Genomic DNA, 111,323 nt, shown 5'->3' on the forward strand with positions numbered 1-111,323 from the left:
TGGTAGCCGCGCCAGCCGCCGACGGCGGCCACGACCAGCACCATGAGGGCGATGAAGTAGATCGAATATCTGTCCCACAGCCTCTTGAGCTGTTCGCGACGTACTTCCTCGTCGACTTCGTCAAATAATTCAGACACTTATGCTTATCCCATGCCCGGCCGGGAGCGCGCGCCAGATCGTGCGCGTCTAAAACCCGTCCCCACGTGCGGCGGCGATAACCTATCGATATGGCGGAGGCAAGGCAAAGCAAGCCCGATCAAGGCGTTAACGCGCGGTCCGGGATAGCCCGGGGGCGCCTTCCGGACTCATGAGCCGACCAGAAACTCCCGCAACTGCCGCTTCAGCACCTTGCCGTTGGCGTTGCGCGGCAGCGGCTCGGCGGTGAGGGTCATCGTCTCCGGCACCTTGTAGTCGGACAACCGCTCGGCGCACCAGGCCCGCAAGTCATCGCTCCCGACCTGCACGCGCGTCACCACCACGGCATGGACGCGCTCGCCCAGCACTGGGCACGGCTTTGCGATGATCGCGCTCTCGACCACCGCGGGATGGCCGGCCAGCACGGACTCGACCTCGGCGGAATAGATCTTCAGGCCGCCGCGGTTGATCATGTCCTTGCTTCGATCGAACACGCGGACGAACCCATCCGCATCGACCGAGCCGAGATCGCCGGAATGCCAGAAGCCGCCGGTAAAACTTTCGGCGGTAGCCTTCGGGTTGTTCCAATAGCCCTTGATGACGGATGCGCTCTGGATCCAGAGTTCGCCGATCTCGCCATGCGGCAGCTCGCGCCCATCGGTCCCCATCGCGATGATCCGCGCTCCGGGACACGGCAGGCCGACGCTGTCGATATGGCTGGCCGTCAGCTCGCCCGGCATGATCGTCGATGGCGACGTCGTCTCGGTCGAACCGTAGCAGTTCGCCAGCTTCAGGCCGGGAATCTTCGCCTCGAGCTTCTCGATGGTCGCGACCGGCATCGGCGCGCCGCCAAAGCCGCCGATGCGCCAGCTCGATAGATCATAGCCGTCGAAATCCGGCTGGAGCAGGCAGAGATTGTACATCGCCGGCACCATCACCGTGTAGGTGACGCGCTCGCGCGCGGCGAGCTTGAGATATTCGGCGGCCTTGAACTCCGGCATGATGATCAGCGCGCCACCGCAGCGGATCATGGTCGTGATATTGGCGACGACGCCGGTCACATGGCCGAGCGGGACCGCCGCGATCGAACGATCCGCCTCCGTCAGTTGCAAGCAGGAAACGAAAACCATCGAGGAATGGACGATGTTGCAATGAGCCAGCATCGCGCCCTTCGGCTTGCCGGTCGTGCCCGAGGTGTAGAGGATCATCGCGGCGTCCTCCTCACTCACATCAACCGGCGCCGGAGCCGGCACGTTGTCGGCGAGCACGGCAAAGCGCGACAGCTGCGCATCATTATCGATGGCGATGCGGCGGATCACCTCAGGAACATCCCGCGCATCGGGCAACCGCTCCGCGAGCACCGTTTCGTGGATCAGGATCTTGGCACCACAATCGGTGAGGACATAGGCGATCTCCGGCTTCTGCTGCCGCGTGCTGAGCAGCACGGTGACAAGCCCCTCATGCGCGGCGGCAAACAGCAGCAGCGGAAATTCAACGCGATTGCCGAGCAGGATCGCAACACGGTCGCCGCGCTGCAAGCCGAGCTTGCGGAAGCCCGATGCGATCCGCGCGGCCTGATCCACGGCCTGCCGCCAGCTCAGCCGGGCATCGCCGCAAATGAGCGCTTCGCCGTCGGCGTTGCGCGCACAGGCCTCCGCAATCATCGCCCAGAGGCTTGCCGGCCGATCGCAGAAGGCCGGCACCACCCGATCGCCAAAGCGCGCCTCGAACCGCATCGGCGGAATCTGAGATTGCGACCAGTCCATCGGAGGGTCCTCGGCTTGTTGCTTTTGTCACCTTCCGCGCATGGACACGCGGTCCTGTCTTGCGCTGATCGGCTGAAGCTAGCCCCCCATGACGGGAACACCAATCACAACGGGATGGAACGCAAATGCCAGCGCCAGATAGGCGACGACGCCGACAGCGACCGCGATCAAATCATTGGTGACGCCGCCCACCGGAATCGGTGGCCCGCCGCCGTCGGTGCGATATTTGAACGAAATGCGGTCATACACCGCCCAGCCGAGAAACGAGCCGAACAGAATGATGGAGCCGAGATCGCCGTTCGCCAGAAGATGCGCGGCCGCCCACAGCTTGATGCCGGCGAGCATCGGATGCTTCAGCGTCGCATAGATGCGGCCGCGCAGGTAGGACGCAACGACCAGGATCACAGCGGGCAGCATCAGCGCGATCGTGATGTGCTTCATCGCCTTCGGCGGATACCAGACGTCGATCCAGCCGGTTGCGCGATAATGCGCAAAGCCCCAGACGATCAGCGCCAGCCCCGCGAGCGAGACCAGCGAATAGAGGATCTTGTAGGTCCCCTCGCCCAGTCTTGCGATCGCCTGCGCGCGCGCTTCGCGTTTCGTTGTGAAAATATGGGCCGCAAAAAACAGCACGAGCCCCAGGATCATGACCAGCAGACCCACGACATCCTCCCCTCAACCAGCGCCCCCGCCCATGGCGTATCATTGATTGGCGGCTGGTCGCAACGGCGCTGCTCAGGAAGATCGAGTTGCGCGCTACTTGCCAAGCTGCCGATTATCGACATAGCGGATCGCAATCGGGCGCCCCGCCAAGGCGCCACCGAGGCCGCTGGTGAATTTCAACGGCAGGCAGGCGTTCAAGGATGCATTGATCGCGTTCAGATAAGTCGCTCTGGTATCGGCCGGGACGCCAGCGGTTGCAAAGGTCAGCCGCGGCGGGCCGATCAGGCTACCAGCCTTGTTAAAACTGAAGCGCACCGCCATCTGCATGCCCGCGCGCCCATTGTCTGGTGGCGGCGACCAGCAGGTACGCAACTCGGCGAAGAGGTCGCCGATCGTGTCGAGATCGTGATCGGGCTTCTGGTATTTGGCGCGATCGGCCTCGGGCGGCACGCTCTCGATCGTGAGCTGGAGGTTCTCCCCGTAGGGATAGTCGATCTCGGGAATGCAGGGTCCGTGCTCGAGCACGCTGCAATACGACGGCGTGCAGGGCCGGTTAGCGAGCACGCTGCACGGCTCGTGCGAAAACGGGATCGGATTGATCTGCCGGCGCCGCGCGTCGGTCGCAACCGTTGATACCGCCAACAGGAAGAATATGAGGATGCCGCGCCACATGACGTGAACTCACAATGTCACATCAGGAGAACGTGGCACCGCGCATGAATGCGTCAAGCCGGCGAGCGTTCACATGCTCGCGCTCAAGCGGCTGAGGCGCACCCTACCCCTTCTTCTTCACGTCCTTGACGTTGGTGAATTCGATGCCCTCGGCGCGTTCCCTGGTGTAGCCGAGATAGAACTCGTTTCTCGCCAGATACACGGGATCGCCATCGACATCGTCGGCGATGCTCGAGGTGTTGGCGGCAAGGAACGTGTCGAGCTTCTTGCGGTCATCCGACGAGACCCAGCGCGCGAGCTGGAACTCGCTCACCTCGAACTCTACCGGTAGCGCGTATTCCGCCTCGAGCCGCGCCTTCAGCACGTCGAGCTGGAGCGCGCCGACCACGCCGACCAGCGCCGGCGCTCCGTCGCGCGGGCGGAATACCTGCACCACGCCCTCTTCCGACATCTGCTGAAGCGCTTCCTTCAGCTTCTTCGCCTTCATCGCATCGGTCAGACGCACGCGGCGGACGATTTCCGGCGCAAAGCTCGGCACGCCGACGAAGTTGAAATCCTCGCCCTCGGTCAAGGTATCGCCGATGCGCAACGTGCCGTGATTGGGAATGCCGACGACGTCGCCGGCAAAGGCTTCGTCCGCAACCGAACGGTCCTGCGCGAAGAAGAATTGCGGGCTCGACAGCGGCATGCTCTTGCCGGTGCGCACCAGCTTGGCCTTCATGCCGCGGCTGAGCTTGCCGGAGCACAGCCGCGCAAAGGCGATGCGGTCGCGGTGGTTCGGATCCATGTTGGCCTGGATCTTGAACACGAAGGCGCTCATGCGCGGATCGGTTGCCTCGACCTTGCGCTGGTCGCTCTCCTGCGCGCGCGGCTCAGGGGCGAACTTGCCGAGTCCTTCCAGCAGATCGCCGACGCCGAAATTGCGCAGCGCACTGCCAAAATAGACCGGCGTCAGATGGCCCTCGCGAAACGCCTCCAGCTCGAACGGCTTGGAGGCCGCGGTGACGAGCTCGAGCTCGTCCTTCACCGCGGATACGTCGAGGTTCGCATTGAGTTTTCCGAGTTCGGCGATCTCGATCTGCTGCGCCGCGCCAGTCTTGGCGCCGCCGCCTTCGAGCAGCCGCACCCCGCCGTTGACGACGTCATAGGTGCCGAGGAAGTCGCGGCCACGGCCGACCGGCCAGGTCATCGGCGTGGTGTCGAGCGCCAGCGTCTTCTCAATCTCGTCGAGGAGCTCGAAAACATCGCGGCTCTCGCGGTCCATCTTGTTGATGAAAGTGATGATCGGGATATCGCGCAGGCGGCAGACCTCGAACAGTTTTCGCGTCCGCGCCTCGATGCCCTTGGCGGCGTCGATCACCATCACGGCGGAGTCGACCGCCGTCAGTGTGCGATAGGTGTCTTCCGAAAAGTCCTCGTGGCCCGGCGTGTCCAGCAGGTTGAACACGAGGCCTTCGAACTCGAAGGTCATCACCGAGGTCACGACCGAGATGCCGCGCTCGCGCTCGATCTTCATCCAGTCCGAGCGTGTGTTGCGCCGCTCGCCCTTGGCCTTGACCTGGCCGGCGAGATTGATCGCGCCACCGAACAGCAGCAGCTTTTCGGTCAGCGTGGTCTTGCCGGCGTCCGGGTGCGAGATGATCGCAAAGGTGCGCCGCCGCGACACTTCAGCGGCAAGCGGGGAACGGGCCGGCGATTCGGCTGATGTGGCGATGTCGGACATTGCGGGAGCGTTTGGCAGGGAAAATGGGCCTGATCAAGCCTCAATTGGTGATTGCGGAGCCCTTCGGCCAGCCCCATATCGGGCCTGGGATCAAGTTTGGGGAGGACGGCCTTCCCGCTCATCAGCACATCTGCCGCGGGGACGACCCTGGCTTGAATGGAGGGTCGTCATGGCTTGGAGCATCCTGTTCGTCGCCGGTCTGCTGGAGATCGCCTGGGCGATCGGTCTCAAATACACCGAGGGTTTTACCAGGCTCGTTCCGTCTGTCTTTACGCTCGCCGCCATGGCTGGAAGCGTGATCCTGCTGGGCCTCGCCCTGAAGACGCTGCCGATTGGAACCGCCTATGCGGTCTGGACCGGCATCGGCGCGGTCGGCACCGCGGCGCTCGGCATCATCCTGTTCGGTGAGCCCGCCGCCGCGTTCCGCCTTGCCAGCATCGGGTTGATCGTCGCCGGCATTGCCGGGCTGAAGCTCGTCACTTGATGAAAATCCTGACCGCCCACCAGGTCAGCGCCGCAACGATCGCCGAGGCCGGCATCGTGATTACCCAGGCATAGACGATCGAGCTGGCGACGTTCCAGCGCACCGCCGAGAGGCGGCGGGCGGCACCGACGCCGACGATGGCGCCGGTGATGGTATGGGTGGTCGAGACGGGAACCCCGAGGAAGGTGGCCATGAACAGCGTCGCGGCGCCACCAGTCTCGGCGCAAAAACCCTGCATCGGCGTCAATTTGGTGATGCGCAGGCCCATGGTGCGAACGATGCGCCAGCCGCCCATCAGGGTGCCCATCGCCATGGCCGCCTGGCACGACAGCACCACCCAGAACGGCACGAAGAATTCGCCGCCGAGGTGGCCCTGCGAATAGAGCAGCACGGCGATGATGCCCATGGTCTTTTGGGCGTCGTTGCCGCCATGGCCGAGCGAATAGAGCGAGGCTGAGGCGAATTGCAGGATGCGGAAGGCGCGATCCACGGCAAACGGGGTCGATCGCACCGAGGCCCAGGACACGATCGCGACCAACATCATCGCAAGCAGGAATCCGACGAGCGGAGACAGCACGATTGCGATCACCGTTTTGGACAATCCGCTCCAGACCGCCGCCGAGATCCCGGCTTTGGCCACGCCCGCGCCGAACAACCCGCCGATGAGCGCGTGCGAAGACGAGGACGGAATGCCGAGCGCCCATGTCACGAGGTTCCAGACGATGGCACCGACGAGGGCCGCGAAGATCACCTGGGCATCGACGATCGCGGGATCGATGATGCCGGTGCCGATGGTCTGGGCCACGTGCAGGCCGAACACCATGAACGCCACGAAATTGAAGAAGGCGGCCCAGAACACCGCGAATTGCGGCCGCAGCACGCGGGTCGAAACGATGGTCGCGATCGAATTGGCAGCGTCGTGCAAACCGTTCAGGAAGTCGAACAGCAGCGCGACGGCAATCAGTCCGACCAGGACGGGAAATCCCAACGCAGCATCCACGGCGCGGCCCCTGCGCTAGACTTGTTCAATGACGATGCTGTTAATCTCGTTCGCCACGTCATCGAAGCGATCGGCGACCTTTTCGAGATGATCGTATATCTCGGCCCCCACGATGAAGTTCATCGCGCTGCCGTCGCGATGCTTGAGGAACAGCTCCTTCAGGCCGATATCGTGGAGGTCGTCGACCCGGCCCTCGAGCTTGGTCAGCTCTTCCGTGATGGCGGTCAGCATCGCCACATTCTGGCCGATCGCCTGCATCAGCGGCAGCGCACGCCCGACCAGGTTGGCGCATTCGATCAGAAGCCCGCCGATCTCGCGCATCGGCGGTTCGAAGGCGCGGACCTCGAACAGCATCACGGCCTTGGCCGTCTGCTGCATCTGGTCGATGGCGTCGTCCATCGAGGTGATGAGGTTCTTGATGTCGCCACGGTCGAACGGCGTGATGAAGGTGCGACGCACCGCCGTCAGCACCTCACGCGTGATGTTGTCGGCGTCGTTCTCGAACTGGTTGACACGCTGGCAATAGACCGGCGTCTCCTCACCCCCGTTGAGCATGCCCTGGAGCGCGATGGAGCCCTGGATCACGGTCTGGGCATGGCGGTCGAACAGGTCGAAGAACCGTTCTTCCTTGGGCAGGAAAGCGCGAAACCATCGCATCATGAGGATAGGCTACCGGTTGGAAATGGCCCGGCCCGAGCGGGCCGTCACAAAACTGTCATAGACCATTTTCGCTCCGCGCGCGTGTCACCTCACGTCCGCGGTGCCAGGTCATCCACCGCTTTCAATCAACAGATAAATTGACGTTATATCAACACCTTAGAGCGAGCGCCGGAAGTAATGCGCGATCTCCCCGACCACGCCGCGGCGGAAGGTGAGCACGCAAATCACGAAGATCGAACCCTGGATCACCGTCACCCATTGGCCGAAGCTCGCCAGATATTGCTGCATGGCGATGATCACGAAGGCACCGACCACGGGGCCCAAGATGGTACCGAGGCCGCCGACCAGCGTCATCAGCACGACTTCGCCCGACATCGACCAGTGCACGTCGGTGAGCGAGGCATTCTGCGCCACAAACACCTTCAGCGAACCGGCGAAGCCCGCCAGCGTACCCGAGAGGACGAAGGCCAGGAATTTGTACTGGTCGGTCCGGTAACCTAGCGAGATCGCGCGCTGCTCATTCTCGCGGATCGACTTCAGGACCTCGCCGAAGGGCGAATTGATGATGCGGTAGATCAGCAGGAAGCCGGCGAGGAAGCCGACGAGCACGACATAGTAGAGAACGGTCGGCTTGGTCAGATCGAACACGCCGAACATCCGCCCCTGCGGAATGCCCTGGATGCCGTCCTCGCCATGGGTGAATGGCGCCTGGAGGTAGATGAAGTACAGGAGCTGCGACAGCGCCAGCGTGATCATCGAGAAATAGATGCCTTGGCGGCGGATCGAGATGTAACCGGTTATGATCGAGAGGACGAAGGCACCGGCAACACCGACGAGGATGCCGAGCTCCGGCGGCAGCCCCCACACCTTCAGTGCATGCGCGCTGCAATAGCCGGCCGTGCCCAAGAACATCGCGTGGCCGAACGACAGCAGGCCACCATAGCCGATCAGCAGGTTGAAGGCGCAGGCAAGCAGCGCGAAGCACAGCGCCTGCATTACGAAGAACGGATAGATGCCGCTGAATGGCACCGAGGCCAGCAGCAGCGCCATCACCACAAACACGATCATCTCGTCACGCATCGCGCGCGGGGTCACCGGCAGCGTGTCGTCCGTCAAGGCTGTCATATCAGGCCGCCCTTCCCGTCAATCCCGTTGGCTTCACCAAAAGCACCAGCACCATCAGGACGAACACGACGGTGTTGGAGGCCTCGGGATAAAAATACTTGGTCAGGCCCTCGATCACGCCGAGTGCAAAGCCCGTGATGATCGATCCCATGATCGAGCCCATGCCGCCGATCACCACCACCGCGAACACCACGATGATGAGGTCGGCGCCCATCAGCGGCCGCACCTGGTTGATCGGCGCCGATAGCACGCCGGCGAGCGCGGCAAGGCCGACGCCGAGGCCGTAGGTAAGCGTGATCATCCGTGGCACGTTGATGCCGAAGGCGCGCACGAGCGTCGGATTTTCAGTGGCGGCGCGCAAATAGGCACCGAGCCGCGTCTTCTCGATCAGGAACCAGGTCGCCACACAGACGACTAGCGAGAAGATGACGACCCAGGCGCGATAGATCGGCAGGAACATGAAGCCGAGATTCATGCCGCCCTTGAGCTGATCCGGAATGGCGTAAGGCAGGCCGGATGAACCAAAATAATTCTGAAAGACGCCTTGCACGATCAGCGCGATGCCGAAGGTCAGTAGCAGTCCGTAAAGGTGATCGAGGCCGGTCAGCCATTGCAGCATGGTCCGCTCCAGGATCATGCCGAAGATGCCAACCAGGATCGGCGCGATCAGCAGCGCCCACCAATAGTTCAGACCGGTGAGGTTCAGCAGGAAATAAGCGCAGAACGCGCCCATCATGTACAGCGCGCCATGGGCGAAATTGATGATGTTGAGCATGCCGAAGATCACGGCAAGCCCAAGACTGAGCAGCGCGTAGAACGAGCCGTTGATCAGTCCCACCAGTAGCTGTGCATAGAGAGCTTGCATCGATCCTGCACCCAGTCCCTTCGGCGTTCCCTAGAACGCCCGCCGGCTCACAGCCGGCGGGCTGTTGCTCTTACTTCTTCAACAGCGCGCACTTGCTTTCGGACAGCGGCGTGAAGGCCTGGTCGCCCGGCACCGTGCCGACCAGCTTGTAGAAGTCCCACGGCCCCTTGGACTCGGAGGGCTTCTTCACTTCGAACAGATAGGCGTTGTGGATGGTGCGGCCGTTGGGCTGGATCTCGCCCTTGCCGAACAGAGCGTCGTCGGTCGGGATCGACTTCATCTTCTCGACCACCTTGGCGCCGTCATGCGGATTGCCGCCGAGCGCCTCAAGCGCCTTGAAGTAATGCAGCACGCCAGCATAGACGCCGGCCTGCACCATCGTCGGCATCGCACCGTTCTTCATCCGCTCCGAGAACTTCTTGGAGAACGCCCGGGTCTGGTCGTTCATGTCCCAGTAGAAAGTTTCGGTGAAGTTGAGGCCCTGCGCGGTCTCAAGGCCAATCGCCTTGACGTCGGTGAGAAACAGCAGCAGCGCGGCGAGCTTCTGGCCGCCCTTGACGATGCCAAATTCGGCAGCCTGCTTGATCGAATTGGTGGTGTCGCCGCCGGCATTGGCAAGGCCGATGATCTTGGCCTTGGAGGCCTGCGCCTGGAGCAGGAACGACGAGAAGTCCGGCGTGTTGAGCGGATGCTTGACGCCGCCGACCACCTTGCCGCCATTTGCGGTGATGACCGCGGTGGTGTCGCGCTCGAGCGCCGCACCGAAAGCGTAGTCCGCGGTCAGGAAGAACCAGGTATCGCCACCGGCCTTCACCAGCGCCTGGCCCGTGGTATGGGCCAGCATGTAGGTGTCGTAGGTCCAATGCACGGTGTTGGGCGAGCACTGCGCATTGGTGAGGTCCGAGGTCGCCGCACCCGAATTGATGTAGACGCCGTTCTTTTCCTTGACCACGTTGTTGACGGCGAGCGCTACGCCGGAGTTCGGCACGTCGACGATGATGTCGACCTTGTCGACGTCGAACCATTGCCGCGCGATCGCGGTGCCGATGTCCGGCTTGTTCTGGTGATCGCCCGAGATGATTTCGATCTTCCAGCCCTTCGCGGCGAGACCGGAATCTTCAACGGCCATTTGCGCGGCGAGCGTCGAGCCGGGGCCGCCGAGGTCGGCGTAGAGGCCGGATTGATCGGACAGCGCGCCGATCTTGACGGTCTTGTCCTGCGCGAGGGCTGCGCCTGCGGCGGCAAAGGTCAACGCCGTGCCGAGCAGAAGCGATGCAATCGACTTTGTCTTCATGCTACTTTCCTTGTGAATTTTCTCTTTGGCCGTTCTACTCTTGGCCGTACTAGACGCCGAGATAGGTGTGGAGCTTGTCCATATTGGCGGCAAGCTCCGCATTGGAAAATCCGTCAATGATCTTGCCGTGCTCGACCACGTAATAGCGGTCGGCGACGGTGGATGCGAACCGAAAGTTCTGCTCGACCAGAAGGATCGTGAAACCTTCCTTCTTGAGCCGCGCAATGGTGTGGCCGATCTGCTGGATGATGACCGGCGCCAGACCTTCGGTCGGCTCGTCCAGCATCAGGAAGCTCGCGCCGGTGCGCAGGATGCGCGCGATCGCCAGCATCTGCTGCTCGCCGCCGGACAGTTTCGTGCCCTGGCTGTTGAGCCGTTCCTTCAGGTTCGGAAACAGATCGAAGATCTGTTCGAGCGGCAATCCGCCCGCGCGCACCACCGGCGGCAGCAACAGATTCTCCCGCACGTCGAGGCTGGAGAAAATTCCCCGCTCCTCCGGACAGAACGCGATGCCCATCCGCGCGATCTTGTCCGAGGTCGTGCGAATGATGTCATGGTTGTTGAATTTCACCGAGCCGGTGCGCTTGCCGATGATGCCCATGATCGACTTCAGCGTGGTCGTCTTGCCGGCGCCGTTGCGCCCCAGCAGCGTGACGACCTCGCCTGCGTTCACGTCGAAATTGATCCCGTGCAGGATGTGGGATTCGCCGTACCAGGCCTCCAGGTTGCGAACCTGAAGGATGTTGCCGCCGGTCGCAGCCTTTGCCGGAGCTTCGGCAATCGCAGTGTCAGGCATGACCGGCTCCCAGATAGGCTTCCTTGACGCGCTCGTCCTTGGTGAGTTCGGTGTAATGACCTTGCGCGAGCACTTGCCCGCGCGTCAGCACAGTGATGATGTCGGAGAGATTGGCCACCACGCTCAGATTATGCTCGACCATCAGGATGGTGTATTTCGCCGAGATCCGTTTGATCAGCGCTGCGATCTTGTCGATGTCCTCGTGGCCCATGCCAGCCATCGGCTCGTCCAGAAGCATCATCTCCGGATCGAGCGCGAGCGTGGTTGCGATCTCGAGTGCGCGCTTGCGTCCATAAGGCATCTCGACCGCTGGCGTGTTGGCGAACTCGTTGAGGCCCACATCATTCAACAATTCACGCGCGCGGTCGTTGAAGCAGTTGAGCACCGACTTCGAGCGCCAGAAGTCAAAAGAGCTTCCGTGCTGCCGCTGCAGCGCGACGCGAACGTTTTCCAACGCGGTCATGTGCGGAAACACCGCCGAGATCTGGAATGATCGCACCAGCCCCATGCGTGCCACGTCGGCCGGCGCCATCGCAGTGATGTCCTGTCCCTTGTACAGGATTTTTCCGGCAGACGGTTTGAGGAACTTGGTCAGAAGATTGAAGCACGTCGTCTTGCCGGCCCCATTCGGGCCGATCAGCGCGTGAATACTCCCACGGCGAACCTTGAGCGCAACGTCGCGGACGGCGTAGAAGCCCGCGAACTCCTTGGTCAAGCCTTCCGTTTCGAGAATGAACTCATCGGCCAAACAGATTTCCCCCGCCCGCGCAACGCGCGTGGCTGTCCTTGTTACTTCGGCTTTCCGGAGGCCTTGGAGCCTGTCCCGGAACGCCGCCTCCGGGCGCGGAATATGCCGGAGGTGACGGGGGTTAGGCAAGGCGGAAAGCTGAGCAGATCAGGCCTCCGGCCGGGAGACTTATGCTCCCTTAGTCGGAAGTGCTTTGACGTCGCGCCTGCGCGGCCTTCCAGTTCGCAAAGCGCCGGCCATCAAGCCGTCGTTAACGGTCTTTGGCCCCGCGCGCCAGCCTTCATAGAAAATTTTCCCGCAGCAACGATTATGCGCGGGTTTCTAGCCGCCGGGAATATTGTTTTGGATTTTACAAGCGCCGCTCCCCCCATCGTCAAGTCGATCAAGCAGCGTGATCTACTCAACACGTGGCTGCGACTTTATGCTCGCCAGCAGATTGCGCCGGCGATCTGGGAGTATCAGCCCGCGCGGCTCGAGGAAGAGCTGTCCGATCTCATCTACTACACGGTGGACAATTCGACGCCGACGCCGCGCCTCACCATTCAGAGCGAGGGCTCGCGCATCTCTCGCGCCTACGGGCATACCGGCAAGGGGATTCTGCTGGACGACTATGTCGGGCCGCGGCTCGCGCCCTTCGTGATGCCGGTCTATCATGAATGCGTGGCGCGCGGCCTTCCAGTTTATAGCGTTGCCGATGTCGACGACGTCTACGGACGCGTCGTCGCCTATGAACGGCTGCTGCTGCCTTTCCTCACCGACGACAAAGTCAGCCACATCGTCGCCTCGCTCAAGACCTTCTGCGAAGACGGCGGCTTCGAAATCAAGAATCTGATGCGCGGAAATGACGCGCTGCCGCGCCCAAGACTGCGAGCCGTGATCGACCGCCACCTTTTCCATCGCACGCCCGGCCGCATCGCGGCCGCTGAATTGGTCGAATTCGCCGATCAGCCTGGTTCGAGCGTCACCACCGAGATCATCGAGCTGAACTAGCTCTTGCGCGATTTAGCGCCGACTTCCTTCTCGTAGATATCCGGCTTGAAGCCGACCAGGAGCTTGCCGCCGATTTCCAGCACCGGCCGCTTGATCATCGATGGTTGCGCTAGCATCAACGCCAGCACCTTCTTCTCTGTCAGGCCTTCTTTGTCGGCGTCGGGGAGCTTCTTGAAGGTCGTGCCGGCGCGGTTGAGCAGCGTCTCCCAGCCAAGCTTGTCGCTCCACTGCTTGAGCTTGTCCTTCTCCACGCCCGCAGCCTTGTAGTCGTGGAACTCGTAGGCGACGCCATGGGTGTCGAGCCAGCTGCGCGCCTTCTTCATGGTGTCGCAGTTCTTGATGCCGTAGATGATGTTGGGCAAGACGTTCCTCGCGCATGCGTCGTGTGGTGCTGTGGCCGTGGCGTTGTACGAAACTCCGGTTCGCGCGACAATATTGCGAACGAAACTGAGAATTCCCTGGACGGACACATCATGCACGTCACCCACGATCCCGCCGCCGTCGCTTCCCCGACCATCGACTTCAACAGCTTTCTGGCGATCGATATCCGCGTTGGCACCATCGTTGACGCCAAGCTGTTTCCGGAGGCGCGCAAGCCGGCCTGGCGGCTGTGGATCGACTTCGGACCCGCCATCGGCGTGCGCAAGAGCTCGGCGCAGATCACAGAAAACCATCCGCTCGAGACTCTCGTGGGACAACAGGTCGCGGCCGTCGTGAATTTCCCGCCGCGCCAGATCGGACCGGTCGTCTCCGAGGTGCTGACGCTCGGCTTCCCCGACGCCGACGGCAAGGTGGTGCTGATGCAGCCGAGCAAGCCCGTGCCGAACGGCGGGCGGCTGTTCTAGCCTCAGCGCAAGGGCCGGCTGTCGTCGCCGTCGACGACCCGCCATTCGCCAGATCCTCTCCTGCCTCCAGGGGTTCCGGCCGCCCGGGCTTGACCCAAATCCATTTCGCGCTTAAAAACGACTGACTAATCGTTTTTTATTATGGCCATCTAGCAGGGTTCTATCGGCCTCAGATAAAAAAACGATCGATCTGTCAGTTATTTATGGACCGAGCGGATGCCCAAGATCAGCGACAAGAAGCGTGAAGACCGGCGCCAGCAGATCCTCGAAGCCGCTCTCGCCTGCTTCGCCGAGAACGGTTTTCACCAGACCGGCATGGCCGACATCGTGAAGCGGTCCGGGCTGAGCCACGGCGCGGTCTATCTCTATTTCCAGAGCAAGGACGACCTGATCGAGGCGCTCGCCGACGACCGGCATCGTCGCGAGGCCGTGCTCAACTCGGTCGCGCAGGGATCGGGGGATCCGATCGAAGGACTGCACGCGTTGACCCGCGTCTATGCTCAGTGGCTGACCGATCCCGCAGGCGAGGCGCGGCGGCGCGTCGGCATCCACGGCTGGGCCGAGGCACTGCGCAATCGCCGCGTCCGCGCCAGTGTCGTCGAAGGCATCGACATACCGCGCGCGTTGATCGTGGCGCTGGTCGAGCGCGCCCAGCACGACGGCCTGATCAAACGCGACCTCGGCGCGGATGCGATCGCGCGCATCCTGATCGCGATCTTCCAGGGCTTTGTGCTGCAGAAATGCTGGGGCGAGGATTTCGACATAGACGCCTGCATGACGGCCGTTGGTCACGTGATCGAAGGATTTCGCACGACGAAGCCGGACGTCAGGCGACGAACCAGGGCGTGAGCGATGTCCGGGATGCACGAGCTGCTTGCAGGAATCGGCGTCGGTCTCGTCGGGGGACTGACATCGGGCTTCATGGGCACGAGCCCGGGTGGCGGCCTCGTGATCTTCTGCGTACTGCTGCTCGGCGCGGAGCAACACATCGCCCAGGGCACGTCGCTGATCGCTCAGGTGCCGCCGACGGGCCTTGCCGGCGTGCGCCGCTACTGGCACGGCGGCAATCGGAGCCCGCTGCAATGGATCATCTGGATCGGCATCGGATTTCTCGTCGGTGGCGCGGGCGGCGGCTATGTGGCAGCCGCCGTCACCGACGCGATCCTGCAATGGACTTATGTCGTCTACCTCGTTGCGCTGATCGCTGCGCTGGTTCTGCGCCGTGAGCGCAAGGACGGCGGCAGCGAAGCCGGCGATCAGGACAAGTTGCCCTGGCTCCCCCTTCTCCTCATCGGCATGCTTGCCGGCTTTTCCTCCGGCTTCATGGGCATCGGCGGCGGGCTCGCGATCACGGTTGGCCTCGCCGCGGGCTTGCGCGTGCCACAGCACCAGGCGCAACTCGTCAGCCTCATCTTCTCGGTGATCCCGACCAATATCCCGGCGGCCTGGATCTACTGGAGCAAGGGGCTCATGGTCGGCTGGCCGGCGATCATCGGCATTCTTGCCGGCCTCTGGGTCGGCACCGATCTCGGCGCACGCATGGCCAATGGTGTCAGCAAATCCGTGCTGCGCCGAACAATGATCGGCCTCGTCTCGCTGATGGCACTCTACATGGCCCACAAGGCGCTGACCTGATTTTCACGGCCGCTTTGGAATGTTGAGCCCGCGCTGCACGGCCGGACGCGCAAGGCCCCGCTCGAGCCAAGCCGCGACCGACCTGAAGTGGCTGAATTCGACGAGATCGCCGGCGCCGTAGAACCCGATGAGGTTGCGCACCCAGCCGAGCATCGAGATGTCGGCGATGGTGTAGTCGTCATCCATGAACCATTGCCGGCCGGCGAGATGTGTCTCCATCACGCCGAGCAGACGCTTCGACTCGTTGACGTAGCGCTCGAGCGGCCGCTTGTCCTCAAAATCCTTGCCGGCGAATTTGTGGAAGAAGCCGACCTGGCCGAACATCGGCCCGATGCCGCCCATCTGGAAATGCACCCACTGGATGGTCTGGTAGCGGCGCGCCGCATCCTGCGGCAACAGCCTGCCGGTCTTCTCTGCGAGGTATTGCAGGATCGCCCCGGACTCGAACAACGGCAGCGCCCTGCCGCCAGGACCATTGGGATCGAGGATCGCGGGGATCTTGCCGTTCGGATCGAGCGAAAGGAATTCCGGCGTCTTCTGGTCGTCCTTGCCGAAGTCGACGAGATGGACCTCGTAGGGCAGCCCGATCTCCTCCAGCATGATCGAGACCTTGACGCCGTTCGGCGTCGGCAGCGAATAGAGCTGGAGCAGCTCCGGATGCTTGGCAGGCCAACGCTTGGTGATGGGAAAGGCGGAGAGATCGGACATCGGGACCTACAATCTGCTGTTGAAGCGCATTTAATCTAGGCAAGGCGCGGCATGACGCAAGGCTCAATACAAGGCTCAATAATTGATCTCCATCCGCAATCCGCGCGGATCAATCTCGTCGCCGCCGACGCACTGCGTGCTGTCACGCGCAGCGACCGCGCAGGCACAGGCATCGATGAGATCGTCGCGGCCGATACCGGTGCCGTGGCGCTGGGTCAGCCATCTCGGCAGGCGCGTGAAGCCGCGTTGCTCCAGGAGCGCGATGCGTTGCTCGCGGCCTTGCGCCGATGTCTTGCTGTCGAGCCGCACGCGGCCAGCGAGATTCCAGAAGATCAACTCAGGATGCGCCTCGCCGACGATTACTTGCCGCGCCGGCGTCATGATCTCGTCGACGTCCTTGATCTTGTCCCTGATGTTCCAGAGCTGAGACGATACACCCCTGCCCTTGCCTTCGTGCTCCCAGTAGTAGCGATTGGCCGCAGCCATGTCGGGAAATGTCCAGAGGTCGCGGCGCGCGCCGAGAAACACGGCGGGGCCGACCAGCTCGCGGGCGCGCAAGTCACACGCGCGATAGCCGCTTATGTTCAATCCGATCGGCATATCGATCATCGCACGCGCATGCGGCATCGCGAGCAATCGCGTGAGGCCCGACGAATAATCAAAGCCGTGATCGCCGCGCTCGTCGATCCAGGCCGCGACCCAACCGAAGCGAAATCCATCGAGACCGAGATAGGTTGGCACGTTCTGATCCCCGACGGCCCCTACGTATCAGCCTCCAACCGCCTGATAGGCCAACCGCTTGAACTCGAAGAAGAACGGATTCCAGAAACCCATATGGCGCTGGGCCATCAGGACGCCGGCGGTATTGGCCTGCGGGCAGATCCACCAATGGGTGCCGGCAAGGCCGCCCCACTGGAATTCGCCGGTGGAATTTGGGGGATCGAAGGCCGTCGGCGCGAAGGTGACGGCGCCGCCAAGGCCAAAGCCTTTGCCGGGCATCGGCCCGAGATTGGCGAAGCGGATGGTCTGCCCCGAGGGCAATTGATTCGTCATCATCTGCCGCAGCGTCTCCGGTTTCAGCAGCGCATCCGGCCCGGGCACCAATGCGCGCACGAGCGCGAGCATGTCCGGCAGGGTCGAAACCAGGCCGCCGCCGCCCGACAGCCGCGGGAACGGCCGCCGATAGGCCTGCGGATAAGGCAGGTTGTCCGCCCGCGTGAGGCCCGGCTTCATCGGATCGAGCACGTCGGCGCCAGTGTAGTGAGCAACCAGCCTGCCCTGCTGGGCCTCAGGCACCGAGAAGCCGGTATCAGTCATGCCGAGCGGATCGAAAATGCGCACCTTGAGGAACGCATCGAGAGATTTGCCGGAGACGACCTCCACGACGCGGCCGAGCACGTCGGTTGCAACCGAATATTCCCAGGACGTGCCGGGTTGATAGGACAGCGGCAGGTCTGCGAGCTTGTCGATCATGTCGGTCAGCGGCGTCAGCGGATTGAGCACGCGCGCGTCGTTGTAACCCCTAAACAGCACGGTGCCGGGATCGAAGATGCCGTAGCTGAGGCCTGACGTATGGGTCAGGAGGTGCCGGATCGTGATCGGGCTTTTCGCGGGCTCGACATCGGTGAGGCTTGCCGCGCCCTGCTTCAGCACCCTGCGATTGCCAAGCTGCGGCAGGAATTTCTCGATCACATCGTCGAGCCTGACGCGGCCCTCCTCCATCAGCAGCATGATCGCGCAGCTGACGAAGATCTTGGTGTTGGAAAACGCACGGAAAATGTGGTCGGGCCGGAGCGCGGTTTTCGCCTCGCGGTCGGCAAAGCCGACGCATTGTTGATCGACGACCTCACGCCCACGCAACACGGCCCAGGACACGCCGGGGATGATTTCCTGATCGACGTAGCGCTGCATCGCCGTCCGCACGGCGGAAAAATCAGTCGTCCTGGCGTCCATGGATTGTTGCCTCCCTGACTTGGTTGACGTGGATATAACGACGAATCGGCCGCGGGGAAGCCCGCCCTCAAGACAGCTCGCCCGCGCGGACAACGCCGAGATTTTTGTTTCGCCGCGTGTTCGTCCCGGCGCGAGCAACACAACGAAAACCGCAGCAATCCTTCCGGCAAGACCTCATTAAGCGCGCGACCTTTAGCCTCACACCCATGTTCAGCGCATCTTCAACTTCACCAGGGGTGCCCCACAATGACCTCGATCTCAGCAACGTCCACCAGTTCTTATTCCCCGCTCGACCGCCTCAAGAGTGAACTGACCAAGGAAGTCTCGGCGGGCACCATCAGTTCAAGCGACGAGTCGGCGCTGTCGTCCGCGCTCGACGACATCGATTCGTCGCTCAAGAGCGGCGCATCGAGCTCGAGCTCTTCGTCGCCTCCCTCGTCCGACGAGATGCAGTCCAAGATCGACAACCTCATCCAGAACGAGGTGTCGAGCGGCAAGCTGACCAGCGACCAGGCCAGCGAGTTGAAGAACGTGTTCTCCAACACTTTCTCCAATAGCGCAGGTGCCCCGCCTCCGCCGCCGGATGGAAGCAGCGACTCATCGAGCACCAGCAGCACCGATTCCACCTCCTCGTCCGACTCTTCGTCCAGCTCGTCCTCCGCCAGCACTGCGGAGCTGATGAAAGAGCTGATCTCGCTGCTTCAGACCGCGACCAGCCAGTCGACCTCCTACAGCTCCAGCGGCAGCGCCTCGGCCTCCTCCGCGAGCTCGCTGCTCGTCGACTACCAGAGCTAAAACCTGCGGCCCGGTGCGCGCCACCGGGCCGTCATGCCTGCTTCATCAGCACAGTCACGTGCAGGCGACGGCGGATGCGCATGCCCTGCCGCTGATAGAGTGCGATGGCGGATGCGTTGTTGGAAAACACGTGCAGGAACGGAATTTCGCCGCGCGCCTCGATCTGGCGCGCAATGGCCGCGAGCAGCCCCTGCGCATAGCCACGACCGCGATGTTCGGGATGCACACAAATCGCGGTCATCTCGGTGAAATTGCCCGGCTTCATCCGCTCGCCGGCCATCGCGACCAGTTCACCGCCGGCGCGGATACCGAGAAACGTGCCGAGCTCATGCGTTCGTGCGGCGAACGGACCGGGCTTGGTCAGTGCGGTCAGCGCCGTCATCGCGGGAACATCGGCAGCGCCAAGCGTGACGATCTCGGCACCACGCAACGGGCTGTCGGCGGGTGAGCCGATCATCTGCTCGCCGGTCTCGGCGAGCACGACCTTGAAGCCATCGGGTGGTTCGACGGCCTCTGGCGTGAACAGCGCGGCGACCTGCGATTCCGATAAGAGATCGCCGAGCGCGGCAAAGCTTGCCGCCGACATGTCGACCATGTCGGCAAAGGGCGTCATCGTCACGGGATAGCGCAGCGCGCGCGGGCCGCCTTCGGCCAAAGCCTGCTGACGCGTCGTCAGCGCGCTCCAGATCGGACGATCCAGCAGCGTCAGATCAGTGTCAAACACCGGCCTAGTCCTTGTCGAAGCTGACGATCACGGCCGCATTGGCGATGAGGATGGGGTCGTTGCCCTGTTCCGCGGCCGAGGGAATCTCCATCCCGCCCTTGACCGCATTGACGGTGACGGTGCCGTACGGCAGCTCCTTGGCAACCGCCTCTTTGTCGACAGCTTCGGGATTCGGCACCGCGATGGTGACATCGACGAACATGTCGTTCGCAGTCTTGCCGATCATCCGGAAAAAGCCGAGGCTCGAATGCCTGATCGCATCCGACACCGCACGCTTCGCCGCCTTGGTGGCGTCCTTGCCGTGAACGTCGACGCCCATGCCCATCTCGGTGATACAGCGAACGCGAGTCATTTCATATTCCTGTGGTTGGTTGGATGATCGATGACGTCCGCGATCGGTGATCGCGGCACAAGTGAGCTTGTTCCTCCCGTGTCCCGGACGCGCTGCAACGCCTTAGCGTTGCGGCGCAGAGCCGGGACCCAGGATGGCACAAGGTTCGCTGATACATGCGCCCCGTCTCTGCAGCGCACCGCCGAAGGGGCGCTGCGCTGCGTCCGGGGCACGAGATTGCAGTTTTGCATGCGCCGCCGTTTCAACGTCGTCATTGCGAACACATCACGCCTTCGACTTCTCCCGCGCCCGGAGCTCATCGACCAGCACCCGCACGTTCTCCGAATAGTCGATCGGGACCGAGACCAAGTGCACGCCGCCCTCCTTGAAAGCTGCGTCGAGCGTCGGCGCGAAGCTGTCGATGCTCTCGATCCGATGCCCCTTGGCGCCATACGCTTTCGCGTACAGCGCAAAATCGGGATTGCCAAAGGTCATGCCGAAATCGGCGAAATGATCGACGGCCTGCTTCCAGCGGATCATGCCGTAGGCATGGTCTTCCAGCACCAGCACCACCAGATTGAGCTTGAGGCGGACGGCGGTCTCCATCTCCTGGCTGTTCATCATGAAGCCGCCGTCGCCGGCGACCGCGAGCACGCGGCGATCCGGATAGAGCATCGCAGCCATCATCGCCGACGGCAGGCCGGCGCCCATCGTCGCCAGCGCGTTGTCGAGCAGCAGCGTGTTGGCGACGCGGGTGCGGTAGTTGCGCGCAAACCAGATCTTGTACATGCCGTTGTCGAGCGCGACGATGCCGTTCTCCGGGATCACCTGACGGATATCGTGCACGATACGCTGCGGCGTCGGCGGCCAGCGCGCCTCGGTAGCGCGGTCGGCGATATGGCTGAGGATCTTTTCACGCAGCGGCAGCAGTGCTGCGGCCTGCGGCAGCTTGCCTTCGATACGGTCAGCCAGGAGCTCCAGGCTCGGGCCGACATCGCCGACGACCTCCGCATCGGGGAAATAGACCTGCTCGACGCTCGCCGGCGTGTAGCTGACGTGGATGACCTTCGGCCCCGACGGCCCCATGATGAAGGGCGGCTTCTCGATCGGGTCGTGGCCGATCGCCACGATCAGGTCGGCGGCGTCGATGGCGTCGTGAACATAGTCCCGCTCGGACAGCGCGGCGGTGCCCATGTAGAGATTGGTGCCGCCGGGCACGGTGCCCTTGCCCATCTGCGTCGTGAAGAACGGAATGCCGGTCCGCCGCACGAAGCTCGCGATGCCGTGCGTCGAACGTGGGCGGCTGGTCGCAGCCCCCATCATCACCAGCGGGTGTTTTGCGGCCAGGATCATCTCGGCGGCGCGGTCGAGCGCGGCGCGATGGGCGACCGGAATTTCGATCGGATGGGTCGGGATCACCGGAACGGCAGGCACCTCATCGCCCGCGATGTCCTCGGGCAGCTCGAGATGCACGGGCCCTGGCCGCTCCTCCATCGCCACGCGGAACGCATCGCGCACCACGGTCGGAATGCTCGAGGCGCTGATGATCTGCCGCGACAGTTTTGTCAGCGGCTTCATGGTCGCGACCACATCGACAATCTGGAAGCGCGCCTGCCGGCTGCTCATGATCGGCTTCTGGCCGGTGATCATGATCATCGGCATCGCGCCAAGATGCGCATAGGCGGCGCCTGTGGACAGATTCAGCGCGCCCGGACCAAGGGTCGACAGGCACACGCCCGGCCTGCCGGTCAGCCGGCCATGCGTGGCCGCCATGAAGGCGGCGGCCTGCTCGTGGCGGGTCAGAATCAGCTCGATGCTGGAGTTGCGCAGCGATTCCACGAAATCGAGATTTTCCTCGCCGGGGACGCCGAAGATGCGGTCGACAGCTTCATTCTCCAGCGCCGCGACGAACAGATCCGATCCCTTTGCCTTGCGCTCCTGCCCGCTCATGTCGCCTCCCGGTCACGATGTCGGCTCCCGCTTTGGTCGGGAACCTCACGCGCATGGTAACCGCGTGGCGCTCAGGCACAACTCACAATGCGGCGCGCTCACAAGGGCGCACGATTTTCTCCGCATTGTCGTCCCGGCCAGGTGCGCAATTGCATCAACACCGTCATTGCGAGCGCGGCGAAGCAATCCGGACTGTCGCCGCGGAAAGACTCTGGATTGATTGCCTCGCTGCGCTCGCAATGACGGAGTGTGGGTGGCAGCATTCGTCCCTCTTGTGCCCCGGACGCAGCGCAGCGCTTCTTCATCGGTGCGCTGCAGAGCCGGGGCCCATGCAGCCGCGATCTGCGCGGTTTTCTGGGTCCCGGCTCTGCGCAGCAACGCCAACAGCGTTGCAGCGCGTCCGGGACACGAGCCCTTGTTCGACAATTGACACACCTTCGCATCCTCGCGGCATGTTTCGCCCGAGCTTTGCTTCGTCACTTCACCCTCCGAAATGAAAGAGGGCGCAGGGAAGGCCGGGAGCCGGCTGGCTCCCATGGACCGCTATGCCAGAAGCAGATTGCGCTACAATGCACAGCGGGAAACAGGGCAACCGGAAGCATCCCGGCCTTCCCTGCGCGGATGGTTGGAACGGCTTATGTCGCGCTCTCCCCGGGGAGCGATGCACTATTGCCCCCGTCGTCTTGCAGATCACTGATGCGCGCGCCCGGTCGGGCCACCCACATCACCGCAAGACTTGGCGCACAGACTCCGGGCGCCAGGACCACACGATTTTGCCGTACGCAAGCCGCACCGGTCGTGTGCGCGACGCCTTCGCTCACGGTCGCCCGCCCTGCGAAGCCCTTCGCGCCGATGTGGCCTGCGTCCACCGCCGCCCGGCCCGCGTTCGTGACGATCGCGATACGCCCCTCTTCCTCGGGCCGGAGTGGGCGCAATATCCGCCAATTCCGCATTTCGGTAAAGTGGAATATTTTCGCGGCTATGCATTGACCGACAATTTGGGTGTTTTGCCCGCCGGACACCGCAAGGGATTGTGGCGACGATGATGGCCGCTTTGCCCGACGTCACGTTCCCCGTCCCAGACGAGACTGAAGGAATTCGATGAAACGCTGCGTCTTGGCCGGCAACAGGCGCGTCGCGGTGATCGCATAGACGGAGATCGGAGATGCCTGCCATTTCGGCAGCACGCGATGCAGACGGCCGCGCGCCAGATCATCCGCCGCGATCGCCTCGGACAGCAGCGCGATACCCTGGTCGTGGATTGCCAGTCGGCAGATCATGCCGACGCTGTTGAGCGTGAAGCGGCCCTTCACGGCGACATCCAACTTCTTCGTTCCGGAATGCAGCGTCCAGGATGCCGCCCGCGGCATGCACAGGCACTGGTGACGGGCGAGGTCGGCCGGCTCGCTCAGTTCGCCGGCCTGCTTGAGATAGCCCGGCGAGGCATAGAGGTGGGCCGGCACGCGCGCGAGCTGGCGCGCAATCAGGCCGGAAACAGGAAGCTCGCCCATGCGGATCGCGACGTCGAATGGCTCAGCCACGAGATCGACGCGTCGCGGCGTCAGGTCCAGCTCGAAGCTGATGCCCGGATAGCGCCGGGCGAAGTCCGCAAACAGCGGCGTGAGGTAGATGGCGGCAAAATCCACCGGCAGCGAGACGCGCAGCATGCCGCTCGGCTGCGCCACCATCTCGCCAAGCTGTTCATGGGCGAGACGCGCCTCCTCGACGATGCGCATCGATCGCTCGAAATAGAGCTGCCCGGCCTCCGTCAGCTCGATCTTGCGCGTCGTGCGGTTGAGGAGCCGCAGCCCAATCGCCTTCTCCAGCGCGCTGATGCGACGCGACAGCGTCGAGTTCGGCACGCCGATCACCTCGGCCGCCCGGCGAAAACTCCTGGCCTTTGCGACCTCCACGAACAAGGCCATGTCGTTGAGGTACTCCATCCCAATTGCTCCAATTATGGATCAGTAATTCCCATTTTCCGTGCCTTTATTCCATTTTTGATCGATACCACATTGAGCTCGACAAATGGAGAGCATCCTCATGAATCCGCTATTCACCCCGGTCAGCGTCGGCCACCACAAGCTTCGCAATCGCCTGGTCATGGCGCCAATGACCCGCTCACGCGCCGACGATGGCGGCGTGCCGGGCGATCTCGCCGCGACTTATTATGCGCAGCGCGCCAGCGCTGGATTAATCATCAGCGAGGGCGTCTTCCCGGCCGCGACCGGCAAGGGCTATGTGCGTACGCCCGGGATCGAGACGGATGCACAAGTGGCCGCATGGAAGCGCGTCACCGACGCCGTGCACGACAAAGGTGGCCGGATCTTCGTGCAGCTAATGCATTGCGGACGCATCTCGCACCCATCAATGCAGCCCGGCGGCGGCCTTCCGGTCGCGCCCTCCGCGATCAAGCCGGCCGGTCAGGCCTGGACCAACGAGGGACTGAAGGATTTCGTCACGCCGCACGCGCTGAGCACAAGTGAGATCGCCGATGTCGTCGCAAGCTACGGCCGGGCGACGCGCCGCGCGCTGGAGGCCGGGTTCGACGGCGTCGAGTTGCATGGCGCGACCGGTTATCTGCCCGAGCAGTTTCTCTCATCCGGCAGCAACCAGCGCGACGACGCCTATGGCGGCCCGGCCAAGAACCGCGCGCGCTTCGTGCTGGAGGTGCTGGAGGCGATGACGGCTGAGGCCGGCGGCGAGCGCGTCGGCATCAAGCTTTCACCGGAGATGGGCTTCAACGACATCGTCGATGCCGTGCCGCAGGAGACCTACACCTATCTCGTCGACCAGCTGCGCGGCTTCAATCTCGCCTATCTGCACGTCGCCCTGTTCGGCGCCAAGGTCGACTATCATGCGCTGCTGCGGCCGCGCTTTGCCGGAGCCTATCTGCTCGGCGGCGGTCTCGACAAAGCCGCGGCCGAAGCCGCGCTGACCGGCGGACGCGCCGACGCTGCGGTGTTCGGCACGACCTTTCTCGCCAATCCCGATTTGCTGGAACGCTTCCGCGAGAATGCACCGCTGAATGCGCCGGACAAAGCGACTTTCTATAGGCCCGGCGCGGGCGGCTATACGGACTATCCGGCCATGCGCACCACTGCCAACGCCTAGAGCAAACCGCGATGGCCGCCTGACGGAATCAGCGGGTGGGTTCGCCGAAAGCGTAACCCACCCTGCGGACCGCCGGCACTGTTTTGCTCACTTCACCTTCAGCGACAGCTCCGTGCCGCCCTTGAGCGGCAGTGTCATCGAGACGAAGCCGTTTTCGGGATCGCGGATGAAGGCGAGATAGTCGGGCTCGGCATTGTCGTTCATGACGTAGCCGCCGACGAGGAGCTGCGGCGCGACGATCTCGATTACCTCGCGCGCCAGCGAAGGAGCTCCCTCGCCCGGCCAGCCGTCGATCAGCACGAAATCGACCGGGCCGCCGAGATCGCGCAGCGTTTTCCGCGCGTCGCCTTCGCGGATCTCGGCGTAGTCGGCCAGCCCCGCCTCGGCAAGGTTGCGCTTGGCGGTTTCGACCTTGGCCGGCACGATCTCCGAGCCGATCACGGTGCCGCCGCCATTGTCGCGCACGGCCGCGGCAAAATAGAGTGTCGACAGGCCGACCGAGGTCGCGAATTCCGCCACGCGCGTGGCGCGCAGGCCGCGGCACAGCAGGTAGATCAACTCGCCCTGCTCGGGATGGATCGAAAAGCCCTGCTCGGCATAGGCGTGAGGATCGCGGCTATTGAACGAGCCGCGCGGTCCGCCGCCGGCCGGCCGCTGCCGCGCGCCTTGCATGCGTGCGATGACGGCATTGACGCGCGGGTCTTGAATCGGGCTGTGAGGCCGATCATTCATCTCTTGCTTCCTTTGCAGTCCGTTCACTTGCCAAGGATTTCCGTGGCGGCGCGGTCCAGAATCCCGGCGATCCGGCGCGCTTCGGCGGAATCGCTGCCGTGCTTCGCACGCAGCGCGCGCTTGAGATTGTGGCGAGCCCGGTGCAACTCATCGGAAGCATCCGCGTCGAGATCGCTGACGCCGGCAAAGGCCTCGCGCACCTCATCCATGCGACGGCCGATCCGCGACAGCGCCTGAAGGATCGCGTCCGCCGTGGTGCGCTGCTCGGCGAGATACGCCTCGCCCTGCGGCGTGATGCTGTAGAGCTTTCGGCCGCCATCCTGCTCGACGCTGCTGTGGCCGACCTCTTCGAGATAGGTCAGCGCCGGATAGATCACGCCGGGGCTCGGCGTGTAGAAGCCGTCGGAGCGCTCCTCGATGATCTTGATCAACTCATAGCCATGCGCCGGGTTCTCGGCGAGCAGCGCCAGGATCACGAGCTGGAGGTCCTGCGAGGACAGCCGCCGCGCGCCCGGAAAGTCGTCGCCGCCGCGCCCGAAAAAGCCATGCCCGCCGCGGCCGAAGCGATGCCGCCCGCCGTGCCGGCCCATGGCAAAGAACGCCATTCGAAAATCCCTGTGGTCTCGATTCTTGTGGAACATTATCGTACGTCTCCATTGAAAGATATATCGTAAGATACGTTTTGAGATAACGGATGCAAGACACGAGGCCGTGACTGCCCCTAATCACCCCATTCCATTGCGAAATCCGGTCCAGGCTTGACATCCATCTGACATGTCGCTGGTATGTCAGCTATGCCCACCACCGCCCTCGACCGCGACCGCGCCTACACCCTGCTCCGGGACCTCGTCATCTCCGGCGAATTCGCTCCCGACGAGCCGCTCTCCGAACGCAGCCTGTCGAGCCGGCTGGCGCTGGGACGGACGCCGGTCCGCGAGGCGCTGAGGGCGCTCGCCAAGGACGGCCTGCTCATCATCCATCCGATGCGCGGCACGTTCGTGCGGCAGATGTCGTTCGATGACCTGCGCGAGATCCACGAATTGCGGCTCGCGCTCGAAGGCATGGCGGCCTATCTCGCGGCGACGCATGGACCGACCGAGCCGCTGCGACATTGCGCGGAAGAGCTGCGCAGGATCCAGTTGCAACCCACTCTCGATATCGAGGAGGCGCAGCATGTCGGCTGGGCCTTCCACGACGACATGTTCCGCGCAACCGGCAACGACCGGCTTGCACAGGCCTACGACAATCTGCGCGCGCAGAGCGGCCTCGCGCTCCAGAAGATACGACAATACAGCGTCGACCGGACGCGTCAGGCGGTCACCGAACATCTCGACATCTACGCCGCGATCGAAGCGGGCGACGCCGACGCCGCGCAGCAGCGCATGTGGCGGCACCTGTCGTCGGCCTTCGAGGCGCGCCTGAGCGCGCTCGGCGCATTCCGCACGCAATATCCCGGACAAGGAGATCATCAGGCATGAGCTGGCGAGTCATCAGGCCGTTGTTCCAATTGCCACTCGTGTTTCAGATGCTGCTCGGCCTGGCCCTCGGCCTCGGCGTCGGGCTGATCTGGCCGGATTTCGGCGCGAGCCTGCGCCCGATCGGCACCGCGTTCGTCGAAGCGGTGAAGATGATCGTCATCCCCATCGTGTTCACCTCGGTCACGCTCGGCATCTACCGGATGGGGCGCGAGCTCAACGTGCTCGGCCGCATCGCCGCGATCAGCCTCGGCTATTTCTACGTCGCGACCGTGATCTCGATCGTCATCGGCCTGCTCCTTAACGCCGCCTTCCATCCCGGCGCCGGCGCGCCGCTGGCTGCGACCGGCAAGGTGCCGCAAAATCTCGCGGTGTCGGTCGACTGGATCAAGTTCTTCATGGACATGATCCCCTCCAACGTCGTCGCCGCGATGGCCGAGCAGAAGATTTTGCCGACGCTCGTTTTCGCCATCCTGTTCGGCCTCGCGGTGGCGTCGGTCGGCACGGTCGGCAAGCCCATGATCGCCGTGCTGGAGGCCGTGATCGCCGCGATGTTCAAGATCACGCGATGGATCACCAACCTCGCGCCAATTGCCATCTTCGCGGTCATGGCGTGGCTGTTCGCAACCCAGGGGCTCGCGACCGTCGTTGCGCTCGCAAAGCTCGTCGCCGTGATGTATCTCGGGCTTGCGATCATGGTCGTGGTCTTCTGGCTGATGCTGCTAGCGATCGGCGAGAAGCCGATTGCCGTCACGCGCGCGGTGATGGAGCCGATGATCCTGGCCTTCTCCACCCGTTCCTCGGAAGTGACGCTGCCGCTGCACATGGAAAAGCTGCGGGCGATGGGCGCCTCCGAGCGCATCGTCTCGGTGGTGTTGCCGCTCGGCTACGCCTTCAACCGCGACGGCGCCATCATGTATTTCGCGCTCGCCGTCACCTTCCTGGCGGAAGCCTATGGCGTGACGCTGACCTGGTCGACGCTATTCACCATCGTCATGGTCACGACCATCGCGAGCAAGGGCAGCGCCAACGTCCCCTCCGGCGGGCTCGTCGCCATCGCCATGGTGCTATCCGCGATCGGGCTGCCGATCGAGGCGCTCGCGATCATCGCCGGCGTCGACGCCTTCCTCGACATGGGCCGCACCGCGATCAACGTGTTCGGCAACACGGTCGCGGTGAAGCTGGTCGAGCGGTTCGCCGGCACCGAGCTGGTGGACGAGGTGCAGCCGGCGACGACCGCATTGCGCGTGCAGGACGCGTGATGGTGATCGACCAGTCCTATATTGACCTGCGCAGCGACACCGTCACGCGTCCGACCGAGCTGATGCTGGAGCGCATGCAGCGCGCCCCGCTCGGCGACGACGGCCGCGAGGGTGACCCGACCGTTCGTGAGCTCGAGGCGCGCAGCGCCGAATTGACCGGCAAGGAGGCTGGGCTGTTCGTGCCGAGCGGCACGATGGGAAATCTGCTGGCGCTGCTCGCCCATGCCGAGCCCGGCGCGGCGATCGTTGCCGATCGCGGTGCGCATCTCCTCAACTCCGAGATCGGCAGCGTCACGCGGATCGCGGGACTGGTGCCGAAGCCCGTACCGGGCCATCGCGGCGCATTGGATGAGACCGCGCTTGCGGAAGTGATCCGGACCTCCGGCGCCTCCGGCCGGCCCGGCCTGATCGCGATGGAGACGACGCATAACGGCGCCGGCGGCGCCGTGCTGCCCCTTGCGCATATGGCGCAGATTCATGCACTCGCGCAGGCCAACGGGATTGCCGTGCACCTCGACGGCGCGCGCCTGTTCAATGCATCCGTCGCACTCGGCGTGCCGGCGGCGCGCGTCGCGGAGCATGCCGACAGCGTGATGTTTTGCGTGTCCAAGGGCCTGAGTGCCCCGGTCGGCAGCCTGCTCTGCGGCTCCGGCGAATTCATCGCGAAGGCGCGCGGCTTGCGCAAGCTGGTCGGCGGCACGATGCGCCAGGCCGGCATCGTTGCGGCTGCGGGCCTGGTGGCGCTGGAGACAATGATCGAACGGCTGCGCGACGATCATGCGGTGGCAAAGCAACTGGCCGGCGCGCTGACCTGGCTCGACCCGGCGCTCGCCGATCCCGATCACGTGCAGACCAACATTCTGCGCATCGACGTCTCCGCGAGCCGGCGCGACGCCGCCGCATGGGCCGAGGGCATGAAGCAACAGGGCATTCTGGTGCAGGCGAGCGGCGCCGGCCAGTTGCGGCTCGTCACCCACCGCCATATCGACGAGGGCGCGGTCGACCGCACCATCGCCGCCTTCACCGCGCTGGGGCGCTAGGACATTGCAAGCCCGGCGCGCCGTGCTATCGCTCTGGGATGACGCCCAAGACCTTTGAAGCGCGTTGCCTTCGCTTCCCCGCCGCCACCAAGGTGGTGCAGTGGGAGGGCACGTCCGTGTTCAAGGTCGGCGGCAAGATGTTCGCGCTCGGCGGCGGCTTTGCCGCAGGCTACATGTTCAAGACCTCGGACATGGCCTATGCGATGCTGATCGAGCACGGTGTCGCACGGCCGGCGCCCTATCTGGCGCGCGTCAAATGGGTGCAACTCGTGAGCAACAACGCCCTGCCCGATGCGGAGCTCACCGGCTATCTGGCGCAGGCTCATGCGCTGATCGTGGCGAAGCTCACGCGCAAATCGCGCAAGGCGCTGGGGCTCGACTAGAGCTTCGCTTCGGCAAAGATGCGGCCGATCCAGTCGAGAAAGACGCGCAGGCGCAGCGTGAGCTGGCGGTTTTGCGGATAAAGCGCCGACAGCGGCGTCGGCGACGGCGGATGGTCGGGCAGCACCTCGACCAGCGCGCCGCTGGCGAGATCTTCTTCAAAGCGATAGCGCGGCGCCTGCACCAGGCCGAAGCCGAGCCGCGCCAGATCCGCCATCGTGTCGGAATTGTTCACCCGGATCCGGCTCGGCAGCACGATCTCGCGCAAGGCGCCGCCAGCCGAAAACTCCAGCGGCAGCACGTCACCGGTCCGCGACGAGATGAAGCCGACCATCTGGTGCCCCTCGAGCGCATCCGGTGTTGCGGGCGTGCCGTGCGTGGCGAGGTAGGTCGGGCTCGCCACCGTGACTTCCGCAACCATGCCGAGGCGACGCTGGATCATGCCGCTGTCATCGGGCTGGCCGGCGCGGATAACGCAATCGACGCCTTCGCGCACGAGGTCGACCAAGCGATCGCCCTGCCCGATCTGCAACTCCATCAGCGTATGGCGTGCCAGGAATTCCGGCAGCTTTGGCAGGATGAAGGTGCGCGTCAGCAGCGGATGCGCATCGACCCGCAACAGGCCGCGCGGCTGGGCGTCGCGCATCGCGCTTTCCGCCTCCTCCACCTCCGACAGGATCGAGACACAGCGGCGATAATATTCCTCGCCGTCGAGCGTGGCCGTGACATGCCGTGTGGTGCGCTCGAGCAGGCGCACGCCGAGATGCGCCTCGAGGCCGCGCAAGACTTCGCTCGCCGTCGAGCGCGGCAGTCCCAGATCGGCTGCCGCAGCCGTAAAGCTGCGCCTTTCCACGAGGCGGACGAACAGGCGCATGGTCTCGAAGCGGTCCATGCCGGATTGTTCAACATAGCCGACAGGTGATGGCAAGGGCCGCCGGATTATCCGGCTCACGCGATCGGCTATCTCGTGCACCGGAGCCACGGAACAATTCGGCCGTCGCATTCACGGAGACTCAACCATGCCCTTTGCCAACATCAAGGTGCCGCAGGCCGCGCTGTCGAAAGCGAAGGCGAGTTCATCTTTCAGATCGCGTCGGAGGCGGACGCTGCCTCCGACCTTAATCGGCAGAAGCGCCGCGCGTCTTGCTCAGCGCTTCTCCTTCGAGCTGCGAGAGTTCGGAAGACTCCCTTCGACAACGGGAAGTTCGAGAGCAGAACGCAGTCGACCTTTGCCACGTTCATACAACATCGCATGAGTGGCCGGTTCCAGAAGATCTGTCCGGGGCGTGAAGTCGGCAATGACTTTGTTGAACCGGATCGCGCCACAGCCCGGCGTTGCGCAATCCCGTTTGACGTTCGGACAGTCCTTGAACCCGCAGAGCCGGCCGAGATACCGGTCGGTGCCCGGCTCGATCAGGAATATATCGAGCTGCTGGCTGACGACGCTGGTACCAGCTCCTTGCTCGTAGGCCGCTCGTAGCGCCCGGGCCGCGGCGCGCGGCGCAACGCGCTGAGTTGCTCCTGCGAATCGATCCAAAGCGCCAGATCGAGGTCGCGGCACTCATGCCAGACCTCGATGCCCTTCCGCCGAAACTCCGAAAATCGCGGAACCTCTTTCCAGAGCGCCTTCGCGACCGAGCCGATCACGGCAACGGCCCGCACGCTGGGGAAGGACATCCAAGCGTCCGCGACGACGTCAGCAGCAATTCTGAATTCACGCTGCCGAAGCAGCATGAAACGGTCTTGTTCCGCGATCTCCGAACGCCTCACGATATCTCCTTGGATCGCAGCGCCCTGCCCCGCAGTTTTCCAATGCTAACGTGGCGCGTCAAGCTGCCCGCGGCGCAAAGTCGTGGCCAACGCGGAGAGTATGTCCGCTAGCCGGTCTGCGATCTCCGGAGACGGGAGAGGAACCCTGAGGCTTTGTGAGCCGTTGGTCGGGTCGCGTTCGATCCAGGAATGACTTGGCGAGCTGGAATCCACGACGGCGCCGAAGAACAGCGCACCCATCTTGACAAGGGCCTGCCACGGATCGGAGCCTGCATCGTGAGCTGCCGACGCGTCTTCTGGAGCGGCTTGCGACGACGCCTCGCTTGCGAGAACGTCCGGGCCGTTGAGTGCGCCGGTGCCATTGACCGGCCCTGCCTCCTCCGCCGTCGTGACCACCTCGCCGCTTCCCATGCTCCCGGTGACACTCTCGACATCCTTCATGAAGCGGGTCAGCCGCGACCCGCCCAGCGAGACCTCGTTGCTGCCGCCGTCGAGAATGCCTTCCGCCAGAGAGCGTTTGAAAGCCAGGACCGACAGCATGCCTTCCTCGATGGTCCCCTTAGCGACGAAATTGATGATTTGGACCGGACGTATCTGGCCGAGGCGATGGATGCGGGCGATGCGCTGCTCGAGCACGGCGGGATTCCACGGCAGGTCCATGTTCACCAGCGTCGAAGCGTGCTGGAGATTGAGACCCGTGCTGCCGGCGTCCGTCGACAGGAAAACACGACAGGTTGGGTCGTCCCGGAAACGCTGGATCAGCTCCGGCCGCTTCTCCGACGGCACGCCGCCATGGAAACTGACATAACCGATCCCGCGCGCCTCCAGGCGGCGGATGACGATGTCGTGGGTCCGCGTCCACTGTGAGAACATTACAGCCTTGGCGTCCGGCTCGGCGAATAGCTGGTCGAGCAGCGCCGCAACTTCGTCGGCCTTGATGCCATGGTCGGTCTCCTGGTCCAGCAAATAAGTGCTGTTGCAGGACATTCGCATGTTCTGAAGGGCGCACATCAGCTGACGCTGATCCCTGTCGGACAGAAATCTGGACTTGCGCCACCGATGCACGATCTTTGCCACGTGATCGGAATTTTCCCGATGATAGTCCATCTGCGGCTCGGTCATCGGTACCAACACATTCTGGTCGGTGCGGCTCGGGAGTTGCCGCAGCACCTCGGACTTTCGCCGGCGGATCATGACGGGGGCCAAGGTCTCGCCGATCCTGTCCAGTGCCCGATAGCCGGTGACACGGCCGCCCTCGTCCTTGACCTGGTGATCATGCAAGAGCTTCCAGGTCGGACCCAAGCGATGCTGATCGACGAACTGAACGATCGAGATTAGTTCCTCGAGCTTGTTCTCCAGCGGCGTTCCGGTGAGGACGATCGCGTATGGACTGTCGATGCGCTTCAGGGCGCGCGCGGCAACCGTATTCCAGTTCTTGACGCGCTGGGCCTCATCGACGATGACCAGTTCCGGCGACCAGCCGGCGATCAGATCGAGATCGGGCTGGAGCTTCTCGTAATTCGTGATCTTGCAGAAATCGTCGAGCGCGTAATCCTTCTTCCGTTGCGGGCGGCCACCGTAGATGACGCGCGCCGCGTGTTTGTCCCGCCGCCCCGAGAACCGCGCCAGCTCGCTCTGCCACTGGTACTTGAGCGAGGTCGGACAAACGACCAGGACTCTGGACACGCCGAAGTGACCGGCGAGGATCTCCGTCGCAGCGATCGCCTGGATGGTCTTGCCCAATCCCATGTCGTCGCCAATCAGCGCACGGCCGGTGCGTACGGCAAAAAGTGCACCTTCGGCCTGATAGGGATACAGCGGTATCTTCAGCAGCCCCCGCAGCTTGGGATCGGCCGCGCCGCGTGGAAACAACTGGCCGAGCTTCGCCGCGCGTCGGTCGGCATCCCGCCGTCCCGCAACGAAGTCGAGCGCATCGTCGTAGGCGCGCAGCTCATGACCGCTCTTTGAGACCAGGTGGACGAAATCGTCGAGTTCACCGAGACGATCGTCCGACAGCAAGCCATCGCACTCCAGGTCGAATAGACGCGCCGCGGCCTTCTGCAATTGGGGCGGGCAGTCGGTGCCGGCACGAAAATGCACGCTGCGCCGCCCCTGATTGCTCAGATAGAGCTCGGAAAACGCCGGCCGATAGCCGCGCGCGAACGCCGCCTTGGCGCCACGCCTCCGCTCCAATTGGGCAAGCGTAAACTCGAGATGCTTGCAGGTCCCAAGCTCGTTAGTGGCGTAGTCCCGACACGAACAGAAATTGCCGCCGGGTCCGAAGCCACGAATCGCCACGCGGTAGCTTGATTTCGAGGCCGGATTGCTGACCCTGAACTCCGAGAAGAATGGATCGGCACCCAGATTTTCCAGCAAGTACGATTGCTCGCGGCCGAACTGACGGCGCAGTCCGCGTTGCCACTCGACCGGCGTCAGGTCGGTAGGCGCGTGTGCCCGGGACAGCTTGGCTTGTTTGCGCGGCGCGGAGTTGCGGGCTGTTGCAGATGTCATTGTCGGCTTTCGGTCTGGCAGGCGATCCGGATTGTGCTCCATATTAGCCCGTGCTCAATCCCGACATAACCGACTTCGCGACGAAATCCACTGCGGCCCATTCAGCGACCTTCATGGCATCGAGGCGAGGAACACGACTGCTCGCAAAGCCGTTTCCAGACAATTGACAGAGGCATATATCTGACTAAAGTCAGACATATGCTCGATCCCGTCTCCCGCGTCCGCCGCTTCAACCGTGCCGTGACCTCCGCCGTCGGTGCGCTCGATACCTCGTTCCTCGGGCGCGGGCGGCCGCTTGGGGCTGCGCGCGTGCTCAATGCGATCGGGCATGGGTGTTCGGATGTGGCGGAGATCCGTGACTATCTCGGCCTCGATTCCGGGCTGATGAGCCGCCTCTTGCGCAGCCTCGAGGACGAAGGCCTGGTCGAGACAACGGCGCATGAGGACGATGCGCGGCGTCGCGTCGCCCGGCTGACGCGCGCTGGCCGGCGCGAATTTTCCGCCTATGAGGCGCTGTCGAACACGCAGGCCGAAGGCTTTCTCACCCGGCACGCGCAGCGCGAGGCGCTGCTGGCGGCGATGGACCTGATCGCCTCCGCACTGACGCGCGAGCGCATCGCGCTGGACGAGATGGATCCGCGCAGCGATGAGTCCCGCTACTGCCTCGGCGAATACTACGCCGAGCTCGGCCGCCGCTTCAAACAGGGCTTTGATGTCTCGCTGTCGCGCGATCCCGACGCGAAGGACATGCGCCGGCCGCGCGGGACGTTCATCGTGGCGATGTCGGACACGCTGCCGATCGGATGCGTCGGTCTGAAGGGAACGAACCATGGCTATGCGGAGATCAAGCGGCTGTGGGTTGCCCCTTCCGCGCGCGGGCTCGGCCTCGGCCGGCGCCTGATGGACGCGACCGAGCGCGCAGCGCACGAGCTCGGCATTGCGGTGCTCCGGCTCGACACCAACAGCGCGTTGCCCGAAGCCGGCCAGCTCTACCGTACCACGGGCTGGAGCGAGATCCCCCGCTTCAACGACGACCCCTACCCGGATCTGTTCTTCGAGAAGCGGCTCTGAGTAGAATGCCGAATTCGCCGGATGCTGCGTTACTCTCGCAGCATCAGGAGACAGCCATGACCAGGGACGACCTCGCCGATATCTACCGCAACTACATCGCCTGCCTGAACCGGCAGGGCTGGACCGCGCTCGGACAGTTCGTTCATGATGACGTCGCCCACAACACACGACCGCTCGGGCTGTCCGGCTATCGCGCGATGCTGGAGCGGGATTTTCGCGAGATACCGGATCTTCATTTCAACATCGTGCTGATGATCTCTGTTCCACCGCACGTCGCCTGCCGGCTGAAGTTCGATTGCACGCCGGTCGGACAATTTCTGGGGCTCCCCGTGAACGGCCGGCGCGTCTCCTTTTGCGAGAACGTGTTCTACGAATTTCGCGATGGAAAGATCTGGCAGGTGTGGTCGGTGATCGACAAGGCGGCGATCGAGGCGCAGCTCTAGCGCTGCGCCTCGGAAAATCTGCCTCACGCCGTTGCCGGCGCCGCATCGGCCTCCCGTTTCGCGAACGGACGGAAGTTCATCGCCATCAGGAACGCGCCGAGGCCCATCGCCCAGGAGCCGATATAGAGCCAGGCGTAGCTCGAGAACGCGTCGTAGATCAGCCCGCCGGCGAGCGGGCCGGTCGCCATGCCGAGGCTGCCGGCCATGGCCGTGCCACCGATCACCGTGCCCATCATCTTGAGCGGAAAGTTCTCGCGGGCCAGCACCGCATAAAGCGGCATGGTGCCGGCATAGATGAAGCCGAAGACAGCGGCGACCGTATAGAACGTCGCGAGCTCATGCGCGAAGACGTAGGCGAGCGCGCCAAAGGCCTGCGCGAGCAGCCCTGAGACCAGCACGCGCTTGGCGCCAAACCGGTCGCCCATCAGACCGAAGGCGATGCGGCCGCCGAGGCCCGCAAGGCCCTCGACGCTGTAGATCGTCACCGCCGCGATCAGCGGAATGCCGCAGCTCACGGCATAGCTGACGGTGTGGATGATCGGGCCGGAATGGGTGGCGCAGCAGAAGAAATTGGTCGCGAGCAGGATCAGGAATTGCGGCGAGCGAAGCGCCTCGCCCATCGACATCTCGGCTTGCGGAGCGCCCTCGCCTGACGGCGCGACTGGCGTGTGTGCCAGTGCCGGCGGGCGGCGCACCAGCAGCGACACCGGGATCATGATGGCGCCAACCACCAGCGCGACGATCTGCATCGAGGTGCGCCAGTCGTGCCTGGAGACGAGCCAGGCCGCGAGCGGCGCCATCGTCATCGGCGCCATGCCCATGCCGGCCGACACCAGCGACACCGCGAGGCTGCGATGGGTGTCGAACCAGCCGGTCACGGTCGCCATCATCGGCGCGAAGATCGCCGCACAGGAGGCACCGACCAGCAGCCCGAAGACGAACTGGAACGCAATGAGCGAGGTCGCATGGCTCGCGGCGAACAGGCTGAGCGCCAGCACCGTCGATCCCGTCAGCACCACGGGCAGCGGCCCGAACCGGTCGGTCGCCGTGCCCCAGGCCATGCTGGTGAAGGCCATCGCCAGAAAGCCGATCGTCATCGCGCTGGAGATGCCGGTCACCGACCAGCCGGTGTCCTTGGCGATCGGCTGCAGGAACACCGGCAGCGAAAACATGCCGCCAATCGCGACGCAGCCAAGCAAGCCGCCGGCGGCGACGATCACCCAGCGATAAGAGGAAGGGGTCATTTTGGTCTCCCGTCAGGTCTGTCTGGGTGAAAGACGAATGGGAACAGCGGGGACCGACAGCCTCGACCAATGCATTGGATCATTTTTTTCGGACGCCGCCCCGACCGACCTCGCTACACCTCGAACAGAGCCTTGACGTCATCCTCCGTGAGAGCCGACCCGATCCGGCCATCCCGATCAAACAGGCTATCGGCGAGAGCACGTTTTCTGGCCTTGAGCTCGTCCATCTTTTCCGCGATCGTACCGGCGGCCACCAGCCTGTCGACGAAAACGGCCTTGTCCTGTCCGATCCGATAGGCACGATCGATGGCCTGTTCCTCGACAGCCGGATTCCACCAGGGATCGAAAATGACGACCGTATCAGCCGCGGTCAGGTTGAGGCCCACCCCGCCAGCCTTCAGGCTGACGAGGAAGACCTCCGCCGAACCGTTCTGAAAGGCTTCTATCGCCGTCTTGCGGTCCTTGGTCTCTCCGGTGAGCATGCTGTAGCGCAAGCCATCGTCGTCGAAGCGCTTCCTGATCAAGTCGAGCATGGAGGCGAATTGCGAGAACACGATGATCTTCCGCCCCTCGCTCAACAGTTCCCGCACTATCTCGATCAGGCGGTCGAGCTTGGCCGACGGCCGTTCGACCCCGTCATCGAGTTTCAGGAGCGCCGGATCGCAGCACGCCTGCCGCATCCTGAGGAGAGCTTCGAGAACCACAATGTGGCTCTTCGCCAGGCGGCGCGGGCGCAGGCAGCAAGCCATGGTGAAGCTCGGGAAGTTGCTGGCTCAAGCGGCGTGACACTTCCTCGACTTGCGCGCGAGGAATGGAAGGCGCCGACAGGAACTGACTGGCGAGCCGTGGCGGCAAGCCTGGGCGCTGACATGCGTCAGGTCGTCGCTGACCTTCACTGCAGAGACGCGGCCCTGCGCTTGATAGGCAAGGCCCTTCTCCATCGCCGATCGGCTGAAGTAAGTGTAGATGGCCTTACGTTTGAGAACGTTCGAGAGCACCTGCAGCGATTCAACGATCTGGCTTTCAGCTTGCAGCATAGTCGTTTCGGGCGGATCATTGTAGCCGCGAAATCCGGCATACAAACGGAAGATGCGCCCCACGAAGCGACCTCGCCCCGGCCACCACGAACGGAATGCTCACATGCCAAAGATCGACATCGCCGCCGTGCCGGCCCGCAAGGGCTCCGGTTATCCCGCGCCATTCGACGCCCCTTGCGCCGAGCGCATTCGCAAGCGGCTCGGCAATGCCGGGGGCCTGAAAGATTTCGGCGTCAACCTCATGCACCTGCCGCCGGGCAACTGGTCGAGCCAGCGGCACTGGCACTCGCATGAGGACGAGTTCGTCCATGTGCTCGAAGGCGAGCTGACTCTGATCGAGGACGACGGTGAGACGGTGCTGCGCGCCGGCGATTGCGCCGCCTTCCCGAAGGGTACTGGCAACGGCCATCACATGATCAACCGGTCGGATGCGATGGCCGTCTATCTCGAAGTCGGCTCGCGCGCGCCCGACGATCTCACCACCTGCTCCGACATCGACATGATGAGCGCGAATTCCGACGGCCGGTTCGTGCACAAGGACGGCACGCCCTATCCGGAGGGCTAATTCGCCAGTCCTGCTTCTCGATCCGGGGCAAATTCAGAGGTGCCCCCCTGCAAAAAGCTCGAAAACAACCCCATGCAAAGTAGCCGGCACCCGCGGGATCAATGACTTACGACGCCCGTCATTGACGATGCCGAGCCGCGATTTGACTCGTCGGGCAAAACACCGGCACGATGTCATCATCCCGCCTACGCCATCGCATCGTCACCCCAGCTGAGCCCGCCTGGCGTGCTGACGCCACGCGCTGACGGTGAGCCAGATCGCCGAGACCAGAAAGTAGAGCGCGCCGACCGCAGCATAACCCGCAACATTTGCGATCGACGGAACGGCGGGCGTCGAAGCCTGAACGATGAAGAAGCCGCCGGCCAGGGCTGACTGACCACCGCTGAGCACCATGGCCCACTGCGCACCAAAACTCTTCCAGCGCCGGATTGCCGTCCCTAACTGGAGCAATCCTGATAGAATCGCCCAGGCACCGAAGACGCCGAGCACCCGGTTCATACTCATCTGCAAGGCAATGAGGACCGCGACGGTGGTCACCAGACTGACCACAACGTTCAGCGCTTGCGTGCGGCTTTGCTTGAGCCCGCCGCTGCGGCGCGCGTCCGCGAAGTTGGCCGCGGCGTCCCATGCCGGATAGAGGACGAGCAAGGCTCCGGCGATCACCGCAGAAGACGGAGCGAGGACAAACGCAGCCACGACCCAGGCGACGGAGAACGCCGCTCGGATGAAGTAGTAAGACTTCAGCCAACGCTCGCGATCGGCACGAACGAGATCCAGTTGATAATGCGTCACCACAGTCTCCTTTGCCTACTAGTTGGTACTTTCTGCGCGCAGCGAGATGCCCTCACCCCAGCGCCTGCGGAGTGTCGTGATGGTCTCGCCAATGTTTCAGGGCTTGGTGGATAGCCGATCCAGAAGCGGCGTGGTGATCACACCGAACATTTTGGGATCGCCATAGGCACGCGCCGACAACATCGCACCGTGAATAGTCGCCATGAATCCCTCAGCCTCGACTCGGGCTGTGCCTGAGAGCTTTAGCCGCCCCTTCCGCTTGCCGCGTTCCATCACCGAGGTCAGCCACGAAGCGAGCGAGCGGAAGTGAGCCCGGACTTCGAGTGCCACTTCCTCAGGCAATATCGGAAGCTCGCTGGCAAGAAGCGCGCACACGCAGAAGGGCGCCGTCGCATCGGTGATGCACCCCTCCCAATACGCGAGATAGTTTTTGAGCTGATCGCGCGGGTCCGGGATATTGCGCTCGAGCGCCGACAGCCCCGCCTGGGCTTCCTCGCGGTATCGCGACACGAGCGTGCGAACCAGGTCGACCTTGCTGGCGAAATGGTGGTGGATACTCGGTTTGCGTATTCCGACCACCTCGGCCACGTCGGCATAACTGAAGCCGTTGTAGCCGCCCGCAATGATCAGAGTGCGCGCGCAGGCCAGAATGTCGTCGGCAGTCGAGGAGACGTTGGTCATGACCATTGACTACCTTCCAGTTGGTAGGACGTCAACAGCGAGTGCTTCACTCTCCTGTGAGTGCTAGGAGCGAACATGACCATTCGCCCCATCGTCCGGTATCCCGATCGCCGGCTCGCGATCCAGGCACGGCCCGTGACCGCATTCGACGGCGCGCTGTGTGAACTTGCTGCGGATCTGCTGGAGACGATGCGCGCCGCGCCCGGCATCGGCATCACGGCGCCGCATATCGGCGTGCCGTTGCGCGTCGTCGTGCTCGAGCTCGACGCCGAGGACGGCGTGCGCACTTACGTCAATCCGGAGATCGCATGGGCCTCGCCCGAGATGATCATGCATCGTGAAGGCAGCGTCTCGATGCCCGGCGTCAACGACGAGGTCCAGCGCCACGCGCGGGTGCGGATCAGCTATTGGGATATCGACGGCAAGAGGCAGACGGAAGAGTCCGACGGCCTGCGTGCTGTCTGTCATCAGCATGAGATAGATCAGCTCGATGGGATGTTCTGGATTCAGCGGCTGTCGCGGTTGAAGCGGGAGCGGCTGATCAAGAAGTTTGAGAAGATGGCGCGGAATTCGTAGGGTGATCGCCAACAAATGACCATCTCCTCCACCATGATCGCAACCTGCTCCTGCGGCAGCGTCGAGCTCAAGGCGTTCGGCAAGCCGATCGTCAGCGCGGCCTGCTATTGCAACGACTGCCAGAAGGGAGCAGCTCAGATCGAGGCTCTGCCGAGCGCTCCCGCCGTGCGCGATCCCGACGGCGGGACGGCCTATGCGCTCTATCGAAAAGACCGGTTCGAATGCTCCAGGGGAGCCGAACTGCTGAGGCCGCATAAACTCAAGGACAGTTCGCCGACCAACAGGGTTGTCGCGACGTGTTGCAATTCGGCGATGTTCGTGAATTTCGATAGAGGTCCGCACTGGGTCTCAGCCTACAGAGCGCGATTTCACGGAGAACTCCCGCCCCTGCAGGCGCGGATCTGCACAAAATTCAAACCGGATGGCGTTGTGCTTTCCGGCGACGTGCCAAGCTACCGAAGCTATCCCCCCAGCTTCATCGTCAAGCTTCTCGCCTCGCGCATCGCAATGGCGCTGGGCAGATAAGCTCGTAGGATGGGTAGAGCACAGCAAAACCCATCGCGCTCGGCGAACGGATGGGGTTTCGCTGCGCTCTACCCATCCTACAAGCAGGCTACCCGCCCCCCATCAACTCCTTCGCCAGCGCCATGTAGGCCGGCAGCGTCACAGGGTCGTTGGCGGCGTTCCCCGCGATCGGATGCGAGGCGTAGCGCGCGATCACCATCTCGGCCTTGGGATCGATGTAGATGCCCTGGCCATGAACGCCGCGCGCCATGTAGGCGTCGTGGGCGTTGTGCGTGACCCACCACTGATTGCGGTAGGATGCGCCGGGCAATGTGGTGTAGCCGGCCGGCTTGAATTTCTGGGGATCGCCGCCGCGCGAAATGTCCTCGGCGACGGATGACGGCACGATCTGGCGGCCGTTGAAGCGGCCGTAATTGCGCATGGTCTCACCGAAGCGGGCGAGATCGCGCAGCGTCGTGGACAGGCCGCCACCGCCGCTTTCGGTGCCGATGCGGTCGACGTGATAATGCGCATCCTCCTCCGCGCCGATTTGAGTCCAGATCCGCTCCGACAGAAGATCGGCCAGCGTCATGCCGCTCGCGCGCCGGCAGATCCAGGCGAGCACGTCGGTGTTGACGGTCTTGTAGGCAAAGGCCTTGCCGTGCTCGCCCTGCTTGGCTTGCGCCACGAGGAAATCGAAAATGGTGGTCGGGCCGTCGTAGCCCGGCTCGATCGGCGCCATGCCGTTGGCGCGCCGCAAGCCCCACACGGCGGAATTCCTGTCGGTGTAGACTTCCGTGTATGCGAGGCCCGTGGTCATATCCATGACCTCGTGCACGCGTGCATCGCCGAATGCGCTGGCCTTCAGCTCCGGCACATAGTCCGTGACAGGCGCCTGCGGATCGATCTTGCCCTCCGTGACCAGAATGCCGGCCAGCACGCCGGTGAAGGACTTCGTGACCGACATCGCTATATGCGGCTTGTGCGGCTTCAGCGCGCCGAAATAGTGCTCGTAGATCAGCTTGCCCCGATGCAGCACCGCGATGCCGTCGGTGTATGTCTCCTGCAGCATTTTCGCAAACGTCATGGGACGGCCGTCCATCGTGGTCGAAGCCGACGCGCCGATGTCATGGTCTTCCCGCGGCAGCGGCGACGCGGGCCCTGCCCCGCGCCAGACGTTCACGGTCGGCACCAGCTGACGGATGTTGCTCCAGGCCCAGCGCAGCTCGGGGAAGCTGCGGAACGAGCCGTCCTGGAAGGTGATGGTGCGGTCGGGCGCTGGCGGGAAGCCCTTCATCCAGCCAAGTGTTTCTGGGTCGGTCTCGGCGGCGGTTGCAGGCGATTGGCTTGAAGCGGTCGCGACGGACATGAACACGGGCTCCGGAAGGAACGATGCAGAAGTCGTATCACGGGCTAGCATGGCGCACATCTGGCGTTTGTGCTGGGATGACCGTCGTTTGCATCTGATCCGGCTACCCCGTTGTTAGGGTCTGCCGCAGCTTTGCCTTGCGGCAGCGTTCTGCCTAAACGCGTCTCATTACCTTCGAACAAGGAGGACGCGGGGTCCCCTGCCTGCCCACTGGTTGTAACCTACCAGAGATTTCGCCGGCGACCTGCCGGGCGTCAGTCGCGCGATATGGACAGCCCCGCGAGAAGCGGAGCGTACGCGGCGAGCCTGCGGGATACGAACTCCGTGAAGAGCCGCACGCGCTTCGTCTTGCGTGTGTCCCCCTGTGTGAGAAGCCAGACCGTTCCGTACATGTGCAGGTTGGTGCCCGGCACCCTCACCAGCAGGGGATCGGCATCTCCGACGAAGCACGGCAGTGTCGTGATCCCGAGCCCTTGCCGTACAGCAACGATCTGCGCCCCGGCGTCGGTGGTCCTGAATGGAACACCCGTGGTGCGGACCTCACCCTCGCTGGCCCAATCCGGAATGCCATGAATGCTGATGACGATCCAGCGGATGGGATCAGGCGCGCCCGCACGCCACGCGGCCAGTCGATCGCGGGACATGTAGACGCCGCCGAACAGCTCCGGTCCCTTCAGGCCGTGAAGATTGAGCGGCAGGGTTTTGCGGTCGTAGACGACGCGGATCGCGACGTCGGCCTCCCGGTTGGTCAGATTTGCCAGCTCGCCGAACGACAGGATTTCCATCTCGATGTCCGGATGCAGACGCGCGAAATCGGCGAAGTCCGGCATGAGCAGGTGTGTCGCGAGGGGCGGCGCCAGCGTCACCCGCAGAAGCCCGCGCACGCTCTGGTCGCGCCCGAAGACGCGCGTCTCCAGCAGGTGCGACGACGCTTCCATCTGGTCCGCGAACTCGAGGACCTCCTCGCCCGCAGCCGTCAGGCGGTAGCCCGAAGGCAGCTTTTCGAACATGTGGACCCCGAGGCGTTCCTCGAGCTGGGCGATGCGTCGCAGCACGGTCGCGTGGTTCACACCGAGACGCTCGGCGGCAGCCCGCACCGAGCCTCCGCGCGCGACGGCAAGAAAGTAGCGAACGTCATCCCAGTCGATCATGGTGCAATCCCGCACCGCGCGGTGCGCCTTCCAAAGCCCGTATCTAGCGCGTCGTACAGCAGTACGGGCGGTCGTCATAGCTTATGTCGACGAGCGCGGCCCAATTCCGAACGGCGGACACCGAACATCGCGGCTGGCGTCAGTGGTCCAGCCGGATCGATTTTGCACCACCGATGTGCGCGCTTTCGTACTCAACGCCCGACTCCGGCGGACCTATGTCGAGGCTCTCGGGGGCAGATGCTGTCCCGACACCGCGACAGGAGAAGTTATGGGAAAGCTTGAGGGTAAGGTTGCAGTCATCACGGGTGGATCGAGCGGCATGGCGCTGGCGAGCGCCAAGCGGTTCGTTGATGAAGGCGCTTATGTTTTCATCACGGGCCGGAGGCAGGAGGCGCTCGACGAGGCCGTCAAGCTGATTGGCCGGAACGTGACCGGCGTGCGCGGCGACGCGGCCAATCTCGACGACCTCGACCGTCTGTTCGACACGGTCAAGCGGGAAAAGGGCAGGATCGACGTCCTGTACGCGAGCGCCGGCATGGGCGAAGGCGTCCCACTGGGCGAGATTACCGAGCAGCACTTCGATGCGACCTTCGGCCTGAATACGCGCGGCACGCTGTTTACAGTTCAGAAGGCGTTGCCGCTGTTTGGCGATGGTGGATCGATCTTCATGACCGGGTCGGTTGCATCGGTGAAGGGTTTTCCCGGTTACGGCGTGTATGCGGCGAGCAAGGCGGCGTTGCGCTCATTCGCACGCACGTGGCTCAACGAACTGAAGGGCAGGAATATCCGCGTGAACGTGCTGAGCCCGGGGCCGATCGCCACACCGATGCAGGACCAGGTTCTCACCGAGGAAGCGAAGCGGATGTTCGAATCCCTGATCCCGCGGGGAAAGATGGGTCGTCCTGAGGAAATTGCGGCAGCCGCGCTGTTTCTGGCTTCAGACGATTCGAGCTTCGTGAATGGGGTGGAGTTGTCTGTCGACGGCGGCTTCTCGGCCATCTGAAAATCGGAGAAAGCATTATGAGCTACGCAATTGTAGGATTCGGCAAGATTGGCCAGGCCCTCGCCCATGCCTTCGCCCGTAAGAACATCGACGTGACCGTCGCGAGCCGCCGGCCGCCCGAGGCGTTGGCGCCGCAGGCTCGGGCGATTGGACCCAGGGTCGTCGCCAAGTCGCTGCGGGATGCACTCGCGGCCGACACGATCATCCTGGCGGTCCCGTTCGGGGAGCATCGCGAGGTTGCGAAGGCCCTGCCGAGCTGGAAAGGCAAGACGATCATCGACGCGACGAACGGGTTTGGAGAAGAGCTGGACGGTCTTCTGTCCTCCGCTGTCGTCGCGAAGGCGTTCACCGGCGCCAAGCTCGTGAAAGGCTTCAATCACCTGGGTGCGGCCAAACTGGCTGCCGATCCGGTCGTCGAGGGCGGCCACCGGGTCGTCTTTCTGTCTGGTGACGACGAGGACGCGATCACTCCCGTGGCGGCCTTGGCCAAGCAACTCGGGTTCGCACCCGTCAAGCTGGGAAAGCTCAACGAGGGTGGCGCGCTGGTGCACGCACGCGGCCGCGTCTGGGGCCCGCTCATCTTCCAGGATTTGTTCAGGAAGGAGCAGTAGTCGATCCACGTGATTTGGCCCGAGAAGTAAAATCCTAACCGAATTAAGGTGACAGTGCACTCAACTCGCAAGCCTTCCTTGGCAAGCGTTATTTAAATGCACTGTCACCGTAATTCCCGAAATACATCTCGCATACATTCGTAACGTGGTGATGCCGAGTAACTGGCAGCCCACGAAAGGGATATCGCCGGAAATAAAATTCGCACTCCTTCAGCGAGCTGATTGTCTCGTGAAGCCCGAGATATTTAGTCACTACAGCATGCTCTCGCTCCATCTCTTCAGAAAATTTAAATTCAGATTCGATCTCATCGCGCATCAACAATCGGTCATCGAAATGAAGCGTGCTTACCAAATGTCGACGCTTCCATTCCTTCCAGCCGGGATAAGATTCGAGACGAACCATCCACGTCGTGATTGCACTTAACAATCGATCTCTCTGCAGTTCGGCCATGCTGTCATCAAATTTACGGGTTCATATTTCGGTTCAACCGCTTGTGGACAGTGGCCGCGTGGGAGTAGGTAACGCGGCTATCGAGACGTAAGGCGCGCCTTAGCCCGTAGGCAGGATTAGCGAAGCGCAATCCACCCATCTATGCACCGCGCAACACGCAGGCCAGTCAACAAACGGCCGGCTATTGCCTCCAACTCTCCCAATAGAATAAACCAGCGGCGTTTTGGGCAGTTTCTCCAAATTTCCCGGGATACCGTTGTGGCACACGCTTAATCTCATTCAGCAGACCAGCTATATTGTCGGCAAGCAGATCGATTTCAATCTTGTCGCCTTCAAGAAAATAGCCCCACCGCAACGAACCGCCTGAATTGGCGAGCCCGAGCAGCATCGACAACGCCCGATCGAAAGCACCTCCAGGGCCGCTAGGCGGCTTGTCCGCAAGAAAATTCCAAGTGACACACATAGGTGCATCAGCAGACAATCCAACATGCACTTCTTGATGAATCCGCTTCAGAAAATGAGCGATGAATAGAACCATGGGAGCTTGGTTTCCCGCCAGTTCTACGGTGTGCTCCTCACCTGTTCGAGCGTTCACAAAGGGCCCTATGGATACCCGTGCGCGGCCGTTGAGCAGATGCCGCCGATAGCACTGAGTGGCGCCGAGCTCTTTGACGAAATGCTCTTCGCTCGCCGCAATCGACGGCTCCGTCGCCGAAATCGCAAAGACCATGACGCGATGATGGTCTAGTTTAGACATCAAATTTGCACAGAACCGCTCTCTGTAGTGCGAGTTCGCCCGATTCCACTTAGTGAGCTTGCGAGTTAGTGGGTTGGCAATTTGACCAAGCTCATGTGCCAGCGCGCTATGCTCAACCGCGGCCGACAGTATCAACGCCGAGGTATGCCATTTCTCCCCAATTAGTTGCTCTGTCGGCGAGTGATCCAAAGAAGCTGTAAACAAGCCATCGTAATGATGGCCCGCGAAATAGCCGCTCAGATTGCGGTGAAGCGCGGAAGGTTCAATCTGCTGCATCTCAATCTGTTCATATCACCGCGAGGAGATGGATGCCCCCCTACTCCCACTCAATCGTCCCAGGCGGCTTGCTGGTCACGTCATACACCACCCTGTTCACGCCCTTCACCTCGTTGATGATGCGCGTTGCGGTCTCGCCCAGGAATTTCATGTCGAACTGGTAGAAGTCCGCGGTCATGCCGTCGGTGGAGGTGACGGCGCGCAGGCCCACGACGAAGTCGTAGGTGCGGCCGTCGCCCATGACGCCCACTGTTTTCACCGGAAGCAGCACGGCAAAGGCCTGCCAGATGTCGTCGTAGAGGCCGTGCTTGCGGATCTGGTCGATGTAGACGGCGTCGGCCTGGCGCAGGATGTCGAGCTTGTCGCGGGTGATGTCGCCGGGGCAGCGGATGGCGAGGCCGGGGCCCGGGAACGGGTGGCGGCCGACGAAGATTTCGGGCAGGCCGAGCTCGCGCCCTAACTTGCGCACCTCGTCCTTGAACAGCTCGCGCAGGGGCTCGACGAGCTTCATGTTCATGCGCTCGGGCAGGCCACCGACATTGTGGTGCGACTTGATCGTCACCGAGGGGCCGCCGGTGAAGGAGACGCTCTCGATCACGTCAGGATAGAGCGTGCCTTGCGCCAGGAAGTCGGCGCCGCCGATCTTCTTGGCCTCCGCCTCGAACACCTCGATGAAGAGACGGCCGATGGTCTTGCGCTTGGTCTCGGGATCGGTGACGCCTTCGAGCTCGCCCAGAAACTGTTTCGAAGCATCCACATGCACGAGCGGGATGTTGTAGTGGTGGCGGAACAGATCGACCACCGTCTTGGCTTCATCAAGCCGCAGCATGCCGTGATCGACGAACACGCAGGTGAGCTGGTCGCCGATCGCTTCGTGGATCAGCACGGCCGCGACCGCGGAATCGACGCCGCCAGAAAGGCCGCAGAGCACCTTGCCCTTGCCGACCTGGGCGCGGATTTTTGCGATCTCTTCCTCGCGGAAGGCGCGCATGCTCCAGTCGCCGGAGAGGCCTGCGATCTTGCGGACGAAATTGCGGATCAGTTTGGCGCCGTCGGGCGTGTGCACCACCTCGGGGTGGAACATCAGGCCGTAATATTTGCGCGTCTCGTCCTGGATGATTGCGAAGGGCGCATTCGGCGAAGTGCCGGCCACCGAGAAGCCCGGCGGCATCTTGGTGATGCGGTCGCCATGGCTCATCCAGACCTGGTTCTTGCCACCGGGCGACCAGACGTCCTCGAACAGCTTGCTGCCGGCCTTCACCTCGACATCGGCGCGGCCGAATTCGCGGTGATGGCCGCCCTCGACGGTGCCGCCGAGCTGCTCCGCCATGGTCATCTGGCCGTAGCAGATGCCGAGCACCGGCACGCCGGATGCGAAGATCAATTGCGGTGCGCGGGGGGAGCCTGCCTCATGCACCGACTCCGGACCGCCGGAGAGGATCACCGCTTTCGGCTTCATCTCCAAAAAGGCCTGTTCGGCCTTGTTGAACGGGACGATCTCGCAATAGACGCCGTCCTCGCGCACGCGACGCGCAATCAGCTGCGTCACCTGGCTGCCGAAGTCGACGATGAGAATCTTGTCATGCGCCGAGGCCACGGAGGGCGTCGACTGCTGGGCGTTCTGTGCTGCTGTCATGGCAAGCAAATACGCGACGGGGGCCGCCGCCGCAACCGCGCGGGCCGCGCGCCCACATCCTTCTTTGGGCATGGACAAACGGATATAGGTAAGTATTATTGACTTAATTTGCTTTGCGACTCGGCGGCGACTTCAGCGCTTGCGCGCACCGGCCTTCCTCACCCTGGTATCGGACCATGTCAGCGGACGGCCGGCCCGCGACGGCAGCACGAGTTTCCCGACCGGCTGGCCTGTCTGGTCGACCAGGTCCGAATGCACCTCGCCACGGGTGTAAAGATTGGCTTCGCCCCATTGGCGCAGGCTGACGACGACTGGAAACAGGTCGCACCCCTTCCTCGTCAGCGCATATTCCTGATAGGCGCTGCCGTCGGAGGCCGGAACCGGTTCGAGCACGCCGAGCTCCACCAGCCTGTGCAGGCGGGCGCTGAGCATGCCCTTGGCAATGCCAAGGTTCTTCTGGAAATCGCCGAACCGGCGCAGCCCGTCGAAGGCATCGCGCACGATCAGCAGCGACCACACATCCCCGATGGCGTCGAGTGCGCGCGCCACCGGGCAGTCAGCCTCGGCAAAACCGGTCCGCTTCATTCGCCGTTCCCCTCCAAGATGGTCTTAAAATAAGACTAGATAGCGCCGCATGCAACTGGTCTTATTTTAGGACTAGATAGACGTGCCGGAGACGACAATGACGAAGGATGACACCACGACAGCCCGGCTGACGAAAGCCGCCGACATGACCGGCCGCGGGCTCTCGCGCGCGATCTCGGAATCGCCCCCGCTGCGATCGGCATGGTGGTGACGTTCACCCAGATTGGCTACGCGTCGGGCCTGATCCTGATCGTGCCGCTCGGCGATCTCCGGGATCGCCGCCGCCTGATCGTCGGCCAGACCGTGCTGTCGGCGATCGGACTCGTCATCGTCGGCACGGCGTCGCACGCCGCGGTGCTCTAACGCCCAATCGCAGAGGCTAGCCGAACTGCAAATAGCCCGAACCGAGAAAGCCAACGTAGACGACGCCGGCTTGGTTCATGTCGCCGGCCATGCAGTTGGGATTGTCGAACGTCATGCCGCCGAACGTGGCGTCTCCGATCTTCGTCCATGAGACACAGTCGTCTTCCGTCTTCCAGACGCCGAGAACGCTGTTGACATAGCCATAGATGAAGATCGTCGGGTAACGGCCGACTGCCTTCCCGTAGCCCCAGACGTACACTTCTCGCACCGTGTAGCCAGCCTGGGAGACGTCATGCCATGTGCGCCCGCCATCGTTGGAGCGGGAGAATTTGTTGGTATTGTCCACCCTCGCACCGAAGGACCCGCCGCCGGTGATGAAGTAGTGGCCGGCGTTGTTGGGGATGGCCTTCAACTGCACCCCGGAGCCGTTGCTGCCGCCGAAGCTGAGGCCTGGACTGGCTACCGTATTCCATGCCCCGCCCGTGTTGGCCGTCCAGAAAATCTTGTTCGCCGAGTAGCCGACGTAGTAGTTCGCCGTGACCTTGTCGGCGGCAAGGTTCTGATTAATCTGAGAGAAGCCGTTCCCCCAACCACGGGAGCCTGCGGGGGTTGCGTCCACCCAAGGCGTCGCGCCGCCATCGGTGGTTGCGAACACACCGGACGATGCAGCCACCATCATGCTCGTGGGCGAACTGACGGCCATGGCTGCAGAGCCAGAGCCGGTATTGAGACCAGGAGGTTGGTTCGCGAAGAAATTCCATCCCGTAACCGGCACACCGCCGTTGGTCGTATAGCCCGGTCCAGTCTGTTGTCCGGCCGTGGATCCGCCACTCCCCGCACAGAGGAGCGCGATGAAGTTTGGATTGGAAGCTGCCCAGTCAGCGCCGTTGCCGCCGAAAATAACGGACTGACCGAGATGCTTGTTCGCCCGACCACCCGGCCAGATGCCATAGGACGACGGAAACTTGGACTTGTCGGTGATCAAGAACCAAGGACGATCCCACTGCACCAAACCGATGCCGCCACCGGGCGGGCTGATGATCTGTGTCGTCTCCAGGCTCTCGATGCCGGCGGCCCGCGAGTTCCAGGTCCAAGCACCCCACGAGCCGCTGTTGCCGATCGAAGGTAGGTTGGCCTCCCAATAGCCGATACCCTCCGGAAAGCAGAGCGTGTTCGATATCGACGGATCGAACTTCATGCAGCCGTTCATCGACATGAAACGCTCGTCGGTCTGCAACCACGGAGCGTCCGTCGCGACCTGGTTGAACTGCTCGCTCTGAGCGGGAGTCCAGCGCTGGCCGCCATCGAGCGTCTGGGCGAGGCCGCCGTTGACGCCTGCGATGATGACGCGCTGCGTCGCAGACGTCGTGCTGGTCGGATCAGGGGCAACCGACCAGGTGGAGTACGTCGTCACGCCGGCCGAGTTTGTCCAGGTGTTCGGCGTGAAAAGCGTGCCGCTCTGGACCGTGAAGTTCCAGACGTTCGGTGGTTTGGCATCTGCGCACACCCACGCCACGCCGAATTTGTCGACGACAATGCGGACGCAATTTGTCGGGCTGCCGGTCAGCGCCGTCCAGTTCGCGCCGGCGTCGCTGGTGTGGTAGACGCCGTGGCCGTAGATCCAGACATAGATACCCTGCCGGAGCCCTCCAACGATTGCGGACACCGGATCGAAGGCGAAGCCGCAGACGTAAGTGCCGCCAGTGGGCAGCGGCAGTTTGCTCGCGTTAATCTTGGTCCAGTGCGAGCCGCCGTCGACGGTGGACCAGATGCCTGCGAACGTGCCAACCCAGACATGATCGGGGTTCTGGTCGTCGATCGCCATCGCCGGCCCGGGGCCGCCAGCGGGGCTGTTCGGATTGCAATTGCTCAGCGATTGTAGCGGAAACGTGCCGCCGGCGTTGTCGGTCTGGTTGACGAAGTTCAAGCCCTTGTTGATGGACTTGTACATCATCCCACATTCCATCATGTAGATGACATCGCTGTTGCTGGGCGCGATGCGAACGTCCCACGCTCCCATGGAGTCGAAGAAGCGTCCGCGCGTCGCGGGGCTGTAGGCGGGGTCGCCGAGCGGGATGCGCCCCGGTGCGAATAGCTGCTGCCAGAGGCCCATGCCTCCAGCGTTTCCGGTCGATGGCAAACTCTTGTTGAGGATGTACGCGCCGAAGACGTCGACCTTGCAGACCCTCGTTCCGTCAGGCGCGATGTCGTGGTCGCGCGTGAAGCCGCCGCCCCCGACCTTCAGCGGTTTCCATGCGAGCGCCGCAACGGCTGGAGATACCAGGGGAAACCAGCCCATCTCAACAATCGCCGCCAGGATAAAATTGCGTCGCGTGAGCATTGGGCATCATCTCGAATTCGAGGTGGCCATTAATGCTTAACGTGCTCGGACAGACAAGATGCATAATGCCGCGTCACCAATTTCCGAAGCCGGACGGGGCCGCATTGGCATAAGCCGTCGCACCGAAATTCATGGTATTGACAGTTCCTGTTCCTTCGACGTGCGACAAAACATAGATTGCCCCAGTGATCGCCGAGATGCTCGCGCCGCCTGTGTTCGTTGCTGGGTTATTTGCCCGCTGGCATTCCAGTTGCCGCCGTTGACCCTGAACCAAATGCGCTTGTTGTCGAGATCAACCGCCAACCCGACCGTATTACCCGAGGCGAAGATATCAGACGTCACACCAATAGTATTTTCCGGAGGTGTGCTCGCGATCGATCGGACGCTACCGTCTGCACTCGACTGCGTGACGATAAGATTGCCGCCGGACAACGTGACGCCGGCCGCTTTGTCAGACGGGTTAAGTAACGGCGGTCGTGTCCGAATCGGCCTGGAGCTTGGTGATCGCGTAGGCAATTCCCGTCGCAAACGGTCGCCTCATCGGAAATTCGCGCGAATAGCCACCGCCCGCCGGGATGGGGATTGTCCACACAGGAGTGCACCCGGAACAAAGCATTGGTGAGCGAGGCGCCCGACTTGCTGAGTCGTAGACCGGACAGCAAGTCCGTGCCCCCGATCTTGCGGGCGATAGCACAGGGGATCGGCGTGACCGAACCGGCCGCCGCGGCATTGGCGATCAGGAGCGACCACACATCGCCGATGGCGTCGAGTGCGCGCGCCACCGGGCAGTCAGCCTCGGCAAAACCGGTCCGCTTCATTCGCCATCCCCCTCCAAACTGGTTCTAAAATAAGACTAGACAGCGCCGCATGCAACTGGTCTTATTTTAGGACTAGATGGAATGCGCCGGAGACGACAATGACGAAGGATCACACCACAACAGCTGGACCGACCAAGGCCGACGACACCGACGCCGATATGGCCGGGCGCGGGCTCTCGCGCGCGATGGCGGTGCTGTTCGCGCTGACCTGTGGCCTGAGCGTCGCCAACGTCTACTTCGCGCAGCCGCTGCTCGACGCGATAGCGCACGACCTCGGCATCGCCCCCGCCGCGATCGGCATGGTGGTGACGTTCACCCAGATTGGCTACGCGTTGGGCCTGATCTTGATCGTGCCGCTCGGCGATCTCTGGGACCGCCGCCGGCTGATCGTCGGCCAGACCGTGCTGTCGGCGATCGGACTCGTCATCGTCGGCACGGCGTCGCACGCAGCCGTGCTGTTCGCGGCATTGGCGCTGGTCGGCGTGCTGGCCGTCGTCGTCCAGGTCCTCGTCGCCTTTGCCGCAACGCTGGCGACGCCAGACGGGCGCGGGCGCGCCATCGGCACCGTCACCAGTGGCGTCGTTGGAGGAATCCTGCTGGCGCGGTTCGCCTCGGGCGCGCTGGCCGATATCGGCGGCTGGCGTCTGGTCTACCTGGTGTCGGCCGGCCTCATGCTCGCCATGGCCGCACTCCTGTTGCGCGTGCTGCCGCGCGGCCGGCCGACGGCGATGGCCGGCGCGTCCTATCTGTCGCTGCTGCGCTCGACGGCCGCGCTATTCGTCGAGGAGCCGCTGCTGCGCGAGCGGGCACTGTTTGCGTTCCTGATCTTCGCTGATCTCAACGTGTTCTGGACGTCGATCGTGCTGCCGCTTTCGGCGCCTCCCTTCGCGCTGTCGCACACCGCGATCGGATTGCTCGGCGTCGCCGGGTTCGCGGGAGCGCTCGCGGCGCGCCATGCCGGGCGCCTCGCCGATCTCGGATGGGGCCAGCGCACCACCGGGCTGTCGCTGATGCTGATGCTGGCCGCCTGGGCCCCGATCGCCTGCCTCCAGGCCTCGCTCTGGTTTGTCGTTGCGGGCGTGATCATGCTGGATTTCGGGCTCCAGGCCGTGCATGTGACGAGCCAGAGCCTGATCGTCGCTGCGCGACCCGATGCGGCGAGCCGGGTGGTCGGGGGCTACATGGTATTCTACTCGATCGGTAGCGCGGTTGGCGCAATCTCGTCGACGATTGTGTATGCGATGGCCGGCTGGACTGGCGTCTGTGTGCTCGGCGCCGGGATCAGCGCCGCTGCCCTGCTGGTCTGGGTCATCATCGCAAGCAGGACGCAGGTGCCGGCGGATTGTGCACTGACGCACTAGCAAAAATGAGGACCGCGGCGGAAGCATACGCTAACAAAACCACCGCACACGCCGAGACAGGACCCCCGCCATGAAACTCCCTACCTCCCCCTTCACCGTCACCGACTGGAGCCAGATTGCGCCGACGGTGCATCCGGGCGAAACTGGCGAGGCCAAGTGGCGGACGTTGAACATCGGCGAGCTCCGCGTGCGGATGGTCGAGTATTCGCCGGGCTATCTCGCCGATCACTGGTGCGACCGGGGCCACGTGCTCTACGTGCTGCACGGCGAGCTCGACAGCGAGCTGCGCGACGGGCGCAAGTTCAAGCTCACGCCGGGGATGAGCTACCAGGTCTCCGATTTCGGCGACGCCGCGCATCGCTCGTCGACGGCTGTCGGCGCGACGCTGTTCATCGTGGATTGACGGAACCTCCGGCCTGTCGGTGTGCAGCGCAAAATAGCAAAGCCCGCTAGGTTCGCTGCCAGCGCGCACCGCCTTGAACTCGCCCTATTAAATCGGTATATTATCAAGCATCGATCCTTGGCCGAACGACTGGGCCGCTCCGTCTCATTTCCAATGGACGAGCACGTTTCAGGTATTTCTCCAAAATCGACCAACCGGGACGATGGGCGCAAGAATTTGCGCATTTGTCCCCCTGAGTGCATCGTCTATGAAAGGAAATGACTATGGCAATGGGTACCGTGAAGTGGTTCAACAACCAAAAGGGTTTTGGTTTCATCCAGCCGGACAACGGCGACAAGGACGTCTTCGTTCACATCAGCGCCGTTGAGCGCGCTGGTCTGAGCACCCTCAACGAGGGCCAGAAGGTTTCGTTCGACATCGTCGCGGACCGCCGCAGCGGCAAGTCTTCGGCTGACAACCTCCGCGCCGGCTAGTTGACCGCGCACCTCGCGATTTGACCGCGGACGTACCGGCAGATCGTAGGATTCCCCAGACCCCGCCACCGAGACATCGGTGGCGGGGTTTTTGTTTGTAAGGGATGGAGTTCGTCAGTCCGGGGCTCGCGAAGCGAGAGCCCGGAATCCATCGAACGGCAGAGTACGCCGCGCGATGGACTCCGGGCTCGCCCTACGGGCGCCCCGATTGCGCAATGGGGGATGACGGAGAGAGTTCACGCAATCTTCTTCAACACCGACACGAAGAACCCATCGGTGCCGGTACGCCGCGGCGTCATCAGCCAGCCTTCGGCTGATTGCAGCGCGGCCTGCGCAAACTCCTCGGCCTTGTCCCAGAGCACGCTTGCGGTCTGCTCGGGCGGCACCACCGCAAACTCGGGATGCCGCGCGACGAACGCCCTCACCTGCTCGCCATTCTCCTCGGACAGCACCGAGCAGGTGATGTAGGCGATGCGGCCGCCGGCTTGCACCAGCGGCACGGCGCGCTCCAGCACCTCGGTCTGGTCCTTGAGGCGGATCTCCAGCGCGCCCGGGCGCATGCGCCATTTGGCGTCGGGGTTGCGGCGCCAGGTGCCGGTTCCCGTGCAGGGCGCGTCGATCACGACGAGGTCGGCGGAGGCGCGGATGTCGGCAAGCGGATCTGCGTCGCCCTTCGGCGTGCGGACATCGGCGTTGTGGACGCCGGCGCGCGACAGCCGTTCATGGATCGGCGCAAGCTGCCGCTTGTCGCTGTCGGTCGCGATCAGCCGGCCCTTGCCCTGCATCATCGCGGCAAGCGCCAGCGTCTTGCCGCCCGCGCCGGCGCAGAGATCGATCACCTGCTCGCCGGGTTTTGCCGCAGTCAAAGCGGCCGCAAGCTGCGATCCTTCATCCTGCACTTCAACCGCGCCCTTGATGAAATCCTCTTCCGCCTGGATGCCGGGATTGCGCGCGTCGGCCGAAAGCTCGATGCGCAGGCCGGTTGCCGACCAACGCGTCGGTTTCGCATGAAGATGAGCAAGCGCCCGCAGCACCTTGTCGCGATTGGACTTTAGCGTGTTGACGCGCAGGTCCAGCGGCGCCCGGCTGGCCATCGCGGCCGCCTCCGCGACGCGGTCCTCGCCGAACACTTTTGCCAGATGGGAATCGAGCCACTCCGGATAGTCGCCCGCGATCGCGGCGGACGCATCCTTCAGGGAACGCGAGGCGAGCGCGGCCTCTTCGGCCTCCGTCAGCGGCGCCGGCGCAAACCGGCTGCCGTCGAACAGCGCGCCCATGGTGGCGGTGTCCATGTTGCGCTCGAGGCGCAGCATGCCGATCAGCCGCGCCCGCGCGGTGTCGGCGTCCATCAGATGGGCGCTGGAGGAGAATCGCCGCAGCACGTCCCAGACGAGGCCGGCGATGGCCGCGCGGTCGCCGGAGCCGGCGAAGCGGTGCGCGGTGCCCCACTCCTTCAGCGCCTTCGCCGCGGGCACGCGGTCGCGCTCGATGGTGTCGATCAGTTCGATGGCCGCGGACAGCCGGGCAGCAGGAGTCATTTGAATCTTTCAGATCGGATCGGACGGCTAACCGTCAGATCAGCAACAAAATCTTGAGTGCGAAGTAGATCCACATCGCGAGCAGCACGAGTACGCTGGCGAGCCAGACCGTCGAGCGCCGGCCGAGATCATTCGAGGAGACGAAGACGCCTGCATGGGCAAAGCGCGTCACCACGAACACCCAGGACATCAGCACGATGAAGAGGTCAGCATGGCGCAAGGGCAGCGCCAGCGCGATCAGGGCGTAGAACAGCACCGGCAGTTCGAACTGATTGCGGTAGCAATTGGCGAATTGTGTGGCGCCCTTCGGCCAGTTCGGCTCGCCCAGCGCAATATCGCGGCTCTTGGTCTCGCCCGAGACGAGCGCCCGCCGGCGCCCCAATACCATCCCGATCAGAAGCGCGAAGGTGAGCCCGACCTGCACGAAGACCGGCAGCAAAACCATCTGAACGGACATTGGAATTTTTCCCATCCGGCCTGAGCCGCCGCACCGTCCATTAGCCGTCACGGTTGCCCCTGGCAATCAACCAGTTGAACCGGCGTTCCCGATGGGACGACCAACTGCCGATAGTTAAAGCGATTTTGGCCCCCTGGGGCCGCAAGGCGAGCTACCGCCATTGAACACCCTGTCCAGCAGGATCGGCCTTTTGACCGAATCCGCTGACGGTCAGCTCGGCCTCCTGATGTCGGCGCTGGCCGGCGCTTACACGATCCGCTACCGCGTGTTTTAAACTTTGTTCATTGCGATGCATGCCCGGGCCGTCATCGTTCCGACGCGCGACAACCGGTATGCTGGCCCCATGTCCGAATTCCGCCTGACACAGATTTCCGACACGCATCTTGGCCAGCGATTTCCCGGCCTGGTCGCGAACTTCCACCGCGTCTGCGAGCACATCGACGCCGGCAGGCCCGATCTCGTCATCAACACCGGCGACGTCTCATTCGACGGGCCGACCAGCCGCGACGATGTTGAATTCGCCAAGAGCCTGCACGACGCCCTGCCCGTCGCCTGCCGCTACCTGCCGGGCAATCACGACATCGGCGACAATCCGACCGCGATCGGGCCGGCGCCCAAGCCGCCTGTTGAGGAAGCGCACCGGCAGCAATTCCGCGACATCGTCGGTGAGGACCATTGGTCGTTCGAGGCGGCCGGCTGGCGCTTCATCGGCCTCAACTCGCTGGTGATGAATTCAGGACTCGCCTTCGAGGCCGAGCAGTTCGATTGGTTGGCCTCGGAAATCGCACGCACGAATGGCAAGCCGGTCGCAATGTTCCTGCACAAGCCGGTGTTTCTCAACCTGCCCGGCGATCCGGAAACCCCGGAAACCTCGATCCGCTACGTGCCGCAGCCGGCGCGCGCGCGATTGATCGAGATGTTTTCAAATGTCGATCTGCGCCTCATCGCCAGCGGCCACGTGCACCAGCGCCGCGACTTCACGTTTCGCCATACGCGCCACGTCTGGGCGCCGTCAGCCGGCTTCAAGATCAATGACGCACGCCAGGACCGGATCGCGATCAAGGAGACGGGCCTGGTCGAATACTGCTTCCAGCCCGACAGTTTTGAAGTCCGCCACCTCAGGGCGGCCGGCCAGGTCGATATCGATATCGAAGAGCTCTTCGCCCAGATGGGTGGCGCGCACTAGCGACGGTCGTCAGGCGACGCTCTTGAGGTCCTGCTGGATCGCGGCGAGCAATGACCGCAACGCCTCGCTGTTCACCGGCTTCGCCAAATCGTCATTGGCATGCAGGTCGTGGGCCGGCTCGGCCGCCTTGACCGGACGCCTCGGAAATGGCGGCGGAGGCGTCGGCATCGCCGCCTGCGCGAGTTCGCCATTGTCCTCGCTATGCACGAACTTGCCATGGATGACGTCGTCGCGACGGCTCATGAAGAACATGGTCGCCCAATAGCCGGTGGCCAGCAGGATTACGCAGAAAATACCGATCTCTAACATCGCAACACCCAAAATATGCGCGATGATTCAATGCCTTGGCCCGAAGGTCAATGAATGAGCGGTCACACCTGCGGGTTTTACGGGCGGGTGTGGCCGATCGGTGACTCTTTGTTAACCATCGATGCCCGGAGTGTGACGCCGGTGCAACTAGGCCTTGTCCGGACCGACCCGCACCAGCTGCTTGCCGAAATTGGCGCCCTTCAGGAGCCCCATGAAGGCGCCGGGCGCGCTTTCCAGCCCTTCGGTGACGAACTCCTTGTATTTCACCTTGCCGTCGCGGACCCAGGCCGACATGTCGCGCAGGAAGTCGCCGTGGCGGGCGGCGAAATCCGAGACGATGAAGCCGCGGAAGGTCAGCCGCTTGGTCAGCGTCGCGCGCATCATGGACGCCGCCCATTTCGGCGGCTTGGCCTCGGTGTCGTTGTAATGGGCGATCAGGCCGCAGACCGGCACGCGCGCGAACGCATTGAGCAGCGGGAAGACAGCTTCGAACACCGCGCCGCCGACATTCTCGAAATAGACATCGATGCCCTTCGGGCAGGCGTCCTTCAGCTTGGCCGCGAGGTCGGGATCGCGGTGATCGATGCAGGCATCGAAGCCCAGCTCTTTCACGACGTAGTCGCACTTGTCCTTGCCGCCGGCAATTCCAACCGCGCGTGCGCCCTTGATCTTCGCGATCTGGCCCACGGCCGAGCCGACCGCACCGGAGGCACCGGCGACGACGACGGTCTCGCCGGCCTGCGGCTTGCCGATGTCGAGCAGGCCCGTGTACGCGGTCATGCCGGGCATGCCGAGCACGCCGATGGCGGTCGAGATCGGCGCGAGTTTCGGATCGACCTTCGCGAGCCCCTTGCCGTCCGAGATCGCATGCGTTTGCCAACCCGCGCGCGAAAGCACGATGTCGCCTCTGGCGAAGTTCGGATTGTTGGAGGCGGCGACTTCGCAGACCGTACCGGCTTCCATCACGCCGCCGACTGGCACCGGCGTCGCGTAGGACGGACCGTCACTCATGCGCCCGCGCATATAGGGATCGAGCGAGAGCCAGACCGTGCGCAGCAGGACTTCGCCCTGTCCCGGCGTCGGGATCGCGACTTCCTCAATGCGGAAATCGGACTGCTTGGGCTCGCCGACGGGACGCGCAGCGAGAACGATGCGTTTTGCTTGGGACATGGTGGCTTCCTCCGGATTGTCTTTCGAGCGCGAACGGAAGCGGAGGGAGCGGAGCGCGTCAATACAAAAGCGGTGGAGCGTGGTGGCTGATGTCTGTCGGCTGACGCGTTGGGGAAATCTGGCGCGTCACTCTCCGTCGTCATGCCCGGGCTTGACCCGGGCATCCACGAGCTGTGGAGCGAGGCCCAAGACGTGGATGGCCGGGTCAAGCCCGGCCATGACGAAGGAGAGAGCGGAGCGATCGAGCGAGACCGTGATGCCTAACCCCCGCCCGGATAGTTCGGCGCCTCGCGCGTGATGGTCACGTCGTGGACGTGGCTTTCGCGCAGGCCGGCCCCGGTGATGCGGACGAACTGCGCCTTGTTGTGCAGCTCGTTCAGGTCACGCGCACCGACATAACCCATCGCGGCGCGCAGGCCGCCGGCGAGCTGGTGCATGACGTTGCCGACCGGGCCCTTGTAGGGCACCTGGCCCTCGATGCCCTCGGGCACGAGCTTGAGCGCGTCCTTGATGTCCTGCTGGAAGTAGCGGTCGGCCGAGCCGCGCGCCATCGCGCCGACCGAACCCATGCCGCGATAGGCCTTGTAGGAACGGCCCTGCCACAAAAACACTTCGCCCGGCGTCTCGTCGGTGCCGGCGAGCAGCGAGCCGACCATCGCGATGTCGGCGCCAGCGGCGAGTGCCTTGGCAAGGTCGCCAGAGAACTTGATCCCGCCATCGGCGATGACGGGAATGTCGGACTTCTTGGCCGCTTCCACCGCGTCCATGATCGCGGTGAGCTGCGGCACGCCGACGCCGGCGACGATGCGCGTGGTGCAGATCGAGCCCGGACCGATGCCGACCTTGATGCAGTCGGCGCCCGCGTCGATCAGCGCCTGCGCGCCCTCGGCGGTTGCGACATTGCCGGCGACGACCTGCACCGAGTTGGATAGACGCTTGATGCGGTTCACCGCGTGCAGCACGTGGCGTGAATGGCCGTGCGCGGTGTCGACAACGACGAGGTCGACGCCGGCATCGATCAGCCGCTCGGTGCGTTCGAAGCCGGTGTCACCGACGGTGGTGGCGGCGGCAACCCGCAGGCGGCCCTGCGCGTCCTTGCAGGCGAGCGGATGGGCGACCGCCTTCTCGATGTCCTTCACGGTGATCAAGCCAACGCAGCGATACTGATCGTCGACCACGAGCAGCTTCTCGATGCGATGATGGTGAAGCATCCGCTTGGCTTCGTCCTGACTGACATTCTCGCGCACAGTGACGAGATTTTCATGCGTCATCAGCTCGGAGACTTTTTGCCGCCGGTCGGTCGCAAAGCGCACGTCGCGGTTGGTGAGGATGCCGACCAGCTTGCCCGGCGTAGACTTGCTGGCGCCGGTAACGACAGGAATGCCGGAGATGCCGTGATCGCTCATCAGCTTGAGCGCGTCGTCGAGTGTGGCCTCGGGGCTGATGGTGAGCGGGTTCACCACCATGCCCGACTCGTAACGCTTGACCTGCCGCACCTGGGCGGCCTGGCCTTCGGGATCGAAATTGCGGTGGATGACGCCGAGACCGCCGGCCTGCGCCATGGCGATCGCCATGCGCGCCTCGGTGACGGTATCCATGGCGGAGGCCATGATCGGGATGTTGAGCGGAATGGCGCGGGTGACGCGGGAGCGGATGTCGACCTCGCCCGGCATGACGTCCGAAAGGCCCGGCTTCAACAGCACGTCGTCGAACGTAAGGGCTTCGCGGATGCCCTGAAGTTGCACCGTGGCCATATGCCAACTCCTTCCTGCGGCCCTGCCGCAAATAATTATGGATGAGCGCCGTCCTCGGCGTACCTTGCGGCATCGCCGGAGAATCGGAGCCCATCGGTGGGGTTGACGCGGGTCGATAGCACGGCCGGGTGACGAATCAAAGCAATTCGGACCGCTGGCCAGCCATGCACAGGCTTTTTACGTAAATTCAGCGTTGATAGCCGGTTCAACGTAGGGTGGCTGGGCGGCGGCCCGCCCGCCGTCATTCCGGGGCGCGACGAAGTCGCGAGCCCCAGAGAGGCCCTGCCCGCTCGCGCGTCGTGGCGGCAGAAGCGCGACAAGGATGTAGATCATCGCGGGATCTCCGGCAGCCGGCGCAACCACTTTCGGGGTCACACCGTTGTTACGCAGGATTTAGGTGCCAGGATTTAGGTGCTATGCGTTGATCCGCAATGGTCGCGGCCGAGTGGCGATGATAAGCCGCAACTCCGCCCTTCCTTCCAATTTTGATTACCAATCTGTCATGGTCGACAAGCAACGCATCATTCCGCTGATCGTGGCCACTGCTCTCTTCATGGAGAACATGGACTCCACCGTGATCGCCACCTCGCTGCCGGCGATCGCGGCCGACATCGGCACCAGCCCGCTGACGCTGAAGCTCGCGATCACGTCCTACCTGCTGTCGCTGGCGGTGTTCATCCCGGCGAGCGGCTGGACCGCCGACCGATTCGGCGCGCGGATGGTGTTCGCGATCGCGGTCGGCGTCTTCATGGTCGGCTCGGTCGGCTGCGCGCTCTCGACCTCGGTCACCGACTTCGTGTTCGCGCGCATCCTCCAGGGCATGGGCGGGGCGATGATGACCCCGGTCGGGCGCCTGGTGCTGCTGCGCTCGGTCGACAAGAGCGCGCTGGTCAATGCGATGGCGTGGGTGACGGTCCCTGCGCTGATCGGTCCGCTGATCGGGCCGCCGCTCGGCGGCTTCATCACGACTTACGCGTCCTGGCACTGGATCTTCCTGATCAATATTCCGATCGGGCTGCTCGGCATCGTCATGGCCTTGCGCTTCATCGATCCTATCAAGAGCGAGGAACGAGAGCCGTTCGATCTCTACGGCATGGTGCTCGCAGGCCTCGGGCTCGCAGGCATCGCGTTCGGCCTGTCGGTGGCCGGCCTCAATCTGCTGCCCTGGAGCACCGTCGCCGCGTTGATCGCGGGCGGGTCGATCTCGATGACGCTGTACGTCATTCACGCCCGGCGGACGGGATCGCCGGTGCTCGACTTCTCGCTACTGAATCTCGCCACGCTGCGGGCGGCGATTCTCGGCGGATTCCTGTTCCGGCTCGGCATCGGTGCCCTGCCCTTCCTGCTACCGCTCCTGATGCAGATCGGCTTCGGTCTGTCACCGTTCCGTTCGGGCCTTGTCACCTTCGCCTCCTCGCTCGGCGCCATGGGCATGAAAACGCTGGCCGCCCGCATCATCCGCACCTTCGGTTTCCGCAATTTGATGACGGTGAACGCGATCATCAGCGCAGTCTTCCTGGCCGCCTGCGCGCTGTTCACGGTGACCACGCCGCTGCTGATCATCATGATCATCCTGGTGGTCGGCGGCTTCTTCCGCTCGCTCGAGTTCACCGCGATCAACACGGTCGCCTATGCCGAAGTCGAGAGCGCGCAAATGAGCCGCGCCACCACGCTCGTCAGCGTCAACCAGCAGCTCGCGGTCTCCGCCGGCGTCGCCGTCGGCGCCGCCTCGGTGGAAACCACGATGTGGCTCAGCCACGTCAGCGAACTCAACGCCACCGTGTTCGCGCCGGCCTTCGTCGTCGTCGCGCTGACCTCGGCGGTGTCGAGCTGGTTCTTCTGGCAGATGCCCGACGACGCCGGCCACGAGATCTCCGGCCGCAAGGCGGTGGAGATCGCGAGCCGTAAAGGTGCGGGCAAGGGCGCGGCCACGGCGGCCGTCAAGGCCGCGACCGAGGATACGCAGGACGTGCGGGATCAACGGCTAGGGTAGTTGCGCTAGCGGCGCAATACGCTCGGTGTCTTCCCGGCGAAGGCCGGGATCCATAACCCCAGGGAGCAGTCGTTGCACGAGAGCGGTAGCTCCGAGTCCCCGCAATCACATCTGCCTGTGGTTATGGGTCCCGGCCTTCGCCGGGACGACAGCGGAAATTGACTATGAAGTCCCACGAAACCCCGTCGCCAGCACGTAGCGCTCGGACGAATCCTGCCGGCTTGCCGCCGGCTTGACGTGACGCACCGTCGCAAAGTCGCGCTTGAGCTGTGCGAGCAGGTCGGCGTCGGCGCCGCTCTGGAACGCCTTGGCCAGGAACGTACCGCCCGGCTTCAGCACGTCGCAGGCAAAGGCGGCTGCGGTCTCGATCAGGCCGACGATGCGGAGCTGGTCGGTCTTGCGGTGACCGGTGGTGTTGGCGGCCATGTCGGACATCACAAAGTCGGCGCCGCCGCCGAGCATTGCCTTGAGCCTCGCAGGGGCGTCGTTGTCCATGAAATCGAGCTGTGCGAAGTCGACGCCGGCAATCTCCGGCATCTCCAGCAGGTCGATCGCAACGACCTTGCCCTTGCCGTCCACCGAGCCGACGCGCTTGGCGGCGATCTGGCTCCAGCCGCCGGGCGCGGCACCGAGGTCGACCACCGCCATGCCGGGCTTCAGCAGGCGATATTTGTCGTCGATCTCGAGCAGCTTGAAAGCGGCGCGCGAGCGATAGCCCAGCGCCTTGGCCTTGACCACATAGGGGTCGTTGAGCTGCCGTTCCAGCCAGAGCTTCGACGACAATTTGCGCTTGCCGCCGGTCTTGACCTGGACGTGCAAGCGGCCGGTGGTGTCCTTGGCCATCTCACCAGCTCCTGAGCGCGCCGTCCTCGCGCATCATCTCGACCAGCATGCCTTCGCGCAGGCCGCGGTCGGCGACGCGCAGGCGCGGCAGCGGAAAGGCGCGCCGAATCGCATCGAGGATGGCGCAGCCGGCCAGCACGAGATCGGCGCGCTCAAAGCTGATGCAACTGTTGTTCGCGCGCTCCTCATAGCTCATGCCAAGCAGCTTGCTGATGGTCGCGGTGATGTCGGTATCGTTCATCCAGATGCTGTCGATGCGGCGACGGTCGTAGCGCGGGAGATTGAGGTGGATACCGGCTAGCGTCGTCACGGTGCCGGAGGTGCCGAGCAGATGCATTTCGGCAAGATCTCCGCCATGCTGTTCCGCGAACGGCGCGACGTGGTTCGCGACCTCCTGCTCCATCGCGGCATAGATCTCCGGCGTCACGTCGCGGCCGCCGAACTGCTCGGCGAGCGTCACCACGCCAAGCGGGATCGACATCCAGGCTTTGATGCGCGCCTCCGGATTTTGCGGATCGCGCTCGATCCGCACCAACTCGGTCGAGCCGCCGCCGATGTCGAACAGGATAGCGCCGCGTCCCCTGGGGTCGACCAGCGGCGAGCACCCGAGCACGGCCAGCGCCGCCTCGGTCTCCCGGTTGATCACCTCGAGCTCGATCCCGGTCTCGGCCGCGACGCGGCTGCGAAAGCCTTCCGCGTTCGAAGCCGCACGGCAGGCTTCGGTGGCGATCAGCCGCAGCCTTCGTGCTTTGCGCAGATTGATCTTGTCGCGGCAGATGCTGAGCGCGACGATGGCGCGTTCGATCGCGGCCTCGCTGATGCAGCCGGTCGCCGAGACCCCCTCGCCGAGACGGATGATGCGCGAGAAGGAATCGACCACGCGAAAGCCGTCGCTGGTCGGGCAGGCGATCAGGAGCCTGCAATTGTTGGTGCCGAGGTCTAGTGCCGCGTAGACGCCGGTTCCCGGCGCTTGCGCGGCGACGGCCGGTTCGGGGGCCAACGCCACCGCCGCCATCGACCCCTCGAGCTCACCGTGCGGCGCAAGGCCGTCGCGGAGCCGCGTGTGGTCATTCATACAAACTGTCTTTCCGCGGCCGGTTGGGCCGATCTGGAATTGCTTTTTCGCCTGAAACATTAGCAGCGCGTCAGCCCTGCGCAACAACGCATCACATAGGACCATGCCCATTCGTGCGTTGTCGTGAACGGGTCGGTGGGTTATCTGAAGGGAGTCCGGTCCCCTAGGCGCCCACAAAACGCGCAATTGCCGGCATTTCAGGTCATCTCCATGCAAGAACACACCAAATCATCCACGCTCGAGAACGCTATTGCACTGCAAAAATACGGCGTCGGGCAGCCGGTCCGCCGCAAGGAGGACGACACGCTGGTCCGCGGCAAGGGCCGCTATACCGACGATTTCAACCTGCCAGGCCAGGCCCATGCCGTGGTCGTGCGCTCGACCCATGCCCACGGAATCATCCGCGGCATCGGCACCGACGCCGCCAGGGCAATGCCGGGCGTGCTGGGGGTGTGGACCGGCACTGAGCTCGACGCCGCCGGCTATGGCCCCTTCACCTGCGGCCTGCCGCTGAAGAGCCGCGATGGCTCGCCCCTGCTCCAGACCAACCGCCAGCCGCTGGCAACCGACAAGGTCCGCTTCGTCGGCGATCCCGTCGCCTTCGTGGTGGCGGAGACCTTGGCGCAGGCACGCGACGCGGCCGAGGCGGTCGAAGTCGACATCGCACCGCTGCCGGCAGTGACGGATCCCGAGGAAGCCGCCCAGCCCGGCGCGCCGCAGCTTTACGACCACATCCCCAACAATGTCGCGCTCGATTACCACTATGGCGACATGGAGAAGGTGAATGCGGCCTTCGCCGCCGCCGCCCATGTCACCAAGGTCGACATCGAGAACACCCGCGTCGCCGTGGTCTCGATGGAGCCGCGCGTAGGGCTTGCTTCCTACGACAAGACCACCGAGCGCTACACGATCCAGATGCCGACGCAGGGCGTCGCCGGCAACCGCGCCAACCTCGCCAAGAACCTGAAGGTGCCGAACGAGAAGGTACGCATCCTCACCGCCAATGTCGGCGGCTCCTTCGGGATGAAGAACGTCAACTATCCCGAGTACATGTGTATCCTGTATGCGGCCAAGGCGCTGGGACGGCCGGTCAAATGGCTCGACGAACGCTCGACCAGCTTCCTCTCCGACAGCCACGGCCGCGCGCAGAGGATTCGCGCTGAACTCGCGCTGGACGCCGAAGGGCACTTCCTCGCGGCAAAGCTGTCCGGCTACGGCAATCTCGGCGCCTACATCACCGGTGTTTCGCCGGGGCCGCTCTCGCTCAACACCGGCAAGAACTTTTCCAGCGTCTATCGCACGCCGCTGATGGGCGTCGACATCAAGACGGTCCTGACCAACACCACGCTGATGGGCGCCTATCGCGGTGCCGGCCGGCCCGAGGCGAACTACTACATGGAGCGGCTGATCGACCGCGCCGCCGACGAGATGGGCATCAACCGGCTGACCTTGCGCAAGCGCAACTTCATCAAGCCGAACCAGATGCCGTTCCCGGCTTCCTCCGGCGTCACCTATGACAGCGGCGACTTCCAGGCGGTGTTCAACAAGGCGCTCGAAATCTCCGACCACGAGAATTTTGCCAAGCGCAAGAAGGAGAGCCGGAAGGCCGGCAAGCTGCGCGGCATCGCCGTCGGCTCCTATCTCGAGGTCACCGCGCCGCCGAGCCCCGAGCTCGGCAAGATCGTGTTCGATCCCGATGGCAGCGTGCAGCTCGTCACCGGCACGCTCGACTACGGCCAGGGCCATGCCACGCCGTTCGCCCAGGTGCTGTGCGCGCAGCTCGGAATCCCCTTCGAGAGCGTCAAGCTCGTCCAGGGCGACAGCGACATCGTCCACACCGGCAACGGCACCGGCGGCTCGCGCTCGATCACCGCGACCGGACAAGCCATCGTGGAATCATCAAAGCTCGTGATCGAGAAGGGCAAGCGCGCCGCCGCGCATATGCTGGAGGCCTCCGAGGCCGACATCGAGTTCGCCGACGGCAGCTTTACGATCGCCGGCACTGACCGCAGCATCGACATCATGGAGCTGGCAAAACGCCTGCATGACGGCAAGGTGCCGGACGGCGTGCCCGATAGCCTCGACGTCGACCACACCAGCGAGCCGGTGCCGTCGGCCTTCCCGAACGGCTGCCATGTCGCCGAGGTCGAGGTCGATCCCGACACCGGCGTGGTGCAGATCGTGCGCTACAGTGCGGTCAACGATTTCGGCACGGTGATCAACCCGCTGCTGGTCGAGGGCCAGCTCCATGGCGGCGTCGTCCAGGGCATTGGACAAGCGCTGATGGAGCATGTCCGCTACGACGAGAGCGGCCAGCCGATCACGGGCTCGCTGATGGACTATGCCCTGCCCCGCGCCGAGGACGTGCCGTTCATGGCGGTCGGCGATCACCCAGTGCCGGCCAAGAGCAATCCGCTCGGCACCAAGGGCTGCGGCGAAGCCGGCTGCGCCGGCAGCCTGTCGACGGTGGTGAATGCCGTGGTCGATGCGCTCTCCGACTACGGCATCAAGCACATCGACATGCCACTGACGCCGGAGCGCGTCTGGCGCGCGATCCAGGATGCGAAGGGGACGGCGGCATAAGGGGCGCTCTCTCCGTCGTCATGGCCGGGCTTGTCCCGGCCATCCGCGCCGTGAGGCACCAAGAACGTGGATGCCCGGGACATGCCCGGGCATGACGATGTGGTGACGATGTGCCTATTTCCGCCTACGCCGCCGCTTGCTCACGCGGCTGGTAGATTGCGATGTGCTGGCAATGTGCCAGCGGCGTCGTGCCGTTGGCGACCACCAGCGCGTCGAGCTCGACGAAGCGGTGGCCCTTCTTCTCGTAGTTCGCGGTGACTTTCGCCCGCGCGGTGATCTCGTCGCCGACGCGCGCTGGCGACAATAGCTGCATCCGGCTGCCGACATGGATCCACGGGCCCAGAATGGTGTTGTCGACCAGCACGCGATTCATGACCCGCTGGATCAGGCCGGGATGGCCAAGCCCTTCATGCGCAAAAATCGGATCGGTTTCCCTGATATCGGCGAGATAGTTGGCCGCGTCCTGCCCCGCCCAGCGGCGCGGCATCGTGCCGAGCCATTTGCCGGCCTCGAAAGTGGCCGGGCTGACCGGCTTGCGCTCAGCCACCGTAGGGACCTCGACATAGTCGTTCAACGAGACCTCGGGCGCGGCCGCCAGCAGCGAGGCCGTGCCTGTGGCACACAGCTCGCTGCGGCTGAATACCTCGATTGTGAGCAGACCATTGTGCTCGGTCGCATCGACATCGGCCGTCTCGCCATCATAGACCGGCTTGACGAAGCGCGCCTCGATCAGCCCGCGCGCGAGGAAATCACGGCCCCAGCGGGCGACCGGCACATGCATCATATACGCGAAGACATCGACACCGGGCACCAAGCCGCCGGAAAAGCCGAAGCGGCGCGCCACCGTGTCGTCATGCATCTTGTTTTCGGACTGCTTGGCCGTGTTGTAGGCATCGACGCAGTAGGTTTCGAGCCGGTTCGGCATGGCTTGGCCTTCCCTGTATTTTTGTTATTTCGCGGCCGATCGTAGGCCCTGAGGAACCGGGGTCAATCCCCTCGCATTTGGCGCCCGAATGGGGTACCACGCCGCGAATGACTGACACCCCCACCCGCATCTATGTCGACGCCGATGCCTGTCCGGTGAAGGACGAGATCTACCGTGTCGCGACCCGGCATGGCGTGCCCGTGAGCGTGGTCGCCGGCAACTTCATTCGCGTGCCCCAGGATCCCCTGATCGAGCGGATCGCGGCCGGCGCCGGCATGGACGCGGCTGACGACTGGATCGCTGAGCGCGCGGGCCCCGGCGACATCGTCGTCACCTCCGACATTCCACTGGCGAGCCGCTGCGTAAAGGCAGGCGCCGACGTGATCGCGCCGAACGGAAAACCGTTTACGGAGGAGTCGATCGGGATGACGCTCGCGGTCCGCAACCTGATGACGGATTTGCGTTCCGCGGGCGAGGTCACCGGCGGCCCAAGATCGTTTGCGCCGCGCGACCGCTCGACGTTCCTCTCGGCGCTCGACCAGACGCTGCGCCGGATCCAGCGCCGCCGCGCCGACCAGGCCGTAACGAGCCAGAGCTGACGATGGCGCCGCCGCTGATCCAGTTGAAAGACATCAAGCTGACCTTTGGCGGCACGCCGCTGCTGAGCGGCGTCGAGCTCAATGTCGCGGCAGGCGAACGCGTCTGCCTGATCGGCCGCAACGGCTCCGGCAAATCGACGCTGCTGAAGATCGCCGCCGGCATCGTCGAGCCCGACGGCGGCACGCGCTTCGTCCAGCCCGGCGCGACCGTTCGCTATTTGCAGCAGGAGCCGGATTTCGGCGACCACAAGACCACGCTTGCCTATGTCGAGGCGGGCCTCGCGCCGGGCGACGATCCATACCAGGCGCGCTATTTGCTGGAGCAGCTCGAGCTCACCGGCAACGAGAGTCCCGAAAACCTCTCCGGCGGCGAGGCACGTCGCGCGGCCCTCGCATGCGTGCTGGCGCCCTCTCCCGACATTCTGCTGCTGGACGAGCCAACCAACCATCTGGATCTCTCCACGATCGAGTGGCTGGAAAAGGAGCTCGACAGCCGCCGCAGCGCGCTGGTGCTGATCAGCCACGACCGCCGCTTCCTCACGAATCTCTCGCGCGCCACCGCCTGGCTCGACCGCGGCAGGATCAAGCAGATCGACCGCGGCTTTGCGTCGTTCGAGACCTGGCGCGACGAGGTGCTGGCGGAGGAAGAGCGCGATCAGCACAAGCTCGACCGCAAGATCGTCGACGAGGAGCATTGGCTGCGTCACGGCGTCTCCGGCCGGCGCAAACGCAACGTCAAGCGGCTCGGCAATCTGCACGCGCTGCGCGATCAGCGCCGCAATTATCGCGGGACGGCCGGCGGCGCCAATCTGGCTGCCGCAGAAGCGGAGCAATCCGGCAAGCTGGTGATCGAGGCCAAGGGCGTCACCAAGGCTTTTGGCGAGCGCATGATCGTCGACAATTTCTCCACCCGCATCCAGCGCGGCGACCGGCTCGGCATCATCGGGCCGAACGGCGCCGGCAAGACCACGCTGGTCAATCTCCTCACCGGCGGCGCGCAGCCGGACTCCGGCACGATACGGCTCGGCGCCAACCTGGAGATGGCCACGCTCGACCAGCACCGCGAAAGCCTCGATCCAAAATCGACGCTTGCCGAAGCCCTGACGGGCGGTCGCGGCGACCAGATCATGGTCGGCGGCAAGCCGAAGCACGTCGTCGGCTACATGAAGGACTTTCTGTTTGCACAGGAGCAACGCGGCACGCCGCTCGAAGTACTCTCGGGCGGCGAGCGTGGCCGGCTGATGCTGGCCCGCGCGCTGGCAAAGCCGTCGAACCTGCTGGTGCTGGACGAGCCGACCAATGATCTCGATCTCGAGACGCTCGACGTACTCGAAGACATGCTCGGTGACTACGAGGGCACGGTGATCCTGATCAGCCATGACCGCGACTTCCTCGACCGCGTCGTCACCTCAGTGATCGCGCCCGAGGGCAACGGCAAGTGGATCGAATATGCCGGCGGCTACAGCGACATGCTGACGCAGCGCGGCGCCGACCTGAAGCGCGAGACGGCAAGGGCGCAAGCCCCGGCGGAGAAGAAGGAAGAGCGGGCCGCGGCTCCTGCTGCCACGCAAAAACGGCGGTTGAGTTTCAACGAGAAGCACGCGCTTGAAACCCTACCGAAGAAGATGGAAAACTTGCACGCCGATATCGCCAGGCTGCAACGCGTGCTCGATGATCCCAACCTCTACGTCAAAGATCGCAATAAATTCGACGACACCTCCACCGCCATCGCCAAGGCGCATGACGAATTGTCCGCCGCCGAAGAGCGTTGGCTCGAACTGGAAATGCTCCGCGAAGAGATTGAACAGGCCTAGCGCGCATTCCGCAAAAGTGGGCACCGGTTTTGCGATCAGAATGCGCGCCAACTCAGAGACTTCCATGACCACTCCCCTCGCCGCAAAAATCGCCCGTGAATATGGCACCCCCTGCGCCGTCATCGACATGGACAAGGTCGAGCGCAACATCGCGCGCATCCAGAAGGCCTGCGATGACGCCGGCGTCGCCAACCGGCCGCACATCAAGACGCACAAGAATCCGACGATCGCAAAGATGCAGGTCGCGGCTGGCGCAAAGGGCATCACCTGCCAGAAACTCGGCGAGGCCGAGATCATGGCCAATGCCGGCATCGACGACATCCTGATCAGCTACAATCTCTTGGGTGAAGAAAAGATGGCGCGTCTCGGCGCGTTGCAGGCGAAGGCCAACATGACGGTTGCCGCGGACAATTCGACGGTCGTCGCCGGCCTGCCGAAGGCTGCCGCCGCGTCGGGCCGCCCGCTCTCGGTCGTGGTCGAATGCGACACGGGGCGCAAGCGCGCGGGCGTCGAGACGCCGGCCGAAGCGATTGCGCTGGCACGCGAGATCGCGGCGTCCAAGGGGCTGCACTTCGCCGGCTTCATGATGTATCCGACCGAGACCGGCTGGGCTGACGCGCAGAAGTTTTTCGACGAGGCGCTGGCCGGCGTGCGCGCGCACGGGTTAGAGGCCACCATCGTCTCGACCGGCGGCACGCCGAACCTGAAGAATATCGGCAAGCTCAAGGGCGGCACCGAGCATCGCTTCGGCACTTACATCTACAACGACCGCATGCAGGTCGCGGCCGGCTCCGCCACCTGGGACGACTGCGCGCTGCACATCTATTCGACGGTGGTCAGCCGTGCCGCACCCGAACGCGGCATCCTCGACGCCGGCTCCAAGACGCTGACGACGGATACCGGCGGGCTCGACGGCCACGGCCTGATCCTCGAGCACCCCGAAGCCAAGATCGCGCGTTTCGCAGAAGAACACGGCTTCCTCGACCTCTCCCGCAGCAACACCCGGCCCAATGTCGGCGACGTCGTGCGCATCGTGCCGAACCACGTCTGCGTTGTCGTCAACATGATGGACGAGGTCGTGATGGTGCGCGGCGACGAGATCATCGGCACGCTGCCGGTGGCGGCGCGGGGCAAGCTGCGGTAAGGCGCGCGGCCTCCACAATCGTCATTGCGAGGAGCGAAGCGACGAAGCAATCCAGACTGTCACCGCGAAAAGAATCTGGATTGCTTCGCTACGCTCGCAATGACGGTGGTTAGCGTCTTAGCCACCTCAAAACACCCCTGCCCGCAGCGGCCCCCGTCGCAAACGACGCCTGGAGCAGATAGCCGCCGGTCGGCGCCTCCCAGTCCAGCATCTCGCCGGCTGCAAACGTGCCGGGCAGACCGCGCAGCATGAAGTGTTCGTCGAGCTCGTCTAAGCCAATTCCGCCTGCGGTCGAGATCGCGCGGGCAATCGGCGCAACGCCGGTGAGCTGAACCGGAATTGCATTGATCAGCTGCGCGAGATCGGCCGGCGAGAATGATGCCAGCGGCCGGCCGGACGCGATGGCGGCCTCCTGCATCAGGCCGATTCCGACCGGCGACACTTGCGCCGCCTTGCGCAGGAAGTTCGCAAGCGATTGCTTGCCGCGCGTGCCCGACAGGCGCGTGGTCAGCGCGGCGGCGTCGAGGTCGGGCCGCAATGCGATCGTAAGCCGCGCCTGCCCGAGACCCAGCACCGCCTCGCGCAGCTCCGCCGACAGCGCATAGATCGCACCACCTTCGATGCCGCTGCGTGTGATCATCGCTTCACCACGTACCGTGTGTGCACCGATCGTCAGTGCCACACCCTTGAGCGGCTGTCCCTCAAAACGATCACGGAACACATCGGACCATGCGACCGTGAACCCGGAATTGGCCGGCCGCAGCTTCGAGACGGCAATGCTTTTTGCCGCGAGGATATCGACCCAGCCACCGTCCGACCCGAGCCGCGGCCAGCTTGCGCCGCCGAGCGCCAGCACCGTGGCGTCCGCGGCAATGGCGGCCGTGCCATCGGGTGTTTGAAATTGTAACTTCCCTTCCCCCTCCCATCCAATCCAGCGATGGCGAAAGGCAAAGCGCACACCGGCGGCATCGAGTCGCCGCAGCCAGGCACGCAGCAGGGGCGAGGCCTTGAACGCCTTCGGAAACACGCGGCCGCTGGAGCCGACGAAGGTGAGCTGCCCGAGTGCCGCGCTCCAGTCGCGCAGCGCGTCGGGCGGAAACGTTTCGACTGCGGCGCGCAGATGCGGCATCGCTTCCCGGTAGCGGGTGAGGAAATCCGCTAACTGCTCGCTGTGGGTGAGATTGAGCCCGCCGCGGCCGGCCATCAGGAATTTGCGGCCCGCGGACGGCATGGCGTCGTAGACGGTGACACGAACGCCGCCTTGCGCCAGCATCTCCGCCGCCATCAGCCCGGCGGGGCCGGCACCGACGACGGCGACGTGGGATTCAACAGATGTCATGGCGGGAGTTTAGGCCAGGCTGGACACCAAAGAACAGGTCGTCATGCCCGGGCTTGTCCCGGGCATCCACGGACGGCTGCGCGAGTGGGGCCAAAGACGTGGATGGCCGGGACAAGCCCGGCCATGACGGAGAGTGCGAATTCCGGTTCGTCGGAATGACGGCGGCTACAGCTTGATTCCCGCCCGCGCCGCGGCCTGCGCCACGTATTTCTGCGTCTGCTCGAACGCGCCCTGCAAGGCCTTGGCCTTCGACATATCGCTGATCTCGGTGAAGTGCGCGGCAACCGCATCCGGCGTCCATTCGGACTCCGGCAGGTTGATGCCCTCGCTCTCCAAAATCTTGATCACCGCAAACGAACCGGCGCCGGCGCCCATGATGGTACGGGTCGGCGCGTCCTCACTCAGCATGTATTCGACGGCGGGCGTGATCGCGTTCGGCTTCATCAATTGCAGCGCCTGCGGCGGCAACAGCTCTTCGGTCATGCGGGTCGCCGCCGTCGGCGAGATGATGTTGACGCGGATGTTGGTCTTGCGGCCTTCCTCGGCGAGCACATTCATCAGGCCGACCATGCCGGATTTCGCCGCGCCGTAATTGGCCTGGCCGAAATTGCCGTAGAGCCCGGAGGACGAGGTTGTCAGCACGATGCGGCCGTAATTGCGGTCGCGCATGCCGGCCCAGGCCGCCTTGCAGCAGTAGAAGGTGCCGACGAGGTGCACGTCGAGCACCTTCTGGAAATCGGCAGCTTCCATCTTGCCGAACGATTTGTCGCGCAAAATGCCGGCATTGGCGCACATCAGATCAACGCTGCCCCATTCCCTGGTGGCGCGCTCGATCATGGCGGTGACCTGCTCGAAATTCGAGACGTCGGCGCCATCTGCCATCGCGGTGCCGCCGGCCTTGCGGATCTCCTCGACCACGGCTTCCGCCGGCGACAGCGAACCGCCGCTGCCATCGCGCGCGCCGCCAAAGTCGTTGACCACGACCTTCGCGCCGCGGCTGGCCAATCCCAGCGCATGCGCCCGTCCGAGACCATTGCCCGCGCCGGTGACGATGGCGACGCGTCCGTCGAACCTGATTGCCATGAGTGTGCTTCCCATATGTTAGATCGTCATGGCCGGGCTTGACCCGGCCATCCATCAAAATCGACAGGCTTTTGAGCAGCGATGGATTGCCGGGTCAAGCCCGGCAAATACGCCTCAGGTCACGCGAAATAGATCAATCCGAGCCACTCCGCGACCAGCGCCGGCTTCTCCTCACCCTCGATCTCCACCGTCACGTTGGTGCGGAACTGCAATTCGTTCGGCTTGCGCAGCTTGGCTTCCGCCAGCACGAAACGGCCGCGGACGCGCTTGCCGGAACGCACCGGCGAGATGAAGCGCAGCTTGTCGAAGCCGTAATTCACGCCGATCGTCGTGCCCGCGATCACCGGCATCACCTCGTAGGACATGATCGACAGCAGCGACATCGTGAGGAAGCCGTGCGCGATGGTAGTGCCAAAGGCGGTTTCCTTCTTCGCCCTTTCAGGATCGACGTGGATGAACTGGTGATCCTCGATCACGTCGGCATAGGTGTCGATGCGGGGCTGGTCTACCAGGTGCCATGAGGACACACCGATCTCTTTCCCGACCATGGCCTGATAGGCCTCCAGCATAATCGGCGGCTTCTTCCAGACTTCGTTCACTTAGGTCTCACTCCGTGTTTTCGGCAGCTCCGGAAAGTCCTCTTCCCGGAATTCGCGACCGCGCAGGGGATCGTTGCGGTCGTCGTCGCGCTCTAACCGTCTGAGCTGAACGCGGCGGATCTTTCCCGAGATCGTCTTCGGCAGCTCGGTGACGATTTCGAGGCGGCGGATGCGCTTGAACGGCGCAAGGCGCGTGTGCAGGTGCTTGAAGATGGACAGCGCGGTCTCCGGCGTCCGCTCCGCGCCCGAGGTCAGCAGCACGAACGCCTTGGGGATCGCGAGCCGGATCGGATCGGGGCTCGGCACCACGGCGGCTTCGGCGACGAGCTCATGCTCAAGCAGCACGCTCTCCAGCTCGAACGGGCTGATGCGGTAATCGGAGGATTTGAAGACGTCATCGGAGCGGCCGACGAAGGTGAGATAGCCGTCGTCATCCTCGAAGACGACATCGCCGCTGCGATAGAGTTCGCCTTCCGCGCCGGACAATGTGCCGTCGTCGCCCTGATAGCCCTGCATCAGGCCTGCGGGACGGTTTGAGCCCAGCATCAGCGCCACCTCGCCCTCCTTCGCAGGGCTACCGTCGGCATCGCTGACCTGCACACGGTAGCCCGGCAGCGGGCGGCCCATCGAGCCGACCTTGATCTTTTGCCCCGGCGAGTTGCCGGCGAGCGCCGTGGTTTCAGTCTGGCCATAGCCATCGCGGATGGTGAGGCCCCAGGCCGCCTGCACCTGGTCGATCACCTCCGGATTGAGCGGTTCGCCGGCACCGCAGACCTCGCGCAACGCCACCTTGAAGGCCGCAAGGTTCTCCTGAATGAACAGCCGCCACACCGTCGGCGGCGCGCACAGCGTGGTGACGGCGCAGCGGCCGATGGTGGCGAGCAGGCCTTTGGCGTCGAAGCGCGGCTGGTTGACCACGAACACGGTGGCGCCCGCGTTCCACGGCGCAAAGAAACAGCTCCAGGCATGCTTGGCCCAGCCCGGCGATGAGATGTTGAGGTGAACGTCGCCGGGTTTTAGCCCGATCCAGTACATGGTCGAGAGATGGCCGACGGGATAACTTCGCTGGCTGTGCCGCACGAGCTTTGGCTTCGCCGTCGTGCCCGAGGTGAAATAGAGCAGCATCGGGTCGTCGGCGTTGGTCGGCCCATCAGGGGCAAAACACTCCAAAGCTTTCGACGCCTCGTCATAGACGAACCAGCCGTCGGACGCCGGGCCCACCACGATGCGCACGAGGTTTTCGGCACCGAGGCTCGCGAACTTCGCAACCTGGTCTTGCGCCGCGACCACCGCCTTCGCCTTGCCGCGATCGAGCCGGTCGCGCAATTCGTCCGCGGTGAGCAGCGTGGTCGCGGGGATGACGACGACGCCGAGCTTCATCGCCGCGAGCATGGTTTCCCACAGCGGAACCACATTGCCGAGCAGCAGCAGGAGATGATCGCCGCGCCTCAATCCCTGCGCGCGGAGGAAGTTGGCAACCTGGTTCGAGCGCTTCGAGAGCGTCGCAAAGGACAGTTTTGTCTGTTTGTCCTGCGCGGTATCGACAATCCAGAGCGCAGGCCGGTCCTTGCTCTCTGCACTCGCTGCCAGCTCGGCGTCGAACCAGTCTAGCGCCCAGTTGAAGGGAACCGGATCGGGCCAGCGGAAATCTTTGACCGCAGTCTCGTAGTCCGTCCGGTTATCAAGAAGAAACGCGCGCGCGTCCTGAAATGTCGTCATTAGGCTTTCCCGGCCAGCCCCCTAACGTGCTTGATAATTCCGGAAAAATCCACCCCGCCCTGGCCGGCCTTATCGAAGGCCTGGTAAATCTCCTGCGCATGCTGGCCGAGCGGCGTCGCTGCACCGGCAGCTTTCGCAGCGTCCTGCGCCAACGTCAAATCCTTCACCATCAGCGCCGAGGCAAAGCCCGGTTTGTAGTCGTTGTTGGCGGGCGAGGTCGGCACCGGGCCCGGCACCGGGCAATAGGTCGTTAGCGACCAGCACTGGCCCGACGAGGTCGAGGCGACGTCGAACAGCGCCTGATGCGAGAGGCCGAGCTTCTCGGCGAGCGCAAAGGCCTCGCTGACCGCGATCATGGAAATGCCGAGGATCATGTTGTTGCAGATCTTGGCGGCCTGCCCAGCACCGGCGCCGCCGCAATGCACGATCTTCTTGCCCATCTTCTCCAGCACGGGCTTGGCCGCGGCAAACGCCTTGTCGTCGCCGCCGCACATGAAGGTGAGCGTCGCGCCCTTGGCGCCGCCGGTTCCGCCGGAGACGGGCGCGTCGACCGAGAGCACGCCCTGCTTTGCCGCGAGCGCATGCGCCTGCCGCGCGCTCTCGACGTCGATGGTGGACGAGTCGATAACCAGCGCCCCCTTGGCCATGGCCGGAACGACCTCGTTCCAGACATCGAGCACGTGCTTGCCGGCCGGCAACATGGTGACGACGATTTCGGCGCCCTTCACCGCGCCCGCCGCGCTGTCAGCGATGCCGGCGCCGTCGGCCTTGGCCTGATTGCGCGAGGCTTCAGCGAGGTCGAATGCCACCACCTTGTGGCCGGCCTTGACCAGATTGGCCGCCATCGGGCCGCCCATGTTGCCGAGACCGATGAATGCGATCGTGGCCATCTCGATGTCCTCCCGTGATGCGCTTCGTTGATCAGTTGAATTTCAATTCGTCGGCGCCGATCTCGGCCAGATACGGCGCAAGCATGTCTGGCGTGACGTCCTCGACGCGCGGCGGCGACCAGGTCGGGTTGCGGTCCTTGTCGATCACGGCAGCGCGCACACCCTCGCGAAAATCGTCGCTGCGGAAGACTTCCAGCGCGGCGCGATATTCGCGCACCAGACATTCTTCGAGACTTGACGCCGTGCGCGCGAGGCGCAGCAGCTTCAGCGTCACCACCATGCCGCGCGGCGATTTTTCGCCAAGCGTCTTCAGTGTCGCCTGCGCAAACTCGGAGCCGTCGCGCTTGAGCGCCGCGATGATATCCTCCATGCGATCGAAGCCAAACAGTGCATCGATCATCGCCTGCTTTGCAGCCACCGGTCCTGCGGCATCGCCCGTCGCAAAGCCGTTGATGAGCTTGCTGACCTCAGTTGCGGTCACGCCAGAGCGAACCTTTGTCAGGGCTTCGCGCAGCTCCGGCCATTTGGCCGCCGGCACCACGGCATCGGCGAATTTCGCGTGAATCGCATCGGGGCCGTTCATGTTCTGGCCGGTCAGGCCGAAATAGGTACCGATTTCGCCGGGCGAGCGCGACAACAGCCAGGTGCCGCCGACATCGGGGAAAAAGCCGAGCCCGACTTCAGGCATCGCCAGCCTGGTGCGATCGGTGGCGACGCGATGGCTGGAATGACCGGACAGGCCGACGCCGCCGCCCATCACGAGACCGTCCATGAATGCGACGTACGGCTTCGGATACTTCGCGATCCGCGCATTCATGATGTATTCCTGGCGCCAGAACCGTGCGCCGAGGTCGCCGCCTTCGCGCGAGCTCTCATAGAGGCCGCGGATGTCGCCGCCTGCGCAGAGGCCGCGTTCGCCCGCGCCTTCCAGCACGATCACCGCTACGTCCGGATCGGTCTCGAACCTATCAAGCGCGACGTCGATGCCTTCAGACATCTCCAGCGTCATGGCGTTGAGCGCCTTGGGGCGGTTGAGCCGGATCACGCCCGCCGCGCCCTCGCGGCGAACGATCAGATCGCCTTCTTCTGTCATCGCGCGCCCTCGATCAGTTTGCGCGCCACGATGAGCCGCATGATTTCATTGGTGCCTTCGAGGATCTGGTGCACGCGCAAATCGCGCACGATCTTCTCGATGCCGTATTCGCTGAGGTAACCATAGCCGCCGTGAAGCTGGAGCGCCTGGTTGGCGACTTCGAACCCGGCATCCGTACCGAAGCGTTTTGCCATTGCGCAGAGCATGGTGGCGTCGGGGTCCTTGCGGTCCAGCGCGGCGGCGGCACGCCACAGGAGGGTGCGCGCAGCCTCGAGCTCGATCGCCATGTCGGCGAGGCGGAATTGCAGCGCCTGGAATTCGTCGAGCCGTTTTCCAAACGCCTTACGCTCCTTCATGTAGGCGCGGGCCTTATCGAGCGCGGTCTGCGCGCCGCCGAGCGAGCACGCCGTGATGTTGAGGCGACCACCGTCGAGGCCGGCCATCGCAATCTTGAAGCCGATGCCTTCCTCGCTCAGGCGATTGGCGACCGGCACGCGCGCGTTCTCGAAAATGACGGCGCGGGTCGGCTGCGCGTTCCAGCCCATCTTGCGCTCGTTGGCGCCGAAGGAGACGCCCGACGTGTCGCCGTCGATCACGAGGGTCGAGATGCCGCCCGGGCCGTCGCCGCCGGTGCGCACCATCGCAACCAGCAGATCAGTGCCCCCGGCGCCCGAGATGAACTGCTTCTGGCCGTTCAGCACATAATGATCGCCATCGCGCACCGCGCGGGTGCGCAGCGCTGCCGCGTCGGAGCCCGCGCCCGGCTCGGTCAGACAGTAGCTCGCGAGCAGCTCCATGGTGCAGAGCTTTGGCAGCCATTTGTGGCGCTGGGTGTCGCTGCCATAGGCATCGATCATCCAGGACGCCATGTTGTGGATGGAGATGAAGGCCGAGGTGGTCGGGCAACCCGTCGCCAGCGCCTCAAAAATCAGCGCCGCGTCGAACCGCGTCATGGCGGAGCCGCCGACGTCCTCGCGAATGTAGATGCCGCCCATGCCAAGGGCCGCGGCCTCGCGCATGACATCAACAGGAAAGTGCTTCTCCTCGTCCCAGCGCAACGCATGCGGCGCGATCTTTTCCGCCGTAAACGCCAACGCCATGTCGCGAACCGCGACCTGATCCTCGTTCAGAGCGAATTGCATCGTAGCCTCGCTCTTAAGAGGATCACTTCATCAGCGGGATCGAGAACTCTGCGCCTTCCTTGACGCCGGACGGCCAGCGCGAGGTCACCGTCTTGGTCTTGGTGTAGAAGCGGACCGAGTCCGGGCCATGCTGATTGAGATCGCCGAAGCCCGACTTCTTCCAGCCGCCGAAGGTGTAATAGGCGATCGGCACCGGGATCGGCACGTTGATGCCGACCATGCCGACATTCACCTTGGCCGCGAAGTCGCGCGCGGCGTCGCCGTCGCGGGTGAAGATGGCAACGCCGTTACCGTAATCATGCTCGGACGGCAGTGCCAGCGCTTCCTTGTAGTCGTGCGCGCGCACGACCGAGAGCACCGGGCCAAAGATCTCTTCCTTGTAGATCCGCATGTCCTTGGTGACGTTGTCGAACAGCGAGCCGCCGAGATAAAAACCCTTCTCGTAGCCCTGCATCTTGAAGCCGCGGCCATCGACGGCCAGCGTCGCGCCTTCCTTGACGCCGATGTCGATGTAGCTCTTGACCTTCTCGACCGCCTCGCGCGTGACCAGCGGACCGTAATCGGCTGACGGATCGATCGAGGTGCCGATCTTGAGCGACTCGACGCGCGGGATCAGCTTGTCCATCAGCCGATCGGCGGTGGTCTTGCCGACGGGAACGGCGACGGAGACGGCCATGCAACGCTCGCCGGCCGAGCCGTAGCCGGCGCCGATCAGCGCGTCGACGGCCTGGTCCATGTCGGCGTCGGGCATGATGATGGCGTGGTTCTTGGCGCCGCCAAAGCACTGGCAGCGCTTGCCGGTCTGGGCTGCACGCTCATAGATGTACTGCGCGATCGGCGTGGAGCCGACGAAGCCGATGGCCTTGATATCGGGATCGTCGAGGATGGCGTCGACCGCTTCCTTGTCGCCATTGACGACATTGAGGATACCGGCCGGCAGCCCCGCCTCGATCATCAGCTCGGCGAGCATCATCGGCACGCCGGGATCGCGCTCCGACGGCTTTAGGATGAAGGCATTGCCGCAGGCAATGGCGGGGGCAAACTTCCACATCGGGATCATCGCGGGGAAATTGAACGGCGTGATGCCGGCGACGACGCCGAGTGCCTGGCGCATCGAATAGATGTCGATGCCGGGGCCGGCGCCTTCGGTGTACTCGCCCTTCATCAGGTGCGGAATGCCGCAGGCGAATTCCGCGACCTCGAGGCCGCGCTGGATGTCGCCCTTGGCGTCGGGCACGGTCTTGCCGTGCTCGCGCGCGAGCAGCTCGGCGAGCTTGTCGTAATCGCGCTGCACCAGCTCGACGAACTTCATCATCACGCGGGCGCGGCGCTGCGGGTTGGTCGCCGCCCATTCCGGCTGCACAGCGCGGGCGCTCTCGACAGCCGCGCGGACTTCGGCCTTGGACGCCAGCGCCACCTTGGCCTGGACGTCACCGGTCATCGGCTCGAAAACGTCGGCGGTGCGGCCCGAGGTGCCCTTGACCTCCTTGCCACCGATGAAATGTCCGATTGAACGCATGGAATGATCTCCTTGAGGCCTGATCGCTTTGACAAATCCTATCGACCTGCATTTTATAGGATTCAAGTCTGAGATAATGCACCATAGATGTGCGAAAATGCTGGATCAAGGTCACATCGACTGGGACGACTTTCGCTTCGTGCTGGCCATCGTGCGGGGCGGCTCGGTTTCGGCTGCCGCAAAACAGCTGGGCGTCGACCATGCCACGGTGATCCGCCGCGTCGACCGGCTGGAAAAGCACCTCTCGGCCAAGCTGTTTGACCGCCGCAAGACCGGCTACCTCCTCACCGAGGCCGGCCAGCGCGTCGCCGACAGCGCGGAGGCGATGGAATCGACCATCGTCGCCAACCAGGAACAGGTCGGCGGCTCGGTGGCGCGGCTGACCGGGACGGTGCGGATCGGCGCGCCGGACGGGTTCGGCACCGCCTTCCTAGCACCGCGGCTCGCAGCCTTCGCCGACCGGTATCCCGATCTCGACCTGCAACTTGTGGCCACCGCGCGGCTGTTCAGCCTCTCCAAGCGCGAGGCCGATATCGCCATCAGCCTGACCATGCCGAAGGAAGGCCGCATCGTCGGTCGCAAGCTGCTGGACTACCGCCTCGGGCTTTATGCAGCGCCCGCCTATCTCGACCGCTTCCCGACAATCACCTCGCGCGACGTGCTGCCGCAGCATCGCTTCGTCGGCTACATTGAGGAATTGCTGTTCACCCCCGAGCTCGACTATCTGCCGCAAGTGTCGCCGCGGATTTCCGCGCGCTTGCGCAGCGCCAATCTGATCGCGCAGCTCAACGCCACGCTCGCAGGCTTCGGCATCGCGGTACTGCCGCACTTCATGGCGAGCGACTATCCGCAGCTTGTCGCGGTGCTGCCGGAGGAGGTCTCGATCACCCGCACCTTCTGGATGCTGATGCACGCCGACAGCAAGGATCTCGCGCGGATCAGGGCGGTGGCGGATTACATCGGCGAGATCGTGGAGCGCGAGCGGGCGTTGTTTGCGGGGCGGTGAAGCGGAATTCGTAGGGTGGGCAAAACGACGGGGCGCGAATGCGCGGCTCGTGGCGTGCCCACCGCGTCTATCGCAATCACGGAGAGATGGTGGGCACGGCGCAAGAGCGCCTTTGCCCACCCTACCGCATCTCAATTCTGCTTCGGCTTCTTTGCAGCCACAGCCTTCGGCTCACGCCGCGCGCCGTCGAGCGCACTGTCCTTGCCAGCCTTCAGCAGCTCATCCGAAAGCTCGCTGGAGCCGGCAATCCGCGCCAGCAGCATGGTCCCGGCCATCGTGGCGAGCGTCGCGATCGCCTGCTTGCGTGCGGCCTTGCGCGGCTGGCCGGGAATATAGTCGGCCATCATCTCGATCATCTCGTCGAGCTTGCCGACAAAGGCCTTTCGCGTCTTCGGGCTCTCCCGGGAGATCTCGGCGCCGAGCGAGGGGATCGAACAGCCGTGGCCGGGATTGTCGCGGTGCAGCGCAGAGAGATAGGTCTCGACGATCTGGGTCAACTGCTTCTCGGGCGCGACCTGATCGGACTGCTTGCGCCAGTGCTCCATCGAGCGATCCATGGCGTAGCCAAAGGCCTCGATCACCAGCGCCTCGCGGGAATCGAAATGCGCGTAGAAGCCGCCATGGGTCAGGCCCGCCTCCTTCATGAGGTCGGCGACGCCGATGCCGTGGGCGCCCTTTTCGCGCAGCCGCACAGACGCCTTCTTCACGATGCGGTCGTGGGTTTCCTGCTTGTGTTCCCGGGAATAGCGCATGTGGTTCTCATTGGATGTCGGAAATCATCTAATAACACGGATATCGGCCGAACGGCGCATTAATTCCCGGTAAAATTGTTGCCGATCATGGAAAAGGTTGCAGTTGCATGGACCGCAAGCGCCCCCTTGCCGTCGCGGACGAAGCCCTCGGTGTAGCTGGTCTGGCGCCCCAGCTTGATCACCTTGCCTTCGGCGGCGATCAGCCCTGACCGGACCGAGAGCGGGCGCAGGAAGGTCATCTTGAGATCGAGGGTCACCGACGCCTGCCCGGCCTCCAGCCTGGTCGAGATCGCACAACCCATGGCGGTATCGATCAGTGCCGCGGCGGTCGCCCCGTGCAGGAGGCCGATGGTGTTTTCGAGGTCCTCGCGCGGCTCCAGTTCCATCACGATCCGGCCCGGCTCGACCACGGCCATGACGAAGCCGATTAGCTTGGCGAAGGGCGGCGGCGGCAGGCCTCCGTCGCGGATCCCGAGCATGGCGTCCATTCCGGAAAGGCCCATGGCCACCTTCGCAACCGGCGCCGGAACCTGCCAGTCCACCACACGCTCGCGCCTTTGCGCGGGTGAGAACAGGTCGAGTTGATCGATGTCGGTCATAGCTGCCTCTTTGTATGATATATGTCATACTATGCCGCGGACTTCGTGCTGGCAACTCCGCCTCCCTGCCCGCTTGACAACCAGAGCGTTTCGGCCCGGAAGTGATCGCGACCGGCGCGCCCTTGCGCATGTCCAACAAAATTCGAGACCCAGCCATGGAAATGCTCAACAACCACTGCGGCGTGACGCGCGATGCGCGCGGCGTCGTCGACGTCACGATCTGCAACGCCGGCTCGCTCAACATCTTGGGCTCTCCCGTCACCGACGCGGTCCGCGAAGGTTTGCAGAAGCTCTCTTCCGATCGCAGCATCCGCGTCGTGGTGCTGCGCGGTCAGAGCGAGAAAAGCATGATCGGCGGCGCCGACATCAAGGAGATGGCCAAGCTCGACCAGAGGTCGGCAGAAGCCTTCATCAGCCGCTTGCGCGATCTCTGCGAAGCGGTACGCGCCTTCCCGGCGCCCGTGATCGCGCGCATGCCCGGCTGGTGCCTCGGCGGCGGGCTCGAGGTGGCGGCGGCCTGCGACTTCCGGATCGCCGCGCATGATGCGCGTTTCGGCATGCCGGAGGTTCGCGTCGGCATTCCTTCGGTGATCCACGCAGCGCTGCTGCCGCGCCTGATCGGCTGGGCCCGCGCGCGCTGGCTGGTGATGACCGCGGAGAACATCGACGCGCCGACGGCGCTCGCCTGGGGACTGGTCGATAAGGTCGCGCCGGAGGGCGAGCTTGATGCGGCCGTCGAGCACACCGTGAAGGCGCTGCTCGAATGCGGCCCCGAAGCGCTGCGATCACAGAAGGCGCTGCTGCGGCAGTGGGAGGAACTGCCGCTGACGGAGTCGGTGAACCTCAGCGTCAAGGTGTTCGGCGAGTCGTTCCTGACGGACGAGCCGACGCGGCTGATGCAAGCGTTTGTGAACCGGAAGCGGTAAAGCCACCCCCAACAATGCTGTCATGCCCCGCGAAGGCGGGGCATCCAGTACGCTGCGGCCTCTCGGCCCAATCACTGCCGCCTCTGGAATACTGGATCGCCCGGTCTTCGCCGGGCGATGACAGCCGTGTGAGGCGGTCGCTGAGCGGACAGCAGCAACCTCCTCCGATCGAACGAGCAATTCTCATCCGAATCACGACAATTTCTCATGCCCGGCGCCGTTGCATTTTTTGCACCGCGTCATATGATGATCATAATCTTACCGTCATCGCAGGAGTTTTTGTCATGGCCGAAGCCGCCGATCCCGTCGTCATCGTCTCCGCCGCCCGCACCCCGCTCGGCCGCTTCATGGGCGAGCTGTCGCCACTCACCGCACACAAGCTCGGCTCGCACGTGATCGGCGCGGCGCTGGAGCGCGCCAAGCTTGCGCCCGAGAAGATCGACGAAGTCTTCATGGGCTGCGTGCTGTCGGCCGGACAGGGTCAGGCCCCGGCGCGGCAAGCGGCGCGCGCGGCCGGCCTGCCCGATGGCACGGGCGCTACCACCGTCAACAAGGTCTGCGGCTCCGGCATGAAGGCGACCATGCTGGCGCACGACATCATCCGCGCGGGCTCGGCCGACATCGTCGTCTCCGGCGGCATGGAGAGCATGAGCAATGCACCCTATCTGCTGGCCAAGGCCCGCGGCGGCTATCGCGCCGGCCATGACCGCATCATCGACCACATGATGATGGACGGGCTGGAGGATGCCTACGAGACCGGTCGCTCCATGGGCGATTTCGGCGAGGCGACTGCGGAGGCCTATCAGTTCACCCGCAAGGACCAGGACGCCTATGCGATGGAAACGCTGAGCCGCGCGCGCAAGGCGGTCGAGGGCGGCGCGTTCAAGGCCGAGATCGCACCGATCACGCTCACCGAGAAAGCCGGGCCGCGCGTGATTGCCAATGACGAGCATCCGCTGAAGGTCGATCCGGCCAAGATTCCCGGGTTGAAGCCGGCGTTCCGCACCAACGGCACCATCACGCCGGCCGCCTCCTCTGCAAACGCTGACGGCGCCGCCGCGCTGGTGCTGATGAAGCGGTCACTCGCCGATCGCAATGGCCTGCCGGCGCTCGCCGTGATCAAGGGCCACGCCACGCACAGCCAGGAGCCACAATGGTTCACCACCGCACCAATCCCCGCGATCCGCAAGCTCTTGGACAAGGTCGGCTGGAGCGCCGGTGACGTCGACCTGTTCGAGATCAACGAAGCCTTCGCCGTGGTGGCAATGGCGGCGCAGCGCGATCTCGGCATCGCCAGAGACAAGCTCAACATCAATGGCGGCGCCTGCGCGCTCGGCCATCCCATCGGCGCCACCGGCGCGCGGCTGATCGTGACGCTGCTGCATGCGCTGGAGGCGCAAAACCTCAAGCGCGGTGTCGCCGCACTTTGCATCGGTGGTGGCGAGGCCACGGCGATCGCGGTGGAACGCCTCGCGCACTAACGCAGTAAGTCCGAAAATGAGGGAAGTCTGGCATTTTAGACTTCCCGCTCTTGTGCCAGACTGCAACAATGACGCGGGTGTTCGAGAGCCCGGCAACCACGATTGAGGGGCAATGATTTCGAACTGGCTCGCGGCAGCACTCGGCCGCCGCAATATCCACTACGGCTGGGTCATGGTCGGCGTGACCTTCTTCGCCGCGCTGATCAGCGCCGGTACGGTCGGCGCACCCGGCGTATTCATCGTTCCCCTGCAAAAGGAGTTCGGTTGGAGCACGGCGCAGATCTCGTCTGCGCTGTCGATCCGCTTCATCCTGTTCGGGCTGATGGCGCCGTTCGCGGCCGCGCTGCTCAATCGCTACGGCCTTCGTAACGTCACGCTGACGGCGCAGCTCATCGTCGTCTCGGCACTGGTGCTCTCGCTGGGCATGACTGAGATCTGGCAGCTCGTGGCGCTCTGGGGCGTCGTTATCGGGATCGGCACTGGCATGACTGCGCTGGTGCTGGGCGCCACCATTTCCACGCGCTGGTTTGCTGCGCGGCGCGGCCTCGTCGTCGGCATCTTGACCGCGAGCGTCGCCACCGGCCAGCTCGTCTTCCTGCCGCTGCTTGCAAGCCTCACCGAACACTTCGGCTGGCGGCTTGCGCTCGGCTTCGTCTGCATCATGCTCGGCGTCTCCGCGCTGGCAGTCCTGCTTGTGATGCGCGACCGCCCGAGCGATCTGGGCCTGCGCCCATTCGGCGACGAAGGCACTGAGCCCCTGCCCGCACCGCCCGTGAATCACGGCTCGATCACCGCCGTTGCACTCGGCACGCTGCGCGACGCCTCGAAATCGCGCGCGTTCTGGATCCTGTTTGGAACCTTCTTCGTCTGCGGCGCCTCGACCAACGGCCTTGTCCAGGTCCACCTGATCCCGATGTGCCTGGATTTCGGCATCCCGCAGGTGCAGGCCGCGAGCCTGCTCGCCGCGATGGGCATCTTCGACTTCTTCGGCACCATCATGTCGGGCTGGCTGTCGGACCGCTACGACAATCGCTACCTGCTGTTCTGGTACTACGGCCTGCGCGGGCTCTCGCTGATCTTCCTGCCCTTCAGCGATTTCTCGTTCTATGGACTCTCGATCTTCGCGATGTTCTACGGGCTCGATTGGATCGCGACCGTGCCGCCGACCGTGCGCCTCACCGCGCAAAAATTCGGGCCCGAGCGCGCCAATCTGGTGTTCGGCTGGATCTTTGCCGGGCATCAGCTCGGCGCCGGCACCGCCGCGTTCGGAGCGGGCCTGTCGCGGACGCTACTCCAGAGCTATTTGCCCGCTTTCTTCGTCGCCGGCGCGCTCTGCGTGTTCGCCTCGCTGATCGTGCTGGGACTGTCGCGGCAGCCGAAGCCGCAACCGAAGCCCGCGATGGCATAAGCGGCGCGTGTGACTGGGCCGGCGCGAGCCGGCTCAGTATTTGATGGTAGTGGTCACCCCGAACACCGCCGCGTCGCCGATACGCGACGTGCCGGTCGGATCGTTCGGATTCGGGATGCCGCCGGAGGGGCGGAACACATATTGGAAGTAAGGCGCCACCAGCCAACCCGGCTTGATGTGCGCCTCGTAGATCATCTCAATCAGAGTCTCGTTGCTGCGCACCGGGCTTGAGACGCCGCTGAAGAACTGCGTATCGAGATCGAGATTGCGGGCGGCGTTCGAAATCCGCATGTAGGCGATCGCCGCACCGAAACGATCGAGTGGGCGTCCCGGGACAAAGCCGACGAAGCCAATGCCGCCGTCCAGATAAAGATCGATCAAATTGCGATCCGGCGGGCTGTAGGCGATGCGGCCGAACGCGGTGACGCCCGGGATCGAGGCCGAGGTGGTGTTGTCCTTGACCTCCGGCGGGCGGTAAAGCACCTGCTCGATGACCGCGAAGATTCCGTAATTGCCATGGAGCTTGGCCGGAATGCCGCTTCCTGCGGGATCAGCGAGCGACAAGCCCTCCGCCGTGAAGCGCTGGCTGTCGAAGTCGCCATAATGTTTCCAGCCGCCGGGCGTGATATTGCCGGCGAGCGGACGCCCGCCGATGTCGATGTCGTAGTCGAACCGCACCTGCCCGATCAGCCACGGCGGATCGTTGACGCGAAACGCGAGGCCATGATTGTCGCGCGTCTGCGGATCACCGTCGCCGGGCGCCGCCGGATTGCCGTTGAAGACCGCACCGAAGGCCGTGATCCTGTCCGTTAGTGCGGCCTTGATGCGAAGGCCGGGCACCGCGATCGGCGGCGCCGGGCCGCCGGCCGGAAGGTTGCTGGCCTTGATGGCGGGCCAGCCGAATGTGCCATTGATGAAGAGGTCGTCGGTCTCGCTGTCGAAGAACTCGACATCCGCCGCCTGCTGGCCGGCCCTGATATTGAGCCTGTCGTTGAAGAAGCTCTGCTCGAAATAGGCGTTGTAGAGCCGCTGGTCGGGCAGCGCCTCGATCTCGCTGATGGTGGCGAGGTTGTAGATGTAGTTGCGCGTCAGCCCGCGCCCGTAGATCACGTAGCCGTTGGCATAGAAGCGGCCGCCGGTCCAGCCGACGAGCTTGTCGAGATCGGCGTCGACCGAGAGATCGAGCCGGCCGAAATGGATGGCGCCGCGCGAGACCCCGCCCGAGACGTTGCCGATGTTGTCGGCGATATAGGTCGCGCTGAAATTCAGCCCCTTGTCGGCGAGCCCGTCGTGCCATTCGTTGAACCATTTTGGGAACAGCCAGCCGGCCGCGCTTTCGTCCTTGGCGCCGGCGAACGCGTTCGTGCTTGCGAAAAGCAGGATCGCAACCACAATCGGGCTTCGCAACGGAGATGTTCGGGCAGTCCCACTCACGTCCGGCACCGGCTGGCATGCACTATTTTTTGAAGATGCCGGTGCGCCGCATGAACAGATAGGCGAGGCCAATCGAACCCACCATCAACGCCGCCGCCCAGAGAAATCCATCCTCGACATCGGTGAGCGGCAGACCCTTGGTGTTCATGCCGAAGATGCCGGTGATCAGCGTCGGCGGCAGCAGCAGCGTCGTCACGATCGACAGCGTATGGAGGTGCTTGTTGCTCTCCTCCTCGTTCTTGAAGCGCAGCTCCTCCTCGAGCAGGCGACTGCGCTCCCGCAGCTCGACGATGTCGTGATCGAGCCCATCCAGCCGCTGCGCCAGCTTGCCGGCTTGAATGCGCAGCCCCGGTGTCAGATGATCAGTGTTCTTCTGATCGAGGCGGTGAAACAGCACGCGCAATCCAGTCAGCTGACGATGCAGCCTGACACAGGTGCGGCGCAATCGGCCGAGCGCGCGGCGCATCTCCGGCTTGGCGTCGTCGGCGAGAATCCGTTCCTCGATGCCGTCGATCTCCTGCCCGAGCTTGTCGGCCATCCGGTCCAGCGTGTCGGCGACCTCATCGACGATCTTCTCTAGGAGATGGGCGACGTTGTCGACGCGGTAACCGCCTTCAAGCACACGGCGCGTGGCATCGGCCGAGCACAGCGCCTGGTGGCGGCCGCTGATCAGGAGATGCTCGGTCATGGCGAAGCGCAGGAACGCAGTCTCTTCCGTCGCACTGTCGATGTCGCGCACGAGATCGGAGAATACGCCGTAGACGCAGTGGTCGATGACGTGAAGCTGCTGGAACGTATCGTTCGAGAGCAGCAGCTCGCGCGCGAGCGGCGGCAGGCTGGATTCCGCGATCCAGGGACGGACGCGCGCATCGGTCAGGTTGAAGTGCAGCCAGAGCCGGCCGTCATGACTGAACTCGATCGGCCGGTCGATTGGCAGCGCCTCGGCGCTGCCGTCACTGTGCAGCCGGAACGCCCAGACCAGGCCGGGAGTGGCTGGCATAGCATCCGATATCGCGCTGACACGCTTTGCCGGCTCGGCCATGCTCACCCCCACGTCGATGCAGCCCGATTCCGGGGGCTGTCGGCAGCCTGCTCCGGATCTCTCGGGGTAGTCAATTACGCCAGTGTTACAGTTTGATGATGGGGCGCCCTACTCTGCGGCCAGCCCTGTCGCGGCCGCCGCATCGGCCTCCTTGACATAGTCGTGCACGACGCGGCCGAACGGCAGCGTCAAATCGGCGATGTAGTGATGCGCGCCGATGCACCGGCGGACCGGGAAATCCGCGACCGGCGCATTCACATGCGGCACCAGATGCAGACGGCCGGGTCCCATCCATGAGCCCTTCGGCACGATGTCGATGAGGTTGATCGCGACGAGCTGGCAGACCTCGAGACGGCCGTCGACGCCCGGGATCATTTTCAGATTCACTTGCGTCTTCGACAGCGTAGCGCGGGTGAGATCGCCGTTGCCGGCCATGCTCTCGTGCTTGTAGCCCATCGTGCCCATGGCGACGAGCTGGCCGGCATATTCCAGCGAGCCGGTCAGCGTATCCTTGACGATCTCGAGCTTGGGATGGGCGTATTTCTTGGGAAAGCCCCAGATCTCGCGGCCCGCCGCAATCGGCGGATCGTCGTCGAGATACATCTGCGAGACGAAGTTGACCTCCTCGCCGTGCAGGCGCGCCGGGATCACCAGACCGGACTCGGTGTAGCTGCCGAAGCCGGAGGAGTCCGGCATCTTGATCCACTCGTAGTGCACGATCGGCTGGTCGATCGGCTCCAGTGGTTCAGGCAGGCCGGCGCGGATCAGGTCCGGATCGGTCTCGTAGGTGATGACGAGGAATTCGCGGTTGACGAAGCGATAGGGGCCGGCCGGATAGCTCGGCCCCGCCGCCGGCATGGACGGAAGTCTCAGCAAATCTTCCCTGCGCATCGCTGGTCTCCTGTGTGATGTCTGTGATGCCTGCCCGGCGGCACTGAAGCTTATCCAAATTGCTAGCCGCCGTCATTGACCGCGATGTGAAGGATTTCCGTCAGCCGCACGACCCATTGCCATTCCCGCTGCAGTTGACGTGCATGCCGACGATGCATCGATGCCCGCTTTGTCATCACACCGTCACTGCGGGACGCAATCGTTTGGAAAAGCAGGAGGCATCACCATGGACGCCCGCACGTCGCAACCGACCCACCAGACGCGTCAGCCTCTCGCGCGGGGCTGGCGCCCCGAGCGTTGCGATCGCGTCGCGCTGGTGCTGCAAGGCGGCGGCGCGCTCGGCGCCTACCAGGCCGGCGTCTATCAGGCGCTGCACGAGGCCGGCATCGAGCCCGACTGGGTCTGCGGCGTCTCGATCGGCGCGATCAACTCCGCCATCATCGCCGGCAACAAGCCGGGGAAGCGGCTCGACCAGCTTCGCATCTTCTGGGAGCGCATCACCAACCGCAAGATCTGGAACTACACGCCCGACGGCGACGTCTTCCGGCAATGGCGCAACCTCTATAGCTCCTGGATGACGTCCGCGATGGGCCAGCCGGGCTTCTTCAGCCCGCATCAGGTCAATCCCTGGTTCAGCCCGGTCGGCGCCAGGACCGCGACCAGCTATTACGACACCGCGCCGCTCAAGGAGAGCCTGCTGGAGCTCGTTGATTTCGATCTCATCAACGAGAAGAAGGTCCGCTTCGCGGTCGGCGCGGTCAACGTGCTCTCAGGCAACTTCATCTATTTCGACAACGCCCATGACGAGATCGAGCCGGAGCACATCATGGCCTCCGGCGCGCTGCCGCCGGCGCTGCCGATGGTGCGGATCGGCACCGATCATTTCTGGGACGGCGGCATCGTCTCCAACACGCCCCTCCAGCATTTGCTCGACCAGGAGGACGCGCTCAATTCGCTGGTGTTCCAGGTCGACCTGTTCAGCGCCCGTGGCGTGCTGCCGCGCTCGATCCAGGACGTGATGGCCCGCCACAAGGACATCATGTATTCCTCGCGCACCCGCCACAACACCGACGTCTATCGCCGGACCCACAATCTCAAGGTCCAGCTCTACAAGGCCTTGGCGAAGGTCCCCGACGAGCACCTGTCCGACGAGGATCGTAGCCTCAAGATGAGCCTGCGCAACATGCCGGAGATCGCGATCCTGCATTTGATCTACCAGCAGAAGGCCTATGAGGGCGACGCCAAGGACCACGAGTTCTCGGGCACCTCGATGCGCGAGCACTGGACAAGCGGCTACGAGGACACCAAGCGCACACTGAAGCGCCGCGACTGGATCAAGATGCCCGACGAAGGCATGGGGCTGGTGGTGCACGATGTACACCGGGAGACGGAGAGCGCGTAAGGCGCGCCCTCCGCGGGACGGCTAAAACAAAAAACGCGAAAACAACCCCATGCACAGTAGCCGGCGGCTGGTGGATCAATGACTTAGCGCGTACGCAAGGCGGTTTGACTCGTCGGGCAAAACAGGAGCAGCATGCTATCTCAGTGCAATACCCAAGACGCCGATGCCCTGCCCGACATTGATGCCGGAAATCTTGCTTAAATCGTCGCGCCGCGCGGGTTGACGACCGTATAACCTCGCAATGAACGCGCATGCATTCTTGTCGCATGTCCGCCTGAGTTGGCATCATACGCCATCCAGGTGTCTCCTCCGAGATGCTGCTCCAGGACGAAGACGTGCCCGCGTCGTGCCGCAACCATTCCCGGCGCCGGCGATGTTCGCGGAAAGCGTAGCCAGTTGGCCGCGAGATTCAATTCCGGCACGATACGACCAAACACGCGGAGCGCCGCGCCGCAGCCGCAGAAAGACGATGGGCAACCGGCCGGTCGAGCGCCGACGATGCGACCGCCCGACACGTTCGCCACCGTGGCGGCGCTACCAGCATCTGTCACCGTGAGTTGCGTCGAACGGTACGCTTGTAGTGAGTTCCTGGAAACTCGCTCGCGGCGCGTTTGCGAATACGAGAAGTCGCAGGGCATGGTCACATTGCATCCGGCAGCTTGTTGAAGGCGGTAAGGTCGTGCTTCAGAAGCGATAGAGCTAACGATAAAAAACAGACACGCAGAAAGAACTGGCTTGAACATTTGCAGGACTCCAAATTTGAAGGTCCCACCCCGGGCAATGAGCAACCAATATCAGTTTGGCCGAAATGGGCCTAAAGCACGGCGAAAAATGGCTGCGCTTGCAGGCCGCTCGCTTCAACCCGCATATGCCGCACGTTGCGATCGAAATGATTCACTCGCAGAGTACGAACGTCCGCCCGCCGCGCTTCTGACGCTTGCGACATGTTATCAGGTTCGCTTTGCATCGGAGCTAACGCTCGCGTCCGCGAAGAACGCCTTGCATCAAACCAGCGCATCCGTTCATCCGCCGTTGTTATTCGGTACGGAGGCGCTATCGTGCGCAAGCGGCACAGCCGCAGCATTCATCCAATAATTTCAGTTATGGGAGAATCGCATGAAATTCATAACCACCTGGAGTGTACCCCAAGGCACCTTCAATGCAGCCGTCGCCCGGTTTCTGGATACCGGCGGCGCGCCGCCCGAAGGCGTCAAGATGTTGGGGCGCTGGCATGGCATGAACGGACAGGGATTTGCGATCTCTGAATCGAGTGACCCCAAAGCCATGTATCGTTGGCTCGCGCAATGGGCCGACCTGCTCCCTCTGACCGTCACACCTTGCCTCGAAGACGGAGACGCGGGCGAGGTGATGGCGTCACTACCCAAGCGTTGATCGTCAATACTCACATCACTGCCGTCGTTGAAGCCGGCGGCAGTGATATGCCCGCCAGTGGTGATGGAGCCGCCTAGCGCTAAGGTGGGTGCGGAAGCTCCCATTGCTCGAGGCGATCGATTGACGCCTGCCGTTCGTGCTGGCCCAGCCAAACCATGAGGAGAACCAGCGCGCCGGCGAGAGCGCCGATGCCGAAATACAGGTTCCTCATCCGCGTTGAATGCGGAGCACCGAAAATCGTTCCTCGCATCATGCCTTTTGCCGGAACGCTAAGGGATAAGATCGCCTCAATTGGGCTAACACTAACCGGGGGCGTCCCGGCTGGTGCCCAATTGCGCACGGGGGAGCCAATGACGAAAGGATCTACGGCCTGATCGTCATATTCCCCGGCGGCCCCGGCTTGCGCAGCGGCTCCGCCAGTCGCGCGAACTCGCACAGCAGCGACCTTGTCTTCCGCGGATCGATGATCTCCTCCACCCAGAACTTTTCGGCCGAACGGAACGGCGAGCGCAGCTTGTTGAGGCGATCCTCGATCTCCTTCAGCTTCGCCGCCTTGTCCTCGGCCGCATCGATATCGGCGCGGTAGGCGGCTTCGATGCCGCCTTCGAGCGGGAGCGAGCCCCAATAGGCCGACGGCCAGGCATAGCGGATCGAGAAGCGGTCGGCCGGCTGATGCACCACGCCGGCGACGCCGAAGGCGTTGCGCAGGATCACGGTGCACCAGGGCAGCGTGGTCTGGTTGACGGCTGCCATGGCGCGGACGCCGTGGCGGATGGTCGCCGCCTTCTCGGCGTCGAGGCCGATCATGAAGCCGGGGCAGTCCATGAGGTAGACGACCGGCAGGTGGAAGGTCTCGGCGAAGTCGACCCAGCGCACCACCTTCTGGCAGGCATCCGCCGTCCAGGAGCCGCCATAGTGAAAGCTGTCGCTCGCAAGCAGCATCACCGCCCTGCCCTCGAGCCGCGCCAGGCCGACGATGATCGGCTTGCCAAAATTCCTTGCGACCTCGAAGAACGAGCCCTTGTCGACAACGGACTCGATGATCGGCCGCATCTTGTAGACCTGCTTTCGGTTGCGCGGCACCGCGTTCATCAAGGCTTCCTCGGAACGCTCCGGATTGTCGGTGCAGGGCACGGTCGGCGGCAGCTCGTAGACCGATGACGGCAGATACGACAGGAAGCGCCGCGCGCAGGCAAAGGCCTCCTCCTCGGTCTCGACGGCATGATCGACCGCGCCGGCGCGGGTCTGGATATCGGCGCCGCCGAGTTCTTCCTTCGAGAGATTCTGTCCCAGCGCCTTCACCACCGGCGGGCCCGCGACGAACATCGCGGACTTCCGGGTCATGATGGAATAGTGGCTCGCGGCGAGACGCGCAGCACCGAGGCCCGCGACCGAGCCGAGGCCAAGCGCGACGACGGGCACGCGCGACAAATTTTCCGTCGTGAAGCGATACCAGCGCGTACCGCCGATGCCGCCAGGCAGATTGGCCGCGCCCTTGGTCTCGATCGTCTTGACCGAGCCGCCGCCGCCGGAGCCCTCGATGATGCGGACGATGGGCAGGCGGAAATCGTGCGCCATCTCCTCCGCCATCAGCGGCTTGGCCGAGATCGACGCATCCGCCGAGCCGCCGCGCACGGTGAAGTCGTCACCGACGACGACCACAGTGCGGCCGTCGACGCGCGCACGGCCGAACACGCAGTTCGCCGGCGTCACGTTTTTGAGTTCACCCGATGGATCGTATTCGCCGATGCCGGAGACGGCACCGATTTCGTGAAAGCTGCCTTTGTCGCTCAGCTTCTCGATGCGTTCTCGAACAGTCAGCCGGCCCTGGTCATGCTGTCGCTTGACCTTGTCAACGCCGCCCATCTCCCGCGCGAAGGCTTCGCGCCGGGCGAGCTCGTCGAGTTCCGGCTTCCAGTTCATTCACTCCCTCCGACACGATCGGCTTGTTATTGTTATGCACGGCCATCGCGACCGGTTTACGCGAGATACGATTGTTGAAGACATCGCCCTCCGCGCCCTCAACCAGGCTGGCCAGCGACCGGCCAAGCTCGAGCATCAGCGGCGCGACTTCTGAATGCAGCCGCTGCTCGTCATACATCGCGGACAGAAGACCGATCGTGACGACCACGAAGGTCTGGTACTGCGGCGACCAGATCGGCACCGCGAGCCCGTTGATGTGCGGACTCCAGAGACCACAGGCCACGACATAGCCGTGCTCGCGCAGCGATTGACGGTTGGCTTCGATCCGGGGCTTCAGGATTCTGGCAGCCTCGGGCGCTTCCCGCTCCATTTCCGCAATGAAGGCATCGCCGACCTCCGGCGCCAGCGCCGCGGTGTAGGCCGCGCCCGCGGCGGTCGACGCCATCGAGATGCGGCTGCCGGTGCCCTCATGCAGGCCGAGCGCAGTCGCAGAGCGCGCGAACTGGAGATAGACGAGATGGAAGCGATCCGGCACCACGAAGCCGACCGTGCCCGGCAGTTGCTCGGCAACTTCCTGGAGCCGCTGCCGGATCATGCTGCGCAACTGCGCACCCTTCATCATCGAGGCGCTCATCGCGACAGCGCTCGGGCCGATCCGGTATTTCTGATCGCGCGGCAGATAGACCAGCTGGCCCATACGCGTCAGCGTGTGCGTGAGCCGCGACACCGTCGAGCGCGGCAGGCCGCAGCGATTTGAAATTTCGAGATTGCCGAGCCGAGCCTCGTGGCCCTCGAAGCATCGCAACACGTCAAACGCGCGCGAGACCACCTGGATGACATCACCCTCACCGGCTTCGCCAGCGAGCGCACCTTGCCTACTCAATCGCTCCGAACGTCGTCCCATGTTCCCTACCAGTTGTTCCGCTGTGCGGAATTAAATTCCACTTGCAGACGACGCTACCTCAGGCATTTTGCGGCGACAACAAAAAGGCGATGGCATGCCAGAAATAAAGATCGTCACTGAAGTCGCGGGACGCATCTGCGCAACTCCCGTGCAAGTTGGAGGAACCGTTGCGGATGGCGATGAAATTGTAGTCGTCGAAGCCATGAAGATGGAGATACCGGTGCCCTCGCCTGCGAGCGGCACGATCACATCGCTGCTCGTGAAACTCGACGACGTCGTTGCCGAGGGACAAGCGATCGCGATCGTCGCGAGTTGAGTGCGCGCACGTCGCGGGCGTGCGTGAGCAATCTCTTTGCAGCCATCCTTCGAGACGCCCGCTTTGGGCGGGCTTCTCAGGATGAGGTCTGTTTTCGCAGCAAAATCGCCCCTCATGGTGAGGAGCGCCGCTTGCGGCGCGTCTCGAGCCATGGGCCGAGCACTCCGCAGTGGCCGCGAGACATGCACCATTGCCCGCGACAATGTGTCTGCCCGACTTTTGCGTTTGCGGTACGGCGTTGCCATCGCCGATTCCCGATGACATGATCTTTCCAAGCAAGAAAGTCTTCGCGGCAAGAGCGAGGACGATGGGAGGGAAACATGTTTCGTGGGCTGCTCATGCTCGCGCCTGCCTTGGTGGCGGGCTTTTCTTTTGCGTCTACGCGCTATGCGTTTGCGGAAGACGTCAAGTTACCAGCGACATTGACCTTCACCGCCTATGACACCGGCACCGCCGGCTTCAACATCGCGGTCGGCGTCGGCAAGATGATGAAGGACAAGTACAACACCGACGTGCGCGTGCTGCCGGCGGGCAACGACGTCGCCCGCCTCGCGCCGCTGCGCGCCAAGCGCGCCGCGTCGTCGGCGATGGGATCCGGCACTTATTTCGCGCAGGAAGGCGTGTTCGAATTCGGAGCCAAGGAATGGGGCCCGCAGCCGCTCCAACTCATCTTGTCCAGCGTCGACTGCAATTGCGGCTCGCTCGGTGTCGCTGCGGACGCCGGCGTCAAGGAGCTCAAAGACCTCAAGGGCAAGCGCGTCGGTTTCGTGGTCGGCTCGCCCGCGCTGAACCAGAATTCGCTCGCGGTGCTGGCCTTCGCAGGGCTCACGCAGAAGGACGTCAAGATCGTCGAGTTCGCGAGCTACGGCGCGATGTGGAAGGGGCTGATCAACAACGACACCGACGCCGCGTTCGGCACCACCATCACCGGCCCCGCCAAGGAAGCCGAGACCTCGCCGCGCGGCCTGGTCTGGCCGCCGCTGTCGGCCAAGGACAAGGACGGCTGGGCGCGGATGCAGAAGGTCGGCTCGTTCTTCTTCCCGCAGCTTGCGACCTGCGGCGCCGGCATCTCGCCGGACAAGCCGATCGAGCTCGGCAACTACCCCTACCCGATCTTCGTCGCCTACGCCTCGCAACCGGTCGATCAGGTCTATGCGATGACCAAGGCGATGATCGTGAATTACGACGCCTACAAGGACTCCGCACCCGGTGCCGGCGGCTTGGCCGCCGACCGCCAGACCAAGAACTGGGTGGTGCCAGTACATCCCGGTGCGGTGAAGGCGCTGAAGGAAGCCGGGCAATGGACCGATGCGCAGGACGCCCACAACAACAAGCTGATCAAGCGGCAAGAGGTGCTTGGCGCCGCGTGGGCTGAGTACGGCAAATCCAACCCGCCTGCGGACGACAAGGCGTTCCTCGAGGGCTGGATGAAGGCGCGTGCGGCAGCACTGGCCAAGGCCGACATGGTGAACGGGTTCGAGGACTAGTCTTGAGATGGGATTGATGCTTGCCAGGACGGCAATGCGCGCCCCTCTCCCGCTTGCGGGAGAGGTTAAGCGAGTTTGGGGCCGCATTCGATTCAACCAACGGCCATTCGCCTTAGTCAGCAATTAGCAGCCCACGCACGGGGTCGATCATGTCGTCTGTTTCAGTATCCCCCGAGCCCGCCGCGGAGGCCAAGCGGATCGTGTTCGATGATCCGCACGGCGCTGCCGGCAATATGCAGGAGGCGGAGGTCACGCGCGTCCGCACGCTGCAAGGCGGCTGGCGCTGGGCGCTGGTGATCGCGACCGCGGCGACGATCCTGCTCTGCATCAACCAGCAATTCTCGTTGCGCTTCTTCATCGGCTACACCCAGCTCAACACGGAGTATTTCTACCTCCTGATCGCGCTGATGCTGCCCTTCACCTTCGCGATCTTCCCGGGCACCGAACGCGCGCCGCTCGACCGAATTCCCTGGTACGACCTCGTCTTCTTCGTCGTGACGTTCGCGGCTGCGCTGCTCCTGATGTCGAACGTGCGCAAGGCGGCGGAGGCCGGCTGGGAATTCGGCGGCGCGCCCAACACCGTGATCGCCGCGGGCCTCGTGATGTGGGTGGTGCTGATGGAGGCGCTGCGCCGCACCGGCGGCTGGAGCCTGCTGCTCAGCGTCTTCCCCTTCACCGTCTATCCGCTGTTTGCGGAATCCGGCTGGCTCGGGCCGTTCCGCGGCACCCAGTCGACCCTGGAACAGGCGACCGCCTATCACGTGCTGTCGGGCGAAAGCCTGCTCGGCATCCCGATCCAGGCCTTTGCCGACACCGTGATCGGCTTTCTCGTGTTCGGTACCGCGCTGATGATGACCGGCGCCGGCAAATTCTTCATCAACCTCGCCTTCGCGCTGTGCGGGACTTTTCGCGGCGGCGCGGCAAAGGTCTGCATCTTTGCCAGCGGCCTGCTCGGCATGATGTCGGGCTCGATCATCTCCAACGTGCTGACCGCCGGCACCATGACCATTCCAGTGATGAAGAAGAGTGGCTTTCGCGCCTCCTATGCCGGCGCGATCGAGGCCTGCGCCTCGACCGGCGCGGTGCTGGCGCCGCCAGTGATGGGCGCGACCGCCTTCGTGATCGCGCAGTTCCTCAACGTGAGCTATGCCGACGTCGCGCTCGCCGCGATCATTCCGGCGGCGCTCTATTACATCGGCCTGTTCATGCAGGTCGACGCCTACGCGGCGCGCCACGGGTTGAAAGGGATTCCGCGCGCCGAGCTGCCGCGGATCATGGATACGATCAAGGACGGCTGGTACTACGTCTTCGTGATCGCGCTCCTGGTTGTGATGCTCTTGTACTTCAAGCGCGAGAGTCACGCGCCATTCTACGCCACTGCGCTCCTGCTCGTGCTCAACCAACTCTTTTCCAAGGACACGCGCTGGACGCTGGCCACGATCGGCAAGTTCCTCGAAGTGAACGGACGCACCTTCGTCGAGCTGGTCGGCATCCTCGCTGGCTGCGGCCTCCTGATCGGCGCGTTCTCGATGACCGGCGTGGTGTCGAGCCTCGCCAACGATCTGTTGCGGCTTGCCGGCGACAACCCGTTCCTGCTGCTCGGCATGTGTGCGTTCACGAGCCTGATCCTCGGGCTCGGGCTGACCACCACGGCCTGCTACATCTTCCTCGCCATCCTCGTTGCGCCGGCGCTGGAGAAGCTCGGGCTGAACAGGATGGCCGTGCACATGTTCATCTTCTACTGGGGCATGCTGTCGTCGATCACGCCGCCGGTTGCGATCGCGTCCTTCGCGGCCGCAGGCATCGCAGGATCGCCGGCGATGAAGACCGGCTGGGAATCGATGTGGGTCGGCAGCATCATCTACTTCATCCCGTTCTTCTTCGTGCTCAATCCGGCGCTGGTGCTGCAAGGGCCAAGCCCCTATCTGGCCGGCCTCGGCCTGATGGCGATGGCCGCGTTCGGGACGCTGTTCATCTGCGGCGGCATCCAGGGCTACCAGCCGTTCGTCGGCGATCTCCGCGGCGCGGGCCCGATGGAATGGCCGCTGCGCGTGCTGCTGGTGATCGGCGGTTTCGTGGTGGCAACGCCCGGCGGCGGCATCATGCCGCTGTCGCAAATGCAGGTGACGCTGCTGGGGCTCGCGATCCTCGTGCCGACGGTTCTGATCGCCCTGCTGCTGGTGCGGCGGCAGACCATCGTGCCGAACGGGTTGCGCGTGCCCTGATTGCGTTGCACAAGGGAGGCGATGACATCGTCTCCCGCCTCCGCCTGGACCCGCTCGAAGCCGCCCCTGCTGCGGTTTCTGGATACTTGCCTTAACGAATTTTCGGCCGAGACCTCCGGCGCGGTGGCCGACTACATCCCCGAGCTTGGCAAGGCCGATCCTGCCTATTTTGGCATCAGCCTCGCCACGCTGGACGGCCATGTCTACGAGGTCGGTGACAGCCGGGCGCCCTTCACCATCCAGTCGATGTCAAAGCCGTTCGTGTTCGCGCTTGCGCTGGACCTGCTCGGCGCGGGCCGAGTCGAAAGCGCAATCGGCGTCGAGCCGTCGGGCGATCCCTTCAACTCGATCCGGCTCAATTCCGACAATCATCCGTTCAACCCGATGGTCAATGCTGGAGCGATCGCCTGCACCGGGCTGATCCACGACAGCAAGGGCGTTGACACCTTCGAGCAGATCCGCGTTGCGCTCAGCCGTTTTGCGGGGCGCGATCTCGCGGTCGACGAAGCCGTCTACACTTCGGAAAGCCAGACCGGCGATCGCAATCGCGCCATCGGCTATCTCCTGAAGACCAATGCGGTGATCTCGGACGACGTCGCTGATGTCCTCGACGTCTATTTCCGGCAATGCGCGGTGCTGGTCACCGCGCGCGACATCGCGGTGATGGCGGCAACGCTCGCCAATCGCGGCGTCAATCCGGTCACAGGCGAACAGGTGATGACGCCCTATGCAATCTCGCGCACGCTGTCGGTGATGACGTCGTCGGGCATGTACGATTATGCCGGCGAGTGGATCTACCGGATCGGCATTCCCGCCAAGAGCGGCGTCGGCGGCGGCATTTTGGCGGCGCTCCCGGCCCGACTCGGGCTCGGCAGCTATTCGCCAAAGCTCGACAAGCATGGCAACAGCGTGCGCGGCATCAAGGTCTGCGAGGCGCTGTCCTCGCATTACGACCTGCACATGCTCAACCGCAGCGACGACGCGCGCAACGCCGTGATCGCCGACTACGACATCGGCAAGAGCCCGTCGCGGCGCGTCCGCCGTCAGCAGGAGCGCGATATCCTCGCCGCGCATGAGCAGGAGGTGCGGGTCATCGAGCTGGTCGGGACGCTATCGCTCTCGGCCGTCGACTACGTCTCGCGGCGGCTTGCGGGGCGGCCGCGGCCGCAATTCGTGATCTTCGACCTTCATCGTGTCACCTCCACCACACGCGCCGGTGCGCGGCTCGTGGCCGAAGCGTTCGAGGAGCTCGCGGCGCTGAACGTCACGGTGGTGCTGTCCGGCGTCAGGCGCGCCTCGAAAGAATGGAACAGCTTGCGGGAATGGACCGCGGAACTGAAGAACGTCCGCGACTTCTATCTGCTCGACACCGCGATCGAATGGGCCGAAGACCAGATCGTTTATCGCTATGGCGGATCGATCGACTTTCACGAAACCACCGAGCTTGCCGAACAGCCACTGCTCGCCGGCCTCAACGCGGAAGAGCTGACGGAACTCGGCGCGATCTCCACGATCAGGACCTATCAGTCCGGCGCAAAGATCCTCACCACCGGCGACCCCGCCGATGCCCTGTTCTTCCTGCGCAGCGGTGCCGTGCACGTCACGCTGCCGGACGGCGTGCGACTGGCAACACTCACCGCCGGCATGGCCTTTGGCGAGATGGCGCTGCTGGAGCAAACGCGCTCCGCCGACGTGTTCGCGGACATGGCCGCGACCGCCTTTGAAGTGCCCCTGAAAGCATTCGAGCGCTTCCGCAGGCAGCATCCCCACGCCAGCGAGCGCATCATGCGCAACCTCGCGCAGCTCCTCGCCGATCGCCTGATCGTCGCCAACGCCAAGGTGGACATCCTGACGTCGAATTGAGCGCGCCGGTATGGCTCAGCGGCTCGCCGCCTCGCTCAGCCGCCGATTGATCTTGGCAGCGCTTGCCTTGAGCAATTCGGATGGCTTCTGGCCGGTCGCCGCACACAAGCAGGCCCAGTAATAGATGACGTCGCCGAGCTCATCGACGAGACCCGCCTGATCGAGCCAGTCATCTCGCAGCAGCTTCTTGATGTGATCGGCGACCTCGCCGGATTCACCGGCGAGGCCGAGTCCGAGATAGGACAGCCGCTCGTTGGACGGATGCTCATCGACTTTCGCAATCGTCGCGGCCCAGGCCGCGTATTCATCGATCGTCATCGACATCCCTCGCCGTTGCCATCAGATCAGTCCACCACTTCCGTGACCGGCTGGAGATCGATCTCGAACGTCTCCAGGAATTTCGAGGTCATGATGTAGAAGCCGACCGAGAGCTGCAGCTCGACCAATGCGGCCGGCGTCAGCTTTGATGCGATCGCCTTGAAGGTCGCATCCGTCGGCTTGTTCAATTTCACGATCTCGTCGGTGAAGGCGAGCGCGGCGCGCTGGATGTCGTCGAAGCAGGAAGCCGCCTGCCAGTTCGCGAGCGCTTCGTTCTGCGCGTCGGTGACGCCGACATTCTTGCCGATGCGCTTGTGCGCGACGATCTCGTACGGCGCCTCGCACAAGATGCCGGTGCGCGTGATCGCGAGCTCGCGGACGATCGGATCGAGCTCGCCCTTGTGGCGGATGGCGCCGCCGAGCCGACAGTACTGCTCAAAATAACTCGGCGAATGCGACATCATCCGGAAGATGTTGGCATTGCGGTTCTTGTCGAGGATTTCGCGGGTGCGGTCGGACGCCTTTGACGGGTCGCTGTAGTCGATACGGGCCATCAGTCACCTTGGGTCTTGGTCTTGTTGTCGTTTTTTGGATAGTTCCCAAGACTAATCTTGCGCTGACGCAAGCGCAACATCATCGCGTCATTGCTACCCAGTCGAAGCTTTCGGCGCCAAGAATGGCGTGGAATCAGCGAAGCGCTTGACGATGTTGGTCACCAACAGGGCCGCCACATTATTGTAGCCGTCGACCGGCAACGCGCCGATGAAATTCATCGAGCCGACGGAAAAGACCGCACCGCCATTCGGCGTTTCGAAGAAGGTCAGGTCGGAGCGGATGATCTCCTCGCGCGAAGCCGGCCAGGTATGGTCGTAGCGCTCTTCGTTGACGGGCTGATAGGTCGGATCGTCAAGAACGGCTCGGCCGATGATGATCGCGTGATGCGGCGTGCCGAGGCGTGTATCCGCGCGGTCGAGCTCGTGGCCGGCCGCACCGCCGCCCATGAAGCCGCGCTCGCCAAGCCTGGCACCGGGCCTTGCAATATCCTCGATACCCTCGCGCATGAATGCGACCCGGGAATCGAGAATGCCGTCGAGGAAGGTGTAGGGGAAACCCTTGTACTCCCCTTGTGTGCTGAAGCCGACGCCGACCAGCGCCTGCGGCGGGCGGCCGAGCCGTCGCCAAAGGCCGCCATAGGAACCGTCGAAAGCATGATAGCTCTCGCCAGGCAACGTTTCCCATAGCCGGATGCCGCCCTCGGCGCGTCGCAACTCGAGAGCCCAGGTGCCTGTCTCGTGCGGCACCACTTTCCAGTAGAAGCCGTTGCCGCCGAGATACATGAAGCGGCCGCCATTGCCGATATAGGCACCGAGCGCATCGAGCGTCTCATGGGTGTGGTATTCCGGATGCTGGCCGGTCAGAACGACCGCGTATTTCGACAGCAGGCCGACGCCTTCGGCATGGACATCGTGATCGGTGATGACTTCGAAGTCGATGCCTTTGCGGGTCAGAAGATCGGTGACGGCACTGTCGGCAGCAATCCAGTAGAGGCCGGAACCGTAGTCGCTCGGATCGACCAGATGGATCTGGTTGACGCGCTTGTCGATCAGCGGGCGGCGCATGGTCGACATCACCACGCCGCTGCCGTCCGAATGGAAGTTGTAGGGCGAGACGCCGTATTCCGGATGGCCGTCCGGCGCCTGTGCCAGCGCGCCCCAGGCCAGCGACCGTTCCGTGATCAGGGCTTGCCTGCCCTTCTTCTGATACTGGCTATAAACCGTGTAACTGAAGGTCGGCGCGAGGAACGCCACCTTGGCCTGCGATCCCGGCGTCCTGGCTCGGACATAGAAGACGATGTTGTCGCGCGCCCCATCCTTTTCGAGGTGCAGCGCATAGACGCCGCTCTTCCAGTCCTCCGGCACAGTGAAGGTCAGCGAAGGCTGCCAGCCGGAATCGCCGATATCATCGTCGTGGAAATGGATCGCGTCCCAGAGTTTCGGCTCTTCCGTCCAACGATGCGTCACCCCGCCCGTCCAGCGCGAGCCCGTCATCGCGCGCGTCGGCAGGTTGACGCAGGCGCCGTGCGCCTTGGAGGGGCCGATATCGGTCGCCGCGTCGGTCGGAATGCCGATGGAAAAATCCCATTCGGCGATGGCCGGAGCCGCCGCTCCAGAGCCTTGCGCGGCGATGACGCCGTCAAGACCGGTGCCACCATCGGTGATGCGCGGCCGTTCGATCTTGCCATTGAAATGATGGACTGCGCCCCGGCTTCCGCGCTCCGCCGCGATCGCGGCCGCCCCCATGCCGGCCAACACAGCATGCGGCGCGCTCAGCATTTTCGTCGCGCGCTCATCGTGGTCGAGCCTGATCTTGCGGGGTGCCTGTGCGATCCCCAGCAATCCGGTCGCCGGATCGAACAAACAAGCAATATCGTGCCACGCCCGTTCGGTGAGCGCGATGCCGCTCTCGACCTCGACGGTTCCCTGGCTGGTCACAAGCCTGGCGAAAGCGCCCCTTTCACCGACGCCGAGCGTCAGCGAGGCGCCGGCGCCCGCCCAGTTCAGCACGGCCTGCTTGCCCGCGGCGAGCAAGGTCGGCCAGACAGTCGCGGCAAAGGCGATCGGGCCTGCCGGCAACGCCAGTGCTGATACATCGACCCATGAGCCCTTTGCGATGCTCTGCTCAACGCCATCGTGCTGGCCTTCGAGATCCCACTTGACCGGAATCTCGCGATAACCGGGTCCCTTCGGGTTCGGGTCACCACAGATGACGCGGGCGATCCGCGCCGAATACCGGCCACCGCCCTTGACCGCGACCATGAACTTGATGTCGTCGCCGGGGCGCACGCTCCAGCGGTCCGCATAGCCGGTGATCGGAAGCATCGAAATCCCTCTTCAGGCGCTGCCCACGTTCCAGAACAACGGCAGGCCCTTGAGCATCCCCGTCAAGCTCTTCTTGTACGCGGTCGGCTGATAGAAGACACCAAGCGGAACGTAGGGAACATCGATAAAGCACTGCTTCTGCATCTCGATGCCAACCCTCGTCTGTGCGGCTGCATCAGGAGCGGCGAACCAGGCATCCCGGAGTTGTTCCAGCTTCTCGCTCTTCGCCCAGCCGAAGGTCGCCTTGTCACCGCTGCCGCGGATGAAGTTATGTGCCGAAGGGTTCAGTTGCGTCACGCCGGCAGAATAGGTGCAGAAGGCGTTGTATCCGCCCTTGTCTGGCGTCTCGCGATTGCCCATGCGCCGCAACATCGAGCCCCAGTCCATGACCGCGTAGTCGAGATTGAAACCGAGCTTGCGGAATAGGTCGGCTGCGACCTCGCTCATCTGCCCGATGACTGGAAAATCGCCCGGCGCGATCAGCAGCACTTTCTCGCCCTTGTAGCCGGCCTCCTTGATGGCCTTGGCGGCGGCAGCGATATCCCGGGGGCCGGTGAGCGCTTCCATGCCGGCATCGTTTGCCATGTTGCCGCCGGGTGCGAAGAATCCGATCCTGTCCCGCCAGAGACTGGTGTCATCTCCCGCGACCGCGGACATGAATTCCTTCTGGCTGATGGCGGAGAGCACCGCGCGGCGGATCGCCGGGTTGTCGAAGGGCGGCTGCGTGTGGTTGAAACGCAGCACGCCGACATTGCCGATCGGGTCGAGCAGTTCGACAGTCAGCGCCTTGTTGGCCTTCAGCTTCGGCAACAAGTCGACGATGGGCTGATCCCACCAGTCGATCTCGCCCTGCTGAAGCGCGGCCGCGGCCGTCGCGGGGTCCGGGATGACCTGCCACTCGACCCGGTCGAAATGAGCGATCTTCGGACCGGCAAGCAGGCTCGGCGTCCCGTCGGGGCGCGGCACATAGCCATCGAAACGCGTGTAGACCAGACGTGCGCCGGGCACGTGCTGATCGGCCTGGAATTTGAACGGACCGGAGCCGATCAACTCCTTGACCGGCGTAACGCTGTCCGTCTGCGCAAGACGTTCCGGCATGATGAAGGCGACGATGGCGCCCACTTTGCCGAGCGCTTCCGGCAGCAGCGGAAACGGCGACTTGAGGCGCCAGCGCACGGTTTTGTCGTCCGGCGCCGAGAGTTCGTCGACCATGTTGAAGAGTGAATTGCCGAAAGCATCGCGCGAGGCCCAGCGTTTCAGGCTCGCCACCACGTCGCGTCCGCGCACGGGCTCGCCGTCGTGGAATTTCAAGCCATCCCGCAAGGTCATCGTCCAGAGCTTGCCGTCGTTCTCGACGGTATGGCCGGCGACCATCTGCGGCTGAACCTGGAATTTCTCATCGACGCCGTAGAGGGTATCCCAGATCAGGAAGCCGTGGTTTCGATTGACCAGACCGGTGGTGATCATCGGATCGAGGATTGCCGCATCGGCCTGCGGTACAAAGCGCAGCACGCGCGCACCCTGCGCCCGGACCAGCCGCGGCATCGCGAGAGTCGAGCCCAAGGCGACGCCGAGACCGGCGCCCAGTGTGGATCGAAGCAGGTCTCGACGGCGCATGCTATGTCTCCTCAACGGGTTACGAAGATGGACGGTTTTCGGCGAGCTTCGCTTCGGCGCTGAACAAGGTCCGCGCGAACAGGTCGAGCGCCTCGTCGATCCCGGCTTCGTCGATGATCAGCGGCGGGCAGAAACCGATCGTGTCGCCCATCGCGCGGATGATCAGGCCATTCTCGATCGCAAGCGCGTCGAACATCGCACCGACCTTCAGCGCGGGATCGAAGGCCTGCCGCGTCGCGGGATCGGCGACGAGTTCAACCCCAATCATCAGTCCTTCACCCCTCACCTGGCCGACGATGCGCGAATCCCGCGCGATCTGCTCCAGCCCGGCGCGGAGCCTGCCGCCCATGCGGCGGACATGCGGCACCACATCCATCTCGTGATAGATCCTCAACGTTTCGAGCGCGATGGCCGCCCCGACCGGATGTCCGGAATTGGTAAAACCGTGGCCGAACAGCTCGCCGCCCTTGTTCATCTCGCTGAGCGCATCCCGGATCGGACGGCCCAGCAACACGGCTGACATCGGGAAGTAGGACGAGGTAATGCCCTTGGCGAGCGCCACCATGTCCGGCTTCATGCCGACCGTCTGACAGCCGAACCAGTTGCCGGTGCGGCCGAAGCCACAGACTACCTCGTCGCCAAGCACCAGGATGTCGTGACGGCGCAGCACTGCCTCGATCTCGGCGAAATAGCCCTTCGGCGGCACGACGATGCCGCCGCCGGCGTTGATCGGCTCGGCGATGAAGGCTGCGATCGTGTCGGGCCCTTCGAGCATGATCAACGCTTCGAGATCGGCCGCAAGCCGGTCGACGAACGCCTCCTCGCTCTCGCCCGGCTTGGTGCCGCGATAAGCATCCGGGCAAAGCGTGTGCAGGAAGCCGTCAAGCGGGAGGCCGAATTCACGGTGCATGCGGGGAAGACCGCACATCGAAGCAGCAACGATCGTCGAGCCATGGAAACCGCGGTCGCGGGCGATGATCTTGCGCTTCCCGGGCTTGCCGCGAACCGCGTGATACACCCAGGCGAGCTTCACCATCGTCTCGGTGGCTTCCGAGCCGGAGGTCGCGAAATAGGCCTGCGCATCTGGGATCGGCGAGATTTCGACCAGCTTCTCGGCCAGGTCGATCGTGTTGTCCGGCGTCTTGTGATTGAAGCTGTGATAGAAGCCGAACTTGTCGTAGGCCGCCGCTGCTGCTGCTTTGAGCCGTTTCTCGGAAAAGCCGAGCGAGGTGCACCAGAGGCCGGCCATCGCTTCCAGATAACGCTTGCCGTTCACGTCATAGACATGGACACCCTCGCCGCGCGCCATGATCAGCGGTCCGATTTCTGCATGTCGCCGAGGGTTGGTCTGCGAGTGCAGATGAAACGCGACGTCACGCGCCTCGGCTGAATTCGGTTTGCTGTCGAACACGCGCGCAGCCTCCATCGTCCCACCGACGGAGTATTCCCAACCCCGGTCGCGCGAAACTGGTCAGTCCAAATTGGTCTGACCAGCTTGGCTTTCGTGCCGCAGCTTGTCAAACTCAAAAAAAGAGCTGATGAGCACGAAGATGTTGCACGATCCCCCGTCCAAGCCCGAACGCAGCTTCGAGATCGTCGCCCGGCGCATTACTGCGATGATCCAGGCGAGTTACCGGATCGGTCAGCGCCTGCCGGCCGAACGCGACCTCGCGAAGACCTTTGGCGTGTCGCGGCCGACCGTGCGCGAGGCCATCCTGTCGCTGGCGATGGCCGGGATGCTGAATGTCCGCAGCAACAGCGGGGTCTACGTGATCAGCCGTCAGGAGGCGCCTGACGTGCATGTGCTCGAGGGCTTCGGGCCGTTCGAGAATCTGGAAGCGCGGCAGCTCATCGAGCCGCAGATCGCGGCGATCGCGGCGCAGCGTGCTTCGGAGATGACCTTCGCGCAGCTTGCCGAAGCGCTCGCGATGATGCGCTGGGAACATGCGCAGGGGCGCGAGGCCGACACGTCGGACCACCGCTTCCACATGGTGCTCGCCGAGGCGACCGGGAACGGCGCGCTGGTGTCGATCAGCGACTCCTTGTGGCGCGCACAGACCGAGTCGGGCATCTGGCAGGAGATTCACAATCATATGCGCATGGAGGATTACCGCCCCATGTGGCTCAGTGATCACGAGGCCATATTCGAAGCCGTTCAAGCGAGGAACCCACGCAAGGCGAGCCACGCGATGACGCGTCACCTCAACAATATCAGGGATGCGCTGATGGTGGCTTCAAATGCCAAATCAATGGCCGCACCCAAATCGTCCACGAATTCTCCCAAGAAGATCCGCTGAGACTTGTCGCGGTCGAAGAAAGTTTCCGCAAACTCTGTGCTGCGAGACCGCACGAGCAACAACATCGAGTCAAAATGCCGCCGCATTGATGATCGACCTTGGCACAGTCGATATTCGCCGCGTGGGGACACATTGCGTCGAATATTCGAAGTGGGGTGTTCCGAGTAACAAAATATGGCCGCCGTTTGCGTTCGCACGCAACGATGAGTCACGCCCAAGTCTAGGGAGACAATGGCATGAAGGAAGCCACCAAGGGGGCGGCCTCGGGAGCGCTCGCGCATATGCTGGCGGTGACGGCAATGCTCGTCATCGCCAGCATATTGTTCTACGGGCGTTAGTAAGAGTTGCGTGAGAGTTTTCGTCATTCCGGGGTGGCTCTCGCACAGGCCAGGCCCAGAATTCCCGTTCCAGGCTCGGTCCTTTGGACCGCCCCCGAATGACGAATCCCGCTATTTCCTTCTCATGAAGAACGGCACGATTTTTCCGGCAAAGGGCACGAATTTCGCATCGACCTCATCGCCGATGGCGAGATTCGGCTCGCCATGCGCCATCATGCGAAAACCCTCGGCGCAATCGACCAGCAGGATGTTGTAGGGCACGTGCGCGCGCGTCTCGGGCGTGGCGGCGCGGCAGACCAGCGAGGTCGCGTACACCCTGCCCTCGCCGCTGGCCCGATGCTCGCGCGGATCGGATGCTCCGCAGGCCGCGCAGAAGGCGCGATGGAAATACTGCACATGGCCGCATGCACCGCAGGTCTGGTAGGTGATGGCCTGCTCGCCCTTGGTCCAGTCGGCGAGACGCTCGCTCATCGCACCTGCTCCAGGAACATGCTGACATGCGAGGACAGCACGCCGCCGTCGCCGTGCAATAGCGCGATCGAGGCATCGCGCACCTGGCGGTGAGCCGCCCGTCCCGTCATCTGCAAATGCGCCTCGACCAGGTGCGCCATGGCGCCGCCGACGCCGCAATGGCCATAGCTCAGCAGGCCCCCATGGGTGTTGAGCGGCATCGCGCCGTCGCGGCCGAAATGGCCTGAGCGCACCCGCGCGGCCGCCTCGCCGCGCCCGGCAAGGCCGAGGTCCTCGAGCAGCATCGCGAGCGTAATGGTGAAGCTGTCATAGATGGCGGCGTATCGCACATCCGAAATCGCAAGGCCGCAGGCCTCCTTGGCGCGCGCGATGGAAATCTCGGCGCCGAGCTCGCTGAGCGCGGGCGCCGCGGTGACGTGCTGGTGCGTATGCGCCTGGGCGCAGCCGCGGATGCGTACGCCTGTCTCCCCGGTCCGCTCGCGGCTAATGACGAAGGCCGCGCCACCGTCCGACACCGGGCAGCAGTCGAGCAGTTTGAGCGGCATCGCCACCGGCTTCGAGGCCATGACGTCGGCCACCGTGATCGGCTCGCGGAATTGCGCGCCGGGATGGGTGCAGGCATGCGCTCGCATCAGCACCGCGAATTCGGCGAGGTCCTCTTCGGTCACGCCATATTCGTGCATGTAGCGGGTGGCGACGAGGCCGTAATAGGCCGGAATGGTGGGCCCCAGCGGCACCTCGTAGTCGGGATGGCCGACCTGCGCCAGCGCCTGGATCGAGGCGTCGCGGCTCTGTCCGGTCAGACGGTTCTCGCCGGCAACCACGAGCACGTTGCGCGCGACGCCGGCTTCGACGAGGTGATGCGCAAGCATGGTCATCGCGAGCCCCGTTGCGCCGCCGACCTGGACGGCGTGGGCGTA

104 protein-coding genes and 3 pseudogenes (2 of these 107 cut by a window edge) are annotated in these 111,323 nt (G+C 63.9%); 39 read left to right on the plus strand and 68 right to left on the minus strand.

Going from position 1 to position 111,323, the window contains the following annotated elements; all coding sequences use genetic code 11:
• From ABIB73_RS03625 to ABIB73_RS03645, 5 genes are all read right to left on the minus strand, one after another.
• Positions 1–137: the start of a tetratricopeptide repeat protein gene (locus ABIB73_RS03625; protein ID WP_354221492.1), read on the minus strand. Its footprint begins 517 nt before the window's first position; 137 of the gene's 654 nt are visible here — the first part of the coding sequence; its start codon is at positions 135–137; its stop codon lies off the left edge, out of view.
• A gap of 168 nt (positions 138–305) precedes the next feature.
• Positions 306–1,901, minus strand: coding sequence for a class I adenylate-forming enzyme family protein (locus tag ABIB73_RS03630; RefSeq protein ID WP_354221494.1), 1,596 nt, complete (start codon positions 1,899–1,901; stop codon positions 306–308).
• Between the two features lie 78 nt (positions 1,902–1,979).
• Positions 1,980–2,564, minus strand: a complete 585-nt coding sequence (locus ABIB73_RS03635; RefSeq protein ID WP_354221496.1) for an NnrU family protein — start codon at positions 2,562–2,564, stop codon at positions 1,980–1,982.
• A gap of 93 nt (positions 2,565–2,657) precedes the next feature.
• On the minus strand, positions 2,658–3,236 hold the full coding sequence (locus ABIB73_RS03640; protein ID WP_354221498.1) for a UCP034077 family protein: 579 nt from the start codon (positions 3,234–3,236) through the stop codon (positions 2,658–2,660).
• A 103-nt stretch (positions 3,237–3,339) separates the two neighbouring features.
• Positions 3,340–4,959 (minus strand): peptide chain release factor 3, encoded by a 1,620-nt coding sequence (locus tag ABIB73_RS03645; protein WP_354221500.1) that lies wholly within the window; start codon positions 4,957–4,959, stop codon positions 3,340–3,342.
• Between the two features lie 169 nt (positions 4,960–5,128).
• On the opposite strand from ABIB73_RS03645, the gene sugE reads away from it, so the two are divergent.
• Positions 5,129–5,443 (plus strand): quaternary ammonium compound efflux SMR transporter SugE, encoded by a 315-nt coding sequence (gene sugE, locus ABIB73_RS03650; protein ID WP_354221502.1) that lies wholly within the window; start codon positions 5,129–5,131, stop codon positions 5,441–5,443.
• Here the strand turns inward: sugE and ABIB73_RS03655 are convergent.
• The 7 genes from ABIB73_RS03655 to ABIB73_RS03685 form a co-directional block, all read right to left on the minus strand.
• On the minus strand, positions 5,436–6,443 hold the full coding sequence (locus tag ABIB73_RS03655; RefSeq protein ID WP_354221504.1) for an inorganic phosphate transporter: 1,008 nt from the start codon (positions 6,441–6,443) through the stop codon (positions 5,436–5,438). The two genes, sugE and ABIB73_RS03655, sit on opposite strands and share 8 nt — an antisense overlap.
• A gap of 15 nt (positions 6,444–6,458) precedes the next feature.
• Positions 6,459–7,103 (minus strand): DUF47 domain-containing protein, encoded by a 645-nt coding sequence (locus ABIB73_RS03660; protein ID WP_354221506.1) that lies wholly within the window; start codon positions 7,101–7,103, stop codon positions 6,459–6,461.
• Between the two features lie 156 nt (positions 7,104–7,259).
• Positions 7,260–8,228 carry a branched-chain amino acid ABC transporter permease gene (locus tag ABIB73_RS03665; RefSeq protein WP_354221508.1) on the minus strand — a complete coding sequence of 323 codons (969 nt, stop codon included), beginning with the start codon at positions 8,226–8,228 and terminating at the stop codon, positions 7,260–7,262.
• 1 nt (position 8,229) lies between these two features.
• Positions 8,230–9,093: a branched-chain amino acid ABC transporter permease gene (locus tag ABIB73_RS03670; RefSeq protein ID WP_354221510.1), complete on the minus strand. Its 864-nt coding sequence runs from the start codon at positions 9,091–9,093 to the stop codon at positions 8,230–8,232.
• 70 nt (positions 9,094–9,163) lie between these two features.
• Positions 9,164–10,387 carry an ABC transporter substrate-binding protein gene (locus ABIB73_RS03675; RefSeq protein WP_354221512.1) on the minus strand — a complete coding sequence of 408 codons (1,224 nt, stop codon included), beginning with the start codon at positions 10,385–10,387 and terminating at the stop codon, positions 9,164–9,166.
• A 49-nt stretch (positions 10,388–10,436) separates the two neighbouring features.
• Positions 10,437–11,183, minus strand: a complete 747-nt coding sequence (locus ABIB73_RS03680) for an ABC transporter ATP-binding protein (protein ID WP_354221514.1) — start codon at positions 11,181–11,183, stop codon at positions 10,437–10,439.
• A complete protein-coding gene (locus ABIB73_RS03685) occupies positions 11,176–11,931 on the minus strand; it encodes an ABC transporter ATP-binding protein (protein WP_354221516.1) in 756 nt (251 codons plus the stop codon). Before ABIB73_RS03685 ends, ABIB73_RS03680 begins: the two co-directional genes overlap by 8 nt.
• Positions 11,932–12,240: 309 nt before the next feature.
• On the opposite strand from ABIB73_RS03685, the gene ABIB73_RS03690 reads away from it, so the two are divergent.
• Complete coding sequence (locus tag ABIB73_RS03690; RefSeq protein WP_354222549.1) at positions 12,241–12,921, plus strand: hypothetical protein; 681 nt, start codon at positions 12,241–12,243, stop codon at positions 12,919–12,921.
• Here ABIB73_RS03690 and ABIB73_RS03695 read toward each other — a convergent pair.
• Positions 12,918–13,283, minus strand: a complete 366-nt coding sequence (locus tag ABIB73_RS03695) for an ArsC family reductase (RefSeq protein WP_354221518.1) — start codon at positions 13,281–13,283, stop codon at positions 12,918–12,920. The two genes, ABIB73_RS03690 and ABIB73_RS03695, sit on opposite strands and share 4 nt — an antisense overlap.
• Positions 13,284–13,394: 111 nt before the next feature.
• Between ABIB73_RS03695 and ABIB73_RS03700 the strand changes: the two genes are divergently transcribed.
• The 3 genes from ABIB73_RS03700 (at position 13,395) to ABIB73_RS03710 (ending at position 15,401) form a co-directional block, all read left to right on the plus strand.
• A complete protein-coding gene (locus tag ABIB73_RS03700) occupies positions 13,395–13,766 on the plus strand; it encodes a tRNA-binding protein (RefSeq protein ID WP_354221520.1) in 372 nt (123 codons plus the stop codon).
• Positions 13,767–13,982: 216 nt separating this feature from the next.
• Positions 13,983–14,615: a TetR/AcrR family transcriptional regulator gene (locus tag ABIB73_RS03705; protein WP_354221522.1), complete on the plus strand. Its 633-nt coding sequence runs from the start codon at positions 13,983–13,985 to the stop codon at positions 14,613–14,615.
• 3 nt (positions 14,616–14,618) lie between these two features.
• Positions 14,619–15,401 (plus strand): sulfite exporter TauE/SafE family protein, encoded by a 783-nt coding sequence (locus tag ABIB73_RS03710; protein ID WP_354221524.1) that lies wholly within the window; start codon positions 14,619–14,621, stop codon positions 15,399–15,401.
• Positions 15,402–15,404: 3 nt separating this feature from the next.
• Here the strand turns inward: ABIB73_RS03710 and ABIB73_RS03715 are convergent, their stop codons facing one another.
• From ABIB73_RS03715 to ABIB73_RS03725, 3 genes are all read right to left on the minus strand, one after another.
• Entirely contained in the window at positions 15,405–16,109 is a 705-nt protein-coding gene (locus ABIB73_RS03715; RefSeq protein ID WP_354221526.1) for a glutathione S-transferase family protein, read from the minus strand.
• Positions 16,110–16,184: 75 nt separating this feature from the next.
• A complete protein-coding gene (locus ABIB73_RS03720; RefSeq protein WP_354221528.1) occupies positions 16,185–16,850 on the minus strand; it encodes a DUF429 domain-containing protein in 666 nt (221 codons plus the stop codon).
• 27 nt (positions 16,851–16,877) lie between these two features.
• Positions 16,878–18,062 carry a serine hydrolase domain-containing protein gene (locus ABIB73_RS03725; RefSeq protein WP_354221530.1) on the minus strand — a complete coding sequence of 395 codons (1,185 nt, stop codon included), beginning with the start codon at positions 18,060–18,062 and terminating at the stop codon, positions 16,878–16,880.
• Between the two features lie 246 nt (positions 18,063–18,308).
• Between ABIB73_RS03725 and ABIB73_RS03730 the strand changes: the two genes are divergently transcribed.
• Complete coding sequence (locus ABIB73_RS03730) at positions 18,309–18,857, plus strand: hypothetical protein (RefSeq protein ID WP_354221532.1); 549 nt, start codon at positions 18,309–18,311, stop codon at positions 18,855–18,857.
• 31 nt (positions 18,858–18,888) lie between these two features.
• On the opposite strand, the gene ABIB73_RS03735 is transcribed toward ABIB73_RS03730, so the two are convergent.
• From ABIB73_RS03735 to ABIB73_RS03750, 4 genes are all read right to left on the minus strand, one after another.
• Positions 18,889–19,581, minus strand: a complete 693-nt coding sequence (locus ABIB73_RS03735; RefSeq protein ID WP_354221534.1) for a GNAT family N-acetyltransferase — start codon at positions 19,579–19,581, stop codon at positions 18,889–18,891.
• 4 nt (positions 19,582–19,585) lie between these two features.
• The gene (locus ABIB73_RS03740; protein WP_354221536.1) at positions 19,586–19,933 is read right to left on the minus strand and encodes a Lin0512 family protein; all 348 of its coding nucleotides are present in this window, start codon (positions 19,931–19,933) and stop codon (positions 19,586–19,588) included.
• A 264-nt stretch (positions 19,934–20,197) separates the two neighbouring features.
• Positions 20,198–21,862 (minus strand): acetolactate synthase large subunit, encoded by a 1,665-nt coding sequence (locus ABIB73_RS03745; RefSeq protein WP_354221538.1) that lies wholly within the window; start codon positions 21,860–21,862, stop codon positions 20,198–20,200.
• Positions 21,863–22,926: 1,064 nt separating this feature from the next.
• Positions 22,927–23,805 carry a LysR family transcriptional regulator gene (locus tag ABIB73_RS03750; RefSeq protein ID WP_354221540.1) on the minus strand — a complete coding sequence of 293 codons (879 nt, stop codon included), beginning with the start codon at positions 23,803–23,805 and terminating at the stop codon, positions 22,927–22,929.
• 100 nt (positions 23,806–23,905) lie between these two features.
• Between ABIB73_RS03750 and ABIB73_RS03755 the strand changes: the two genes are divergently transcribed.
• A complete protein-coding gene (locus ABIB73_RS03755; RefSeq protein WP_354221542.1) occupies positions 23,906–24,976 on the plus strand; it encodes an alkene reductase in 1,071 nt (356 codons plus the stop codon).
• A gap of 87 nt (positions 24,977–25,063) precedes the next feature.
• Here the strand turns inward: ABIB73_RS03755 and ABIB73_RS03760 are convergent, their stop codons facing one another.
• Entirely contained in the window at positions 25,064–25,708 is a 645-nt protein-coding gene (locus ABIB73_RS03760) for an O-methyltransferase (RefSeq protein WP_354221544.1), read from the minus strand.
• 23 nt (positions 25,709–25,731) lie between these two features.
• Complete coding sequence (locus ABIB73_RS03765; RefSeq protein WP_354221546.1) at positions 25,732–26,313, minus strand: PadR family transcriptional regulator; 582 nt, start codon at positions 26,311–26,313, stop codon at positions 25,732–25,734.
• Positions 26,314–26,502: 189 nt separating this feature from the next.
• On the opposite strand from ABIB73_RS03765, the gene ABIB73_RS03770 reads away from it, so the two are divergent.
• From ABIB73_RS03770 to ABIB73_RS03785, 4 genes are read left to right on the plus strand one after another with little or no spacing between them, the layout of a single operon-like run.
• Positions 26,503–27,186: a GntR family transcriptional regulator gene (locus ABIB73_RS03770; protein ID WP_354221548.1), complete on the plus strand. Its 684-nt coding sequence runs from the start codon at positions 26,503–26,505 to the stop codon at positions 27,184–27,186.
• On the plus strand, positions 27,183–28,445 hold the full coding sequence (locus ABIB73_RS03775; RefSeq protein ID WP_354221550.1) for a dicarboxylate/amino acid:cation symporter: 1,263 nt from the start codon (positions 27,183–27,185) through the stop codon (positions 28,443–28,445). The genes ABIB73_RS03770 and ABIB73_RS03775 overlap by 4 nt, the downstream gene beginning before the upstream one ends.
• Positions 28,445–29,485, plus strand: coding sequence for a GntG family PLP-dependent aldolase (locus tag ABIB73_RS03780; protein WP_354221552.1), 1,041 nt, complete (start codon positions 28,445–28,447; stop codon positions 29,483–29,485). Before ABIB73_RS03775 ends, ABIB73_RS03780 begins: the two co-directional genes overlap by 1 nt.
• A gap of 38 nt (positions 29,486–29,523) precedes the next feature.
• The gene (locus ABIB73_RS03785; protein ID WP_354221554.1) at positions 29,524–29,868 is read left to right on the plus strand and encodes an MmcQ/YjbR family DNA-binding protein; all 345 of its coding nucleotides are present in this window, start codon (positions 29,524–29,526) and stop codon (positions 29,866–29,868) included.
• On the opposite strand, the gene ABIB73_RS03790 is transcribed toward ABIB73_RS03785, so the two are convergent.
• The 3 genes and pseudogenes from ABIB73_RS03790 to ABIB73_RS03800 form a co-directional block, all read right to left on the minus strand.
• Positions 29,865–30,758: a LysR family transcriptional regulator gene (locus tag ABIB73_RS03790; protein WP_354222551.1), complete on the minus strand. Its 894-nt coding sequence runs from the start codon at positions 30,756–30,758 to the stop codon at positions 29,865–29,867. The genes ABIB73_RS03785 and ABIB73_RS03790 overlap by 4 nt on opposite strands.
• A gap of 255 nt (positions 30,759–31,013) precedes the next feature.
• Positions 31,014–31,636, minus strand: a pseudogene (locus tag ABIB73_RS37550) (hypothetical protein).
• Positions 31,637–31,681: 45 nt separating this feature from the next.
• A complete protein-coding gene (locus ABIB73_RS03800) occupies positions 31,682–34,147 on the minus strand; it encodes a DEAD/DEAH box helicase (protein WP_354221558.1) in 2,466 nt (821 codons plus the stop codon).
• A gap of 198 nt (positions 34,148–34,345) precedes the next feature.
• On the opposite strand from ABIB73_RS03800, the gene ABIB73_RS03805 reads away from it, so the two are divergent.
• Together ABIB73_RS03805 and ABIB73_RS03810 are read left to right on the plus strand one after the other, a co-directional pair.
• Entirely contained in the window at positions 34,346–35,218 is an 873-nt protein-coding gene (locus tag ABIB73_RS03805; RefSeq protein ID WP_354221560.1) for a GNAT family N-acetyltransferase, read from the plus strand.
• A gap of 56 nt (positions 35,219–35,274) precedes the next feature.
• Complete coding sequence (locus tag ABIB73_RS03810) at positions 35,275–35,661, plus strand: ester cyclase (protein ID WP_354221562.1); 387 nt, start codon at positions 35,275–35,277, stop codon at positions 35,659–35,661.
• A 23-nt stretch (positions 35,662–35,684) separates the two neighbouring features.
• Here ABIB73_RS03810 and ABIB73_RS03815 read toward each other — a convergent pair whose 3' ends face one another.
• The 3 genes and pseudogenes from ABIB73_RS03815 to ABIB73_RS03825 form a co-directional block, all read right to left on the minus strand.
• Positions 35,685–36,905, minus strand: a complete 1,221-nt coding sequence (locus tag ABIB73_RS03815) for an MFS transporter (RefSeq protein ID WP_354221564.1) — start codon at positions 36,903–36,905, stop codon at positions 35,685–35,687.
• A 113-nt stretch (positions 36,906–37,018) separates the two neighbouring features.
• A pseudogene (locus ABIB73_RS03820) lies at positions 37,019–37,633 on the minus strand (DEAD/DEAH box helicase); the annotation flags it as partial.
• Positions 37,634–37,678: 45 nt separating this feature from the next.
• Positions 37,679–38,005: a hypothetical protein gene (locus tag ABIB73_RS03825; protein WP_354221566.1), complete on the minus strand. Its 327-nt coding sequence runs from the start codon at positions 38,003–38,005 to the stop codon at positions 37,679–37,681.
• Positions 38,006–38,045: 40 nt separating this feature from the next.
• On the opposite strand from ABIB73_RS03825, the gene ABIB73_RS03830 reads away from it, so the two are divergent.
• Positions 38,046–38,507 (plus strand): cupin domain-containing protein, encoded by a 462-nt coding sequence (locus ABIB73_RS03830; RefSeq protein ID WP_354221568.1) that lies wholly within the window; start codon positions 38,046–38,048, stop codon positions 38,505–38,507.
• Positions 38,508–38,708: 201 nt separating this feature from the next.
• Here ABIB73_RS03830 and ABIB73_RS03835 read toward each other — a convergent pair whose 3' ends face one another.
• Together ABIB73_RS03835 and ABIB73_RS03840 are read right to left on the minus strand one after the other, a co-directional pair.
• The gene (locus tag ABIB73_RS03835) at positions 38,709–39,299 is read right to left on the minus strand and encodes a DUF308 domain-containing protein (protein ID WP_354221570.1); all 591 of its coding nucleotides are present in this window, start codon (positions 39,297–39,299) and stop codon (positions 38,709–38,711) included.
• Positions 39,300–39,395: 96 nt separating this feature from the next.
• A complete protein-coding gene (locus ABIB73_RS03840) occupies positions 39,396–39,980 on the minus strand; it encodes a TetR/AcrR family transcriptional regulator (protein WP_354222553.1) in 585 nt (194 codons plus the stop codon).
• A 75-nt stretch (positions 39,981–40,055) separates the two neighbouring features.
• On the opposite strand from ABIB73_RS03840, the gene ABIB73_RS03845 reads away from it, so the two are divergent.
• Complete coding sequence (locus tag ABIB73_RS03845) at positions 40,056–40,556, plus strand: peptide deformylase (protein ID WP_354221572.1); 501 nt, start codon at positions 40,056–40,058, stop codon at positions 40,554–40,556.
• A 15-nt stretch (positions 40,557–40,571) separates the two neighbouring features.
• Complete coding sequence (locus ABIB73_RS03850) at positions 40,572–41,081, plus strand: GFA family protein (protein WP_354221574.1); 510 nt, start codon at positions 40,572–40,574, stop codon at positions 41,079–41,081.
• Between the two features lie 88 nt (positions 41,082–41,169).
• On the opposite strand, the gene ABIB73_RS03855 is transcribed toward ABIB73_RS03850, so the two are convergent.
• Together ABIB73_RS03855 and ABIB73_RS03860 are read right to left on the minus strand one after the other, a co-directional pair.
• Positions 41,170–42,429: a serine hydrolase domain-containing protein gene (locus ABIB73_RS03855; protein WP_354221575.1), complete on the minus strand. Its 1,260-nt coding sequence runs from the start codon at positions 42,427–42,429 to the stop codon at positions 41,170–41,172.
• Positions 42,430–42,683: 254 nt separating this feature from the next.
• Positions 42,684–43,580 (minus strand): LysR family transcriptional regulator, encoded by an 897-nt coding sequence (locus ABIB73_RS03860; RefSeq protein ID WP_354221577.1) that lies wholly within the window; start codon positions 43,578–43,580, stop codon positions 42,684–42,686.
• A 268-nt stretch (positions 43,581–43,848) separates the two neighbouring features.
• On the opposite strand from ABIB73_RS03860, the gene ABIB73_RS03865 reads away from it, so the two are divergent.
• Both ABIB73_RS03865 and ABIB73_RS03870 read left to right on the plus strand, forming a co-directional pair.
• Entirely contained in the window at positions 43,849–44,583 is a 735-nt protein-coding gene (locus ABIB73_RS03865; protein ID WP_354221579.1) for an SDR family NAD(P)-dependent oxidoreductase, read from the plus strand.
• Positions 44,584–44,600: 17 nt separating this feature from the next.
• Positions 44,601–45,194: an NADPH-dependent F420 reductase gene (locus ABIB73_RS03870; protein ID WP_354221581.1), complete on the plus strand. Its 594-nt coding sequence runs from the start codon at positions 44,601–44,603 to the stop codon at positions 45,192–45,194.
• Positions 45,195–45,282: 88 nt separating this feature from the next.
• Here ABIB73_RS03870 and ABIB73_RS03875 read toward each other — a convergent pair whose 3' ends face one another.
• The 4 genes from ABIB73_RS03875 to ABIB73_RS03890 all read right to left on the minus strand — a co-directional run bounded on the left by ABIB73_RS03875 (position 45,283) and on the right by ABIB73_RS03890 (position 48,899).
• Positions 45,283–45,645: a hypothetical protein gene (locus tag ABIB73_RS03875; protein WP_354221583.1), complete on the minus strand. Its 363-nt coding sequence runs from the start codon at positions 45,643–45,645 to the stop codon at positions 45,283–45,285.
• Positions 45,646–45,826: 181 nt separating this feature from the next.
• Positions 45,827–46,678, minus strand: coding sequence for a hypothetical protein (locus ABIB73_RS03880; RefSeq protein WP_354221585.1), 852 nt, complete (start codon positions 46,676–46,678; stop codon positions 45,827–45,829).
• A gap of 40 nt (positions 46,679–46,718) precedes the next feature.
• Complete coding sequence (guaA, locus tag ABIB73_RS03885) at positions 46,719–48,314, minus strand: glutamine-hydrolyzing GMP synthase (protein WP_354221587.1); 1,596 nt, start codon at positions 48,312–48,314, stop codon at positions 46,719–46,721.
• Positions 48,315–48,446: 132 nt separating this feature from the next.
• Positions 48,447–48,899 (minus strand): winged helix-turn-helix transcriptional regulator, encoded by a 453-nt coding sequence (locus tag ABIB73_RS03890; protein WP_354221589.1) that lies wholly within the window; start codon positions 48,897–48,899, stop codon positions 48,447–48,449.
• A 159-nt stretch (positions 48,900–49,058) separates the two neighbouring features.
• Here ABIB73_RS03890 and ABIB73_RS03895 point away from each other — a divergent pair.
• Positions 49,059–49,259: pseudogene (locus ABIB73_RS03895) on the plus strand (MFS transporter); the annotation flags it as partial.
• Positions 49,260–49,278: 19 nt separating this feature from the next.
• Here the strand turns inward: ABIB73_RS03895 and ABIB73_RS03900 are convergent.
• Positions 49,279–51,603, minus strand: coding sequence for a WD40/YVTN/BNR-like repeat-containing protein (locus ABIB73_RS03900; protein ID WP_354221591.1), 2,325 nt, complete (start codon positions 51,601–51,603; stop codon positions 49,279–49,281).
• 916 nt (positions 51,604–52,519) lie between these two features.
• Between ABIB73_RS03900 and ABIB73_RS03910 the strand changes: the two genes are divergently transcribed.
• The 3 genes from ABIB73_RS03910 (at position 52,520) to ABIB73_RS03920 (ending at position 54,658) form a co-directional block, all read left to right on the plus strand.
• Positions 52,520–53,782: an MFS transporter gene (locus ABIB73_RS03910; RefSeq protein ID WP_502918385.1), complete on the plus strand. Its 1,263-nt coding sequence runs from the start codon at positions 52,520–52,522 to the stop codon at positions 53,780–53,782.
• A 70-nt stretch (positions 53,783–53,852) separates the two neighbouring features.
• Positions 53,853–54,185 carry a DHCW motif cupin fold protein gene (locus ABIB73_RS03915; protein WP_354221593.1) on the plus strand — a complete coding sequence of 111 codons (333 nt, stop codon included), beginning with the start codon at positions 53,853–53,855 and terminating at the stop codon, positions 54,183–54,185.
• A gap of 263 nt (positions 54,186–54,448) precedes the next feature.
• Positions 54,449–54,658: a cold-shock protein gene (locus ABIB73_RS03920; protein WP_045000506.1), complete on the plus strand. Its 210-nt coding sequence runs from the start codon at positions 54,449–54,451 to the stop codon at positions 54,656–54,658.
• Between the two features lie 236 nt (positions 54,659–54,894).
• On the opposite strand, the gene ABIB73_RS03925 is transcribed toward ABIB73_RS03920, so the two are convergent.
• Complete coding sequence (locus ABIB73_RS03925) at positions 54,895–56,196, minus strand: RsmB/NOP family class I SAM-dependent RNA methyltransferase (protein WP_354221596.1); 1,302 nt, start codon at positions 56,194–56,196, stop codon at positions 54,895–54,897.
• 34 nt (positions 56,197–56,230) lie between these two features.
• Positions 56,231–56,653 (minus strand): MAPEG family protein, encoded by a 423-nt coding sequence (locus ABIB73_RS03930; protein WP_354221598.1) that lies wholly within the window; start codon positions 56,651–56,653, stop codon positions 56,231–56,233.
• Positions 56,654–56,996: 343 nt separating this feature from the next.
• On the opposite strand from ABIB73_RS03930, the gene ABIB73_RS03935 reads away from it, so the two are divergent.
• Positions 56,997–57,839: a metallophosphoesterase family protein gene (locus ABIB73_RS03935; protein ID WP_354221600.1), complete on the plus strand. Its 843-nt coding sequence runs from the start codon at positions 56,997–56,999 to the stop codon at positions 57,837–57,839.
• Between the two features lie 9 nt (positions 57,840–57,848).
• Here the strand turns inward: ABIB73_RS03935 and ABIB73_RS03940 are convergent, their stop codons facing one another.
• The 3 genes from ABIB73_RS03940 to guaB form a co-directional block, all read right to left on the minus strand.
• Positions 57,849–58,148, minus strand: a complete 300-nt coding sequence (locus tag ABIB73_RS03940) for a hypothetical protein (RefSeq protein WP_354221602.1) — start codon at positions 58,146–58,148, stop codon at positions 57,849–57,851.
• 147 nt (positions 58,149–58,295) lie between these two features.
• Complete coding sequence (curA, locus tag ABIB73_RS03945; RefSeq protein WP_354221604.1) at positions 58,296–59,318, minus strand: NADPH-dependent curcumin/dihydrocurcumin reductase; 1,023 nt, start codon at positions 59,316–59,318, stop codon at positions 58,296–58,298.
• A gap of 260 nt (positions 59,319–59,578) precedes the next feature.
• Positions 59,579–61,072: an IMP dehydrogenase gene (gene guaB, locus ABIB73_RS03950; RefSeq protein ID WP_354221606.1), complete on the minus strand. Its 1,494-nt coding sequence runs from the start codon at positions 61,070–61,072 to the stop codon at positions 59,579–59,581.
• Between the two features lie 502 nt (positions 61,073–61,574).
• Here guaB and ABIB73_RS03955 point away from each other — a divergent pair.
• Positions 61,575–63,065: an MFS transporter gene (locus ABIB73_RS03955; protein ID WP_354221608.1), complete on the plus strand. Its 1,491-nt coding sequence runs from the start codon at positions 61,575–61,577 to the stop codon at positions 63,063–63,065.
• 162 nt (positions 63,066–63,227) lie between these two features.
• Here the strand turns inward: ABIB73_RS03955 and ABIB73_RS03960 are convergent, their stop codons facing one another.
• Both ABIB73_RS03960 and ABIB73_RS03965 read right to left on the minus strand, forming a co-directional pair.
• The gene (locus ABIB73_RS03960; RefSeq protein WP_354221610.1) at positions 63,228–63,908 is read right to left on the minus strand and encodes an RlmE family RNA methyltransferase; all 681 of its coding nucleotides are present in this window, start codon (positions 63,906–63,908) and stop codon (positions 63,228–63,230) included.
• 1 nt (position 63,909) lies between these two features.
• A complete protein-coding gene (locus ABIB73_RS03965) occupies positions 63,910–64,983 on the minus strand; it encodes a Ppx/GppA phosphatase family protein (protein WP_354221612.1) in 1,074 nt (357 codons plus the stop codon).
• Positions 64,984–65,193: 210 nt separating this feature from the next.
• Here ABIB73_RS03965 and ABIB73_RS03970 point away from each other — a divergent pair, with 210 nt between their 5' ends.
• Complete coding sequence (locus ABIB73_RS03970; protein ID WP_354221614.1) at positions 65,194–67,566, plus strand: xanthine dehydrogenase family protein molybdopterin-binding subunit; 2,373 nt, start codon at positions 65,194–65,196, stop codon at positions 67,564–67,566.
• A 124-nt stretch (positions 67,567–67,690) separates the two neighbouring features.
• On the opposite strand, the gene ABIB73_RS03975 is transcribed toward ABIB73_RS03970, so the two are convergent.
• Complete coding sequence (locus ABIB73_RS03975) at positions 67,691–68,491, minus strand: hypothetical protein (protein WP_354221616.1); 801 nt, start codon at positions 68,489–68,491, stop codon at positions 67,691–67,693.
• Positions 68,492–68,598: 107 nt separating this feature from the next.
• Here ABIB73_RS03975 and ABIB73_RS03980 point away from each other — a divergent pair, with 107 nt between their 5' ends.
• The 3 genes from ABIB73_RS03980 to ABIB73_RS03990 all read left to right on the plus strand — a co-directional run bounded on the left by ABIB73_RS03980 (position 68,599) and on the right by ABIB73_RS03990 (position 72,048).
• Positions 68,599–69,090: a YaiI/YqxD family protein gene (locus ABIB73_RS03980; protein ID WP_354221618.1), complete on the plus strand. Its 492-nt coding sequence runs from the start codon at positions 68,599–68,601 to the stop codon at positions 69,088–69,090.
• A gap of 2 nt (positions 69,091–69,092) precedes the next feature.
• The gene (locus ABIB73_RS03985) at positions 69,093–70,904 is read left to right on the plus strand and encodes an ABC-F family ATP-binding cassette domain-containing protein (protein WP_354221619.1); all 1,812 of its coding nucleotides are present in this window, start codon (positions 69,093–69,095) and stop codon (positions 70,902–70,904) included.
• Between the two features lie 64 nt (positions 70,905–70,968).
• A complete protein-coding gene (locus ABIB73_RS03990) occupies positions 70,969–72,048 on the plus strand; it encodes a D-TA family PLP-dependent enzyme (RefSeq protein ID WP_354221621.1) in 1,080 nt (359 codons plus the stop codon).
• Positions 72,049–72,157: 109 nt separating this feature from the next.
• Here ABIB73_RS03990 and ABIB73_RS03995 read toward each other — a convergent pair whose 3' ends face one another.
• The 8 genes from ABIB73_RS03995 to ABIB73_RS04030 all read right to left on the minus strand — a co-directional run bounded on the left by ABIB73_RS03995 (position 72,158) and on the right by ABIB73_RS04030 (position 81,432).
• Positions 72,158–73,387, minus strand: a complete 1,230-nt coding sequence (locus ABIB73_RS03995) for a BaiN/RdsA family NAD(P)/FAD-dependent oxidoreductase (protein ID WP_354221623.1) — start codon at positions 73,385–73,387, stop codon at positions 72,158–72,160.
• A gap of 165 nt (positions 73,388–73,552) precedes the next feature.
• A complete protein-coding gene (locus ABIB73_RS04000; RefSeq protein WP_354221625.1) occupies positions 73,553–74,470 on the minus strand; it encodes an SDR family NAD(P)-dependent oxidoreductase in 918 nt (305 codons plus the stop codon).
• A gap of 119 nt (positions 74,471–74,589) precedes the next feature.
• On the minus strand, positions 74,590–75,069 hold the full coding sequence (locus ABIB73_RS04005) for a MaoC family dehydratase (protein ID WP_354221627.1): 480 nt from the start codon (positions 75,067–75,069) through the stop codon (positions 74,590–74,592).
• Positions 75,070–76,788, minus strand: a complete 1,719-nt coding sequence (locus ABIB73_RS04010) for an AMP-binding protein (protein ID WP_354221629.1) — start codon at positions 76,786–76,788, stop codon at positions 75,070–75,072.
• Positions 76,788–77,678: a 3-hydroxyisobutyrate dehydrogenase gene (mmsB, locus tag ABIB73_RS04015; RefSeq protein WP_354221631.1), complete on the minus strand. Its 891-nt coding sequence runs from the start codon at positions 77,676–77,678 to the stop codon at positions 76,788–76,790. The genes ABIB73_RS04010 and mmsB overlap by 1 nt, the downstream gene beginning before the upstream one ends.
• 31 nt (positions 77,679–77,709) lie before the next feature.
• Positions 77,710–78,771, minus strand: a complete 1,062-nt coding sequence (locus tag ABIB73_RS04020; RefSeq protein ID WP_354221633.1) for an enoyl-CoA hydratase/isomerase family protein — start codon at positions 78,769–78,771, stop codon at positions 77,710–77,712.
• Positions 78,768–79,913 carry an isobutyryl-CoA dehydrogenase gene (locus ABIB73_RS04025; protein ID WP_354221635.1) on the minus strand — a complete coding sequence of 382 codons (1,146 nt, stop codon included), beginning with the start codon at positions 79,911–79,913 and terminating at the stop codon, positions 78,768–78,770. The genes ABIB73_RS04020 and ABIB73_RS04025 overlap by 4 nt, the downstream gene beginning before the upstream one ends.
• A 22-nt stretch (positions 79,914–79,935) precedes the next feature.
• A complete protein-coding gene (locus tag ABIB73_RS04030; RefSeq protein ID WP_354221637.1) occupies positions 79,936–81,432 on the minus strand; it encodes a CoA-acylating methylmalonate-semialdehyde dehydrogenase in 1,497 nt (498 codons plus the stop codon).
• A 97-nt stretch (positions 81,433–81,529) separates the two neighbouring features.
• Between ABIB73_RS04030 and ABIB73_RS04035 the strand changes: the two genes are divergently transcribed.
• The gene (locus ABIB73_RS04035) at positions 81,530–82,438 is read left to right on the plus strand and encodes a LysR family transcriptional regulator (protein ID WP_354221639.1); all 909 of its coding nucleotides are present in this window, start codon (positions 81,530–81,532) and stop codon (positions 82,436–82,438) included.
• Between the two features lie 131 nt (positions 82,439–82,569).
• On the opposite strand, the gene ABIB73_RS04040 is transcribed toward ABIB73_RS04035, so the two are convergent.
• Complete coding sequence (locus ABIB73_RS04040; RefSeq protein WP_354221641.1) at positions 82,570–83,190, minus strand: TetR/AcrR family transcriptional regulator; 621 nt, start codon at positions 83,188–83,190, stop codon at positions 82,570–82,572.
• Positions 83,191–83,249: 59 nt separating this feature from the next.
• A complete protein-coding gene (locus ABIB73_RS04045; RefSeq protein ID WP_354221643.1) occupies positions 83,250–83,789 on the minus strand; it encodes a PaaI family thioesterase in 540 nt (179 codons plus the stop codon).
• A gap of 155 nt (positions 83,790–83,944) precedes the next feature.
• On the opposite strand from ABIB73_RS04045, the gene ABIB73_RS04050 reads away from it, so the two are divergent.
• From ABIB73_RS04050 to ABIB73_RS04060, 3 genes are all read left to right on the plus strand, one after another.
• Positions 83,945–84,715, plus strand: a complete 771-nt coding sequence (locus tag ABIB73_RS04050; protein ID WP_354221645.1) for an enoyl-CoA hydratase — start codon at positions 83,945–83,947, stop codon at positions 84,713–84,715.
• A 284-nt stretch (positions 84,716–84,999) separates the two neighbouring features.
• Positions 85,000–86,196: an acetyl-CoA C-acyltransferase gene (locus ABIB73_RS04055; protein WP_354221647.1), complete on the plus strand. Its 1,197-nt coding sequence runs from the start codon at positions 85,000–85,002 to the stop codon at positions 86,194–86,196.
• Positions 86,197–86,308: 112 nt separating this feature from the next.
• Entirely contained in the window at positions 86,309–87,604 is a 1,296-nt protein-coding gene (locus tag ABIB73_RS04060) for an MFS transporter (RefSeq protein ID WP_354221649.1), read from the plus strand.
• A gap of 33 nt (positions 87,605–87,637) precedes the next feature.
• Here ABIB73_RS04060 and ABIB73_RS04065 read toward each other — a convergent pair whose 3' ends face one another.
• From ABIB73_RS04065 to ABIB73_RS04075, 3 genes are all read right to left on the minus strand, one after another.
• Entirely contained in the window at positions 87,638–89,011 is a 1,374-nt protein-coding gene (locus ABIB73_RS04065; RefSeq protein WP_502918386.1) for a carbohydrate porin, read from the minus strand.
• Positions 89,012–89,060: 49 nt separating this feature from the next.
• Complete coding sequence (locus ABIB73_RS04070; protein WP_354221653.1) at positions 89,061–90,080, minus strand: transporter; 1,020 nt, start codon at positions 90,078–90,080, stop codon at positions 89,061–89,063.
• 108 nt (positions 90,081–90,188) lie between these two features.
• Positions 90,189–90,971, minus strand: coding sequence for an acetoacetate decarboxylase (locus tag ABIB73_RS04075; RefSeq protein ID WP_354221655.1), 783 nt, complete (start codon positions 90,969–90,971; stop codon positions 90,189–90,191).
• A 226-nt stretch (positions 90,972–91,197) separates the two neighbouring features.
• On the opposite strand from ABIB73_RS04075, the gene ABIB73_RS04080 reads away from it, so the two are divergent.
• A complete protein-coding gene (locus tag ABIB73_RS04080) occupies positions 91,198–92,373 on the plus strand; it encodes a patatin-like phospholipase family protein (protein ID WP_354221657.1) in 1,176 nt (391 codons plus the stop codon).
• Between the two features lie 197 nt (positions 92,374–92,570).
• On the opposite strand, the gene ABIB73_RS04085 is transcribed toward ABIB73_RS04080, so the two are convergent.
• On the minus strand, positions 92,571–93,116 hold the full coding sequence (locus tag ABIB73_RS04085) for a hypothetical protein (protein WP_354221658.1): 546 nt from the start codon (positions 93,114–93,116) through the stop codon (positions 92,571–92,573).
• Between the two features lie 373 nt (positions 93,117–93,489).
• Between ABIB73_RS04085 and ABIB73_RS04090 the strand changes: the two genes are divergently transcribed.
• Positions 93,490–93,765 (plus strand): DUF3303 domain-containing protein, encoded by a 276-nt coding sequence (locus tag ABIB73_RS04090; RefSeq protein ID WP_354221660.1) that lies wholly within the window; start codon positions 93,490–93,492, stop codon positions 93,763–93,765.
• A gap of 363 nt (positions 93,766–94,128) precedes the next feature.
• Here the strand turns inward: ABIB73_RS04090 and ABIB73_RS04095 are convergent, their stop codons facing one another.
• The gene (locus ABIB73_RS04095; RefSeq protein ID WP_354221662.1) at positions 94,129–95,688 is read right to left on the minus strand and encodes an acyl-CoA carboxylase subunit beta; all 1,560 of its coding nucleotides are present in this window, start codon (positions 95,686–95,688) and stop codon (positions 94,129–94,131) included.
• Positions 95,618–96,592: an IclR family transcriptional regulator gene (locus ABIB73_RS04100; RefSeq protein ID WP_354221664.1), complete on the minus strand. Its 975-nt coding sequence runs from the start codon at positions 96,590–96,592 to the stop codon at positions 95,618–95,620. The genes ABIB73_RS04095 and ABIB73_RS04100 overlap by 71 nt, the downstream gene beginning before the upstream one ends.
• 94 nt (positions 96,593–96,686) lie before the next feature.
• On the opposite strand from ABIB73_RS04100, the gene ABIB73_RS04105 reads away from it, so the two are divergent.
• The 4 genes from ABIB73_RS04105 (at position 96,687) to glsA (ending at position 102,483) form a co-directional block, all read left to right on the plus strand.
• Positions 96,687–96,908: an acyl-CoA carboxylase biotin carboxyl carrier protein subunit gene (locus tag ABIB73_RS04105; RefSeq protein WP_354221666.1), complete on the plus strand. Its 222-nt coding sequence runs from the start codon at positions 96,687–96,689 to the stop codon at positions 96,906–96,908.
• 320 nt (positions 96,909–97,228) lie between these two features.
• Positions 97,229–98,395 carry a TAXI family TRAP transporter solute-binding subunit gene (locus ABIB73_RS04110; RefSeq protein ID WP_354221668.1) on the plus strand — a complete coding sequence of 389 codons (1,167 nt, stop codon included), beginning with the start codon at positions 97,229–97,231 and terminating at the stop codon, positions 98,393–98,395.
• 149 nt (positions 98,396–98,544) lie between these two features.
• On the plus strand, positions 98,545–100,620 hold the full coding sequence (locus ABIB73_RS04115; RefSeq protein WP_354221670.1) for a TRAP transporter permease: 2,076 nt from the start codon (positions 98,545–98,547) through the stop codon (positions 100,618–100,620).
• Between the two features lie 21 nt (positions 100,621–100,641).
• A complete protein-coding gene (glsA, locus tag ABIB73_RS04120; RefSeq protein ID WP_354221672.1) occupies positions 100,642–102,483 on the plus strand; it encodes a glutaminase A in 1,842 nt (613 codons plus the stop codon).
• Positions 102,484–102,498: 15 nt separating this feature from the next.
• On the opposite strand, the gene ABIB73_RS04125 is transcribed toward glsA, so the two are convergent.
• From ABIB73_RS04125 to ABIB73_RS04145, 5 genes are all read right to left on the minus strand, one after another.
• Complete coding sequence (locus ABIB73_RS04125; protein ID WP_354221674.1) at positions 102,499–102,801, minus strand: nucleoside triphosphate pyrophosphohydrolase family protein; 303 nt, start codon at positions 102,799–102,801, stop codon at positions 102,499–102,501.
• A gap of 26 nt (positions 102,802–102,827) precedes the next feature.
• On the minus strand, positions 102,828–103,355 hold the full coding sequence (locus tag ABIB73_RS04130) for a carboxymuconolactone decarboxylase family protein (protein ID WP_354221676.1): 528 nt from the start codon (positions 103,353–103,355) through the stop codon (positions 102,828–102,830).
• A 93-nt stretch (positions 103,356–103,448) separates the two neighbouring features.
• The gene (locus ABIB73_RS04135) at positions 103,449–105,680 is read right to left on the minus strand and encodes a N,N-dimethylformamidase beta subunit family domain-containing protein (RefSeq protein ID WP_354221678.1); all 2,232 of its coding nucleotides are present in this window, start codon (positions 105,678–105,680) and stop codon (positions 103,449–103,451) included.
• Positions 105,681–105,692: 12 nt separating this feature from the next.
• Positions 105,693–107,297 carry an ABC transporter substrate-binding protein gene (locus ABIB73_RS04140; RefSeq protein WP_354221680.1) on the minus strand — a complete coding sequence of 535 codons (1,605 nt, stop codon included), beginning with the start codon at positions 107,295–107,297 and terminating at the stop codon, positions 105,693–105,695.
• A gap of 19 nt (positions 107,298–107,316) precedes the next feature.
• On the minus strand, positions 107,317–108,723 hold the full coding sequence (locus ABIB73_RS04145; protein ID WP_502918387.1) for an aspartate aminotransferase family protein: 1,407 nt from the start codon (positions 108,721–108,723) through the stop codon (positions 107,317–107,319).
• 112 nt (positions 108,724–108,835) lie between these two features.
• Between ABIB73_RS04145 and ABIB73_RS04150 the strand changes: the two genes are divergently transcribed.
• Positions 108,836–109,594: a FadR/GntR family transcriptional regulator gene (locus tag ABIB73_RS04150; protein WP_354221684.1), complete on the plus strand. Its 759-nt coding sequence runs from the start codon at positions 108,836–108,838 to the stop codon at positions 109,592–109,594.
• Positions 109,595–110,043: 449 nt separating this feature from the next.
• On the opposite strand, the gene ABIB73_RS04155 is transcribed toward ABIB73_RS04150, so the two are convergent.
• A complete protein-coding gene (locus ABIB73_RS04155) occupies positions 110,044–110,403 on the minus strand; it encodes a Zn-ribbon domain-containing OB-fold protein (protein WP_354221686.1) in 360 nt (119 codons plus the stop codon).
• Positions 110,400–111,323, minus strand: the 3' portion of a protein-coding gene (locus ABIB73_RS04160; protein WP_354221688.1) for a thiolase family protein. It continues 213 nt past the right edge of the window; the window shows 924 of its 1,137 coding nt (coding positions 214–1,137); the start codon falls outside the window, past its right edge — the gene reads right to left on this strand; the stop codon is at positions 110,400–110,402. Before ABIB73_RS04160 ends, ABIB73_RS04155 begins: the two co-directional genes overlap by 4 nt.

Source organism: Bradyrhizobium sp. F1.4.3, assembly GCF_040548375.1.
Classification (GTDB): Bacteria; Pseudomonadota; Alphaproteobacteria; order Rhizobiales; family Xanthobacteraceae; genus Bradyrhizobium.

What these genes read in the sequence shown, in the direction of transcription:
- ABIB73_RS03715 (WP_354221526.1), bottom strand. Translation starts at nt 16,109, where the DNA reads ATGTCCGATCTCTCCGCCTTTCCCATCACCAAGCGTTGGCCTGCCAAG.
- ABIB73_RS03920 (WP_045000506.1), top strand. Translation starts at nt 54,449, where the DNA reads ATGGCAATGGGTACCGTGAAGTGGTTCAACAACCAAAAGGGTTTTGGT.
- ABIB73_RS04080 (WP_354221657.1), top strand. Translation starts at nt 91,198, where the DNA reads ATGGACGCCCGCACGTCGCAACCGACCCACCAGACGCGTCAGCCTCTC.
- ABIB73_RS04095 (WP_354221662.1), bottom strand. Translation starts at nt 95,688, where the DNA reads ATGAACTGGAAGCCGGAACTCGACGAGCTCGCCCGGCGCGAAGCCTTC.
- ABIB73_RS04060 (WP_354221649.1), top strand. Translation starts at nt 86,309, where the DNA reads ATGATTTCGAACTGGCTCGCGGCAGCACTCGGCCGCCGCAATATCCAC.
- ABIB73_RS04155 (WP_354221686.1), bottom strand. Translation starts at nt 110,403, where the DNA reads ATGAGCGAGCGTCTCGCCGACTGGACCAAGGGCGAGCAGGCCATCACC.
- ABIB73_RS03900 (WP_354221591.1), bottom strand. Translation starts at nt 51,603, where the DNA reads ATGCTCACGCGACGCAATTTTATCCTGGCGGCGATTGTTGAGATGGGC.
- ABIB73_RS03675 (WP_354221512.1), bottom strand. Translation starts at nt 10,387, where the DNA reads ATGAAGACAAAGTCGATTGCATCGCTTCTGCTCGGCACGGCGTTGACC.
- ABIB73_RS03630 (WP_354221494.1), bottom strand. Translation starts at nt 1,901, where the DNA reads ATGGACTGGTCGCAATCTCAGATTCCGCCGATGCGGTTCGAGGCGCGC.
- ABIB73_RS03890 (WP_354221589.1), bottom strand. Translation starts at nt 48,899, where the DNA reads ATGAAGCGGACCGGTTTTGCCGAGGCTGACTGCCCGGTGGCGCGCGCA.
- ABIB73_RS03850 (WP_354221574.1), top strand. Translation starts at nt 40,572, where the DNA reads ATGACCATCTCCTCCACCATGATCGCAACCTGCTCCTGCGGCAGCGTC.
- mmsB (WP_354221631.1), bottom strand. Translation starts at nt 77,678, where the DNA reads ATGGCCACGATCGCATTCATCGGTCTCGGCAACATGGGCGGCCCGATG.
- ABIB73_RS03870 (WP_354221581.1), top strand. Translation starts at nt 44,601, where the DNA reads ATGAGCTACGCAATTGTAGGATTCGGCAAGATTGGCCAGGCCCTCGCC.
- ABIB73_RS03940 (WP_354221602.1), bottom strand. Translation starts at nt 58,148, where the DNA reads ATGTTAGAGATCGGTATTTTCTGCGTAATCCTGCTGGCCACCGGCTAT.
- ABIB73_RS03830 (WP_354221568.1), top strand. Translation starts at nt 38,046, where the DNA reads ATGCCAAAGATCGACATCGCCGCCGTGCCGGCCCGCAAGGGCTCCGGT.
- ABIB73_RS03805 (WP_354221560.1), top strand. Translation starts at nt 34,346, where the DNA reads ATGCTCGATCCCGTCTCCCGCGTCCGCCGCTTCAACCGTGCCGTGACC.
- ABIB73_RS03710 (WP_354221524.1), top strand. Translation starts at nt 14,619, where the DNA reads ATGTCCGGGATGCACGAGCTGCTTGCAGGAATCGGCGTCGGTCTCGTC.
- ABIB73_RS03880 (WP_354221585.1), bottom strand. Translation starts at nt 46,678, where the DNA reads ATGCAGCAGATTGAACCTTCCGCGCTTCACCGCAATCTGAGCGGCTAT.
- ABIB73_RS03910 (WP_502918385.1), top strand. Translation starts at nt 52,520, where the DNA reads ATGACGAAGGATCACACCACAACAGCTGGACCGACCAAGGCCGACGAC.
- ABIB73_RS03915 (WP_354221593.1), top strand. Translation starts at nt 53,853, where the DNA reads ATGAAACTCCCTACCTCCCCCTTCACCGTCACCGACTGGAGCCAGATT.
- ABIB73_RS04105 (WP_354221666.1), top strand. Translation starts at nt 96,687, where the DNA reads ATGCCAGAAATAAAGATCGTCACTGAAGTCGCGGGACGCATCTGCGCA.
- ABIB73_RS04085 (WP_354221658.1), bottom strand. Translation starts at nt 93,116, where the DNA reads ATGTTCAAGCCAGTTCTTTCTGCGTGTCTGTTTTTTATCGTTAGCTCT.
- ABIB73_RS04090 (WP_354221660.1), top strand. Translation starts at nt 93,490, where the DNA reads ATGAAATTCATAACCACCTGGAGTGTACCCCAAGGCACCTTCAATGCA.
- ABIB73_RS03755 (WP_354221542.1), top strand. Translation starts at nt 23,906, where the DNA reads ATGAATCCGCTATTCACCCCGGTCAGCGTCGGCCACCACAAGCTTCGC.
- ABIB73_RS03980 (WP_354221618.1), top strand. Translation starts at nt 68,599, where the DNA reads ATGACTGACACCCCCACCCGCATCTATGTCGACGCCGATGCCTGTCCG.
- ABIB73_RS03800 (WP_354221558.1), bottom strand. Translation starts at nt 34,147, where the DNA reads ATGACATCTGCAACAGCCCGCAACTCCGCGCCGCGCAAACAAGCCAAG.
- ABIB73_RS04030 (WP_354221637.1), bottom strand. Translation starts at nt 81,432, where the DNA reads ATGCGTTCAATCGGACATTTCATCGGTGGCAAGGAGGTCAAGGGCACC.
- ABIB73_RS04110 (WP_354221668.1), top strand. Translation starts at nt 97,229, where the DNA reads ATGTTTCGTGGGCTGCTCATGCTCGCGCCTGCCTTGGTGGCGGGCTTT.
- ABIB73_RS03855 (WP_354221575.1), bottom strand. Translation starts at nt 42,429, where the DNA reads ATGTCCGTCGCGACCGCTTCAAGCCAATCGCCTGCAACCGCCGCCGAG.
- ABIB73_RS03790 (WP_354222551.1), bottom strand. Translation starts at nt 30,758, where the DNA reads ATGGACCGCTTCGAGACCATGCGCCTGTTCGTCCGCCTCGTGGAAAGG.
- ABIB73_RS04100 (WP_354221664.1), bottom strand. Translation starts at nt 96,592, where the DNA reads ATGGGACGACGTTCGGAGCGATTGAGTAGGCAAGGTGCGCTCGCTGGC.
- ABIB73_RS04140 (WP_354221680.1), bottom strand. Translation starts at nt 107,297, where the DNA reads ATGCGCCGTCGAGACCTGCTTCGATCCACACTGGGCGCCGGTCTCGGC.
- ABIB73_RS04115 (WP_354221670.1), top strand. Translation starts at nt 98,545, where the DNA reads ATGTCGTCTGTTTCAGTATCCCCCGAGCCCGCCGCGGAGGCCAAGCGG.
- ABIB73_RS03930 (WP_354221598.1), bottom strand. Translation starts at nt 56,653, where the DNA reads ATGTCCGTTCAGATGGTTTTGCTGCCGGTCTTCGTGCAGGTCGGGCTC.
- ABIB73_RS03745 (WP_354221538.1), bottom strand. Translation starts at nt 21,862, where the DNA reads ATGAGCGGGCAGGAGCGCAAGGCAAAGGGATCGGATCTGTTCGTCGCG.
- ABIB73_RS03750 (WP_354221540.1), bottom strand. Translation starts at nt 23,805, where the DNA reads ATGGAGTACCTCAACGACATGGCCTTGTTCGTGGAGGTCGCAAAGGCC.
- ABIB73_RS04010 (WP_354221629.1), bottom strand. Translation starts at nt 76,788, where the DNA reads ATGACGACATTTCAGGACGCGCGCGCGTTTCTTCTTGATAACCGGACG.
- ABIB73_RS03660 (WP_354221506.1), bottom strand. Translation starts at nt 7,103, where the DNA reads ATGATGCGATGGTTTCGCGCTTTCCTGCCCAAGGAAGAACGGTTCTTC.
- ABIB73_RS04035 (WP_354221639.1), top strand. Translation starts at nt 81,530, where the DNA reads ATGCTGGATCAAGGTCACATCGACTGGGACGACTTTCGCTTCGTGCTG.
- ABIB73_RS03955 (WP_354221608.1), top strand. Translation starts at nt 61,575, where the DNA reads ATGGTCGACAAGCAACGCATCATTCCGCTGATCGTGGCCACTGCTCTC.
- guaB (WP_354221606.1), bottom strand. Translation starts at nt 61,072, where the DNA reads ATGGCCACGGTGCAACTTCAGGGCATCCGCGAAGCCCTTACGTTCGAC.
- ABIB73_RS03865 (WP_354221579.1), top strand. Translation starts at nt 43,849, where the DNA reads ATGGGAAAGCTTGAGGGTAAGGTTGCAGTCATCACGGGTGGATCGAGC.
- ABIB73_RS04050 (WP_354221645.1), top strand. Translation starts at nt 83,945, where the DNA reads ATGGAAATGCTCAACAACCACTGCGGCGTGACGCGCGATGCGCGCGGC.
- curA (WP_354221604.1), bottom strand. Translation starts at nt 59,318, where the DNA reads ATGTCCCAAGCAAAACGCATCGTTCTCGCTGCGCGTCCCGTCGGCGAG.
- ABIB73_RS03730 (WP_354221532.1), top strand. Translation starts at nt 18,309, where the DNA reads ATGACCTCGATCTCAGCAACGTCCACCAGTTCTTATTCCCCGCTCGAC.
- ABIB73_RS03780 (WP_354221552.1), top strand. Translation starts at nt 28,445, where the DNA reads ATGGTGATCGACCAGTCCTATATTGACCTGCGCAGCGACACCGTCACG.
- ABIB73_RS03700 (WP_354221520.1), top strand. Translation starts at nt 13,395, where the DNA reads ATGCACGTCACCCACGATCCCGCCGCCGTCGCTTCCCCGACCATCGAC.
- ABIB73_RS04145 (WP_502918387.1), bottom strand. Translation starts at nt 108,723, where the DNA reads ATGGAGGCTGCGCGCGTGTTCGACAGCAAACCGAATTCAGCCGAGGCG.
- guaA (WP_354221587.1), bottom strand. Translation starts at nt 48,314, where the DNA reads ATGACAGCAGCACAGAACGCCCAGCAGTCGACGCCCTCCGTGGCCTCG.
- ABIB73_RS03765 (WP_354221546.1), bottom strand. Translation starts at nt 26,313, where the DNA reads ATGGCGTTCTTTGCCATGGGCCGGCACGGCGGGCGGCATCGCTTCGGC.
- ABIB73_RS03690 (WP_354222549.1), top strand. Translation starts at nt 12,241, where the DNA reads ATGCGCGGGTTTCTAGCCGCCGGGAATATTGTTTTGGATTTTACAAGC.
- ABIB73_RS03760 (WP_354221544.1), bottom strand. Translation starts at nt 25,708, where the DNA reads ATGAATGATCGGCCTCACAGCCCGATTCAAGACCCGCGCGTCAATGCC.
- ABIB73_RS03770 (WP_354221548.1), top strand. Translation starts at nt 26,503, where the DNA reads ATGCCCACCACCGCCCTCGACCGCGACCGCGCCTACACCCTGCTCCGG.
- ABIB73_RS04000 (WP_354221625.1), bottom strand. Translation starts at nt 74,470, where the DNA reads ATGGCAATCAGGTTCGACGGACGCGTCGCCATCGTCACCGGCGCGGGC.
- ABIB73_RS04055 (WP_354221647.1), top strand. Translation starts at nt 85,000, where the DNA reads ATGGCCGAAGCCGCCGATCCCGTCGTCATCGTCTCCGCCGCCCGCACC.
- ABIB73_RS04070 (WP_354221653.1), bottom strand. Translation starts at nt 90,080, where the DNA reads ATGGCCGAGCCGGCAAAGCGTGTCAGCGCGATATCGGATGCTATGCCA.
- ABIB73_RS04040 (WP_354221641.1), bottom strand. Translation starts at nt 83,190, where the DNA reads ATGCGCTATTCCCGGGAACACAAGCAGGAAACCCACGACCGCATCGTG.
- ABIB73_RS03785 (WP_354221554.1), top strand. Translation starts at nt 29,524, where the DNA reads ATGACGCCCAAGACCTTTGAAGCGCGTTGCCTTCGCTTCCCCGCCGCC.
- ABIB73_RS03985 (WP_354221619.1), top strand. Translation starts at nt 69,093, where the DNA reads ATGGCGCCGCCGCTGATCCAGTTGAAAGACATCAAGCTGACCTTTGGC.
- ABIB73_RS03665 (WP_354221508.1), bottom strand. Translation starts at nt 8,228, where the DNA reads ATGACAGCCTTGACGGACGACACGCTGCCGGTGACCCCGCGCGCGATG.
- ABIB73_RS03970 (WP_354221614.1), top strand. Translation starts at nt 65,194, where the DNA reads ATGCAAGAACACACCAAATCATCCACGCTCGAGAACGCTATTGCACTG.
- ABIB73_RS03640 (WP_354221498.1), bottom strand. Translation starts at nt 3,236, where the DNA reads ATGTGGCGCGGCATCCTCATATTCTTCCTGTTGGCGGTATCAACGGTT.
- ABIB73_RS03990 (WP_354221621.1), top strand. Translation starts at nt 70,969, where the DNA reads ATGACCACTCCCCTCGCCGCAAAAATCGCCCGTGAATATGGCACCCCC.
- ABIB73_RS03845 (WP_354221572.1), top strand. Translation starts at nt 40,056, where the DNA reads ATGACCATTCGCCCCATCGTCCGGTATCCCGATCGCCGGCTCGCGATC.
- ABIB73_RS04135 (WP_354221678.1), bottom strand. Translation starts at nt 105,680, where the DNA reads ATGCTTCCGATCACCGGCTATGCGGACCGCTGGAGCGTGCGCCCCGGC.
- glsA (WP_354221672.1), top strand. Translation starts at nt 100,642, where the DNA reads ATGACATCGTCTCCCGCCTCCGCCTGGACCCGCTCGAAGCCGCCCCTG.
- ABIB73_RS03935 (WP_354221600.1), top strand. Translation starts at nt 56,997, where the DNA reads ATGTCCGAATTCCGCCTGACACAGATTTCCGACACGCATCTTGGCCAG.
- sugE (WP_354221502.1), top strand. Translation starts at nt 5,129, where the DNA reads ATGGCTTGGAGCATCCTGTTCGTCGCCGGTCTGCTGGAGATCGCCTGG.
- ABIB73_RS03670 (WP_354221510.1), bottom strand. Translation starts at nt 9,093, where the DNA reads ATGCAAGCTCTCTATGCACAGCTACTGGTGGGACTGATCAACGGCTCG.
- ABIB73_RS03840 (WP_354222553.1), bottom strand. Translation starts at nt 39,980, where the DNA reads ATGACCAACGTCTCCTCGACTGCCGACGACATTCTGGCCTGCGCGCGC.
- ABIB73_RS03995 (WP_354221623.1), bottom strand. Translation starts at nt 73,387, where the DNA reads ATGACATCTGTTGAATCCCACGTCGCCGTCGTCGGTGCCGGCCCCGCC.
- ABIB73_RS03815 (WP_354221564.1), bottom strand. Translation starts at nt 36,905, where the DNA reads ATGACCCCTTCCTCTTATCGCTGGGTGATCGTCGCCGCCGGCGGCTTG.
- ABIB73_RS03775 (WP_354221550.1), top strand. Translation starts at nt 27,183, where the DNA reads ATGAGCTGGCGAGTCATCAGGCCGTTGTTCCAATTGCCACTCGTGTTT.
- ABIB73_RS03960 (WP_354221610.1), bottom strand. Translation starts at nt 63,908, where the DNA reads ATGGCCAAGGACACCACCGGCCGCTTGCACGTCCAGGTCAAGACCGGC.
- ABIB73_RS04075 (WP_354221655.1), bottom strand. Translation starts at nt 90,971, where the DNA reads ATGCGCAGGGAAGATTTGCTGAGACTTCCGTCCATGCCGGCGGCGGGG.
- ABIB73_RS03740 (WP_354221536.1), bottom strand. Translation starts at nt 19,933, where the DNA reads ATGACTCGCGTTCGCTGTATCACCGAGATGGGCATGGGCGTCGACGTT.
- ABIB73_RS03965 (WP_354221612.1), bottom strand. Translation starts at nt 64,983, where the DNA reads ATGAATGACCACACGCGGCTCCGCGACGGCCTTGCGCCGCACGGTGAG.
- ABIB73_RS04025 (WP_354221635.1), bottom strand. Translation starts at nt 79,913, where the DNA reads ATGCAATTCGCTCTGAACGAGGATCAGGTCGCGGTTCGCGACATGGCG.
- ABIB73_RS03810 (WP_354221562.1), top strand. Translation starts at nt 35,275, where the DNA reads ATGACCAGGGACGACCTCGCCGATATCTACCGCAACTACATCGCCTGC.
- ABIB73_RS03705 (WP_354221522.1), top strand. Translation starts at nt 13,983, where the DNA reads ATGCCCAAGATCAGCGACAAGAAGCGTGAAGACCGGCGCCAGCAGATC.
- ABIB73_RS03975 (WP_354221616.1), bottom strand. Translation starts at nt 68,491, where the DNA reads ATGCCGAACCGGCTCGAAACCTACTGCGTCGATGCCTACAACACGGCC.
- ABIB73_RS04150 (WP_354221684.1), top strand. Translation starts at nt 108,836, where the DNA reads ATGAGCACGAAGATGTTGCACGATCCCCCGTCCAAGCCCGAACGCAGC.
- ABIB73_RS04125 (WP_354221674.1), bottom strand. Translation starts at nt 102,801, where the DNA reads ATGACGATCGATGAATACGCGGCCTGGGCCGCGACGATTGCGAAAGTC.
- ABIB73_RS04045 (WP_354221643.1), bottom strand. Translation starts at nt 83,789, where the DNA reads ATGACCGACATCGATCAACTCGACCTGTTCTCACCCGCGCAAAGGCGC.
- ABIB73_RS03875 (WP_354221583.1), bottom strand. Translation starts at nt 45,645, where the DNA reads ATGGCCGAACTGCAGAGAGATCGATTGTTAAGTGCAATCACGACGTGG.
- ABIB73_RS03860 (WP_354221577.1), bottom strand. Translation starts at nt 43,580, where the DNA reads ATGATCGACTGGGATGACGTTCGCTACTTTCTTGCCGTCGCGCGCGGA.
- ABIB73_RS03725 (WP_354221530.1), bottom strand. Translation starts at nt 18,062, where the DNA reads ATGGACGCCAGGACGACTGATTTTTCCGCCGTGCGGACGGCGATGCAG.
- ABIB73_RS04020 (WP_354221633.1), bottom strand. Translation starts at nt 78,771, where the DNA reads ATGACAGAAGAAGGCGATCTGATCGTTCGCCGCGAGGGCGCGGCGGGC.
- ABIB73_RS03645 (WP_354221500.1), bottom strand. Translation starts at nt 4,959, where the DNA reads ATGTCCGACATCGCCACATCAGCCGAATCGCCGGCCCGTTCCCCGCTT.
- ABIB73_RS04130 (WP_354221676.1), bottom strand. Translation starts at nt 103,355, where the DNA reads ATGGCCCGTATCGACTACAGCGACCCGTCAAAGGCGTCCGACCGCACC.
- ABIB73_RS03680 (WP_354221514.1), bottom strand. Translation starts at nt 11,183, where the DNA reads ATGCCTGACACTGCGATTGCCGAAGCTCCGGCAAAGGCTGCGACCGGC.
- ABIB73_RS03925 (WP_354221596.1), bottom strand. Translation starts at nt 56,196, where the DNA reads ATGACTCCTGCTGCCCGGCTGTCCGCGGCCATCGAACTGATCGACACC.